The sequence below is a fragment of the Corynebacterium sp. KPL2838 genome (assembly GCF_040225455.1).
GTDB lineage: Bacteria > Actinomycetota > Actinomycetes > Mycobacteriales > Mycobacteriaceae > Corynebacterium > Corynebacterium rhinophilum.
Genome location: NZ_JBEHFT010000003.1, coordinates 1 through 113,967 on the forward strand (window position 1 = coordinate 1; position 113,967 = coordinate 113,967).

Below are 113,967 nucleotides of genomic sequence, written 5' to 3' on the forward strand. Positions count from 1 at the left end.
GGCATGGTGGTAGATTACCTTTCTTCCCAGCCCGACTAGGCTGGATATCAGGTGTCCACCAAAAGGGGGTCAGGTCCACTCTGTAACATACGGGATGCAATTGGGTCTCCAATCGGCACCGCTTATATCCGCCTTGTTTGCATCAAAGCAAATCAAATCGGACCACACAGGATCGTAAAAGAAACGCGAATGTCGCCCGACCTCCGGGGAAGGCGGGCGGCGTTTTTGTCATCCGGGCAAGTAGGGGTTTCTCGGGGTAAATAGTTAATCCCCTTGCCAGAACTTCTGACTATCCAAGGGTATTCCTTCGATTGAGTAAGACAATCATGGATGCTCCTAATCTGGAATTATTCCGATTAGACTTGCTCCCCCGGCTTTCGTTTTGAGAGCTTACCGAGCAATTTTTCTTTTAATTTCCTTTTCAGAATGACAGCTCAGTCTCATTGACTTATTATGTGAATGCAAGAAAAGGTTATTCCTATTGTCTGGAGTTCTACTTTGAAGAAGATAATTGCTTCCCCGTTTACAGTCCTGGTTTGTTCCTCAATTCTCATTAACGCTTCCTCTGCTGAAGCAAAAACTCCACATACTTTCCAAGATTCTTCCAGTTTGTCTAGTACCAATCACTTATCGTCTTCCCTAGCGGATATGAATGCCGATGAGCCTATTCAGGTTTCCGATCAGTCAATCTCTGAAGAAGACCTTTCCTTCATCCAAAAAGTCGCAGACGCCGGAAACAGCTTTGTCGAGCGCGATGGAAAAATCGCAACGTCTGCCACTGACCAACAATTAAAAGACGACTTCGGCTTCACCGACCAACAGGTAGTTCGCCTTCATGAGAAGGTCCTCGGAAAGCCGATAAGTGAAACCTCTGAAGAGCGCAATGCATTAAAGTCGAGAAACTTTACAAACTACGCTTCCGTACAAGGAAAGTCCGTCTGCTTCAGTAATGAAGATCTAGCAGTGGGAGCCGGTGCAGCTATTGTAGGGGCATCTGAAGCTGGACCAGCGGGAATAGCCGCAGCACTTGAAGCAGCCGCAACAGCCTTTGGAGGTCCAGTCGGCTCAGTTATTGGCATAATCCTCACTGCCGCTAGCGCCCCTTCTCTAATTGAGATTGGAGGACGAGCAGCTAAGGCTGCAGTATCAGGGCAAGGCTTGAAAATTGGTGTACATGCGGATTATCCGCCAGTATACGCAGACTACTGTTAACGAAAGAGGGAATCTTGACAAGACAGAACATTACTTGGCCCAGTATCCTTTCACTTGCGCTAATCTTAAGCGGATCCGTTCTGTTGTCGAAGTTTCATGAAGAGAGTTCGGCTCTTTCTTCAGAGAACTTCGTTATATGGGCGGTACCTTCCGTCCTTGGGGGATTAGGGCTGATATATTGCGCCGTAAAACACGAGGTCGTAACTTCCTACGCCTACGGGATTCTGATTAGCCTCTTTTCCTTTGGCGCAGCAGTTTGGCATCCAAGTACCTTTACCCGGTGTGTTACAGCAGCTATTTTTTTGATAGTGGCTATAACCGTCGTTCTAAAGCGCCAAAAAATTAATACTCTTAATAACGTTCACGGCTAGCCGCAGGTGATACAAGTAAGGTGTACTTCTAAAGTGGTGCTGTTGCAAAGTTGGGGTAGTAGGAAGGGCGACGTGAAATAGTCACAGCCATGAGTGTCTTCTCCGGTCGTCATTTCCCCCGTGACATCTTTCTATGGGCGGTAGGTGGTACTGCCGCTACGGGGTGAGCTACCGCGCTCTGGAGGAAATGATGACTTCAGCGGGGCGTGCCGGTCGATGACACCACGATTCTCACCGCTGGGTCCAGAAATACGCCCCTGAGCTGGACAAGCAAACACGGTGGTACCGGCAGGTACCTTACTGGCAGGCCATTTCTTGGCGGGGTGGATGGGACCTATATCCGGGTCGGCGGCAGGTGGTGCTACCTCTATCGGGCGATCACCGCCGGTGGCCAGACCTTGGACTTTTACCTCTCTCCGAATCGGAACGTGGCCGCAGCGAAGCGTTTCCTGGCCAAGACCGTCAGATCCAATGCGTCAGCCGGGTATCCCAGAGTGATCAACGCCGATAAAGCACCCTTCCTAGCCAGGGCAATCGCCGAGTTGAAGTCAGAGGGAATCTGCCCGCCAACAGTGCAACACCGGCAGGTGAAATACCTCAACAACATCCTGGAAGGCGACCATGGTCGGCTGAAGCGAATCCTCGGGCCGAAAGGCGCGTTTAAGAACCGGACATCTGCATATCGGACGTTGAAAGGGATGGAGGCGATGCACTCATTGCGGAAAGGGCAAGGCGCGATGTTTTCCTACGGGAAACCGAACCCGGACGCGGTGATCGTCAACCAGGCCTTCGAGACGGCCTAACAACGCCCACACGCAGCGACCATCAGAAAATGAGAAACTGAGTCTTCACTGCTCTCCACCCAACTTTACACCAGCACGACGATTTGTATACCTATAGCACCTTCAATGCCCGATACACGGTAGGTTTGGAACGGAATCTATGTGAGCACAATCAGGAACTATAAAAGATCATATTACTTGCATCCAAGCCTATACTTTCAGAGAATCTCCTTGGCTTGGCGGCAACAGGTGCTAGGTGTGTGTTAGTAAAATTGGCGCGGGTTAATGTCGCGATCGGGGGACATCGATTTATACATCCTTAATGCGGGTCGATTTACTTCGATTGCGGGACTGGCCTATGGCCAACAATATAAACGTGTCTAAAAATACGTTTACTAGAGACAACAAATCGATGGAATCATGTCCTAGACCTAAAAATCCTGATAGGCCTAGGACAAACGCTAGACAGGTACTTAAAGAGGCTGCAATAAAAACCCATTTAGCGGTGGTTTTTCTGTACCTGTATAGCGCGCACCAAATAATTAGGGTGATTCCAATTAAAACTAGAACTCGGCTATTTTCCATGTCTACTTACGGTGAAATGCGCAACTGTATTTCTTGATTCTAGATTCTAGCATCGAGTTGCATACGGGAATACGATGTTTGGGGAGTACTTTCCTCCGAGGGCTCGGATGGTAAGGCATCGACCTGTATTAGTGGCATGAGCTGCTACTGCGGAAGCGCCTGCGCACGCACCTTTGGCTAGCCAAGAGCCTAGACCAACTCCTGCTAATTTACCGGCGCAGTAAGCAGTTCCTATGGCGATCCCGCTCGTCTCGTCTTTGGAAAAGACTAGCTCTTGTCCGATTTTCTTTCCCCAGCCATGAACGTCTCGGATATAGGGATCTGAAATAACCGGCTTGCCGGCAGGGCTCGACGAGATGTGCTGGATTATCTTCTCTCCATCAACTGAAAAATGAGTATTTACCTGGTTTCCATCTACGTCTTTGGCCCAGGCAGGTTCAATGTATGCGCTAGGTTCCTCACCTTCTGCTGGACGTACTAGAATGTGTCCGCTTGGAAGCTTTTCAAGAAAGGAATCTGAGAACTCAAAAGAAAGTTCCAAAGGGGCGTCTCCATCGCTAATGCTGACTAGCTGGTTGCCATCTTCGCGCTCTATTAACTTTGTCTTTGTTCCTGCGTTCTTCGATGGCGCCGGAGTGGTTATGCTGTCCTGCTGTGGAAGCAAGGATCCTTCGTTTATTTTTAAGCTTCCATCGTTTGGTACCCATTTCTCTCCAGTAGAGGGAGAGGGAGACTTTGTATTTGCGGCAACGATTGAGTCAACTAGTCCGTCATCAATCTCGGTAGCTGTAGCCGAGGGAGCGAATGCTAAGAAGCTGACACTAAGCGTGGAGGCGGCCAAGATGGAGATTCCCTTTTTTGAAAATGGGGTGTAGTGAAGCATGTTCTTACCCTTCCTGAGGGAGTGAGTATGTTCTTGGAACAACTTCACTATCTCACAAATAAACTCACCTTTTAAGATAATGTGATAAATGCAATCACCGCACCCAGGAGCGGTTTTGTCCCTGTAAAATAGGTAAGGTTGCATTCTTAATATTCGGGATTGAAGTTTGAGAGTGGGGACGAATATGCCTTTCTTCCTGATCGAAGAAACCGTTACAGGAAGCGAATAAGGCAGGCCTGGTGATTACGTTCTACGCCTTTGTAACCACAGTGGTTATGCTGTCACTCTTTCTTCTTTAGGCGATAAGCACCATCGTGCTGTTTAACAAAGAGATGAGTGCTCTTTTGCACCTATATGACTTGCCGTTATTGTTATTCTGCCAACCCTTGGCCGCAGCCTGAGATGGATGCCGAACACGTCACAGCGTGGTCGAAGGGTGGTGCCACCGAAAGCAACTGCGAGCTGTTGTGTAAGTCCCACAACCGCGCGAAGGGTAACGCTTAGGGGCGTGTCGGGCGGCATCACTTCCACACCGACTTAAGTGACAAAATGCCATCGCTAAAGTCCCAATTTGAGTCCCAGGACGTGCGCCTTAAGAGAAATAACTAAAGCCCCTACCAGCGTTTCCACTGGTAGGGGCTTGGAAGTTGGTAGCGGGGGCAGGATTCGAACCTACGACCTCTGGGTTATGAGCCCAGCGAGCTACCGAGCTGCTCCACCCCGCGTCGAGATGACTTCCATCATCTGCGCTTGAACAGTGCAGTAATACTTAACGTATTCGCTCTGTCCCGGCGACTTCTGTAACTATACAGACAGGAAGGCACCTACCCAAATCCCCTGGGTAGGTGCCTTATTTCCTGAGTTTCGAGTGTAAGAAGTTGGAGGTTTTAGCCTTCGGACTTCTGGTAGGACTCGACGGCCTTATCCAACTCATCTAGGGCGCGGCCGTACTCTTCGAAGGAACCGTCGCGGGCATCTTCTAGGCCCTTCAGAGCCTTGTTGATGTCATCGATAGCGCCTGCTTCATCGGAGGAGCGAGGGGCTGAAGCCGGAGTGGATTCCTCAGTAGATTCCTTCTTCTCGTCCTTCTTATCCGCAGAAGAGCTGTCCTTATCGGCATCGTCGTCGCCGGAATCGCCCTCAATCTCTTCGATGTCCTGGGCGGACTTGGCGTCGATTCCCACCTGCTCAAGGGCATCACCGATAGTCGGTGCATAGCCCACGCGGCCCTTGTAGGACACGAGCACGCGCAGCAACTTCGGGAAGGCGGAAGCCTGGTCCTTGCGCTGCGAGTAAATCGGCTCGAGGTAGAGGATCTCGCCGCCACCGACCGGCAAAGCCAGCAGGTTACCGTTGTGCAGATCGTTGGTGCCCTCCCACAGGGTGCGGTCGCGGGCAACCTGGTCAGAAGACATCATGGCGTCCTGCGCCTGCTTCGGACCCTGGGTCTGCGTATTGGTTGGTAGTACGCGCACGGTGATATCGCCGTAGGTATCCGGATCAGAAGATACCGCCATGTGTGCGGACAGGAACTCACGGTTCAAGCCACGGTACGAGGTAGTCAGCTGGAAGCTCGGCTCACCGGTCTCCGGATCAGCAGCCATCACGTAGTACGGCGGCTGGTTCAGGTCGCGGGATTCTTCCGCGGTCGGGTCATTCGGCACGGACCAGAAGGCGTCGTTATTGAAGAAGACGTTCGGGTCATCAACGTGGTAGCGGGCCAAGAGGTCGCGCTGCACCTTGAACATATCCTCCGGGTAGCGGAAGTGCTCGCGCAGCTCATCGGAGATCTCCGATTCCGGCTTCACCACATCCGGGAAGACACCTTCCCATGCCTTGAGCACGGGGTCTTCCTTGTCGAACTCGTAGAGGTCCACGCTGCCGTCATAGGCATCCACGGTCGCCTTCACGGAATTGCGGATATAGCCCACCTGGTCATTGACCAAGCGCTGGGTGGTGCCATCGGGGTTGAGGGCGTCCTGGGTGGCATCGGAAAGCGAAGCGCGCTGCGAGTACGGCAGGGAGTCCAGGGTGGTGTAACCATCGACGATCCACTTCAGGTGGCCATCAATAACGGCCGGGTAGGTAGCGGAATCGGTGGTCAACCAGGGGGCAACCTTCTCCACGCGCTCGCGGGGGTCGCGGTCATAGAGCAGCTTGGATTCGCTGCCCACGCGATCCGAAAGCAGGAAGTTCAGCTCGCGGTACTTAGCGGCATACATGGTGCGGTCAAAGAGATTGCCAATCTCAACGCCGCCCTCACCGTCATAGGTGTAGTTGGTGCTATCGGTGTCGTACTCCACTGGATTCTCGCCGGTGGTACCGGTAATGGCGTAGTCCAAGTTATCAGCAGCGCTTGCGATGACCGGGCCGTAGTAAATGCGGGGCTGGTCTACCTTGATGCCCAAGGACTTCTCGGCATCTTGGGTCTCACCCTCGCCCTCAGACTCGCCGGCCTGGGTCTGCAAGTCAGAAACGGTGAAGATGGGGTAACCACCGCGGGCGGACCCGGCATCGCGGGCAACCTCATCGACGGTATTAGCCTGCGCGGCTACGAAGCCATTCCCGTGGGTATATACGGTGTGGCGGTTAATCCAGTCGGACTGGTTTTCGCGCAGCTCGTTCGGGTCCAGCTCGCGGGCTGCAACGACGAAGTCGCGCATCTTGCCATCGATTTCGTAGCGGTCCATGGACAGCGTTTCTGGGAACCCGTAGAAGTTCTTCAGCTGCTGCATCTGCGTAAACGTCGGCGACAAAATCTCTGGGTCCAGAAGGCGCAGGTTATTGATGGTGGCGTTATCGGAGGCAACCTTGTCATCCGATACGTCATCGCCGCCCCAGTTTTCCTTGTAGTCCACGTGGTCATCAGTAAGCCCATAGGCATACCGCGTGGCCTCGATATTGCGGGCGATGGACTCGTTTTCCTTGGCCTGGCGGTTTGGCTGGACCGAGAAACGCTCCATCAGCAGCGGCCATGCCTGGCCGATGATCAGGGAGGACGCGAGCATGAGCACGACGGCGAGGCCAGGAATGCGCAGGTCCTTAATGACGATGGCCATAAAGAGCGCAATGGCGACGAAGACGCCGATGATCATCAAAATGATCTTGGCGGGCAGGTAGGCGTGGATATCCGTGTAGGAACCACCGGTAAACAGGTCGTGCTCGGAATACAGCAGCCCGTAGCGCTCCAGCCAGTAGCCGGCGACCTGGGCCACCATCCACAGCCCGGCTGTAATGGCGAGCTGCAGGCGCGCCGAGCGGGAGATAGAGCCGCGCACTCCCGCAGCCTTATTGCCAATGCGGATTCCGCCCAAAATGTAGTGGCCGAACAAGGCAATAAGGAAGGCAAGCACGAGCAGGATAGACAGGGTGCTGACCACAATCTGCAGCACAGGCAGGCTGAAGGCATAAAAGCCCAAGTCGTGGTGGAATTGGGGGTCCTGCACGCCAAAGTCCTGGCCGTTGAGGAATAGCATCACATCGCGCCAGTGGGATTGGCCAATAAAGCCTGCGATGATACCCACGATGGCCGGGATGACCTTGAAGAGCACGCCCATGGACTTCTCAATGGACTGGCGGTACTGATAGACCGGCGAATTCAGATCCCCCACATCCAGGGAATCGGGGCGTCCGCGCCAGGCAAAGAACCCGGCTGCCCACACCACTGCGGCAGCAACGAGTCCGAAGATGATAAAGAGGACTATGCGCGCAATAATCGCAGTGGTGAAAACGCTGCGGTAATCAATGGAGCCAAACCACCTCCAATCCGTATACATGCCCACGAGCATGGGGCCGAAGAATAAGAGGACGGCAATGATGGCCGCAATAATTGCCGCGACCTTAGGAGGCCGCTTCAATGGGGCGGCTGGTGTGGATGACCCTAGGGACAACGCCAGCTCCAATCAAATAGTGCGAATATTAAACATGTAGACTTTTCCCAGTTTAAGGAATCAATACCCAGATAACGAATAAGGATGCCTATGAGTTCCCCCGAATTATCACAGCCAGCTTTAAACCGCGCTATGACGGAGGCCGTGGATTTCGTCCACGCGGAAGGCTGGGACGCCCGCCCCACCATCTTCGCGCTTGTTCCCACCCATCTGGTGGCGGACCAGCTAGCAGCCATGGATGAGGAAACCGCGTCCCCGCTGACCCTTATCGTGCAAGACAACGTCCCGGAAAACATCGAGCCAGGCTCCGAGGAATTGGCTGATTACGTCTCCCGCTTGGCCTGGCCGCGCGAGGTCGCAGGCGCCATTTTGGCCCAGGAGATCAAATTCCGGGATACCTCCAGCGAGGACCCCTCCCCTCGCCCGGCGCGCCTGTATTCGGGTGCCCTGCGCGAGGAAGGAATTGAGACCACCTTGCTGCAGCTGCGCCCCACCGAAGAAGAGTTAGAGGCAGCAGGTCCCTTTGCTGAGGACGATATTCAGCTCCGCGGCGGCCCGCAGGTGGCCCCTGGTGTTATCGCCGCTTTGCGCTATGGCCTCAACCAGGATCCGGATGAACTAGACTAGGTGGCAATTAAGCCTGCAACCAAGGAGTTCTATACAGTGCGACGCCTTTCCTTCTCCCGCCGTTTTCCTGCCCGTACCGCTACCGCGGCGGCGCTACTAGGGCTCAGCGTGGCTGCGGCAAGTTGTTCCTCCGGTGCTGATGCGCCTGACGATGCCCCCGTAGAGACCACTCCTGCCGCCTCCACCACAGCCTCTGAGAACGACGAGGAGTCCGCGGCATCGAGCACCGAATCCTCCACCGCGTCCTCCACGGAGTCAGAATCTGTAGACAAAGATGAGGACGAGGCTTCCGAAGAAAGCACCACCCGCGAGCCGAGCGCTAGCAGTGAGCTGGATAAGTCGGTGGCCAAGGTCTATGACGTTTATAAGTCGCTGGCGCCCAAGGACCTATTCGCCCAGTTTGAGCGCTGCGATTCCACCGGCGGGGATTCTTCCTACAATTGCTCCGGCCCTAAGGTGGGGCAATTCCAATTCTTTAAGTCCCACTCCAAGGCCTCCCAGACCACCCAAGTCCTTACGGAGTTGCGCAGCTCCCATGCCATCGAGGACGATGGCGATCGCGTCGTCGGCTGGTCTACGTTGGGCACCACCGCGGTTATCACCGTGGTGGATAATAAGGAAGGCTTGGTCATGCAACAGATGATTTCTTCTGACCAAGTGGACCCGGCGGAAAAGATCAAGGAATTGGGCCTAGTAAAGGACTAGGCCTCGGCCTTATTAGCTTTTATTAGCTGCATTCCTTGACGTCTTTGCCCGCTGCAAAGTCCTTCATAGCCGCCACGGCATCGTCGAGGTTTTCTACCTGCGCAATGGTCATATCGCCGTGGTCGCTGTCGGCCGCTGCAGAACAGTTGTCCTTGGGCGCCAAGAAGAGCTCGGCGCCAGCATCGTGCGCGGCGGCGATTTTATGCTCGATGCCACCAATCGGCCCGACCTTGCTATCGGCCTGAATGGTACCGGTGCCGGCTACGAAGGTGCCACCGGTTAAGTCTTCATCGCTGAGCTTATCGATGACCGCCAGGGTAAACATCATTCCCGCTGATGGCCCGCCGATATCCTGCAGGTTGTAGTTCACCGAAATATCGTCCTTGGGCTGCGATAGCATGGCGATTCCCAGCAACGCCTTGCCCTTATCGTGCGGGTTTTCGCCCAATTCAATCTCTTCGCTGAGCTCTTTGTCCCCGCGGGAGACGCTGATTTTTACCTTATCGCCGGGGCTTTTGTCCTTGATCATGTCTTGGACCTCGCTTGGCTCGGTGACCTCGGTGCCATCGACGGCGGTGATGGCATCGTCCTTTTTAAGGTGCTCCGAAGCGGCGCCGTCCTCGATGACCTCGGCCACGGTGATTTTGACCGGCAGGTGCAAATAGTCCATCGCCGCAATGGTTGCTGCGGATTCAGATTGGGTAAAGGCCTGCTTATTGGATTCTTGGACCTCTTCATCGGTCATATTCTGCGGAATGACGGTATCGATGGGCACCAAAGTGTCATCGGTAAGCGCCCAGCGCCCCAGCGCCTGCGTCAAGGTCATATTGGTGCGCACGGACACAGTGGTCATATTGAGGTGACCACTGGGCTCATAGATCTTCGGCGCCTGCACATCAACAACTTGGGTGTCATCAACCTCGCCCAGCGTATCCACGGTAGGGCCAGGGCCTTCGGCGGCATAAGGAACGGTCAGCGAGACATCGGTGCCCGGGATATGGTCAAGCGATACCAACGCACCGGTAAGCACAACGGGGATGGCACCCCAGGCGATGGTGCGGACGCGACGGCTAGCAGGAGAATTCACGAAGCAATAGCCTACAACCTTTGGCGTACTGTTCGCTGTCAGCGTTGCTGTGATCATGGAAACTTTCCGCACGGTGCCGGTAGATTGGAGCGCATGAGCAACGGATTCGGTTTTTCTTTCCCAAATAACGATGACGACGATAATGACGGCCGTCGTGACCAGAACCCGTTCGGCGCATTCGGCGGCGGTAATGGTGGCGGCCTCGGAGACATGCTGAACCAGTTCGGTCAGATGCTATCCGGCATGGGTTCGTCCATGAACTCGCCCCAGAACTCCGGGCCGGTCAATTACGACATGGCCAAGCGCATCGCCCTGCAGCAGATCCCCAAGTCAAAGAGCATCAGCGCGGAAGATTCCAAGGCAGTAGAGGAATCGGTGCGCTTGGCGGAGCTGTGGCTTGACGATGCCTCCATTCTCCCCACCGCTTCCGGCGCCACGCAGGCATGGGATTCCAAGCAGTGGTTGGAAGAAACCATGCCCGCTTGGGAGCGCATGGTCACCCCGGTGGCCCAGCACATGAACGATGCCCAGCTGGAGTCCATGCCGGAAGAGGCCCGCGAAATGATGGGTCCAATGACCAAAATGATGGGCCAAATGTCTAGCATGAATTTCGGTATGCAGCTAGGCCACGCCTTGGGCGATCTGGCCAGCCAGGCACTAACTGGCTCCGACTTTGGCCTGCCCATCGCCCCGGCCAATACGGTGGCGCTTTTGCCGCATACCATTCAGAAGGTCGCGCGCGAGCTCAACGTTCCTGGCCAGGAGGTATTGGTCTACATCGCCGCGCGGGAGGCCGCCCGCCAGCGCCTATTCAAGCACGTGCCGTGGCTGGTAGAGCGCATCGTCTCCTCCGTGGAGGAATACGCCATCGGTTTGGTCATTGATACCTCCCACATTGAAGAGCTTGCCCGCGAGCTCAACCTAGAATCCGGTGATCCGCAGGCCATTCAAGAGGCAATGAGCAAGTTGCAGGGAATGGACCTCTCCCCGCGCATTACCTCCAAGAACACCGCTGCCGCCTCAAGGCTAGAAACCCTGCTGGCCTTGGTTGAGGGCTGGGCCGAGCACGTCGTAAGCGAGGCCTTGGGCAAGCGCATCCCCTCTACCTCCAAGCTCACTGAGGCCTGGGCGCACCGCCGCAGCACCGGTGGATCTGCCGAGCAGGCCTTCAGCAAGGTCGTCGGCATCGAGCTCAACGCCCCCAAGGTGACCGAGGCCGCCGAGCTATGGCGCCGCGCCACCGTAGCCGTGGGTGTAGAGAAGCGCGATAAGGCTTGGGACCACCCAGACTTCCTGCCCACCGCAGAGCACCTCGATAACCCGGCCGCCTTCATCGATTCCCTCTTGGATGACGAGCCGGATGAGGGCTTCGAGGAAGAATTTGCAAAGCTCGAGGAGATGCTCAAAAACGGCGAGGACTCCGAAAAGAATTCCGAAGAGCACAAAGATTCTGCAGAGGACCAGGATTCCAAGGGCAGCGACGACGGTGCCGACAGCGACGAGAACACCGATAGGGACAACGGCGGCGAGGATAAATAGCTCGTGCTAACCGCCCCAGCGCTGGTAGGCCTCAAGGTAGCCCTTGGCCCGCTCGGCGTAGGGCGCCCTATCGGCCCACTGCCAGAATTCGCGCCCATGGCGCGGGATGAAGGTATGGGTCAGCTCATGGATGATGACCGAATCCAAAACATAATCCGGCACCTGCTGTAGCCGGTTGCTCAGCCGGATATCCGCGGTGGAGGTAGTACAACTACCCCACCGCGTATTTTGATTGCTCACCCAACGGATAGAGCCAATCCAAGCACGCCCTTCCAGGTACTGCGCGTTGAGCTGTTCGGCGCGCTGGAGGAGCGCCGCATCGGTCTTCGCCGCACCACCGGTTTTCTTTTCTAAGCGCGCGAGCATGTCCTGTACCGCCTCTTTTTCCTCGCGGGCGGACATCCAGGCAGGAATGCGCACTTCCAATACCCCGGCCACCATGCGCGCCTGCACCGACTTTCGCCGCCGCGCAGAACGGATAACCTTGACCTCAGGGTGGTTACTTCCTGGTGGTTGCGTGCTCGACATGACAGGCCATTGTACCTGTGGTGCAATGGACTCACATGCGGCGTTTTGCCGTATTCGGGGTGATCGAGGGGATTCGGGGGAAGCAATGACTGCCTCACAAGGCACCACTCAACTTGTGACGTTGGCGCCAGGGTGTGGCGTATTTTGCCGCGAGGATTCCGTGGTGCAATTCGGAATGGATGCCACCCGGGTGGCGGTGGCGGATACGGGCAATGCGCCGGGCGTGGCCCGTGCCTTTGCCACGGCCCATCAGCCGGTCGACTCTGGCGATTTAGCGGCGCGGTTGGAAGCGGCCGGCTTGGATAGCGCTGCCGCCAGTAGCCTTATCGATGATGCCCTAGCCTATGGCATCCTCTGGCCCCAGCCACCGCATCCCAAGAAGCCTGAAACCATCATCATGCTGGGTGAGTCCCCGCTGGCTGTGGAGCTGCGCGCCCGCTTGACGGCAGATGGATATACGGTGCGCATCCCCCTGGATGAGGACAATATCTTTTCCTATATCCACGACCTCGATGGGCTTTTTACGGTGCTTGGCATCGACCAGCTCCACTGCCCCATCGATTGCGCCAATGCGCTTGCCGGCACCCAGACGACCTGGTTGCCCATTTCCTTACTAGATAACCGCGGCGTCATCGGGCCCCTGCGCGTAGAAGGGCAAGGCCCCTGCCCGCTGTGCATTCACTTATTCCGTGTGGATGCGGATCCGCAGTGGAGCACGATTGCTTCCCAGCTCACCAGCGTGCGCAGGCAGCCAGAAAAACTAGTCATCGATGCCGTAGCGGCCCAAGCACAGGTGGTGATCCGCCGCTTAAGCAAGCGCCCCTTACCACCAGGCGCGCCCACGGCCTTCCCACGGCCTGGGCAGCAATGGGAGGTAGACGTCTACGGCCGCCACCAGCAACGCACGGCCATCGCCCATCCGCGATGCCCGGTGTGTTTTGGCGGCAAGGTCAACCTGGCTACAGCCGCACAGAGCGAATGACCTCCAGGATTTGCTCGCCGTAGCGCTCCAACTTATTGGGCCCTATTCCGGAAATGGACAGCAGCTCCGCCTCATCTGCCGGCAGCTCTTCCGAGATGGCTTGCAGCGTGGCATCCGTAAAGATGACATAGGCCGGAACCTTTTCCTCACGGGCCACCTGCGCGCGCCACGAGCGCAGGGCGGAAAAGACCTCGTCATCGCCATTGCCCTCACAGTCTTCATGCCGGCCAATGACCTTTTCCGCCGGGGTCTCTAAAACCCCGCTGCATACGCGGCAGCGCTTCGGGCGGCGGGAGCGGCCACTCCCTGCAGAAGATTGCACGCCGGGCGCGATGCCGTCGAGAAAGCGGGTGCGTTCCCGGGAGGCTCGCGAACCGGCGGTCTTCGCCAATGCCCACGACAGGGCCAGGTGCTCGCGGGCGCGGGTAATGCCTACATAAAACAGGCGGCGTTCTTCCTCAATCTGCTCATCGCCCGCCTTAATGGCGTGGTTGATGGGCATAAGTTTTTCGCTCAGCCCGACGAGGAAGACGGCGTCCCATTCCAAGCCCTTCGCCGCGTGCACCGTAGCGAGGGTCACGCCCTCCATGGCGGGGGCTTGCTTATCGGTGGAGCGGCGCCGCAGCTCACCCAGCACCCCATTGAGATCGATGCCCGGGGTGGATTCCACGATCTTCTCGATCAACCCCACCAGCGCGTTGAGCGATTGCCAGCGCTCGCGGGCCTGCGCGCCCTGCGGTTCGGTGGCACTGAGCCCAAGCTCCACGAAGGCGGCCCGCGCAATCGCCACGGGGTCTTCCGGCAAATCATCGCGGCGCGTGGCGGCGATGAGCACGCGAATGGCCTCCAGAATCTCTGGGCGGCGGAAGAAACCTTCACCGCCGCGGACTTGGTAGACCACTCCGGCATCGGCAAGCGCCTGCTCGAACTGTTCCGACTGGGCGTTAATGCGGTACAAGATGGCAATTTCTGAAGCCGGCACACCCTGATTGAGCAGTGTCAGCACCTGCCCAGCCACCTCCTGCGCCTCATTTTCCTCGGACTCGTAGGCCTTGAACGTCGGCTCCGGCCCGGGCTCGCGCATGCCCTGCAGCTCCAAGCGGGTGCCCGCCGCGCGCCCCGTAGCCTTGCCGATGACCCGGTTCGCCAAATCCGTTACCTGCGGCGTGGAACGATAGTCGCGCTGCAGCTTGACGATGGTCCCGTCCGGATAGCTGCGCGAAAAATTCAGCAGGTACTCCGGAGATGCGCCATTGAAGGAATAGATGGTCTGGTTGGCATCGCCCACCACGGTGAGATCATCGCGATCACCCAGCCAGGCGTTCAGCACGCGCTGCTGCAGGGGCGTGACGTCCTGGTACTCGTCAACGACGAAGGTGCGGTATTGCTCGCGGAAGGTCTCCGCAATGGCTGGGACGTTTTCGATGGCGCCCGCGATGTGCATGAGCAGGTCATCGAAGTCCAGATGCATCATATCCGGCGTGGCTTTGGCCTTCTCGTAGCGCCGGAAGGCCTCAGCCACCTTGGCGGCATCGGCCGGGGCGGTGCGATCCGTTTCCGCGATGACGCTCTCATAGTCCTCCGCACTGACCAGCGCGGATTTCGCCCATTCGATTTCCGCCAGCACGTCACGGATCATGTCTTTGGAATTATCCAGCCCCACCGAGCGCACCGCGCGGGCTACCAGCGGGAATTTATTATCCAAAAGCGTCCACGGCAGATCGCCTGCGACCTGCGGCCAGAAATACTTCAGCTGCCGCCGCGCGGCCGCGTGAAAGGTTTGGGCCTGCACGCCAGCAACACCCATCATGCGCAGGCGATCCCGCATTTCTCCCGCCGCACGCGCGGTAAAGGTCACGGCCAAAACGCGCTGGGGGTTTACGAACCCTTGATCCACCATGTTGGCGATGCGATAGGTAATGGTGCGGGTCTTACCGGTGCCCGCGCCCGCCAAAATGCACACCGGTCCGCGCGGGGCGGTGGCCGCGCGGCGCTGATCCTCATCCAGCAGGGACAAATCCGGCTTACTCACCGTGATACCACTCCATAATCATCGTGTGTGCGATAGAACCCGCGGTGGCCAGCGGAAGCTTAGGCAGCTCGGCGCGGGTCACCCAACGAATTTCTTCCAGTTCCCCATCAGTATGGCAGGTGGCCTGGACATCCGATGTCTCTGCGTGAAAACCCAGCATAAGCGAGCCACTCGGCGGCCACGGCTGGGATCCCCAGTAACGAAGATTCTCAATGCGCCGCCCAGTTTCCTCCATGGTTTCGCGGGCAAAGGCGTCCTCAATGGTCTCGCCCGGCTCCACGTATCCAGCAATCAAAGAAAAGAAGTTATTGCGCCCGCGATTGCGCGCCAGCAAAATCTTCTCCTCGCCCTTGAGCTCAATAAGGCCAATGACCGCGGGGTCCAAGCGCGGGAATACCATGCGGCGCGAATCCTGCGGATCGCGGCCAACGATACCCGGCGTTGGATAGTCCAACGGTTGGCCTGTGCGTGGATCGAAGCGTTGCTCCAACCTGTTGCGGATCAAGGCAATCGCCTGCATGATAAGGGAATTATCGGCGAAAAAGGTCGCAGGTTGCAGCTGCCCTATCCCCCCGTGCAATTGCTTCCGGGCAGGCAAAAACGTGCAGCGTGCCGATGTCCACCATCTCCGGAGTTCCCACACCTTCCGGCAATTCCTCCACCAACGCCGCGTCCCCACTCGCGGTGGCGGGCACTAGTCCCGTGTGCGTTACGGGCAAATACAATTAATCCTCCTCGTCATCATCTTGCACTTCCACGGGTTGTTCCAGATCGTGCTTGATATACAGCAGGCGGTCGCCCGGTTTCAGTGCGGAGGCATCAGCAGTATCGACGCGGTGGAGTTCGTTATTGCGCAGCACCGCGAGCACGATATCCGCCAGGTGGCGCGGGTTGGACCCGACCTCGAACTCGCGCACGGCGCGCTCAGATACCGAAAAGCCCTCATTAGGAGAAAGCAGGTCTTCCATCATTTCCACCACGGTGGGGGTCACGGTGGCAAGCCCCAGCAGGCGGCCGGCGGTCTCTGCGGACGTCACCACGGAATCGGCACCAGATTGGCGCAGAAGGTGGCGGTTTTCGGACTCGCGCACCGAGGCCACAATCTTGGCCTTGGGGGCAAGCTCGCGCACCGATAGGCAGCACAGCACCGCGGTATCGTCCGAGGACGGGGTGACCACTATGGAGCTCGCGTGCTCCACCCCGGCCACCTTAAGCACGTCCTGCTTGGTTCCCGAACCAAAGATGGTGACCAGGCCGTGGTGCTCCGCATGCGCCAGCGACGCGCGGTTATTATCGATGACCACGATCTGGGAGGTGGGTACGTCATCTGCCAAGAGCGCGGCGACTGCCCCGGCGCCCTTCGTTCCATAGCCAATAACGACGGTGTGGTTACGCAATTGTTTTCTCCAGTTCTGGATTTCAAAGGTGCGGCGGGCCTTGTCCGTCAGCACGGAGAGCGTCGCACCAACCAACAGCACAAGGAAGACGAGGCGGGCCGGGGTGATAAGTACGAGGTTAATAAACCGCGATTGCTCCGTAACGGGAACGATATCGCCATACCCCACTGTGGTCAGCGTGACGGCGGCATAGTAGGAGGAATCCAAAAGCGACATGTCCTCGCTATAGCCCTCGCCGTCCAAGTACACCACGACGGTGACGAAGATGAGTATGCCAAATGCCCACAGCGCGCGTTTGGCCAACTGGCGCCACGGGCTGGCATTTTGATCCTTGGGCACAGTGATGACATCAAGGAGCGCGTGATCAGGTTGCGAGGACAACTCGACTTGGGGCAAAAAGCGCTGTTTAATACGCCCTTTGAACACCTTCGCACGTTTTCTGGCCACTGGCCCAGCCTTCTTTTCTGGATCGATTTTTCATTCCGCCGGTTATACGGGGACGCAACTTATCCACTCATCGTCCGCATTCCGTCCCCATACCTTAGCCCTAGTGGCCTGCTACTGACGATTCAAGCAGGCTACGCAGCTGCTCACCTTGGGCTAAAGTATCTGGCTCAAAAGTATAACCATCGTGAACGTAATGGAAAGCCGCGCGGATTTTATCGCCGCCGTGGATGCGCCGCCAGGCTTCGACGTAGACCGCCAACTGGATCTTCGCCGCTTCCATAGCCGCCCCCTTCGGTGGCCGGCCAGTCTTCCAATCCACCACCATCCACGTGCCATCTGCCAAGCGGAAGACGGCATCCATTCGCCCGCGCACCACCGCGCTGCCGATGGTGATTTCGAACGGCGCCTCCACAAAGTCCGGCTGGCGCTCCGCCCACTCGGAATTCAGGAAGGATTCCTTCAGCTCTTCTAGGTCGAAGTCCTCCGGCTCATCGATGCCCGGCAATTCCTCTTCTCCTAGCAGCGCGGGGCTGCCAAAGCGCTCTTCCAGCCATGCGTGGAAGGCGGTGCCCCGCTTGGCATAAGAATTGGGCTTAAACGGCACCGGGCGGCGTTGCCGGCGCGCAAACTGTAGCGGATCACTGCCCAAGGCCACCATGTCAGAGGCGGTCAGCTCGCTGGGAAGTTCTACATCCACTACCGGTTGTTGCAGAGACTTGTATTCCTCAATGAGCGCGCCCGCATCCTGTTCCCACAACTCGAAGGTCTCGCCGTGGCTTAACTCAGGAAGGTCCTCCATGGCCGCTAGCACCGCATCCGCTCCAGCCAGGGAATCCGGATCGGCTTCAAGGGCCGGGAAGAGCCCGCTTTCTGCCGCATTAGCCGACGTTTCCACCGGCTCTTCGGGCACCGTCCACTCCCCCACGTACTGAGGGAAGGATTCTTTTAGCCTTTCGAGGTATTCATACGGGCCCTTCTTGGCTTTGCCCGACCGGTTATTAGTACCGGAGCCGGTAACGGTCAACGTGGACTCGGTTCTGGTCAAGGCCACATAAAACAGGCGAGCCGCTTCCTCCGCGTTATGCGCGCGGTCATCATCCAAGAATGCCTTGCAGGCCTTCTCGAATTCGGAGCGAGTGACCGCATCTGGTGAGACCTCGATGTAGTCATTGTCACCGGGTACCTTTTCGATCTTGGACAAAAAGGTCTCTGCCTGTGCCTTATAGCTCGAAGAATCAGCGTGCACGACATAGACGTGCTCCCACTCCAAGCCCTTGGCTTTATGCACGGTCATGATTTGTACGCGATCCGTGGAAGCAGGCACTTCCCCAAGCCCAAGGCCATCTTCATGTTCGCGGGCGAGCTCCAAATAATCTAGGAGCGCATACAAGGAATCCCCGTGGAATCCGGCGACGATATCGGCGAATTTATCCAGGTGGGTGGCTCCCCCGGCGCTGCCGCGGGCAAGAACCTCGGTACGGATATTGAAGATGGCCTCGATGTCAGCGAAGAGATCGCTTAAAGGCTTGGATAGCGAGTAGTTACGCAGGTAGCGCAGCTTGGCAGATACCTCTTCCATACGCGCCAAGCCCTGCGGGGTATAGCGATCGCGCTCGCCGAGGTCTGCCAGGGCATCGGCAAGCCCCACCGTCTGATCTGGGCCCTCGGCCGTAAGCTGCGCCAATTGGGCGCGCAGATACTCCTCTGGATCCATGCCCTCTTCCCATTGCAGGCGCTCTTGCTTCGCCCCCGCCAAGTTGTTTTGCCGCGCGGCAAGGGCTTGGATATCGCCCATGCCCAGCCCGCAAATGGGCCCGGCGAAAATGCGGAGGGCCGCTTGAGCATCTTCCGGCCGCACCAACATGGTTGCCAGCGCTACGAGGTCCTGGATTTCCGGTTGCCACAGCAATCCACCTAGACCATTGATTTCATTGGGCACATCGACGGCATCCAGGGCAGCTGCAATGGCTGCGGTTTGCCGGTTGGTACGCACCAATACCGCTGCGCGAAAACCATCGCCCTCGCGTGCATCCCACTGCTGCCTTAATTCCTGAGCAATATAATCGTGTTCCTCGTCCTCGCTGGCGAAATAGCCCAGCTCAATCTCGCCTTCGCCCTTGTGCGGGGCCGCATGCAGCTCATCGACGGGCCGCGGGCCGCCCGCAAAGACCCCGGCCGCCACCGAGTTAGCCAGCTCCAAGGCACCCGAAGGGTTGCGCCACGAGGTAGTGAGCTGATCCTTGGGAGCAGGGGCGCCATCTTTCTGCGGGAAATCTTCCACAAACGCGGTGAGGTTTTCTGAGGTAGCCCCACGCCAGCCATAAATGGCCTGCATGGGATCGCCCACCGCGGTCACGGAAACGTCTTTCTGCTCCCCGCCAAAAAGGCTGCGCAGGAGTACGCGCTGGGCATAAGACGTATCTTGATATTCATCCAGCATGACCACTCGGTAGCGCTGCGCCTGTTGCTTGCCCACCGCCGGGTGCTCTTGCGCAAGGCGCGCTGCCACAGACATCTGCTCGCCAAAGGTGATGACCTGCTGCTCTGCCTGCGCGCGCTTGAGTTCCTCGATTAACGGCACGTACTGCACGCGCAGATCCTGGACATTGATGTACTTCTGCAGGTCCTTGGAATACTCGCCCTTCGTCCTCGGCGCCTTTTCCAGGTTGTCAATATCGGCGCGGAAATCCCGTGCGAACTCGGCAATATCATCCGGATCCTTCAAGGAATTGTCCATATCGGAAGTGATCTTGAGCAGGGTTTCCGTGATGGAACCCAAGGTCTTTTCATCCGATAATTTACCGCCGTAGTTTTTCACCACGTCATAGGCAATGGCAAAGCGCTCCGCCTCCGTGATAATTCGCGCCGAGGGCTCGACCGGGACCAAAAGGCCGTATTCGCGCACGAGCTCGCCGGCATACGAGTCATAGGTGGCCACGGTGGGTGCGATATTGGTAAGTGCCTCTGCGGCAGGGCTACCGGGGACGATGAGGCCGGAATCGCGCAGCTGAATCAGTTGGCGGCGAATGCGCTGTTCTAGTTGCTGGGCCGCCTTGCGCGTAAAGGTTAGCCCCAGTACTTCTTCTGGGCGCACGTAGCCATTGGCCACCAAATAGACCACGCGGGAGGCCATGGTTTCCGTCTTACCTGCACCCGCGCCGGCCACCACGAGCTTGGGGCCAAAAGGACCCTCGATGACGTGGGCTTGTTCCTCAGTAGGTGGGTAATCCTTGCCCAGTGCTTGGGCTATTTCTTCCGGGGAAAAATTCTGCTTAGGCATGGATGGTCATCTTTCCTTCCTCCTGCACCGGGCAGATGGTACGAATGGGGCACTTATCGCAATCTTTATTGGTGCGCGCGGTAAGTTGCGGACCACGCAGTTCCGCTGCCAGTGGTGGCAAAAGTGCGGAAAATTCTTCCAGCGCCTCTGCGGTGAGCTGGCTTTGTGTGCGCGTGGTGATTTTGCTGGAATCTTTTCCGGGATAGACAAGAACTCCGCCTGCGCGCGGCATCCCTTCGCCATCGCGCACGCGCTGCCCGTCAAAGCTTCCCCGGGACAAGGCCAATTGGTAGGTCATTAGCTGGCGGTTTTCTTCCGCCTCTGCCTGCGTCGCTGCAGATTTACCGGTCTTGAGATCCACGACCAGGTAATTTCCGTCTCCATCCTGCATCAAGCGGTCCATGAAGCCGCCAACCCGGATATCCGGGGCGACCTCGACGTAGACGGGTACTTCTACCCCGGCGAGTTCATTTTTGACCTCGGATTGCTGTGCCCATTGCTGCGTGCGCTCCAGCAGGCGGGAGAATTCTTCCAGCTTGCTCTGTAGTTGCCACTGCGGAACGTCCAGGATGAGCTCATAGGCCTCCATGACGATCAGGCGGGCCTTTTCCGCATCCATGCCGCGGCCGATGGCCTCCAAGAAGGCGTGTGCCATGGTGCCGCGCAAGAGGTGCTCGGCGCCGCTGGGATCTTCGGCCAAGTTTCCCACAATCGCCTTGAGCGGGCAGTTGAGCAGGGCTTCGACCCGGGATGGCGATAGGCTCTTGCTACCGCGCAGCTGCGTATGCGATGCCACAGAGCGCGCGGAGAACCACTGGTCTGGGTGGGCGCCAGGGATGCCCGCCTGCGCTAAACGCGCCAGCTGCCGGGCTGCTTGGCGCCGCTCCGCCTCGCCGGAATCTGGGTTCGTGACCACGCGGCGCAATTGCGCCACGAAGGAAGGTACAGACAGCACCGATATATCGAGGGGATCGACCTCGAGTCCATCGCGCAGGGACACCGGTGCCGGCTCGGGAACATCCAAGCCCAGCTCGCGGGGGAATTGGGTGGCGCGCAAGGCGCGGCTGGCTTCCCGGCGCGCCATTGTCCCGGGCACATCTACCCCGCGCCCGGTAAATTCCGCGATGAAGCGGGAAGGTTCTGCAAAGGCATCCTCGTTGGGATTTTCCACCGCAGCGATGAGTAACCGGTTCCGGTGGCGCGTGGTGGCGACGTGGAAGAGCCGGCGCTCTTCGGCCAGACGGGAGGCAATGTGGCTAACAGGGGTATCAGGCTCAATATCGCGGTCCAGGAGATCGATGAGATCTTCTTGGCCAAAAATGGACCCGGTCTCCCCCAGCGAGGGCCACGCGCCTTCTTGTGCTCCTACGACGATGACGGTATCCCATTCGCGGCCGACGGCGCCGTGGGCGGTGATGATCTCCACGGCCTGCGGGATGGCGGTACGGCGGTCGCGCACGCCGGTGGGCAGTTCTTGTTCGGTGATGTGAGTTAAAAAGGACTGCAGCGAGGAGCCGGGTCGGCGCTCGGAGTAATCACCGGCAGCATCAAAAAGCGCCATCATGGCATCGAGGTCACGATCCGCCTGCGAGCCGGTGGCGCCGCCGCGCAAGGCGGATGCCTGCAGGCGCATATCCAGCTCGGTAGCGCTCCATACCTCCCACAGGATTTCTTCCACAGAAGCCTGGGCTTGCACGGCCTGCCTGCCCGCGGAAAGTACTGCGCGCACGCGCTCTAGGATGGAAAATTCGCGTTCGGTGAGTTGCCCGTTGAAGTCCGGCAGCTCGCCCTGCAAGAGCTCGCGCAGGCTATCCATGCCGCGCGCATCGGGCGCCCACCGGCGCAGACCGCGAATCAGGCGGCGCAGGGTGACGGGATCCGCCCCGCCCACGGGCCCGGTAAGCAATTCCTCAAGCTCTGCATTGCTGAGGTCTTCCTCCAACGCGCGCAGGGCAAGGAGCATGGCGGATACCAGGCGCTGTTCTGCCAAAATCACGTCGGTCGGGCTGATATGCACGGGTACCCCGGCGGCCAGCAAGGTGCGGCGCATCTGGCCAATATCCGCCGTCGAGCGCACGATGACGGCGATATCGCGCCACTGCACGCCATCGTCCAAATGGCGGCGGCGCACGGTATCGGCCACCACATCGCGCAGGCGGCCCTCAGAATCCACGATGGAAACGCAGGCCGGGGATCCGCTGCGGTGCGGCTGCGAAAGCTCCACGGAGTGTTCCGCGGGAAATTCCTCAAGGAATTGCGAATTCGCACCGCGGAAGGCAAAGACAGATTGGTCCGCATCGCCGCCAATGACCAGCAATTGTGCATCGGGGGCCAAGCGGAATATGAGCTTGCCCGCGGTGGGATCCAATAGCTGGGCGTCATCGACCACGATGGTGTGCCACGGGTGCGAACTCGTAAGTTCTGGGCGCAGCAAGACTTGGTTGACTAGCTCGGCTGCGGAATATGAATGCGCCCCGGATAGGGCTTGGACGCGTTCGTATTCGCGCAAGAACGTACCGGCGGCAACCCACATTCCGCGGCCGTACTTCGCACCGAGGCTCTCCAAATCCGCGGGGCTTAAGCCACGTTCGATGGAGCGCAAAAGAAAATCGCGCAATTGGCGGGCAAAGCCTACATACTCTAGGGCGGGGCGAACTTCCTCCGGCCAGTCGCCGTGGCCGGATTCAGCGTGGCCTTCGAGCAATTCCCGGATAACGGCATCTTGTTCCGCGCCAGTAATAAGGCGCAATTCCTCGTCGCTTGCACTGCGCAGAAGGGCAAAGGCCAAGGAGTGGATGGAGCGGACCATAGAGGATTGTGCCGCATAATCTTCGAGGCGCTCTGAAAGCTCGCGGCGTAGGCGGGCGCCGGATTCCTTGGAGGCGGCAACCACGAGGATGCCGGAGGGATCTGCCCCCGTCTCCTGGGCGCGGTCGAGGGCATGAATGACGGTATCGATAAGAAAACTGGATACGCCGGTTCCAGCGGTGCCGGTTACCTTCCAGGTACCGGTTTCCGGCAGCTCAACGGGCCAGGAACGAGCGTGTGCGGACGGGGTGCGGGCGATGAGTCGTACCTCTGGCGACGGCGGTAGGACCACTCCCGCGCGGGCGGTGGAATGGGGATTGTAAGTCACCGCCCCAGTATCGCAGATGCCCTATACACAAGAAACTGTTCCACCCGCTCAATATTAGAACGAACATTCGATCGTGACCGCGGATTCAGATCATTGATATGCCGGCGATAGGACACCGCCCGCAGCAAAAGCTCCTGCATGCCTGGCACGTGGCCAAACCGCTGGCAAATATCATCATCTACCACTTGCGCGATCAAACCGTCCACGATCACGAGCGCGGCGCTCCACCCGGCTGGGCGCGCGGATTGACTCGGCACGAGATCCACGATTCCCGGTGGGTGCGCGCCATAAAAGACCGTGGTGGTCAGCAGGGCGGTATGGGCGGTGACCAAGGGGACATCGGCAAGCGCGGCCTTATCGTAGGCCTCCCCCGTCTCCGCCCAGGCGGTGCGCTCCGCGCGGGCGAAGGCATCATCGCGGTGCGTACCCGGAGGTGCTGGTGCATTAGCCATGGCATCGTCCAAGCGCAAGGCCGTCTGCGCCGCTTCATCGATACGCCCGGTGACCTCGCCGGGAAGGAACTGCGTCGCCTTCCACCCGGCCGCGGTATGGCGCCCGTCGCTCGCGAGAACCGGCCGCGATACCCGCGCGCCCGGTACGCTGAGCTTTTCGCGCACCTTGGCAGACCACGCCGCGAAGGGGCCGGCCTGGGAGTAGACCACATCGCCCACCTTGATGCCGTTATCCCATACTGGGCCCAGCTGATCGCCTTGGGCCCGGCGCGACCCTGTCGCACCGGTTTCTGCGTGGAAGGCGCTTAATACATGCTCTGGGGGAAGCGGCATCCAGTACTCCTTATTGGGGTTGGTGGGGATCCTTTTGCTCCGGATTGGGATATGGCCACGGGTTAGGCTCGCAGGTCACATCCTCATCAGGATAGACCTCTTTGGGATTGCGGTCATGCAATTTTTTATTGTTCAAACTCAGCGTCTGCTGCATCATTACCGGGGCCAATTTGCCCTCGCCGCCGCACTGCTGGTGGGAGACATAGCCAATGGCGTGGCCCAATTCGTGGTTGATGACGTACTGGCGGTAATTGCCCAAATCGCCCTCAAAGGGCGTGGCTCCGCGCACCCACCGCGCCTCATTAATGATGGTGGTGGATTCGCCGGTAAACATGGTGTGGCAGGAGGTTTCCGTCTCGATCTTCTCTCCACACCGCTCCGCGGCCGTGCCCAGAGAGGTCAGCTGGATGCGGGTATCGGGATCGTCTGCGGAGGCAACGTGCTCGAATTCGAAATCACCTTGGGCAGTCCACCCGCGTGGATCCGCAAGGGTTGCCTCCACCATTGCGGCAAAGGCATCATCACCGCCGTAGGGGGCGGTATTAAGTCCATCTTCTACCTCGATGGAATAGCGCACCTTCTTCTCGCCGCCCTCACCGGCTACAGCGCCGGGGCGGCCGATTCCGTGGAAAGTGCCCTTGCCCTTTTTAGTGAAGTCACTTCCAGGGGGCATCTCACTAATCTCGCGCTCTACCGCCTCCGCGTTTGCGGGGTCCGGGCCCGTGAGATCCTCGTGAGTAGGGGTGGCGGCAGCGGTGGTCTCCGCGCTGGATGCATCGCCGTTGTCATCGGCCGAAGAGCCGGACGCGATATCCACAACCACCCAGACGGTAAGCAGCACCATCACTGGGATAGCCACCACACGCCACCAGCCGTAGCGGCGGGCGAACCGAACCACCGGGTTCGGGTGATCCGGAATTCGCCCATGGCTCTGCTGAGCCTTGCGATTCTGCCTACTTTCCATAGGCATTGAGGGTACCCGGTTGCCTATTCAAAACTGAATTAGCAAACCTTTAAAAGGCCCCAGGCTTAAGCGCCGGCGAATCCGACGGACTGCTTCTTAGCGGCGCCAACCTCGACGTACACCACGCGGTCCGTGCGCACGAGGTACTTGCGACCCTTGTCATCTTCTAGCTCCAACGTGGAGTTTTCCGCCAGGGCGCTATTAATCTTTTGCGTCAGCTCCGCCTGCTCGCCACTGGTGCTAATAATCAGCTCGCGCGGGGTATCTGCAAAACCAAACTTGATATCCATAAAAAGTATCCTCCTTTAACGAGAGTTTTACATGACAATGGCCCCACTATAACCATCCCGGCTACTATCAAGGTGTGTCTGTCATAAAACCCCAGCCACCGACCTTCGCGGAACTCGGCGTCGCCGCCGAAATCTGCGATGGGCTCGCTGACCGTGGCATCGCGCGAACCTTTGCAATCCAGGAATTAACCCTGCCCATTGCGCTCAATGGCCAAGACCTCATTGGCCAGGCGCGCACCGGCATGGGCAAGACCTTTGGCTTTGGTGTGCCGCTGCTCGATCGCGTTTTTGATGACGCGGATATTGCCCCACTGGATGGGACGCCGCGGGCACTTATCGTCGTGCCCACCCGCGAGCTCGCCCAGCAGGTCACCGCGGATCTGCAGGACGCGGCCGCGCACCTGCCTGTCCGCCTCGCCTCCATCTACGGCGGGCGCCCCTACGAGGAGCAGATTAAGCTCCTCCAGCGCGGCGTTGATGTGGTCATCGGCACGCCAGGCCGCCTGCTCGATCTGCACGAGCGCGGCGATCTGGTTCTGCGCCACGTCGCTATCGTGGTGCTCGATGAGGCCGATGAGATGCTGGACCTGGGCTTTTTGCCCTCCATAGAGGCCATTTTGGAAGCGCTCGATGGCAATGCGCACCAAACAATGCTGTTTTCTGCCACCATGCCGGGCGCCATTTTGAACTTATCGCGGCAGTTCATGAATAAGCCCGTACACATCCGGGCCGAATCGGAGGCGGATGAAGTCACGCACGAAACCACCCGCAAGGTCACCTTCCAAGCCCACCGCATGGATAAGGTGCCGGTCATCGCACATATCCTGCAGGCCCAGGGCCGGGGTCGCAGCATAATCTTTACCCGCACCAAACGCTCGGCGGCGCAATTGGCCGATGACCTTGCTGAGCGCGGCTTCCGCGTCGGCGCCGTGCATGGTGACTTGGGGCAAAAGTCCCGGGAAAAGTCCCTGCAGGCCTTCCGCTCGGGCGAGGTGGACATCCTCGTCGCCACCGATATCGCCGCGCGTGGCATCGACGTCGACGATGTCACCCACGTCATCAACTACCAAGTTCCCGATGATCCCATGACGTTTATCCACCGCATCGGGCGCACTGGCCGCGCTGGGCATACCGGCACCGCCGTTACCCTCGTGGGCTACGATGAGCTGGCCAAATGGCAGGTCATCAACGATGAGCTAGGCCTAGATTCGGCCACGCCGCCGCAGTGGTTTTCCACCTCCCCGGAGCTTGCCCAGGCGCTGTCCATCCCCGCTGGCGTGCAGGAAAAGGTGGGGCCTGCCACCAGCGTGATTGGCCAACTTCCGGCGCATAAGCGGTCCGCGGGACAAGCCCAATCGCGGTCCCGGGGCGGGTCTCGGCGCGGTAATGGCACGCCCCGAGGAGGGCGCCGATGACTAAGGCCCCCATCTTGCGGGCAACCGCGGCGGATTGGAAGGCCACCGGCATCATCGGCGCTATCTGCGCCATCGCGGTGGGCGGCGCGGTCGCCACCGCCAATATCCACCAGGCGGACCTGCACCAAGAGGCGGTTCCTGGGGAAGGCGATGCCGCTGTGCTTGCCGATGTCCCCTCCACCCTCACCACTGCCTACAGCCTTCCCAACCAGCCCGTACCCGGCCAATACCGCGCCATTTCCGCCCACGGGTTGAGCATTAGCCACGATGGCGATGTGCTCACTGCCACCAATGCCGATGGCTCCACGGCCTGGACCTATACCCGCAGCGATGCCGAACTCTGCTCGCTATCGACTGCCTGGGGCAAGGTGGTTGCCACCTATCGCACGGGCGTGGGCTGCGGGGATACGGTGGCCATCAACGCCGCGACGGGCGAATATGACTCCACCCGCAGCGCTATCAATTCCCCTGACGTTATACCTGTGCAATCCAATGACCGGGCAGGGACCGTTTCTGCCGGGCGAATCGATCTATGGCGCTCAGATCTCGTGCGTACCGTGGAATACGGCGACGTAGAGGCCAAGCAGGAGGCGCAGAAGCAACCGCACGAGGAGTGCACCATTTCTTCGGCGCTCACGCGTACCGAGAACCTCGCACTGACGGAATCGTGCCCTGAGGAACCTCACACCACCTGGTTAAGGTTTCAAACCACCACCCCGGAGGACTCCCGGGAACCAGAAATGGATGCCGATGTCTCCGTCGATCGCGATGGAGCGCGGCTTATCGCGGTGGGCCAAGACGCCGCCGCGGTCTATATCCCCGGCCCAGAACCCCGCATTGAGTCCTATAACAACGAGGGCGAAAAGCTTTCTTCTACCCCCGTAAAGCCTTCCGACGCCATCGATTCCGACACAAGCCCTTTCGCCCCGGCCGTTGCGGATCTCCCGCACCATATGACGTGGTTTGATGGGCAGCGCCTCTACCTTTTAACCCCCAGTGATTTGCGGATCGATCACGTCATTGACGGCGCCATCGGCACCCCGATTTCAGTGGCTGGGCGCATGCTGATGCCCACCGAAAAGGGCATAGCTGTCGTGGACTGGTCTACCGGTAAGGTACTGCGCGAAATTGCCGTCGACCGCGGTGGCTACCGCGGTCCTGTCCACCTCACGTTAGCGGGCGAGACCATTGTAGAAACCCGCGGCGATACCATCGTTGGCCTCAGCAGCGACTAAGCGAGTGCCACTCGTGGCCCCTGCGCGAGTGGCCCTTAAAAATTCGAGGCGGCCCACTCCGAGGACTCGCGTCTAAACATCAAGAGATAAAGCACCGCGACCGCGCTTAACAGGGTGATAGTCCCCAGTACCGGTGATCCACCGCTATACATTTGAAACGCGCTCGCACCCAAGATGAGCTCTACGAGGACCACGGCGCCTCTTCCCCATCGCTTTCCTTTCACCATGGCCCAGGAGCCTGCGATGACAAACCCAAAGACAATGAAGATAAAGATGGCGGTGCCAAGCCCCACAAAGCTTCCCGAACCGGAATCAGAAACCATCGAGTCATTTTCCGCGCCCACCGCTTCGCGCACGATGAGGAATATGCCAAAACAAATAACCGCGATGGATTGCACCGTGGCAATGCCTGCGCCTATAAGCACCGACTGCGGGGCACTATCCGGTGCTGCCGCTGGCGCTGCCGACTTATCTCGCTGCTGCTTATTTACGTGGCGTTTGTTCTGCTTAGACACAAATCCCCAGTCTACTAATGCGGCGCGGATTTTTTCTGTGCCACCCACGGCGGGGCCTCGATGTTGCCTGCAGTAGCGCGGGGGCAGAGGGCTGAACTGGGAGATTTGACGGTCTCTTCCTCACCACACTCACCACATAGCACCTATAGCTGCAGCTCACAGCGATTCTCACAGGATTCTTTAAAATTTGATTTTGGCATTTATGGCCCCCGCACCGCGCCTATTCACGTGATGTTAACCACAATTTAGCCTGTACCCCTAGCGGCGATCGGGTAAACATGTCATGATTCTCTAGTAGCAAAAAGAAAGAGGGCGTAAACCTCTTCTTAACCTGGAGGAAACTTCAGGTAACAACACCGTGAACCATAGGCGGCGGCGACGCTGGCCCGACCTCGAGACCGGGCCCCACTGCTAGCAGACCAGTTCACACACCACCTAAAAATCAAGGTGCTTTCCTGCCCCGCACGGATTGCGCTCGTATTTACTGCTGTCAAAAATTTGTTAGGAGATATCAATCATGGATTGGCGCCACGAAGCCGTTTGCCGCGACGAAGACCCAGAGCTGTTCTTCCCAGTAGGCAACTCCGGCCCTGCCCTTACCCAGATCGCTAAGGCCAAGCTGGTCTGCAACCGCTGCCCCGTCGCTTCTTCCTGCCTCAACTGGGCACTCGAGTCTGGCCTCGACGCCGGCGTCTGGGGCGGCCTGTCTGAAGAGGAGCGCCGCGCCCTCAAGCGTCGCCGCAACCGCGGCCGCGGCCGTTCCCGCGTTTCCGCCTAAAAGCGCGGACCCGGGGAACCTAACCCCCGCCCCAATTTTCGTTTCGGCGCCCTTAGCCGCTACAGTTGAATAAAGTTCAGAAACCCTCAACGAAGGAGTGCGCAATGAGCAAGCGTGGTCGCAAGCGCAAGGATCGCCGCAAGAAGGCCGCTAATCACGGCAAGCGTCCTGGCGCATAACGTACAGCACATATTAAAAGCCCGGTTTCGTACCAGTTCACCTTAAGAACTCGTACGGCCGGGTTTTTAATCTTTCTATTAGAAATCCGACTCTCGGAGCAGTAGCGACCAGGGCGCTCATTTTGAGTTGGTACTACTGGTCCATATCGGGACATCGGTCATAGCTTCCCCGAAGTGCACTAATTGAACTCATTTCGTGGTTTCCTTTTGCCGGCTTCCGTTAGCAGGTATAGCGATCGGCGATGGTGACCCCTGTTACATATGGGTGCCCATCGTCCGTAAGCTGTTCGCCTCAACTACCTCCTCAAGGCGAAAGACACTTGACGACGACGAGTATGCAGGACTAGCCCGAGACTCCCCGTGCAAACTGGTAGTAGCCGGAACCCGCACAAACATCGCTCCTCACTACGCCCAAATTGATGGAGTAGAGACATACTAAATCTTGCTGACACCAGAAACCGATTTAGGCGCATAATTATCCTCGGGGCAGCGATTCTCGCCTTCTTCACTTCGACAACGTCTCTGCTGCACCCCACAGAGCCGAATCTTGAATCCTCAGGACACAACAGCCAAATCTTCCTTGTAGAAAAGTGAATGCTGGAATACACTCAATCGTCTAAGAAGACAGCAAAACTGGGGACTGGGCTATATCCGCAACCTGCTTTTCGACAAGACTTTAAATCAATATTCAGGGGCTTGGGTTATACGCCCTGCATAGCCCGACAGGAACCTAATGTGGCTTGACGGATATCATCAACAATTCGGAAATAGGCTGGAAGACTTCCTTTCAACAACAGTCCCCACGACACTTGCAGAGTTGACGCCTCTTCAGCGCAAGCAGGTCACCGATGGCACAAAAGAGTTTCCCTTCGAGATCGTACTCGAAATCTTAAACTCTAAACACAGCTATGAAGAGAAAGTATCCCGCATCCTCGCTATCAACGACACATGGATGAATGCGATGTCAGGGAGTCAGTGGGCACTTGGCCCTTTAAATAGCACGGCCTACTCCGAAAGAGTCGGCATAGGCATCAGATGGGGCGAGATCGCTTTTTCACCGTTGCTAAACATCGCAGAAAACCTTATCGATACGTATCCCATCTGGCCGGGCGTACTCATGGAATTTGCTCACATGCAAGAAGACAATCGTGATTACTACCGCCAGCGAATTCAGAAAAACTAGCGCTGGTACCACCAGAGAGGTACCAGCCCCAAAAACAGAACCCGTTCTTCAACTATTCGCAGGATGCGTATTTACCAGTCGGGGCCGGACATGACCCCAGAAAATGGACACGTCAGGGCTAGGCCCCTACTATTTGCCTATCCACTCGCATTACGCCCCAGGGCGTGTGGGTAGGGTTTGACTCGCGGGTTGACCGCTGCGAGTGCGATCCTATGGAAAATTTTTTCTACAGCACCGCTTCGGCAGAGGGCGCCTGACGGTAAGTATGCTTGCTTCTGAACTGGATGAGAAAACACGGCAGTACGAACTGCCCCGACTTTTGTTGCGAGACGTTCGCAGCTCTGAAGGGCGCTTCTTACCAGCGGGATTCGATCTCCGTAATTTCTATCGAGATGCGGCGGCGCAACGATTGCGGTGCCTTAGCTTGGCCGGCACAGCAATTGCGCACGAGGGAGCGGACGAGTTCTTCGCGCTCTAGGCGTTGCTGGCAAAAATCACATTGGGCAATGTGCTCGCGGATGGCTAAAGCGCGGGCGTAGGTCGTGGATTCATCGAGAAGCTCGCAAAATAGGTTGTGTACCTCAGTGGAGCTACACGCGCCACAGTTCTTTCCGGTTGCGCCTTCCATTACTTCTCCTCCATGTCCGGGTGTTCTAATCCAATTCCTTGTTCACGTGCTACGTCCTTCAACGCCTTCCGGAGCATTTTTCTTCCACGGTGCAGGCGAGACATCACCGTTCCCAATGGAGTATCCATGATTTCGGCGATTTCCTTGTACGCTAAGCCCTCCACATCGGAGTAGTAAACCACCATCCGGTAATCCTCCGGCAGGTCATTAATGGCCTGCGAAATGGACCTATCTGGCATCTCTTTAAGCGCTGCCACCTCGGCGGATTCCAAGCCGGTGGAATCGTGCCCTGCGGTGGTATAGAGCTGAAAATCACTCAGATCATCGGCAGAAGACTCGGTAGGACGCCGCTTCGCCTTGCGATAGGAGTTGATGTAGTTATTGGTCATGATGCGATAAAGCCATGCCTTCAGATTCGTTCCCTGCTTAAAGGAATGGAAGGACTTATAGGCCTTCAGATAGGTCTCTTGCACCAAGTCTTCCGCATCTTGCGGGTTTCGCGTCATGCGCAGCGCGCCGCCATAGAGCTGATCGAGCAGCGGGAGCGCTTCCTTTTCAAAGCGGCGCTGCAGCTCCTTCTCGCTCACTGTTTCTTTAACCACACAATCTATCCTAACGTCTCACGCTAAAATTCCTATATGGCCAAAAAGTCCCCGCATGCCGCTACCCCGGCCCTGAAAGTCATCGAAGATGCCGGAGTCAAACACTCCATATCCACCTTTGAAGCGGGCAAGGACCACTTCGGTGACCACGCCGCGGCGGCCTTAGACGTAGAACCCGAGCGCGTGCTGAAAACGCTCATTATTGATCTCACCGCGGGCAAAGGCCCGCGCCGCGAGCTGGCGGTGTGCGTGATTCCCACCACGCACCATTTAAGCCTCAAGAAGGCGGCGGCCGCCCTTGGCGTATCTAAGGCCGCCATGGCGCAGGTGCACGATGCCGAGAAATCCTCAGGCTACGTGCACGGCGGCATTTCCCCGCTCGGACAAAAGAATCCGCTGCCCACGGTGATCGAGGAATCCGCGGTGCTCTTCGATACTGTCTTTATCTCCGGCGGCCGCCGCGGCTTAGATATTGAGCTCAACGCAGAAGACCTCGCGCGCTTGTGCGGGGCTAACTTTGCCGATCTACTGGCTGAGTAGCTCCGGGTAGTCATTTGAGACAGTCCCCACAGCCTTATCCACAGCGTGGTACTCAAATCCCCGCAGGCTAGTGGGCACTAGCAGCTCCTTGGCCTCGTCGGCGCTACCCTCGAGCCAGGTGCGCATCTCCTCCGACGCCAAAAATCGCGGCAACCTGTGGTGCAGCCACTCCATCTCTTCGGTAGCCGCGGTAGTCACGATGGTGGCAGAGAGCCGGTCCAACCCGGTATCCCAGAGCCCCGCGGCCCACAGCAGGCCCTGGTCTGGATGGACGTAGTACGGCGTCTTGGTAGAGCCATCCTTGTGCCACTCGTAATAGCCATTCATGGGGATAAGGCAGCGCTGGGATCTAAAGGCGGTGCGAAAAGACGGCTTGCTCGCCACCGTTTCCGCCCGGGCATTAAAAAGCGGCGGGCCATCCAAGTCTTTCTTCCACTGCGGCAAGAGCGCCCACCGCGCGGGATCGACTTCCGCTAGCTCCTCGCGCACGCGCACGATGGGAATGGGCTGGGTGGGGGCAATATTATATCGGGGCCCGGGCGTGCCCTGTGGGGCGTGGACTTCCTGGATTCCCGGGAGGTTGCCCACCTCATCGAGGAGGGACTCGGTAAAAAGAACGAATCTTCCGCACATGCCCTCTATTATGGACACTATGTCTCAACATTGGACCGCCCCGCTGGCTACCAGCCCCGTTACGGGGGAGCACCAGGTGCCAGGATCGAAGTCTATTACCAATCGGGCCTTCATCCTGGCCGCGCTGGCTGATTCCCCGTCTATCCTGCACGCCCCGCTGGTATCGCGCGATACGCAGCTGATGGAGGATGCACTCAGTGCCATGGGGGTTCGCTTTACCCATGACGGCTCCGATATCCACGTCCAGCCTGGGAAGCTGCACGGTGCCACGGTGGATTGCGGGCTGGCCGGCACGGTAATGCGTTTTGTGCCGCCGGTCGCGGCGCTAGCGGATGGCCCAGTGCGCGTCGATGGCGATAAGCAGGCCTATAACCGCCCCATGTCCACGACGCTGGATGCGCTGCGCAGCCTCGGCGTTGATGTGGAAGGAGGTAGCCTGCCCTTTACGGTGTCCTCCAACGGCGTACCAGAAGGCGGCAAGGTCACCATCGATGCTTCTGGTTCTTCCCAGTTCGTCTCCGGCCTGCTGCTCAGCGGGGCGCGCTTTTCCCAGGGCATTCAACTCACCCACGAGGGCGGCCAGCTGCCGTCCATGCCGCACGTGGAAATGACGGTGGGCATGCTGCGCCAGGCGGGCGTGCGCGTGGATTCTGACGGCACGACGTGGACGGTGCACCCCGGCCCCATTGCCGGGCGCGAATGGTTCATCGAGCCGGATCTCTCCAATGCCACGCCATTCCTCGCCGCAGCGGCGGTAACCGGCGGGCGCTTGACCATCAAGAATTGGCCGGCAAATACCACCCAGCCAGGCGATGCCATCCGGCAGATCCTGCTGGATATGGGTGTGATGGTAACCCAGGAGCACAATAGCGTGACTGCAGTGGGCAACCCGGCAGGCAAGCTGAAGGGCATCGAGCGCAATATGGGCGATATCGGTGAGCTTACCCCCACCGTTGCGGCCCTGTGCGCGCTCGCGGAAACGCCGTCCCGGCTCACGGGCATTGCCCACCTGCGCGGCCACGAGACCGACCGTTTGCAGGCGCTCGCGGCGAATATCAATGCACTGGGTGGTAGGGTCACCGAGCTTGACGATGGCCTGGTGATCGAACCCGCCGAACTCCACGGCGGCGATTGGCCGTGCTATGCCGATCACCGCATGGCCACTGCCGGCGCCATTCTGGGTTTGAAGGTCCCTGATATCCAGATTGAGGATATTTCCACCACCTCCAAGACTTTGCCCGGTTTCGCCCGCATGTGGGAGACGATGTTGCACCCCGACCAACAGGATTTACATGGCTAGACGTTTCGGTTCCTTTGATGAATCTGATGTGCGCGTGCGCCCCGGCAAGGGCTCGCGCCCGCGCACCAAGGATCGGCCCAAGCACAAAAATGCCAAATACGGCATGGTAATCACCAAGGACCGCGGGCGGTGGGGCGTTGCGCTTGATGATGGCCCCCAGGTCACCGCCATGCGCGCCCGCGAGCTGGGCCGCACCGCCATCGAGGTCGGTGACCGCGTCGGCGTGGTTGGTGATACCTCTGGTGCCAAGGACACGCTGGCGCGCATCGTCAAGCTGGCGGATCGCACCTCCGTGTTGCGCCGCACCGCCGATGACACGGATCCGTATGAGCGCATCGTGGTGGCCAATGCCGATCAATTGCTGATCGTTTCCGCCGTGGCCGATCCGCCCCCGCGATCCGGCTTTGTCGAGCGCGCCTTGATTGCCGCGTTCGTGGGCAACCTCCACCCCATCTTGTGCCTGACCAAGACGGATCTCGCAGATCCAACGCCGTTTGCAGAAGAATTCGCCGACCTAGATGTCACGGTGGTCGAAGCCGGAGTCGAGGATGGCCTAGATGCCGTGCGCGCGCAAGTAGATGGCCATATTACCGCGCTCATCGGGCATTCCGGGGTAGGCAAGTCCACGCTGGTCAACCGGCTAGTTCCAGATGCAGAAAGGGAAACGGGGGAAGTATCGGGCATCGGCAAGGGCCGGCATACCTCGACGCAATCGGTGGCCCTCCCCTTGCCCACCGACGCCCCAGGAACCGAATCTCAGGGCGGCTGGATCATCGATACGCCGGGCATTCGCTCCTTCGGGCTGGCGCATGTGGACGCGGATACCGTCCTTGGCGTTTTCGAGGACCTCGCCGCGGCTATTGAGGAGTGCCCGCGCGGCTGTACGCACGCTGGGCCACCGGCGGATCCTGAATGCGGGCTCGATGATCCAGAGGTCATTCCCGAGGGCACCGCTACCGCCCGCCGCCGCGATGCGGTACGCGGGCTACTACAAGCCCTGCGCACCAACGTGGAGTGGGAAAATTAGCGCGGCTTAGAGCAATTCCACGAGGAACGGCAGCTCCGTTGGGTGGTAGAAGGCCATGAAATTATCCAAGGCATCGCCCACCGCGAGCTCCGCATCCTCATCGCCCAGGTCCGCGGAATCGATGGCTTCGATGGCCTTGGCGGTTGCCTCTTCGGATTCTTCAATATCAACGTGAATGGCGGCGAGGTTATCGGTGCCAAATTGCGCCGGCTGAAGCTCTACCACCGGCTCGCCCATATCTGGACGCGGGGTGACTGCAGTGTCATCAACGTCGATGGAAATGACCACACGACGGTGAGGGAACTTCTCCTCGTCCCCAATGGTCAACAGGCGCAGCGAGGCCATAGAGGCCTCAAGGAAGGCGGAGTAGGCGATCTCTTCTTCATCGCCTGCGGTATAAAAATCTCGCAGGGCTGGGGTGACCATGAAACCCCATCCGGAACGCGCCGCGAGCTTTCCGGTTTCTGCGAGCTCCGCCAGCATGGCATAGGTCGCCGGAATATAGACGCGGGCTTCAGCCACTAAAATTCCCCTTCAATATCGAATACGGCTTGAATTTCTACGGACACGCGGTCGAAGCTGGTGTACAAGAAACCGATCATTCCGGCATCGACGGCGGCGCGCACGTTAAGAATCGAATCATCGACCATGACGCAATCGCTCAAGGGCAGCTCGAGGGCATCGGCAGCCGCTTGGAAGGCCGCAACCTCCGGCTTTTCCGCCCCGATTTCTCCAGACAACACCACGGCATCGACGTTGCCGCGGTATTCCCACTCGCGAATGTGCTCAGCTCCGGAACCGCCCGGGTCATTAGACAAGATAGCGGTTGCGGCACCATTTGCCTTCGCCGCAGACAGCAGAGCCTTCCAGCGGCGATTGTCCTCTTCAGCGCCATCGAGGACGCCGACATAGTCAATGATGAGACCACGCATAATTTTTAATCCTTCAGTACACGAATACTTTGTAACTCCCGAAAGTATAGCGAACTGCGCTTATATTCTCGCCCGCCTCATACAGGAAACTGCCAGAAATAGCGCGCGCAGCGCCCCCATGAGATAATTATCACGCGTTCGCCTCCCTGCCTTCTTCGCAGGAGCACTCATTTCACCATGTATGAGCCCATTCCCGGCTACTCTCATCTCAAGCTATACATCGCCCCGCACCGCATCCATTACGGCCGCCTGCCCACTACGGCAGAGGTAGCCGCCCAGCACCATATCCAAGCCTGGGTCGTCTTTATCCTTGAGGTCGCCGCCGGCTACCGCCCGCTGGCACACCTTAATTCCCCGCGCTTTTCGGATTCCATCCGCCTGCATATCGGCTCTTGGGTACACCGGCGAAAAAGCCCCTACGACACCGATGCCCTGCGCCTTACCAGCCTGCACGCACGGCCTAATGGCGAATACTTCGGTTCCGCGGTCATCGGCACGCACCGTCACGCCTTTACCGGCTCCGCCACGGACCAAGGGCTACGCTCGTTCCGGCTGCTCTAACACTAACAGCGCCCCTACCGCTTCCCCACCGCGCGAGGGAGGGGAGGAAGAGGAAGGGGCGTGATAGGACGTTGAAGCGTTATGCCTCTACGGTTTCTTGGCCTGCAGGACCAGAGCCCGAGTCACCGCCGGATTCTTGGTTTTCTTCCTGCTGCTTGAACTGCTTGCGCAGCATAAACAACTGGCGCACGGTTTCTTCCTTCACGCCTTCATTCATGGCATTGAACATATCGCCACCCTCCTTCTGGTATTCCACCAGCGGGTCGCGCTGCGCCATCGCGCGCAGGCCGATGCCCTCCTTGAGGTAGTCCATCTCATAGAGGTGCTCGCGCCACTTCTGGTCAATAATCGGCAGGATCACCATGCGCTCGGTATTGCGCATCTGCTTGTCGCCGCCGATGGCAGAAACGGCTTCCTCCAACTTGTCGTACTCCCGGTTCGCGTCGGTAACGAGGGCATCGCGCAGCTGCTCCGCAGTGAGCTCGCCTGGGGAACCGTACTCGGAGCCTTCCACGAGTTCCTCCGGGGACATCGTGGGGCCGTAGAGCGCCTCAAGGGCGTTCCAGAGTTCCTCGAGGTTCCAGTCTTCGACATAACCGGTGGCGGTAGCACCCGCGACGTAGGCAGAGACCGTGTCATCGATCATGGTGCGGATATCGTCCTTGATGTCATCGGCATCGAGGATGGAATAGCGCGTGGAGTAGACCACCTTGCGCTGCTCATTGAGCACCTCATCGTACTTCAACACGTTCTTGCGCATCTCGAAGTTTTGATTCTCCACCTGCGCCTGGGCGCCCTTAATGGAGTTCGAGACCATCTTGGCCTCGATGGGGACATCATCAGGCACGTTGAGGCGGTTCATCATGTGCTCCATAGACTGGCCGACGAACCGCACCATCAACTCATCGCGCATGGACAGGTAGAAGCGGGTCTCGCCCGGGTCACCCTGACGGCCGGTACGGCCGCGCAGCTGGTTATCAATGCGGCGAGACTCGTGGCGCTCGGTGCCCAAGACATAGAGCCCGCCCGATTCGCGCACCTCATCACCCAAGCGCTTCGAGCGCTCTTTCTCACCGTCGATCTCGGCTTCCCAGGCCTCCTGGTACTTTTCCTCATCCTCAAAGGGGTCGAGGCCGCGTTCGCGCAGCTTCTCATCGAGAATGACTTCCGGGTTACCGCCGAGCACGATATCGGTACCACGACCGGCCATGTTGGTTGCCACGGTCACGGTGCCGGGGCGGCCCGCACGGGCAATGATCTGGCCCTCTTCTTCGTGGTGCTTGGCGTTGAGCACGTTGTGCTGCACGCCGCGCTTGCTAAGCAACTGCGACAAGTATTCGGAGCGCTCCACAGAGGTGGTACCAACCAAGACCGGCTGGCCGTTTTCAACGTGCTCTGCAATATCATCAACCACCGCGGCAAATTTTGCCTCTTGCGTCTTGTAAATGCGGTCCGAGTGGTCGGTGCGCTGGTTCGGCTTATTGGTAGGAATAGGAACCACATCCAGCCCATAGATGGAATGCAGCTCCGCGGCTTCCGTTTCCGCGGTACCGGTCATGCCGGAAATTTTTTCATAGAGACGGAAGAAGTTCTGAAGGGTAACCGTCGCCAGCGTCTGGTTTTCGTTTTTGATCTCCACCTGCTCCTTGGCCTCAATGGCCTGGTGCATGCCTTCGTTATAGCGACGTCCTGCCAAAACGCGGCCGGTAAAGCCATCCACGATCATCACTTCGCCGTTGCGAACGATGTAGTCCTTATCGCGGGTAAAGAGCTCCTTGGCCTTCAACGCGTTATTGAGGTAGGAAACCAACTGGGAGTGCTCCGGCGCGTAGAGGTTATCAATGCCGAGCTGATCTTCGACGTATTCCACGCCCTCTTCCAAGACGCCGATGGTGCGCTTTTTGTGGTCCACTTCGTAGTGGATGCCCTCGCGCATGCGCGGCGCCAGCTGGGCAAAGACGCCGTAGAACTGGGAGGAGCCATCAACCGGGCCGGAGATGATGAGTGGGGTACGGGCTTCATCGATAAGAATCGAGTCCACCTCATCCACGATGCAGAAATTGTGTCCGCGCTGAACTACATCATTAAGGGTGCGCACCATGTTATCGCGTAGGTAATCAAAGCCCAGCTCATTATTGGTGCCGTAGGTGATGTCGCAGTCATAGGCTTCCTTGCGCTCTTGCGGGCGCATTTCTGCCAAGATTACGCCCACGGAAAGGCCCAACCAGCGGTGCACACGACCCATCATCTCGGCGTCGCGCTTGGCCAAGTAGTCATTGACCGTGACAATGTGTACGCCCTCGCCCTCCAAAGCGTTGAGGTAAGCGGGCAACAAGGAGGTCAGGGTCTTACCCTCACCGGTACGCATCTCTGCAACATTGCCAAAGTGCAGGGCGGCGCCGCCCATGATCTGCACGGGGTAGTGCTTTTGCCCTAGGACGCGCCAAGCGGCTTCGCGGACGGTAGCAAAAGCATCGAGCAAGATGTCGTTCTTTTCTTCGCCATCCTTGAGGCGAGTTTTGAACTCGTCAGTCTTGGCCTTTAGCTCATCGTCCGAAAGCTCCGCGTACTGATCCTCGAGTGCAATTACATCGTCTGCAATCTTGCCCAGGCGCTTGACCGTACGGCCCTCGCCCGCGCGCAGCAGCTTGGAAAGTCCAAACACTATTCGTTAGTCCTTCTTATCGCGACACATTCGTTAACTTCCCGCAATTGTACTCACGCTGCTGGCCTTGTCGCGTTCTACCCGCCCTTAAACGATAGTGATTTCACACTAAGAGCACTAAGAAAACAGATAATTCACAGCATGACAAATCCCCCTTCCCCACCTCATCGAGCAATAGCCCGATTGGTAGGAAGGGGGAATAAAGAGGTTTAGCGCTCTAGGCAGGCGCCGGAGGCTCTAGCCCTCTGCATCCTCAGACAAGGAGATGATGCCGTAGTCGAAAGCGTGGCGGCGGTAGACCACGGATGGCTTGTTGTTTTCCTCATTGACAAAGAGGAAGAAATCGTGACCAACCAGCTCCATCTCACTCAAGGCATCGTCCACGCTCATCGGGGTGGCCGGGTGTTCCTTGGTGCGCACGATCTGGCCGGGGCGAACATCCTCGACGGTCTCGGCATAAGGATCAACCAAGCGCTCTTCCTTGGCGCGCTGTGCTTCTGCCTCCGCAACCATCTCGGCGGCGATTTCGCCGGTGCCCTTCTGTGCGCGGTGGCCGCCCTTGACGTATTCACGGCGCACCTTCACCTTGCGCAGGGAGCGTTCCATCTTCCCCATCGCGGTTTCCAGCGCTGCGTAGAAGGAGTCTTCCTTAGCCTCTGCGCGGGCGATGTGGCCTTTACCGGTCGCAGTGATCTGGATGCGGTCGGACTCTGCTTCGCGGCGTGGGTTTGGCTCGTGCTGCAACTCCACGTGGAAGAAGGTCAATGTGGGATCAAGGCGTTCAATCTTGGCCAGCTTTTCATTGACGCGCTCTTGGAAGTGTTCCGGAACTTCAACGTTACGGCCCGTAATCGTTACCTGAGCATTATTTGGCTGGGACATTGAGATGCCTCCCTTTGGTAGTGGGGACTAGAAACAATCACAGTAACTGTTCCTCTGTGACACCTTTAATAATACCAGTGGTTATGACCTGATGGCATTAGGGGGTAACACCGTGCACCCTACTGTGTGATGTACCTTAAGCATCTGCGAAGGCCAATGCCCCATAGACTGTGGCGCCGGCGGCGCGTAGGGCCGCCATACTGGCCGCAAGGGTGGCGCCGGTGGTTATAACGTCATCGACAAGCAGCGCCGGCTTACCGTTCACTGGGGCGCAAACCCCCACTCGCCCCTGTAGATTCGCCCATCTATCCTGCGCATTGAGCTCAGATTGATCCTCGGTATTCGCACCCATGATAAGCGCCTCCCGCACCTGCAGGGACCGTTGCCGGCGCGCCGCACCCTGGCACACGGCCGTCACGGGATCGCCGCCGCGCCTGCGCGCAGAGCGGCGACGAGTAGGTGCCGGCACTAGGCACAGCTCGCGGGGAATCTCGCCGCGGGCAGCCAAGTGCGCCACGCCCGCGGCCACCACCGCACCGATATAATCGCGCACCTCCCTATTGCCCTGTTCCTTCATGCTGATGATGATATTTCGGCGAATGTCCGAATAGGACCCCAGGGCAAATACCGGTGCCCCGAGCAGCCGCGGGCGGCTTACCAGGTAAGGAGGCTGGCGCAGGTGCTCCCGGCACTGCGCACACAAGACATGTCCGGGCGTGCGGCACCCCGCACACGCACGCGGAAAAATCAGTTCTCGCACGCTCACTGCGCACCACCGCCCCATCCCCGAAAGGCCTTTGCGGCGGCGCCACCTAGAGCGCAACCGCCTTCTAATCGGACACGATAGGCGAAGAACGCCGGCCCTGCAGGCCAGGCACCTCGCGCCAGTTCACCTCATCTACCACCGTGGCGGGAAGTTCCAACATGGCATGGGAATCCGTTATATAAAGCTTTGACGGCGAGGTCGCCACCGCGACTACTGGGGCGGTGATATTACCCGTCGGCATGGTAGATGCCGAAGAACCATCCTGCTCGATGCGCCATACCGGCGACTGACCAGAGGAGGTACCGACGATGAGCGAGCCATCGTTATTCCAATCCAGCGATAATGCCGAACCAGAGACCTCTGGACCCACCTCGCGGGCGTTGACGATGCGCTTATCGCCGCTGCTGGATTGGGCTACCGCAGCGATATAGACGTGGCCGTCAATGATCATCGCCGCGCGTGCGCCGCTATGGGAGAGCCGGATAACGGAGATTTCGCCCTCGATCTCATCAATGCTGCGGGCATCAACCTCGGATTCCGAAATCCGCCCGGTGGTCTTGGAACGCACGACGCGCACGATGCGGTCACCATCGACCACCGTCCAGGCGGCCTGCCCGTTGAATTCGAAGGTGGGCCGCGCCAGCGTCTTGCCGTCGACCGAGTCCTGCATGACGGAGCCGATTTCGCCCATTTGCAACTTGAAGTTACCACTAGACTTCCGGCTGACCGCCGCAATCATGCCGGAGTCGGTGACATCGACTGACTGCACATTGCCGCTCGAGCCCAAGGCACCAGTGATCGGCTCGGCCACCCCACTATCGACTTCCAGCACGTTGCCCTCGTTCAATGCGTACAGCGTGGACAGGGAATTGCTATTGATCTTGGGGTTATAGTCAGCAAAATCATCCACGCTGACTGTATCCATGCCTTCTACCAGGTTGCTGCCATCGGCCTTGACCTTGAAGGGGCCGATATGTCCGGCATCAGAAAGCGTCCAGACCAATTGCGCGGCAAAGCGGGTGCGGTCATTTTCATCCAGATCTGACAAGCCCTCGAACTGGTAGCCGTTTTCATTATCGTAGCCAGCAAAGGTGACCTTTTCATCCGCTGCCCGGCGGGTAGCCGGGGCAATGCTGCTGGACGGGCCTTCCATCAAGAGGGTAATCAGAGTGGACTCGGATTCTTCGCTGCCTTTATAGAGCCACCGGCGATCCGGGACGAGGACGTCATCGGTTTGTTTATAAAAATAGAGCGATTGCGGGGTGTAATGATTGCGCAGCTCATTGCGCTCAATAACCAATCCTGCCGGCAGCCCATTAATAAGCCACTGGTCATCCACCATTTTCATATCGATGGTAGCTTCGTAGCCTTCATTTTCCGGCACATACGCCCCACCGGATTTAAGCCGTCCAATGATGGTGCCCCGCACATTAAATGAGCGCACATCCTCCGCTGTGTTTTGTTTCTTATCGGGTGCGGTCACGATATCCAGGCTATCGACCACCATGACATCGCCCGAGGCATCCCACGCCCCGCGGGCGGTCTCCGTGAGGAATCCACGGGCCGCATCGTGATCATTGGTGGGAACGGCCGCAGCTCGGTAAAAATCGCGCAGGGTAAGGTCCGGGTCTGCCCCCACCTCTGGGGCAATGACTTCTTCCGGGCCATCGGGCTGATTGTGGTAGGTACCTACGACTTGGGGGCTCGTATCGTGCGGCAAGGTTGAGCAACCGGAAACAAAGCCCAGCACCGCCACCGCGCCCACTGCGGTGCTCCGCCGCCACAATCCGTTGCGTACGACCGAATTCATTTATATATCCCCCTTAAAATCTGGCGCCTTATAGGAGCGCCTCTCTGGCGACGCGGCCCCGCGATTGTGCTCGCGTTCGGAGGGCCACAGGATTCCGTCACCATCTGACTCAGCTGCGTCAGCGGAGTCATCGTCGATGCCAATTCCACGACCTACCACTGAGCTATTGCTTGGCGATGCCCCACCAGCGGACGCTCCGCCCTTATCTTCCGCTGCACCATCCTCCGTTGCATCAGCTTCCGCTTCCCCAGCTTCCTCGGTACTAATATCCGCGTTACTAGCATTCGCGGCGCCAGTTGCGCCGCTGGGGTCGGTGGTAGCAGGGGCATCGGCAAGCGCAGCGTGCCCAGAGTCTGAAGCTGTGCCTGGGGCACCTGGAATCTCGCGGGAAATGGGCTCATCACCAATCTCGGTATTCGGCTCGCGCGGGATGATGAGGCGGAAACGGGAACCATAGCCGAATACGCCAAAGGCATCGAGCGTGCCGCCATGCAGGGCTGCATCCTCGCGGGCGATGGCAAGGCCTAGCCCGGTGCCGCCGGAGTGGCGCTTGCGGGAAGAATCCGCGCGCCAGAAGCGGTTGAATACTAGTTCTTCTTGTCCTGGTTTCAGGCCCACGCCGTGGTCCGTAACGGCCACGCCGACGGCCTTATCTGTGGTGGCAATATCGATCACCACAGGTTTGCCCTCGGAATGGTCGATGGCATTGGCCAAGAGGTTGCGCAAAATACGCTCGATGCGGCGCGAATCGGCCTGGATGGTAATCCGCTCGTCCGGCATATTGCGAACGACCTCCACGTCGAGCTCCTGCGCCAAGTGCTCGACCTGGCGGTAGGCAGCGTCCACGCAAGAGCGCAGGTCAATGGCCGTGGTGGATAAGTCCGCCACGCCGGCATCGTGGCGGGAAATCTCCAACAGATCCGCCAGCAGCTCCTCGAAGCGGTCCAGCTCCCTGGACATGAGCTTGGAGGCACGCTGCGCGCCCGCGGGCAGGCTATCGGCCTCGGATTCAATGAGGTCTGCGGCCATACGCACGGTGGTAATGGGTGTGCGCAGCTCATGCGAGACATCGGAAGTAAATTGCCGCTGCAAATCGCCGTATTCCTCTAGCTGCGCAATCTGGGAGGATAATTTATCCGCCATATTATTAAAGGAGGCGGCAAGCCGGCCCATCTCATCGTCCCGGTCCACGGCCATGCGCTCCTTAAGGTGGCCGGCGGCCAGGCGCTGGGCAATGCGGGACGCGGACTTAATCGGGGTAATGACCTGCTGGGTAGCCAACCAGGCAATGCCCACCAGCAAGACCACGACCACCACGCCGGCTGCAGAGAGCAACCCGCGCATAAGCGCCATCGTGGATTCTTCCGATTCCATGGAAAGCGCCAGGTAGACCTGCAAATTCGGAATCTCTGCATCAGTGGGCGTGCCCACCATGAGCGCGTTATAGTAATCGCCATTGCCGCGCGGGACAGGGTAATACTGCTGCGCAATCTGGTCCTGGCCCACCATCTGCCGCATTTGTTCCGGCACCGGGAAATCCTCCGGTGAGGTGGTGATGGATCCATCCTGGTTTTCCACCACGATGACGGGTTCATAGACCGCCTGCGCATCGCCTTGTTGCGCAGAGAGCTGATCCAAAGAAGCGCGGGCGGAATTGATGCGCACCTGCACCGAGTTAGCGGAGCTGGTGGCATCGATTTGCTGCTCTACCGCCGTGCGGGCGCGCTCGAGTTCCTGCAGCGCCACGTCTTCTTTTTGGGATACCAGCCGCTGGGTCAGCACAGAGACCAAGGCGTAGGCCAAGATAATCATGACCACCGAGGAGGCGACCACAATCATGCCGATAACGCGCGCCTGCAATGAGGTGCGCAGCGTATCTACTATGGCGTCACGAATGCGCCGCACGCGGTCCAGAATTCTGATGCTTCCTTACTCCCCGGCGCCAGCCTTGCCGGTCTTATACCCCACGCCGCGCACCGTCAGCACGATCTGCGGATCTTCCGGATCGTGCTCGATCTTCGCGCGCAGGCGCTGCACATGCACATTAACCAAACGAGTATCGGAGGCATTGCGGTAGCCCCAGACGGATTCCAGCAGTGACTCGCGGGTATGCACCTGCCCTGGGTGCCGCGCCATTTCCAGCAGGAGATCGAACTCCAACGGGGTCAGGTTCAATTCGGTGCCATCGGTACGACGCACCGTATGTTCCGGCACGTCGATGACCAGATCGGCAACCTCAAGGGTTTCCGGTTCCGCGGAGTCAGTGCGGCGCAGGCGCGCCCGAATGCGGGCGATGAGCTCCTTCGGCTTAAAGGGCTTGGTGATGTAGTCATCCGCGCCAGATTCAAGGCCTAAGACCACATCCACGGTATCGGTTTTAGCGGTAAGCATGACAATAGGCACCGCGGACTCGCGCCGGATGGTGCGGCAGATATCCACACCATTCATGCCCGGCAGCATGAGGTCCAAAAGGATGAGATCCGGTTCGTGCTGGCGGAAGGCAGGAACGGCATCGTTGCCATCCATGACGGGGACGGGATTGAGTCCCTCAGATTCAAGGACAATGGTCAGCATTTCCGAAATCGCTGGATCATCATCCACAACCAAAATCGTTGGCGCCACGTTTTAATCTCCTACAAGGTCATTTATTGCTGCCGTAATAGTATCCGCATCGGCGGTGGCGATCCAGCGCCCGCCCCACCCGGACTCGACTAGGCGCCGGTAGGCGGCGGCGGTGCGCTCCTGCAATCCCCCATCGCGTTCATAGTGGTCGCGCTCGCGGGTAGAATCGCTAGCGGCTCGGGAGTGCGCTCTTGCCGATGCCACCTCCACCGCCGTATCCACATACACCTGCAGGTCTGCTTGTGGCAGGCCCAAGGTGCCAAATTCTAGGTCATAGACCCATTGGAAGAGGCTATCGTCGCGCAACCGGGCCGCGGAATAGGCAGCGTTGGAGGCTACATAGCGGTCTAGGATCACTACCTCGCGCGTTTGCTTCGCCGCCAGCAATTCCTCTTTTACCCCAAAGCGGTCGAGGGCGAAAAGCGTGGCCATACCGTAGGCCGAATCCGTAAGGTCGCCCATCTTTCCGTAGAGCGCCTCGCGCGCAAGCTGCGCGTGGATGGAGGTCTCATAACGCGGAAAGGAAACGGTTTTTACTGGGACTTGGAGGGCGTCCCGCACTGCGGTCGCAAGTGTATTTTTTCCGGCGCCATCAATGCCTTCAATGCTTATAAGCATGGTGAGATATGCAGAATCCTTTCTGCTCCTAGGCGGCGCCAGCGGCACCGAGGGAGGTGGGTTTTAAGAAAGCGCCTCGATAAACGGTTCCACGTCGTAGTCTTCTTCGACGGTATCCAGGATCTCAAGGGCATTTTCGGTCAGGGTATCGTCAACGGTTCCCACCAAGTCCCTAATATAGGGGTAGTCTTCAACGGTTTCGCTGGCGCTGAACGGCGCGCCCGCCCAAATGGCGGCGATCGTGGCCGCAGCGTGGGCGTTGAGCTGTTCTTCCTCGGTTAAATCGTTCTTGCTGCGAGCCACCTCGCAGGCATCCTGTACTGCGCGGATTACCCCTTCTTCATCGAGGTTTGCCAATTCATCTAGAAAATCCACGTTGAGATCGGTGCTAAAAATCTCTTCGTCCCAGCTGCTCATTTCTCACTCCTTCGACGGGTTTAGCGCCATTTATACACGCTTTTGCGGCGCAGAAAAATCGGGCATGAAAAGGATTGCATTGAAAATCCACTGTCCCATTTGAGCTTTGTTCACATATCACGGATTCTAAAGGCTGTCGCGAAAATTCCAATGCATGATACTCTCGTTATCAACTTGTTACCCACCCTATGTAACTAAGAAAGGAGAGCACGATGAAGCCAGATTCACGTCGCGTGTACGTGTTCATCGTGCTCGGCCTTATCGCCGCCGTCGTCGTGGGAGTGGGCGTGTGGCGCATGAGCACGCCGAGCGCCCGTTACTCCAACGCCGCGAATGAGTCCCCTACCTCTAGCGTGGCACCAAAAAATACTTCCGCTGAAGAATCGACGACATCGTCGACACATAAGAAGCCTTCGCCGGAAAACTCCACCTCCGCAGAGTCTAATTCAGGCGCTGGTGAATCGGACCATCAGCGCCCGCAATCGACGGACCCATACTTGGCGCCCAATGCCGTCACGCATCCCCACGCGGCTACCCGCCCTACCAAGGTGTACCGCCCCGGAAATGTCTACTCTCCAGACGCTTCCGCTAATAACGCCCCGTCCGCCCAGGGCGGCCAGGCTCCGCAGAATGGTAACGGTGCCGGCACCATGCAGGCAGCGCCGGATAATCCCAGCAAGCCGGATAACTTAGCACCGTCTTCCCCGGCACCAAGCTCACCAGCTCCATCTTCTGCTCCAAGCGAGGGGAAGCCAGGTCAAAGTGAACAGGGTGGAGAGTCCGGAAAACCGGTAGAGCCCGCCGGATCCGATAACCCGGAGTCGCCATCAACGCAGGCCCCACAAAAGTCATATACCAACGGGAGCGCGCAGCGCACCCCGTCTGCTCGTAATGCCACCACAGAGGATCACGGTGCGGGAACGAGCGCGCCTTCTAGCGCACCGCAGGCGAAAAATAAATCCCACGCCAAGCCGGAAGCAACCGGGAAGCCTGCCACTACGCAACAGACGGGAAACCAAGAGCCCACGGATCTCCCGGCAACGGGAAGCTCTGCCGCGGGATCTTCCGCTGCGCGTTAAGTCCTCTATGCGGCTAGCGCAACTGGTACCAAGGAGTTAGTCTCGGCCCAAATGCCGCCAACACCTAAAAGTGCCCCCTTGCTGGGATTTTCTAGCAAGGGGGCACAGTTATAAGACCTATTAGACTCGGGCGACGAATAATTGCGCCGTGCGGTCCTCAGGACTTGACTCATGTACAGCGTGAGCTTGGGCGGTAACCACACCATCGGAGGCCGGCAGCCATGCGGCTTGGCCCGGAGAAAGGATCAATTCCTCGCCCGCGGCATTGCGAAGGTTAAGGGAACCAGCGGTGCACAAGGCGATGGTGGGGCCGTCATAATCGAGGTCGACGGAAGAATCGGGCCCGAGCTCGGCGCGATCAAGCAGAAATTCATCGATGGGCACCGGATAGGACCAAGCCTCGGCACCATGGACGTTATCCTGGTTCCGCTTATCTTTTTGCTGCACCCGCGGCTCATTGGCGGCCGCATAGGTCAGGACCTTCACCAACTCCGGCACATCCACGAATTTCGGGGTCAATCCGCCGCGCAAGACGTTATCGGAATTGGCCATTATTTCTACGCCAAGTCCGGAGACATACGCATGGAGCTGCCCGGCGTCGAGGTAGACGGCCTCACCTGGGGCAAGCTCGATGTGGTTGAGCAAGAGCGCGCCAAGCACGCCAATATCGCCAGGATAGCGGTCATTCAGGTCCACCACCGTAGCCATGACCCGCGCCTTCCAATCCTTCGGGTCGGCGGAAATCAGGCGCTCGCCGGCGGCAATGATGGCCTTAATAAGCTCCTTGCGCTTGGCCGAAGGGATGGTAATCCACGTGGTGAAAAGCACCCGGAGGTTGGCGGATTCGGAGGATTCCGCGGGGTCATCGTCAAGCATGGCAAGATAACGCTCAAGCTCTGGGCACTCCAAGGCGGCAAAGAGCTCGCGGGTTTGTGCTAGGGGACGGAACCCGGCCATGGCGTAGAAATCCGAGAGCGCCACGATAAGTTCCGGCTTGTGGTTATCGTCCTTGTAATTGCGATTTGCGGCCTGCAGGGCAATACCCGCCTCGTTTTCGCGGGAGAAGCCCTCTTCGGCCTGCTCCTTGGAGGGGTGGGCCTGCAAAGATAGCGGGTCTTCGGCGGCGAGAATCTTCAACAAAAACGGCAGTTTTTCGCCGTATTCTTTGTAGACTCGCGTACCCAACTGACCTTCTGGATCCTCCGCAATCACCTCGTTGAGAAGCTGGCCTTCCACCGTGGAAGGATCACCGGGGTGGGCACCAAACCAGAGTTCAGCTACCGGCTTTCCTGCGGCTTCTTCGCCCCGCAGCTCAGGGATGAGGGTGCGTGATCCCCAGGAATAGTTGCGGATTGCGCCTTCCAGTAATTGCATATATTTCTATCCTTTAGAAATCTCGTAGGCGGTCGCGGCAAAACTCCGCGTAATAAGCTGCAGCGAGCGGGCAAGGTGCCCTAGGCCCGGTTCCGGGTCGGTGCTGCGGACTGCAAGCGAGTTGGGCAGGTTCGCCTCTTCCTGCCCCCAGAAAATCACTTTTAAGGGTATCAAAGGTGCCTCCGCGCCAGCACCGTCGATAAAGGGATCGTAGAAAAGGTCATCGGCCGGCGTGGACGCCGTGCTGGATTCGGCGTCTCGGTCGAGTGCGCCACTCAGGTCAGCGGGCTCGACGAAGGTCCCGGGCAGCCCGTGCACGGCCCAGATAGTCGCGGCCATGCGGGCGACCAGGGTATCGATGTGCACGCGCTCACGGCGCTCGGCATATGCATAGGGATCGATAACGCAAGAATGGATAATCCGCGCAACCTCTGCGTATTCGCGCAGCTGCCGTCCCGGATTGATGGCATCATCGCGCTCTGGAGAAAGCTGCTCGATTTCGCGGTCCACGGCGGCGGCGAGGTCCTCTAGCTCCTCGCGCACCGCATGCGGGGAGGTATGCACGATGCTGCACAGCGCGTATAGGGCCGTGATAAATCGCGCCGGCGAGCAGCCCTCTGCGGTGGGAAGCGACGGGGCAATCAGGGTGTCCTCTGGGCAATCCTCTACCAAGGGACCGCTTGCCGGGCCCACCAGAATTGTGGTGGCGCCGCGCTGGCTCGCGGCAATGAGTGCGCGGGAGGCCCAATCGCATTCTGCGGGCTCGCCCACTGCCACGACGATATCGAGCGCGCCCACGTACTGCGGCAGCGATTCCGTCACCACCAGCGGGATGCGCAGCGGTTCGGCCAAGCCGACGCCGAGGTGCGCTGCCTCGCGGGCGATGGCGTCGGTGGGTAATATGACCAAGGAGCGCGGGTTGAGCCCGTTTAAGATTTCACCCCAGCGCTCCACTTGCCCGGCGAGCAGACGAATCTGCGCACCCTCGTGGGCGACATCAAAAAATCGCACCGTTTCGGTGTCATAGGTGGAACCATCAGTGAAACCGTTATCCATATCGCTCTAGCATAGTCGGGCTCCCACTAAGATGGTGCGGCATGACGTCAGCACAGATTCATCCCGTATCCCTTATCGGTGGCGGCCCCGGCGCGTGGGACCTGATTACGGTTCGCGGCATGCGCGCCTTACAGGAGGCCGAGGTCATCTTGACCGATCACCTAGGCCCTGCCCCGCAGTTGGATAAGCTCTGCGATATTTCCGCAAAGGAGCTTATCGATGTCTCCAAGCTGCCCTACAAGAAGTCGATTACGCAGGACAAGATCAATGAGCTGCTCATCGAGCATGCCCAAGCCGGGCGGAAGGTGGCGCGGCTCAAGGGCGGCGATCCTTTCGTGTTCGGCCGCGGCTTTGAAGAGGTACAGGCCCTAGCCCAGGCATCTATCCCCACCACCGTGATCCCGGGAGTGACCTCCGCTATTTCCGTGCCTGCAGGCATTGGCATCCCCGTCACCCAGCGCGGCATGGTCCACGGCTTTACCGTCGTATCGGGCCACCTGCCTCCGGGGCACGAGAAGTCCCTCGTGGATTGGCACGCCCTGGCCCAATCCGGCGCGACCTTATCCATTATCATGGGCGTGAAAAATGCCCCGGCGATTGCCAGGGCATTGCAAGACGGCGGGCTTGCTGGGTCGACGCCGTGCGCGATTATCCAGGAGGGCACCCTGAACACGCAGCGGGAATTTCGCTGTGAACTAGCGCAACTTGCGCAGACGATGGAGGATCATAATGTCTCCTCCCCCGCCGTCTATGTCATTGGCGAGGTTGCCGGCCTCGGCCCAGCCGGGGATTAGGCCTTATCCGCCTGCGGTGCGGAGTCCTCCACGATGCTCACGTCCTTGGAGGCACCGGCCGCGTTGTGCGCAAAGCCTGCGGCATGAAATTCCGCGTGTGCCTTGGTCTCGGCGTTCTCGGCTTCCAGCTCCCTTACGCGAGCAGCCCGGGTAGCCCGCGCGCCGTGGATGGTAGCGGAAATACCCACGCCGAGAATCATGACCATGAGCAGCGGGGAGACGAAGCCCGGCACCGTCAGCCCGAAGTAGGTTTCTAGCCCGCCTAAGACCTTGCCGATATTCAGCGCCACGATAGCCGTACCCACGAGGCCACCGAGGACTACCGGCTCAATCCGGGAAATCACCCATGCCGCAATCGGCGCGGCAATGGAACCACCGATGAGCAGGGCCAACACGGCGGAGAGGTTGGCGACGATATCCTGCCACAATCCAACGACGAAGCCGAGGGTGGCGCCCAGTGTGACCAGGAATTCGGCGGTATTTACCGTGCCGACGATGCGGCGAGGCTGCTCGCGGCCAATTGCCATAAGCGTCGAGGTAGACACCGGACCCCAGCCGCCGCCACCGGTGGAGTCAACGAAGCCGCCAACAGAACCGAGCCCGATCAAAAATGGGGTGGAATGGCTGCGTTTTTGTACGAACTTCGCCCGGCGCGGGCGGGAAAAGCGCCAGATGAGGTTGCTGCCGATGGCCACCAGGATGAGCGCGGTAATGGGAGCGGCCGCATCGGTGGAGATATTGGAGAGCACGGTGGCGCCGATAAACGCCGCGATGGCACCCGGCACGCCCAGCCGGAAGACGGGTTTCCAATCCACATTGCCAAAGCGGGCGTGGCTGAGGCCAGACATTGCAGTCGTCCCCAGTTCCGCGGTGTGGACTACGGCGGAGGCTTGGGCGGGTCCCAGGCCCGCCAGGAGGAGGATGGTGGTTGAGGTAACGCCGAAGCCCATGCCGATGCCGCCATCGACAAGCTGGGCGGCCGCACCGGCCACGGCGATTAAAATAAGGGTTAGCATGGAACACCGACCTCCTGGGCGATGTGATAGTGAGCAGCAACGATGCCAGCGAGATCGGTACCAAGAACGGGATCGACGGTGACATTGCTGGGGGTAGATGACAGTGGTTTAAGAAGCAGTCCTGCGGTAACAAACAGCGGGATAACCCGCATTCGCGCAGTGCTTCTTGCCAATGCATGAATGTCATTGCTGCCACCGCGGGTGGCGAACGCGGCCGTGGCGGGTACACCGGTGAGCTGGGATACCCGAGCGGCGAGCCGGTGGATGGAGTCATTGGCCGCAGCATCAGAGGAACCAACGGAGTAGATGACGTGGTGGGTATCCCCAGACCTGGCGCGTGCGGCGAGCACCGCCGCCAATTCCGCTTCTGCGGCTTCCCGCCTGCCCACATCTCGTACGGCACGCCCTCCGCCTAAGCACTCACCTTGCACCAAGCGCAGGCCTGAAGTCTGTTCGGCCGCAGCGATAACGCGGGGAACGTCAACGCGCTGGTGGTAACCCTGCGTAAAGAGCAATGGAATGACTACGGCCGTATCCTCCCCGCAACGAGCGAGATCGACCGCAGCGGCGGTGAGATCGGGAGTATTGAACTCCAGGTGCGCCGCACGATAAGCCGGTCGGCCTGGTATCGCGGCGGCAGCGGTCTGGGTGAGCCGTTCAATGCCGGCGGCGGCGCCCGAGTGGCGCGAGCCGTGGGACAAGGTAATGAGTGCGGTCATGGTGCATCCTTAATCCACTGGAGCCGTGGAGTGTCCGCGGCGGGCTAGGGAGCGCTGCAGGGCCTCAGTGGAAGAGACTGCTGGGGCCGGTGCTACGGGGGCATCATCTTGTCCGTGGAAGCGGACCGAAAATACGCGCAGGCACTCCTGGCAATTCCAGGCAAAGTCGTCTTCTTCATCGGGGAAAAGATCAGTGCCGGCGCAGTACGGGCAAAAGGTGGGGTGATTGCGATTGGGATTAGGTTTTCGGCGAAAATTCACTGCAGATCTTCCTCCTCGGCGCGCAGTACCCAGTGGCGGAACTGCTCGCCTTCTTCGCGTTGTTCCTTGTATTTATTGACCAGCCGGATGACGTAGTCCGGTACTTCATCGGCCACGACCTTGTGACCGCGGAGCTTGCGGCCCCAGTCGGGGGAAAGGCCGAGGGCGCCGCCCAAGTGGACCTGGAATCCCTCGACGCGGTTGCCATCGGCATCGGTGACAATCTGACCTTTAAGCCCGATATCGGATACCTGGGAGCGCGCGCACGCATTGGGGCAGCCATTGAGTGCGATGGAAATGGGCACATCCAAATCCCCCAGGGTGTCCTCGAGGATGTCCACCAATTCGATGGCACGGGCCTTCGTGGTCACGTGCGCCAACTTGCAAAATTCCAGACCAGTGCAGGAAATGACGCCGCGGCGGAACTCCGTGGGCTGGGAATACAGGCCCGTTTCATCCAGCGCACGCGAGAGCGCCGGAATATCGTCTTCCTCCACATCGAGGAAGAGCAATTCCTTCATCGGGGTGGTACGGATGCGCGAGATGCCGAACTTTTCTGCCACATCAGCAATGGCAATCAGCTGTTCGCCCGTTGCATGGCCCACGGTAGGTTTCACGCCGACGTAGAATTTGCCGTCCTTTTGCTTGTGCACACCTAGGTGATCGCGGCTGCCGGGATTGACCTCGAGCGGGATGCCATCGGCCAACGGCTTCTCCAGGTACTCCTCCTCGAGGACCTGCCGGAACTTTTCGATGCCCCATTTAGCCACCAAGAACTTCAGGCGCGCGCGATTGCGATTGCGGCGGAAACCGTAGTCGCGGAAGATGCTGACCACGCCGGCCCATACTTCCGGCACGCGCTCGAGTGGCACCCACGCGCCTAATGACTGCGAGAGCATGGGGTTGGTGGACAGTCCCCCGCCCACGAAGCAATCGAAACCGGGGCCGTATTCGGGGTGGTTGACGCCTACGAAGGCAACGTCTTGAATTTCGTGCGTAACGTCCTGGCGCGCATTGCCGGAAATAGCGGTTTTGAACTTGCGGGGAAGGTTATGGAACTCCTCGCGCGGTAAGTAATTATTCTTGATTTCCTCGATAGCTGGGGTGGCATCGATAATCTCATCTTCGGCCACTCCTGCGACCGGCGAGCCCAAGATGACGCGCGGCACATCGCCGCACCCCATCAAAGTGCCAAGGCCCACAGATTCGAGTTTGTCCCAGATGGTGGGCACATCTTCGATCTGAATCCAGTGCAGCTGGATATTCTGCCGGTCTGTAAAGTCCGCGGTAGAGCGAGCATAATCGCGCGAGATTTCTCCCACCGCGCGCAGCTTGGCCGGATCAGCGCGGCCGCCATCGAAGCGCACGCGCATCATGAAGTATTCATCTTGCAATTCTGCATTAGACAGCTTGGCGGTCATCTCCCCGCCCAAGTTCTGATTGCGCTGCGTATACAGCCCCAACCACTTAAAGCGCGGCGCTAAATCCTCCGGTGGGATGGAGGAAAATCCCTGCTTAGAGTAGATGTCTATTACGCGCTGCTTGGCAGAAAGGCCACCATCGTCCTGCTTGATGGCCTCATCGTTATTCAACGGTTCCTTACCGTCAATTTTCCATTGGCCCTCGGGCTTATTGGCGCGTGGCTTGCGTTTGGTCGTCGTTGCGGTAGCCATAATGTGGTGTAGACCTCCCTTTCAAAGCGTTGAAGGAAAACCTACCCGTCTACAGTTTACAGACAAAGCGGTCTGTTTTATTTTCACTCTCGTCAGCTCTGTGACCAGCGCATTAAAGGCATTTAATAAAGAATCTAATTATCCCACTTGTGTACAAACAGACCATACGGTTCACTCTGTTAAGAGAAATCCCGCACTCAACCACCACAAATAGACCATCTAGTCTATTTATATCTATCCGTTGAGGAACCCTGTTTCCCTTCACATTGCCGCGGGAGAATACGCACACTAGAAAGGCAGATTTACCGTGTCAGACAAACCCTTAAACGTAGCCGTCATTGGTGCCGGTCCTGCCGGCATTTACGCCTCCGACATTCTGGTGAAAAAGACCGGCGGAAACGTGCGCATCGATCTCATTGAGCAAATGCCCGCGCCCTTCGGTCTCATCCGCTACGGCGTGGCCCCTGACCACCCACGCATTAAAGGGATCATTAATTCCTTGCACCGCGTCTTAGATACGGAGCAGATTCGCCTGCTGACCAACGTGCACATCGGCCGCGATATCACGGTTGATGAGCTCCAGCAGCACTACGATGCCGTCATCTTCGCCACTGGCGCCGTAGGCGATCGCCACCACGATATCCCTGGGGCACAACTGCAGGGAGTGCACGGCGCCGGTGAGTTCGTGGGCTTTTATGACGGAAATCCGCGTTTTGAGCGCGAGTGGGATCTCTCCGCCAGCGAGGTCGCCGTCATCGGCGTGGGCAATGTGGGACTGGATGTCTCACGCATTTTGGCCAAGACGGGCGATGAGCTCAAGGTGACCGAAATCGCCGATAATGTCTACGATTCGCTGGCACAAAATAAGGCAGAGACCGTACGCGTCTTCGGGCGCCGCGGGCCCGCCCAAGCCAAGTTCACCCCGCAAGAGCTCAAAGAGCTCGACCATTCGGAGAACATCAATGTGGTCGTCTCCCCCGAAGATATTGATTACGACGAGGCCTCGCTAGAGGCTCGCGCTTCCAGCAAGTCTACGGATTTGGTCTGCCAGGTTCTTGAGCAATATGCCATTCGCGATCCCAAACAGGCCCCGCATACGCTGCAGATCCACCTCTTCGAGCAGCCGGTGGAGATCCTCGGTGAGAACGGCCGAGTCAGCGGGATTAAAACGGAGCGCACCGAGCTGACCGGCGATGGCAGCGTGCGCGGGACGGGTAAATTCACCACGTGGCCAGTGCAAGCGGTCTACTTTGCCACGGGCTACCGCTCGGACGCCGTGGATGGCGTGCCATTTAATAGCGAGAAAAACGTCATCAACAATGACGGCGGCCACGTCATCGACGAAGAGGGCGCCATCGTGCCCGGCCTCTACACCACCGGCTGGGTAAAACGCGGGCCCGTGGGCCTGATTGGCAATACCAAGTCCGATGCCAGTGAAACCATTGGCATGCTGCTTGATGATGCCGCCGCGGGCACCCTACCGTCCCCCACCGTCGGCGATATCACCGAGGCCTTCGCAGATAAGGGCATCGACTACCTCACGTGGCAAGATTGGCAGCGCCTCGATGCCGCTGAGCGCGCTTTGGGCGAGAGCGAAGGCCGCGAGCGAAAGAAGTACGTGGAGTGGGAAGACATGGTCGCCCACTCCCGTGCGCAGTAATTCAGTAATTAACACCTGATGATGGCGAGGACCTCGTCTACGATCTGCTGGACCTCTTCAGAGGTCTTCGCCTCAACATTGAGTCGCAGCAGCGGCTCGGTATTGGAAGCGCGCACATTGAACCAGGCATCCGTGCCCTTGAGCTCGACCGTAACGCCATCGAGCTCATCGACGGATTCAATCTTATCCGCCAGCTCATCGAGTACCGCCTGGGTGGCGGCCTTTTGATCCGCCACGGTGGAGTTGATCTCCCCGGAGGCCTCATAGCGGGAGTATTCCGCCATGAGCTTGCTCAAAGGCTTATCCGTCTGCCCCAGCGCGGCTAGCACGTGCATGGCCGCCAGCATGCCGGAATCGGCATTCCAGAATTCTTGGAAGTAGTAGTGCGCGGAGTGCTCGCCGCCAAAGGCCGCCTTGTGCTCGGCCATTTGAGCCTTGATGAAGGAGTGGCCCACGCGCGTGCGCACTGCGGTACCGCCCTTTTCCGCGATGAGCTCCGGCACCGTCTTGGAGGTAATTAGGTTGTGGATGATGGTCGCGCCTGGAAATTTATCCAAGTAGCGGCTAGCCACCAGGGCGCAGATGGCAGACGGCGATACCGGCTGGCCCTTTTCATCCACCACGAAGCAACGGTCCGCGTCGCCGTCAAAGGCAAGGCCGATATCGGCCTTTTGCTCTACGGTGAATTTCTGCAGATCCTCTAGGTTCTTGGGATCCAGCGGGTTCGCCTCATGGTTGGGGAAGGTACCGTCGAGCTCGAAGTAGAGATCGCGGACATCAAAGGGAAGGCCATCGAAGACGGCCGGGACGGTGTGTCCGCCCATGCCATTGGCGGCATCGACGGCCACGACCAGCGGCTTGGACTCTTCCAGCGGCACGAGGTGGCGCAGGAAGTCCGCGTAACCAGTCAGGATTTCTTGCTCGGCGATGGCACCATTGGGGCCGTCGTAGTTTGGGGTGCCATCGATAAGCATCTGCTTAATCTCTTCCAGCCCAGTCTGTTGTCCAACGGGGACGGCACCGGCGCGGCAGAGCTTGATGCCGTTGTACTTCGCCGGGTTGTGGGAGGCGGTAAACATCGCGCCCGCGCACTCCATAGAACCCGCGGCATAGTAGAGCTCATCGGTGGAGGTAAGACCCAGCAGAGTCACGTGGAGGCCTTGGCTCACCACGCCTTCAGCAAAGGCTTGCGCCAGCGCGGGAGAAGACGGACGCATATCGTGGCCTACGGCCACGGTGTTTTCGCCTTCTTCGCGCAGGATTGCGGCGAAAGCGGCGCCAGTATCGCGCACGAAGTCTTCATCGATATCTTCGCCCACCACGCCACGGACGTCATAGGCCTTAATCACTGCATCAAGATGCTCACGAGTTCGCATACCTCGCAATAATACTCCCCGCCTGCGGGCAACTAGGGCAGTACTCCATCCGTGTCTGCAGCTAGCTAGCGCAAACTTTCACGGGCGCTGTGCCCAGCGCCCGTGGTTTAGTCAGACTCAGAGTCCGTGTCCTGCCTCTCGGCAGAATTATCTTCGCTGTGCGCATCGGGAACTACGGACAGGTGAGCGCGGCGGGCCTTTTTGGCATAGGCCACGCGGCGAGTGCGAAATACTGGGTGATTGGAATTGGCAGGATCAGCGCCATCGAAGGTGGCGGTGTAATCGATGGGATCTGCCCCGGAGCCGGCGCTGCGGTCATCGACAAGCCCCGTGGTTACCCTGCCGTCTTCCTTGACCGCCTGAGCCAGGGCCATAAGGTCATCATCCTCGTCGAGCTCAATGCGGTCTACGCGCACCAGCTCCCACCCCACCGGCGCAGAGATGCGGTCGCGGTGGGTGCTGCACAGATCCCAGCTATGCGGGTTATCCTCTTCTGCCAGCGGACCAACCACTGCGGTTTGATCCGCATATGCATAGGTCAACGTCGCCACGGCGGGTCGGCCGCAGCCTGGGCGGGAGCAATGGCGAGATTCAGTCACGGACAATAGTCTAAACCCTTGGTTGAGATTTAGATAGTACTTCCCCGGCGTGGCTGCACTTATTGCGCCGCCACCGAGCTTTAGAATCAACGCCATGACCGCCGCTCGCCCCCGCCCGCATATTCGTCCCGCCCGCGACCGCCACGGGCGCGGCCTGCACGGGCCCTTGCTACCGCAGCAAACCCCGCGCTACCGCAGCGCCCGCGAGCTCTTCGATGCCGCCGTCCTCGAGGCCTACGCACCCATTCAGCACGCCTTCGCCCCGCAATTGCGCGGGCTCGACCTTGCGGTAGATACCATCCCGCGCATGCGACTTTCGGCAGATATGACGGTGCTGCCAGATGAGATCATTGCTGATGGCCCAGTGCCGCTCGGCCGCATCGTGCCCGCCGGTGTCGACTCTGCTGGCACCCCCACTCGCGCCCGGCTCGTTATCTTCCGCATGCCCATTGAGCAGCGTGCCGTCACCTCCGCCGAGCGCGCGGAACTCCTCGGCACGGTCATTACCGCCCTGGTGGCCAATTACTTAAACCTCGCCCCAGAGGAGGTAGACCCGCGCTATAGCTGGTAGGGAGGTTTTCGCACCACAAAGAAAACTCTAGCCCTTGACCGCACCACTCAGGGGGCGCAGCCAAGGGCTAGAGCACACAACTTAATTAACCAATCTCGCGCTTAAGGCGGCGGCGTTCGCGGTCCGAAAGCCCGCCCCAAATTCCGAAGCGTTCATCGTGCTCCAGCGCGTATTCCAAGCATTCATCGCGCACCGCGCAGGCTTGGCAGATACGCTTTGCCTCACGGGTGGAACCTCCCTTTTCAGGGAAGAATGCCTCTGGATCCGTCTGCGCACACAACGCTTGATCCTGCCACTCCTGCTCGACGGCACCGAAGAGTTCATCGAGCGATACCTCTGCAGCAGCACCGCCACGGAGAATGGCGTTGTTATTAGCCATTTTGTCCACGCCTTTTCCTTTCTCCGAGGTTGGGTAATCCTAATCAGTGCAACCGACTGTACACGAGGCTGAAGTGCGGCTGAATCGCCGTCAATCCGCGAACCAATCCGTGAAAACAAGTGCGTCGGTCGCTGTTTCTTGCACTGATGTAATTTCACACCGGATCACTAAATATCGTCAACCTGAATTAGTGCCTTTTTCGCGCTTTATCGCAAAAACGCTGCACACGATCCCCATCCGTCACATTAGTAACACCCGGTGCCATCCGGGGGTGTAGGTAGGGGGTACTAGATATAGTGGTACCCGGTTTTTCTGTCAACAATTTTCAGAAACTTTCGGCGTGTCTCCCAAATCTCGACCGGGCAGGGATCACAAAGCCCTCCGCACCGCGCGGCGTTACCGAGCTGCAGGCGGTGCGGAGGGAAGGCGGCGGGCTCTTTAGGCGTCGGAGCTAAAGCGAATGCCGGCATCCGGGATGGTCACGCCGGGAAAGACTCGCATGCCGTCCACAAGCTCACAGCGGGCACCCACGTGGGCGCCTTCGCCGATGACGCAGTTTTCGATAACCGCATTGGCACCGATGTGGGCGCCAGAGGCAATGATGGAGTTGTGGATGATGGCGCCCGGTTCGATGCGCACGCCATCAAAGACCACCGTTCCCTCCAGGCGGGAGCCCGCGCCCACCTCGGATCCGCGGCCCACCGCGGTGCCAGATAGCAGCAGCACGCCGCCGGCAATTCCCGCAGAGGATTCCACGAGGGACTCGCCGGTGCGACCTTCCAACAGCGGCGATGGGGCGATGCCGCGCACCAAGTCGGAGGAGCCGCGGGTGAAGTCATCCGGGCGGCCCATATCGCGCCAGTAGGAGTTATCGACATGGCCGACGACCAAGCGGCCATCGGCAAGCAAGCCCGGGAAGGTCTCGCGCTCAACCGAGACCACGCGGTCTGCAGGGATGGACTCGATGACGGAGCGGTCAAAGACGTAGCAACCGGCATTGATCTGGTTGGTTGGTGGATCCTCGGTCTTTTCCAAAAAGGCCGTGACCCGGCCCTCAGAATCCGTGGGCACGCAGCCAAAGGCGCGCGGATCCGCCACGTTGAGCAGGTGCATGGTGACATCGGCACCCTTGTTGTGGTGCGTGGTCAAGATGCCCTCTAGATCCATGCCGGAAAGAACATCGCCGTTGAAGACCATGACGGTGTCATTGCGCAGCTTGTCATAGACGTTGCGGATGCCGCCGCCGGTGCCCAGCGCGGTTTCTTCCACCACGTATTCAATGTCCAGGCCAAGCTCCGAGCCATCACCAAAGTATTCCTCGAAAACCTCTGCCTTGTACGAGGTGGACATCACCACGTGCTCAATGCCCGCGGCCTTGATGCGGGCGAGCAGGTGCTGCAGGAACGGGTAGTTTGCCGTCGGCAGCATGGGCTTGGGCGTACCAATGGTCAGTGGGCGCAGGCGGGTACCGCGCCCGCCCACCAAAATCACCGCATCGGTGGTGGCACCATGAGTGGTGGCTGCTTCAGTCATAGTCATCCTTTGTATGCAGACAATCTTATTCTGAGGTTTTTCGAAGGTCAGTGTATGCGGCCGCGGCCAGAAACCAGGTCAACGGCACGCGCTTCAGGCCTCCGAATCTTTGGCCGTGCTAGCGCGAGCGGCCGTTACCGCGCCCCGCGCCTGCAATCCCAGCCACAGCGCGGCGCGCAGCGGGGCCTGCCACCACGCCGGGTGACGGTCCGCCTGGAAGCGATACGCGGAACTGTGGTGCGCGCGCAGCATCGCCCCGGCGTGCGCCTGGGTGGAATGCCCCTTGGCGTGGCTAATGACGGCTTCCGGACAGAAAATATTTTGATACCCGGCGCGCGCGAAGCGATCGCCCAAGTCCACGTCTTCCAAGTACATGAAGTAGCGCTCATCAAAGCCGCCAATGGCATCGAAGGCGTCCCAGCGCACCAAGAGGCAGGACCCAGACAGCCAGCCTGCGGGGCGCTGGACGGACATATCGGCATCATTGCGGTACGTGCGCGTCCACGGATTAGAGGGCCATAGGTTAGAAAACAGCGCGTGGCCGATGCCGGTGGATATATTGGGCACCGACCGGGCAGACGGATAGTTGCTGCCATCTGGTTCCACGATGCGCGGGCCTACCGCCGCGGCATCCGGCCAGCGGCGTGCGCACGCGATCATCTGGTCAATGGCGCCTTCACTAAAGGTGACATCCGGGTTAGAGATAAGGAAAAACTCATCATCTACGCGCTGGTTCTCGCGCACCCACCGCGCACCGGCGTTCATGCCGGCACCGTAGCCGATATTGCCGCCGGTATCGAGGAAGTGCACGTCCTCTTCTTCCGCAGCGGCGGCTTCCGGGATACCGTCGGTCGAACCATTATCCGCCAGCACCACCTGGGTGCCGTTAGCACCGGCGTCCGGCAGGGAGTCTATAAAGCGCGCCAAGTACTCACCGGGGTTGTAGGTCACGGTGATAACGGCGAGCGGAGCTGTAGTTTCAGTAGTCACAATGGGCCCCAAGCTTAGTCATGCCAGAGGCCACGTCAGGAGACAGACACTGTTTCAAACACGCGAAACTGGTCACGGATCCCTAATTTCGGCGAGATCTCCCCTAAACTATCTCCAGATCCCCGGAAAGTAGAAAGCCTTCACTTGTGACTTCTGAGAACACTCGCCGGGCGCGCAATATCCAACCCGCGCCCTCTGCCGCTAGCGCGGTTAAGCAAAAGGGTTCCACGGCCACCAAAACCATCGTGGCCGTCATTTCTGCCCTCATCCTAGCTGTCTCCGGCGTGGGCTATGCCACGGTGGGGCGCCTGGATACGGGCATGTCCTCCGCCTCGGACCTATCTTTGGGCGAGGATGGTTTATCCGATCCTTCCTTGGACGGCGCCGCCGATATCTTGCTCGTGGGCAAGGACTCGCGTACCGATGCCCAGGGCAATCCGCTCTCCGAAAAGGAGCTGGCGGATCTCCACGCCGGCGTTGCCGAGGGCGAGGAAAATACCGACACCATCATGCTCGTGCGCATTCCAGAAGACGGCTCGCGCGCTACCGCGGTCTCCATTCCGCGCGATACCTATGTCAACGATCCGGACTACGGCAATATGAAGATCAATGCCGTCTACGCCTCGCACAAAAACGACAAGGTGCAACAGCTCCAGCAGGAAAACGCCCAGGCGGAGGCGCAGGGCGAAAAGAAACCGTATTCGGATAAGGACATCGAAAAGCACGGCGTGGAAGCCGGCCGCGAAGGCCTGCTCAAGATGGTGCACTCCCTGACCGGCGTGTCCATTGACCACTACGCCGAGGTGGGCTTGCTGGGCTTTACGCTGCTTACTGATGCCGTCGGCGGCGTCGAGGTGTGCCTCAACGAGGATGTTGAGGACGAGATGTCCGGCGCCAATTTCCATAAGGGCACCCAGACCCTCGATGGCGCGCAGGCGCTGACCTTTGTGCGCCAGCGCTATAACCTGCCGCGTGGTGACCTCGACCGCATCGTGCGCCAGCAGGCTTATATGGCCTCGCTGGTCAATAAGGTGCTCGATAATGACACTCTGACCAGCCCATCCAAGCTCTCCAAGATTGCAAAGGCCGTGGAGCGTTCCGTGGTTATCGATGACGGCTGGGACATCATGGGCTTTGTCACCCAGCTGGCAGGCCTGGCCGGTGGCAATGTCACCTTCACCACCATTCCGGTGACCTCCATCGATGGCCGCGGCGATTACGGTGAATCCATCGTCACCATCGATACCAATGAGGTCCACCGCTTCATGGAGGATCTGGCCATGTCGCACGAGGAAGCCGAAGAAGACGCGGCCCACAAGGAGGAAAACGCCGAAAACGCAGCGGAGCACGATGCCGATATCAACTCCGATAACGAGGTCCACGTCCTCAATGCCGGCAATATCGATGGTTTGGCCGCCGGCATCGGCACTTGGCTGGAAAACACCGGCTATACGGTTGAGCGCTCCGCCAATGCCCAGCCCGGCATCTACTCTGAGTCCCAGGTCGTTGCCGCGGATCCCGAGAGCGAAGATGCCAAGAAGCTGGCGGAAAAGCTCGGTGGCCTACCGGTGGTAGAAAACCCGCAGCTCGATGCCAATACCTTGCTCGTCGTGGCCACCGATGATTACCAGGGCCCCTCCGATGAGGAAGCCAGCGCGGAGGAATCCGCAGCCGAAGAAGATACCGACCTGGTAGGAACACCGGGCAATGACTTCGGCGCCAACCAGGTCTCGCCTGAAATCGACGCCGGCGGCCACGGTCCGCGCTGCGTGAACTAAGCAGGCTGGCCTACGATGGGCGGGTATGGAACTACTCGCCCATCTTTTAAACGCCGATGCCGCCAGCCCGCGGCTGACTGTTTATAACGAATCCACCGGCGCGCGCATGGATTTTTCCGCCCAGACTCTTGATAACTGGGTGGCCAAGATCGCCAATATGTTGGAAGAAGAGCTCGACTTGGAGCCGGATTCCACCATCGCCATCGATGTGCCCGCCTCGTGGCAGGCCGCCGTCATTGCTTTTGGCGCCCTCGCTGCTGGGCCCACCTTTGATTTCGGTGAATCGGCCGCGCTTGCCGATGTCGTCTTTACCTCCCCCTCCCGCTACCTCGCTGCCCAAGAGCGGCAGCCACAGGCCGATATCGTGCTCATCAGCGATGATCCCTTTGGCCGCGGCATCGTTGAATCCGGCGGAGAACTGCCCACCGGTGCGATTGACTTCGGCCCCACCGTCCGTTTTTATGGCGATCAATACTTCGGTGAAACCCAACCCCTGCCGGAGTTGGTAGCCCCACCCGCGAGCGCCGAGCGATTGCTGTCTACCGGATGGAGCGACAAGGCTTCTTTCACCCGCGCCGTGCTCGAGCCCTTAGCCGCCGGCGGTTCCGCCGTCATCGTTGCTGGACTCTGCCCCGCGTCCCGCTTGGATGAAATTGCAGCGAATGAGAAAGTAACCTCCCGGCTGTAGGTCAAGTGGCCTATACTTGCCTTCCATCATGTTCTTGGGAATCTCTTCAGACGCGTGGGTCTACATCTTTATTGGTGTGCTCATTTTGGTCGGCACTATCACTCAGGGCTCGATCGGCTTTGGACTCGGCACCATCGCCACCCCCATTGTCGCGCTCCTGCGCCCGGATTTAGTCCCCACGCTCATTTTGCTCCTCGCGCTGTGCATTTCCATCTATACACTGGCGCGCACGTACCGCGAAACCTCATGGCGCCTAGTTGGCATATCCGTCATAGCCCGCATTCCTGGCTCGTTTGCCGGCGCGTGGGCGATCGCTTCTCTCTCGCACGATGGCCTTTCCATCTTCATCGGCTGCGCGGTGCTCTTGGCGATGTCCCTCTCCAGCCTCGGCTGGAGCCCCGAGCCCACCAAGCGCAATACCGTCCTGGCCGGCCTGACCTCCGGGTTCCTGGGAACCTCTACTTCCATCGGTGGCCCGCCGATGGCGCTGATTATGAAGCGCTTTGACCCACAGCGCACCCGCGGCAGCCTCGCCGGAACCTTTGTGATCGGTACCGTCATGTCCCTTTTCATCCTGGGCTTTAGCGGCCAGGTCACCCAGCCGCAGGTCTATGCCGCAGCGGCCTATAGCCCCTTGGTGGTCATCGGCCTGTTCATTGCCAACTACCTGAACCACTTCATCGATACCAAGCGCCTTAACCGCATCGTCACGGTGGTAGCTATTACCGCTGCCCTTGCCCTTATTGGCCAAGTGCTGTTTTTCTAGGCCTCCAATAAGACCGGTATGACGTGGTAATCACTGCCCCCGGTTTTGTCTCGAACCTGTCCAGCTATTGTTTCGCGCTGAAAAAAGCTTGTACGCTAGAAGCACATCATCAGCGCAGAGGAAGGACCAGAGAGTCTGTGCTCTCCTTTAATTTTCCCTGCGCTCTATTCTCTTTCTTTTAGGTGATGAAATGAACGAATTTATCGCTGCGCGCTGGCAGGATATCCTCTTCCGCAGTTACCAGCACGCAAGCCTTGTCATCCAATCAGTTGCCGTGGCCTTGGTCATCGCGTTGATTATTGCCATTTTTGTAGCCCAACGCCCGCGCGGTGCGGCTATTGCTAATGCCTTAACCTCCATCGGCCTGACCTTGCCTTCGCTGGCGCTGCTTGGCCTTGCCATCCCGCTCTTTGGCATCGGCACCATACCGTCCGTTGCCCTCGTGGTCTTTTATGCCGTCCTTCCCATCCTGCGCAATGCCATCGTCGGTTTGCACAATGTCAGCGACGATGTCATCGAATCCGCCCGCGGGCAGGGCATGAGCTCGACGGCCATCCTTTTCCGCATCCGGCTGCCGCTGGCCTGGCCGGTGATTATGACCGGCATCCGCGTTTCCACCCAGATGTCTATGGGTGTTGCCGCCATCGCCGCCTACGCGCTCGGCCCCGGACTGGGTGGATATATCTACTCAGGGCTGAGCCAAATCGGCGGCACCAATGCACTTAATTTCACACTGGTGGGCACCATCGGCGTCGTCATCATTGCGCTCATTGTGGATGCGATTCTCGCAGGAATCCAAAAATTGACCACCCCGAAAGGTATTTAAGAATGTCCGATTCAACGCACGCTTCATCCACACGCTCTGCGGACGCGAGCAATAGCGGTGCCAGCATCGTTTTTAATCACGTCACCAAGGCCTATTCGGGACAAGACTCCCCCGCCGTCGAGGATCTTTCCTTCGAGATTCCGGCGGGCGAGCTGGTCGCATTCGTCGGGCCTTCGGGTTGCGGTAAGACCACCTCGTTGAAGATGATTAACCGCTTGGTGGAGCCAACCAGCGGCACAATTTATATCGATGGCGAGGACGCCACCAAGAAAAACCCCACGCAGCTGCGTCGCGATATTGGCTATGTCATCCAAGGCGGCGGGCTCATCCCCCACATGTCTGTTGCGGATAATATCGCCCTGGTGCCCAAGCTGAAGAAGTGGAAGGCCGATAAGATTTCTCAGCGCACCGACGAGCTTTTGGAAATGGTGGGACTCGATCCTGCCACCTACCGCGATCGCTTCCCCAGCGAGCTATCCGGCGGCCAGCAACAGCGCGTCGGTGTTGCCCGCGGCCTAGCTGCGGATCCGCCGGTGGTCTTGATGGACGAGCCCTTCGGCGCAGTAGACCCCATTACCCGCACCCGCCTGCAGGATGAATTAGTCAATATCCAATCCGAGCTGAAAAAGACCATCATCTGCGTCACGCACGATATCGATGAGGCCATCAAGCTGGGCCACCGCATCCTCATCTTTGAGCCAGGCGGAAAGATCAGCCAGTACGATACGCCCGAAAATATCCTTGCCGCGCCAGCGAATGACTTTGTGGCTGACTTCATCGGTTCCGGCTCCGCCTTAAAGCAGCTCAACTTACGCCGCGCGGACGAGCTAGAACTTGCGGATCAGGCCACCGCGCGCATCGGCGAATCCACCGATAAGGCGCTAGCACGTCTGCGTGAGGCCGGCGAAGAAATGGTGGTCATCGTCGATGACAAGGGCCATCCCCACGACTGGATTTTTGCCCGCCAGCTCGAACGCTACGAGACCATCCCGGAGCCGCAGTTCGAGCTCAACTCCGTTGTGGATGCGCGCTCTACGCTAAGCGATGCCATGTCTGCCATGCTTGCTTCCTCCCACAGCGGCGCGCTTGTTACCCGCCGTGGTGAATTCGTCGGCGTTTTGTACTACGAAACGGTCACGGATTATATCCAGCAGATGAACGCCGCGGCTCAAGAAGCTTTAGATGACAAGGAGGTGGATTCCGGTGGAGAAATTTAAGCGCCTCACCGGTGAAGACCGCCTCCTTATCATCGGCATCCCCATCCTGGTCGTACTCACGGTGGGCGGTTGGCTCATCTGGCACGCCACGGCCGAGCTGGATGATATCGAAGAGCGCACCTTGCAGATTAGCTCCGTACTCACCATGACCCGCGAGCACTTGGTTCTCGTGGTCATCTCCGCGTTGTTGGTCATCGCCACGGCCGTTCCCCTGGGCATCGTGTTAACGCGTAAGTCCACCAAGTTCATGGCGCCGATTATCACCAGCATCGCGAATATTGGCCAGGCCGCGCCCGTCGTCGGCGTCATCGTCTTATTGGCCATCTGGCTGGGCTTTGGCGAACCGGTGGCCATCCTCGGCCTCTGGTTCTATGCCTTCTTGCCGGTACTCGCCAACGTGATTGCGGGCTTGCGGGGTGTGGATAAGCAGCTTGTTGAGGCCGCCTACGGCCTCAGCATGTCGCCATTCCAGGTGCTCACCAAGGTCGAGCTGCCTATGGCCCTGCCGGTCATCATGACCGGTATCCGCACCTCCCTGGTGCTTTTGGTCGGCGCTGGTGCCTTCGCCACCTTTATTGATGCCGGCGGCCTCGGCGGGCTGATTACCACCGGAATCACCCTCTACCGCAACCCTATTCTCATCTCCGGCGCGGTCCTCATCGCATCCTTAGCCTTAGCGGTCGAATGGGTGGGCCGCGTTCTTGAGGTTGTCTTCGCCCCGAAGGGAATGATCAAATGAAACGCGTCCTCGCAACGCTTGCCGCCGCAAGCACGTTCTTCCTCGCCGGGTGCGGCCTCGGCACCGCCGGTGGCCTCATCCCGAGTGGGGAATTAAAGGGTGACCTGGCCGAAATTGACCTCGACGGCGCCAATATTTCCATCGGTTCCAAGAACTTCACCGAGCAGGTCATCTTGGGCAAGATTGGCGCGATCCTCTTGGAATCTGCAGGTGCCAACGTAAAGGACTTGACCAATATCCCCGGCTCTACCTCGACGCGCCAAGCGCTAGAGGTCGGCGATATGGACTCCATGTTTGAATACACCGGCACCGCCTGGATTACTTACCTGGGCAATGCCGATCCGGTCCCCGGCTCGCAAGAACAATACGAGGCGGTAAAAGAAGCCGATAAGGACCACGGACTTACCTGGCTGCCCCCAGCGCCGATGAATAATACGTACGCGCTAGCCATTAGCGCGCAGTCCCACGCAAAATACGGCCTCGAATCGCTAGCAGATATTAAGGGTATTCCCGCCAACGAACAGACCTATTGCACCGATAGCGAGTTCTTGGCCCGCAATGACGGCCTGCTTACCATGTTGGATAGCTATGGCGTTGAACAACCACCGCGCGACCGCATCCGGATCATGGATTCCGGCGCCGTCTATGCCGCCTTGAATAAGGGCGAGTGCACCTTCGGTTCGATCTTTGCCACCGATGGCCGCATTAAATCCCTGAACCTCACCGTGCTGGAGGATCCTGAGCTCTTCTTCCCCAAGTACAACCTCGCCCCGGTTGTGCGCACCGAGGTCTTGGAGGAATACCCAGAGATCAAAGATCTCTTCGCTCCCCTCTCGGAACTCCTGACGGATGAAAAGATGCAAGAGCTCAATGCCCGCGTGGACGTCGACGGTGAGGACTATACCGCCGTGGCACAGGATTTCCTCATCGATGAAGGGCTGCTAGAAGGATAATCCTCTGGCCGCTCTACCAGAGCAAATGGATATACAGAAAACTTTCAGTAATTTTCAGCGACCTATCAGATAGATTCCATGGCTGTTCCAGCCATATGCCCCATACTTAAATCATGCGTTTGAGAGAGCGCATACGAGAGAGATAGAGAGAACCCCTCAGTTTCCAGAGGGCGGTGCAAACCGATACATGGAAACACCCTTGTAGAGAGAGACGTCAGCGGCACTCGGAACCGAAAGGAACCGGGTGCCGCTGGCGTTTTACTAGTTCCACAGGCATAACCCGCACGGGTTATGCGGGCTATGCCACCAAGTCGTTCTTGCGCGGCGCGAAGAGCACGGTGGTACCCGTCACGATTGCAGCGGTCACAAGGTAAAAGGCTGGGGCGAGTTTATTTCCGGTGGTATCAATCAGCCACGTCGCGATCATCGGGGCGGTGCCACCGAAGATGGCATTGGCCGTATTAAACGTCAACGCGAAACCAGACAGGCGCACGTGCGTGGGGAATTGCTCGGAAAGGAAGGAGGGCAAGACGCCATCGTTAAGCGCCAGCACCCCACCCAGGCACACCTGAATGATGATGACGAGCAGGATGCCTGCGCCATCGAGAAGCATGAATGCCGGAATGATGGCAAGGCCCATAAAGAGCGCGGCGCACAGCATGGTGGTGCGCCGGCCAAGGCGATCGGACAGCAGGCCTGTCAATAGCGCGAAGCCCACGTAGAACGCGGAGGCCACCGAGGAAGCAATAAACGCCGGGGTTTCTGCCATGCCCAGCTCCTCCGAAAGATAGGTAGGCAGGTAGGTCAAGATGACGTAGAAGCCAATCGCGTTGAGCACCGCGCCGGCAAAGGCAATGGCCAGGGCCTTGGGGTATTTCAGCACCTGACGCAGGGGCGAAAGCTCGGTTTCCGCGTGCTTTTCAAAGCGGGTGGATTCCTCCGTGTGGCGGCGAATCCATAGCCCGTACAAGCCCAGCGGCAGCGCCACCAGGAAGGGCACGCGCCAGCCCCAGGAATGCAGGGCATCATCATCAAGCACGCCGGTAAGAAATGCCGCGATGAGCGAGCCCAAGAGCAGCCCGGATGCGGTGGCCGAGGGCACCACCGCAGCATAAATCCCGCGTTTCCCAGGTGGGGCGATCTCAGCCAGGTGCGTGGCGGCGCCGGCATATTCACCGGCGGCGGAAAAGCCTTGCACCATGCGGCACAGCAGGAGCAATAGCGTGGCGGCAAAGCCGATGGTGGCATACCCAGGCAATAGACCGATGCAGGCGGTCGCCAGCGACATCAGCACGATGGAATAGGTCAACGTGTGGATGCGGCCGTGCCTATCACCAATATGACCCCAGACGATTCCGCCGATGGGGCGCACCAGGAATGACAGCGCAAAGAGCGCGAAGGTCAAAATCAGCGCGCGGCGGCCTTCCATTTCCGGGAAGAAGACGCGCGAGATAATCGCGGACATATAGATATAGGCCGCATAATCGAACCACTCAATAAACGTGCCGATGAATGCAGCCTTGATCGCGGAAACGCGCTGTTCGTGTGAAGTACCAGGAACGTCCACGTCCGCTGGGGCAGATTCATCGCTCGCTGGCGGTGGGGCTATCAGAGGAGCCATGCTCCTCACCTCGTTTCTGTTGAGCATCATTCGCAAAAATGGCGCAGCATCATCTGCACCCATAACGACGAGCCTACAGAAATAACTATGGTTTAGATCACCTTTATCTGCTTTTATAGCCTCGCCTATAAGCTTCGCTTGCCGATGCCTCCCTTCCCCACCTAACTCACAGCACTTAGCAGCAACCTTTCAGGCAGATTCCATGGCTGTTCCAGTCACATGCCCCATACTTAAATCATGCGTTTGAGAGAGCGCATACGAGAGAGATAGAGAGAACCCCTCAGTTTCCAGAGGGCGGTGCAAACCGATACATGGAAACACCCTTGTAGAGAGACGTCAGCGGCACTCGGAACTGAAAGGAACCGGGTGCCGCTGGCGTTTTACTAGTTGTATTTTTGGCAGCCGCATTGCCTAGTGCCTCTGGCCGCCGTCTCTGGCTGCCGTTGCTGGTGGCTGCCGCGAGGCCGAGCCACCGGCGCTAGGCGGGCTTCTTTCGCGGGATTTCCTTATCGAAGTCAATAAGCCGCCCCAATGCCCAATCGCGGTCCGTGAGCAACCGGGCAAAAACCATCCCTGCGCCGATGGCGCCTACCACCATCAAGCCGGTAGCCACATTCGCCACTGCCTGATCCATCTGGCCATCGTTGAGGTAATAGACCGCGCGAAACATCGTCACCCCGGGGATCATGATGACGGCGGCAGGCACGGTGGTGGTAATGCGCGGCAACCGCGCCTTTTGGGAGGCCACCGCACCCAAGAGTCCGATGATCAGCCCGCCAATAAACGCCGCAAAGTAGACGGTCGTGCCCAGCTCCAGGAGGCCTAAGCGCACCGCGTTGGCCACTGTCCCCACGCTTGCGGCCACTAGGACCATGCGGCGCGAGGAATTAAAGAGGAAGGCAAAACCCGCGATGCCAAAGAAACTGGCGACAGAAGCCAGTAGGTACCACCGCGTATCCGGTGCAGGAACCGGCGGATCCGGGCTGAGATCCGTCAACCAACTGACCATGGAGACGGTAAACGTAGCGGTAAAGATGACCGTAAACGCATACCCCAACCTGGCGATGCCCGCATCGAAGTCAAAGCGCGCAATATCAATCAGGGCCGAGAACAGCGGGAACCCCGGAATCAAAAAGAGCACCGCCGCTACATAGCCCGAGGAAAGCGAGCTCGGCTCTACCACCCCGGCAAATCCTAGAAGCTCGATGAGGATAAAGAACGTGATGCTAGCTGCCGCACCACCGGCGATGATCCCGCCAATTTGGTGCACATGCTGGTGCAATACCTCATAGCGCACGAATTGTCCCACGAATGCGGCCAGCGCGACGAGGCCTACCGCCTGCACCGGAAAGAAATTTAGGAATGCAAACGCCGCGCACGCGACCGCTGCCGCTGTGGATAGGACCCACACGCTCCAGCGCTTTTTCACGTCACTTTCAATGGAATCGAGCATCCCTGAAAGCTCTTCCGCGGTAATTCCGGAATACAGGTGGTTATGGGTGAGATCCTCCAACGCCTCAATGCGGGAGGCATCGACGGCCGGCGAATGCGTGCGCGCAATCACGGTGCGAAAGGAATCGCCCCGGTGAAAGGTACAAGTAATTTGGGTCAGCCCCACGTTGGCATCCAAATGATCAAATCCCAGCGCCCGGGCGCTGCGCTTCATGCCGCGCAGCACGCGATAGCCTGATGTGCCCGCCCCCATTAGCATCATTCCGACGCGCAAGACGACGTCAGCTTCCACGCCCATCTGCCGGTGAAAATTCGGATCATACTGCGACGACAAATCTTCCACCTCTACCTCGCGGGAAAGCTGCGATCCAAGCCACTTCCCAGCGACCATTGCCCCAGCTTCCACCCACATTTTGGCTAATTCTTCTACCTCCCAGACTAGCGCACCGCGTTCCTACCCCGTGGCCTTCTTAGCCTCCACTAACTTTCAGGAAAATTTCAGCTTTCTTCAATGCCTATAACAGGGTTTAGCGCCATACTTTCTTTAGCGTTTGAGAGAACGCAAGAGAGATAGAGAGAACCAGCTCCAGCGCCCTGCGGCCCTTCACTGAGGCCCGGGCGCTGGAGTTGTTTTTCCATCGGTTACGCAGTAGTCCCCTAGTCTTTACGGGCTCGACGTTTGCAATTCATCAAGAGTTTCCACTATGTGAAACACCCCGTAATCTACGCGGTTTACGTTGACTGGGTGACTCTCAGGGATGAACCTGCCGGCACTAAGAACGGCATCGCGACTGCCACGGCCACCGGCCCGAGCAACGATAATCCATCGGAGCTCGTGCGAAAGGCTACAAAGAGCCGACATAAGGAATGGTTGCTGGCTGCCGTACTTTTGGCGCCCAATCTCATCTTGCTGGCCATTTTTACCTACCGGCCGCTGCTAGATAATATTCGGCTTTCCTTTTTTAACTGGAATATTTCTAGTTCAAGCTCCACTTTTGTTGGTTTTGATAATTACGTGGAGTGGTTCACGCGTGACGATACAAAGACGATCGTCTTAAATACCGTCATTTTCACCTTTTTCGCGGTCATCGGCTCCATGGTAATTGGGCTTGCGCTTGCGCTACTTCTCAATCAAAAAATCAGAGGCCGCAACTTTGCACGCTCGGTGGTCTTTGCGCCTTATGCCATCTCCGGTGCTGCGATTGGTATCGCCTTCCAATTCGTATTCGACCCCAACTTCGGATTGATTCAAGAAATCCTTGGGTGGTTTGGCATTAGTTCTCCAAACTTTTACGCCGTGCCTAGCTGGGCGTTGTTCATGGTGACATTCACATTCGTGTGGAAGAACTTGGGATACACGTTTGTCATCTACTTGGCTGCCCTACAAGGCTTAGATAAAGAATTAGACGAAGCTGCCGCCATTGATGGAACTGGGCGTTGGCGCAAATTTTGGCGCGTGACAATGCCACAACTGCGCAATACCACCTTCTTCCTTTCCATTACGGTACTGCTCAACTCTGTGCAGGTCTTCGACATCATCAACGTCATGACCCGAGGCGGCCCTCAAGGAAACGGCACCCAGACGCTGGTTTTTCAGATTTATAACGAAACCTTTGTCAACTTCCGTGCTGGTTACGGCGCCACTGCTGCGACAATCCTATTCCTCATCCTGCTCGTCGTTACGTTGATTCAGGTCCGCATCATGGATAAGCGAGGTTAACCCACCCTATGGCTGATTCAAATCTTCACATGATCACAGACTCTTCCCCTGTATCAAGGCGTGCCAAGCTCATCGGTGGCTACGTAGGAATTATCCTCGTCCTCCTGCTCGTGGGACTGCCGTTGTTCTGGATCTTAATGACCTCATTCAAGGCCAGAGGTGATATTTACACCGACCCAGTTAACTGGCTACCGCCGACGTGGGAAACCAAAAATTACGCAGACGCCACAACGCGCGTTCCCTTCTGGACCTACCTGCGCAACTCCGTCTTCATTACCGCGGTCCTATCCGCTATAAAGATTGTGCTTGGTGTCATCTCCGCCTACGCCTTATCTATCCTTCGCTTCCCAGGACGCAATCTAGTCTTCATCGTGGTGATTTCTTCCCTGATGGTCCCTGCAGAAATCACGGTGATTTCCAACTACGCCTTGGTCAATTCCTTGGGATGGCGTAATACCTTTGTCGGCATCATCGTCCCGCTGGCTGGTGTTGCATTCGGCACCTTCCTCATGCGCAATCACTTCCTTTCCTTGCCTTATGAGCTTGTGGAAGCTGCTCGCATGGACGGTGCCGGCCCCATTCGCTTGCTCACCAAGGTGCTGCTTCCCGTTTCTTGGCCAACACTGACAGCATTTTCAGTGATCACACTAGTAAACGAATGGAATACCTACTTGTGGCCATTCCTGATGGCGGATACAGAACGGGTTGCTCCCTTGCAGGTGGGGCTGACCATGCTGCAAAACAACGATGGCGTTACTAACTGGGGACCAGTAATGGCAGCAACCGTTCTCACCATTCTTCCGATGGTCGTCATCTTCCTTGGCCTGCAGAAATACATGATTCAAGGTCTCACCACTGGCGCCGTCAAAGGTTAGAAGGCTTCTATCCCTATCACGCTCGCCGTTATCACCCTATCCTTCTCAATCTGACTTCTATATAAGGAGATACCCATGCTTCGCCGTAAGTTTCTCGCGCTAGCTTCCACTGCTTCTACCGCTACATTTCTTGCCGCTTGTGCTGGCACCTCATCTACTAGTTCCCAAGGCAGTAGCGACGGTGGCGATGGTGGCGAGGTCACGGAATTGACGTGGTGGTCCAACCACCCAGCTTCCTCAAAGGACATCGAAAAAGAAATCATCTCTCGCTTCGAGAAGGAAAACCCTGATATCAAGGTCAACCTTGTTGACGCAGGAAAGAACTACGAGGAAGCAGCACAAAAGTTTAATGCTGCACTCACAGGATCTGATCTTCCAGACATCGTGGTTCTGTCTGATGTGTGGTGGTATAACTTCGCCATCAATGGGCAGATTGCCAATGTTGATGATCTAGCCAAAGAAGCCGATATTGACCTTTCAAGCTATGTCCAACCGCTCTATGAGGACTACAACTACGACGGCGGCCACTTCGCGCTTCCCTTTGCCCGGTCGACTCCCCTGTTCTACTACAACAAGGACGCGTGGAAGAAGGCTGGCTTGCCGGACCGCGGACCGGAGTCTTGGGACGAAATGGATGAGTGGTCTGAAAAGCTCGCCAGCGCTGATTCTAAAATGAAGCCCTTTGGCTGGGGCGATGCAGTCGGCTACTTGGGATGGATTTTCCAAGGCCCCTTGTGGTCTAAGGGCGGCGCCTACTCCGATGAATGGGATTTGAAGTTCACTGATGACAAAACCATCGAGGCTGTGGAATGGCTCAAGGATGTTACCGATAACAAGAATGGCTATTCCTACATGGGCAATGACATGGCCATGGAATTCGGTACCGGACGCGCTGCAGCCACTGTCCTATCCACAGGCGATCTTGCAGGTATCACTGATACCGCTGACTTCGAGTTAGGAACCGCATTCCTTCCCAATCCAAAGGGAGACGGCGCTTGCCCCACCGGAGGTGCCGGCCTCGCCATTCCTTCCGGTATTAGCAAGAACCGCCAGTTGGCAGCCATTAAGCTGATTGATTTCATCACGAACGAGGAAAACACCTCATACTGGTCCCAAAATGTGGGTTATATGCCAGTCCGCTCTTCTGCTGCCGACAACGAAGATCAGAAGAAATTCATGGAAGAGAACCCGAATTTCGAAACTGCTATCAAGCAGCTTCCAGAAACACGCCCACAGGACAACGCCCGTGTATTCCTCCCTGGTGCAGATCAGGAGATTGGTGGTGCCTTCGAGAAGATCGTCACCAACCGCGACGATGTCACCAAGGTGCTCACGGATCTGGAAAAGACTCTGCAGTCCATTTATGACAACCAGGTAAAGCCCGTCATTAACGGCTAATCTTGCCAATTCTCCTTAGTATCTGAAAGGTAACACCATGGCTACTGTCACATTTGATGGAGCAAGCCGCATCTACTCCAAAGACGCGGAGCGCCCCGCAGTTGACCGTCTTAATCTAGATATTTCCGATGGCGAGTTTTTGGTCCTCGTCGGGCCTTCTGGCTGCGGAAAATCCACCAGCTTGCGAATGCTCGCGGGCCTTGAGCCGACCGACCGAGGTTCCATTCGGATCGGAGGAAAAGACGTCACTGGAGTCAGCCCATCAGATCGAGACGTAGCCATGGTCTTTCAGAACTACGCCCTGTACCCGAATATGTCGGTCGCGCAGAATATGTCCTTCGCTTTGGAGAACCGGAAAGTACCCAAGGACCAGATTAAGACGCGGGTGCAAGAAGCCGCCAAAATCTTGCAGATGGAGGATCTGCTTGACCGAAAGCCCGCAAATCTTTCAGGTGGCCAGCGCCAGCGCGTAGCGATGGGCCGCGCCATCGTGCGCGAACCAGCTGTATTCTGCATGGACGAGCCATTATCCAACCTGGATGCAAAACTGCGCGTATCCACCCGCGCGCAGATTTCAAATTTGCAACGTCGCCTTGGCACGACCACGGTATACGTAACCCACGACCAGACCGAAGCAATGACCATGGGTGACCGCGTCGCGGTGCTTAATGCAGGTGTCCTACAACAAGTAGATACCACTCGTGAAATCTACGACCGCCCCCAGAACGTCTTCGTTGCCGGCTTCATCGGCTCCCCTGCCATGAATATCTACAACCTCGCGCACACCTCTAGTCAGCTTTCACTGGGATCTACTCGCATCAACTTGGCGAATTACGACTTCGATGGTGCGCATTCCGTTACCGTTGGCGTTCGCCCTGAAGATTGGGTGCACACAGAGGAAGGCGCGGAATTTACCGTTAAGCACGTTGAAGAGCTCGGCAATCAAACCTACCTCTATGGCGACTTGGCAGACTCGGGCGAAAATCTCCAGTCGACGACCCGCATGGGCGGACAAACTGGGATATTGGTAAGTGCTCGCCGTGATTACACGATTGGTGACACTTTCCGCGTTTCCCCAGATCCTGACCGTATCCACCTATTTAGCTCTACTACTGGTGAGCGTCTAAATTAGAGTCGACAAAGCGAAGTTAACAATGTAAATTTCTATTTTGCCCGGTGTAGCAAAAATTGTTTGTTTCTCGCTTGCCTGAGACATCCACGCAATTCTGTTTCCCGCGGATATTGCTAAGGCCAACTGCACTCCACGAACGATAAAGCCAATCGAAAGGTCACTAACTGCCGATGCGCTCTCTGAAGAAGCTATCTGTCACCGCCCTTGCCACCACCGCCATTCTCGGCACTATCGCCGCGCCGGCCGCGAACGCAAAGAGCGACCCAGTACGTTCCATCATCGATCCTGGAACCTGCAAGGCCATCACCAAACTGGCTAACGAGGGCAAGCCGGTTCCAGATCCTTCCATCCTCCACGATGAGGACTCTGTGAAACCTTATTTCAGCGATGGCGTACTTAAGTACAAAGTGGCGGATAACTTCCCATACCGCAAGCAGCTGGACGCCGCCGTTGCCGAGTGGAACGAGGCTCTCGAGGGGAAAGCTTCCCTTAAGGAAGTAAATCCTTCCGAAGCTGATGATGACACCATTTCCATCATCTACAATCCGGATCCCCGCGGCTACGTCCAAGGCTCGGCTTACCCAGATCACAAGTTGGTGTCCATCAAGATGCCCAACGCCACCTACCCTGAGGCGCTCCAAGGCACCATTGCTCACGAGCTAGGCCACATGATGGGCGCGGGACATTCCTGCGCCGGCGCACTTATGGCAGGTTCCAACCAGAACCCGATCTCCTATCACGTAACCCCGCTCGATGCGGCCGCCATCATCCAAGGTCAGTTCGACTAAGCACGCCTCGACTTCTCCCCTGGTCCTTCACTGGAACCAGGGGATTTTTATATGCCCAGTTTCGGGGCGGTGGATAAGCCACGTTGGGGAAATGTGGGCATCGGCTAGCAGAGCTACTGCTAACGTTGCCCATATTCAAAGGTTTGCACATGAAAAGGAGCCTTCTCTATGGAGACGTGGGAACCCACATTGTCCACTGGTCCGCTGCTAGGGATTGCGGTCGCTGCAATCGCTGTGATTTTGGTGCTGGTTATATATTTAAAGCTCCACGCTTTTCTCACTCTGCTGGTGGTCTCCGCGCTGACAGCACTTGCAGCTGGCATACCGCTCGAAGGCATTGTCCCTACGATGACGGAAAGTTTCAGCTCGACCCTTGGCTCGGTGGCGCTTCTGGTGGGACTCGGCGCCATGATCGGCCGGCTCGTGGAAGCTTCCGGCGGTGCTCAGTCGCTTGCCGATGCCATGGTTCGCCGCTTTGGCGAAAATAAAGCACCCCTTGCACTCGGCATTGCCTCACTGATTATGGGCTTTCCTATCTTCTTCGACGCTGGTCTTATCGTGATGCTGCCGGTTATCTTTGCCGTCGCCCGCCGCTTGAATGGCCCAGTCATTGCTTTTGGCCTGCCAGCCGCCGGCGCATTTTCTGTCATGCATGTCTACCTGCCACCGCACCCCGGTCCTGTCGCCGCCAGTGAATTCTACGGCGCCGATCTCGGCCTGGTGCTGCTCGTCGGCCTACTGTTGGCCCTGCCTACCTGGTATATCTCCGGCTACCGCTTTGGACTTTTTGCCGGAAAGAAGTTCCCATTCAAGGTCACTGACGCCATCGCCGGGCCTGCCCTTGAAAAGGAAGAACAACCCTTAAAACCTGCCTCCGCCACCACAGTGATTTCTATTTTGCTCATCCCGATGGTGCTCATCTTCTTTAATACTGGGCTCAACGCCCTAGCTTCCTACGGCACAATCGATGCCGATGCCACGTGGGTCAGGTTCTTCGTCATGCTCGGCCAAACTCCAATCGCACTGCTGATTACAGTGCTTATCGCGCTGGTAGTCCTCGGCTTGCGCCGCAGCGTGGAAAAGACGGCGCTGGAAAAACTCGTTGACTCCTCGCTTGGCCCTATCTGTTCTGTCGTGCTCATTACCGGTGCAGGCGGCATGTTCGGCGGGGTGCTTCGCACCTCAGGCATTGGCGATGCGCTTGCCGATTCCCTCTCCGGCCTCGGCATCCCCGTCATCCTGGCCTGCTATCTCATCGCCGTAGCCCTCCGCCTGGCACAAGGTTCAGCCACCGTCGCACTCACCACTGCTGCTGCCCTCATGGTTCCCGCCGTGGAAGCTGGCGGTTTCACCGAGCTCCAACTCGCACTCATCGTTGTGGCCACCGCCGCCGGTTCGGTCTTCGGCTCGCACGTTAACGATTCCGGCTTCTGGCTCGTCGGCCGCCTGATGGGCATGGACACGATGACAACGCTGAAGACATGGACCGTTAATCAGATGCTCATCTCCGTCATTGGCTTCGCACTCGTCCTAGTCCTCTACGGCGCGGCTGCAGTCTTTTAGGCGCCGGTCTTTATCCAAGCAGCAGCGTCTTCTGCAATATCTTCCGCTGGTCGCGTCACATCGAAAACGCGGCCAGTTTCGTCCTCTTCCAGCGGCTCCAAGGTGTCGAACTGCGACTGCAACAGCGACGCTGGCATGAAGTGTCCCGGCCGGTGTTGCATCCGCTCATACAACACATCAAAGTCACCATGTACGTGCACAAACGCCACGCCTGGGCAGTACTTTCTAATCAGATCTCGATACTTTCGCTTCAACGCGCTGCACCCCACCATCGCACCTTCTGGCCTATCCGCCAGCCACTGACCAATCTGTTTTAGCCACGGCTCCCGGTCCTCATCATTCAGCGGCGTTCCCGCGGCCATCTTGTCGATATTTGTCTGCGGGTGCATATCATCGCCGTCGCGGTACTCTAGCCCCACCAACGGCGACAGGGCCTGCCCCACCGTCGTCTTGCCCGAGCCAGAGACTCCCATGACGACGACATGACGGAATGTATTCTGGTTCATGGTGACTCCTCAGGCTGGGTTCTTTCTATCGAGTTTATCCACTCCTCTACTACCGCTCAGAATAGCGAGAAGGCAAGCTAAGAACAGAACATTCCGGCGGTATTAGCTAAAATTTCCTAGAACACTTATTCCTATATGATATCTTAATCATATGGGTCGGCACACAATTAATGAACACTGGTTTGAATTCTCAAAACAAAGACTCGACAGTTTCGGGGCAAAGGTTGAGGATCCGACCAAGGAGCATCGTTATCCAAGTCAGCCTGATTGGTATGAAATAGCAAATAATCTAAGACCATTCCTCTTTCACGACCTCAACATTTCCAATGTATCCCCTACAACAGCCAGGATTTTAAAAAGCTGGCTCATAGATCCTCCCAAAGCAAGTACTTGCTTTGGGGGAGATCCTGAAAATAATTCTCCATGGCAAGTCACCAACGGGCGACACCGCTTAACTGGGGTGATGTCGGCACGGCCCGATCTAAATATTCCCGTTTACTGGGATATTTTTGGGTACGAAAATGGACCATACTCCGAAAAGGTTCTTGCCTCAAAGATAGCGCAAGCCGAATTAATCGAGCAAGAAAGACACTCTTACCTCCCAAGGACAGTCCAAAACGACAGATTTTTGATCGCTCTTGAAAATCTAGCCAATAAAAAGTTCAAAAAGCCTGAACCAAAGTGGCCTATTTCGACAGTAAAAGTTCAGGGAAGAGAACCCGACCACTCCTTCCTCAGCGATGACGAATGCAATTCAGCATTTGTATGGAAACACAATGAAAACGCCTTAATCGTGGTCGATTCAGTAAAAACTCTTTACGACGATCGTTTTTCGAGTGACTGGGCCGAATTAAGGGGAAAAATTCCTGAACTTGAGCACGTTATAGCAGACAGCAGAAACCTCACTGTGGTTTCAGAAGTCATGACCGGATTTAAATCCGATGTCCATTACACATACTTCCCAGAATCCAAAGACTTTTTTTCAATTCACTGTTGGGGACCTCCAATTCAGGTGTGTATCTGTCGAGCTGGCGTCCGGTTGACACGATTTCCCTAATATCTATCTTTAAAGGCGAGATTTTTGAGGGCGTCAGTTACCAATTTCCAGAATCCCGGATGATCCAGCTTGGTAGCGACCTGGGTATGGCAGCTGTCATCAGCGGGTTCCCGCAGGTCAGTCACGGTCATGCCGGTGGTAAGTACGCCGGCGAGCTCGACATGCACGGGTGCTTTGCGGGTTTGCACGATGCTCGGATCGATGAGGTAAGCCACCGTGCATGGATCGTGAACCGGAGGATCCGTAAATCCTTGGTTTTGCTGATACGCCTCACGGAAGAAGCCGAAGAGGCCGACAACAAAGTCTGAGACGGGCGTATTCAACGCCTTAATTTCGGCTTCGACCTCGGCTGTTGCTAGTGCTTGGTGGGTAAGGTCGAGCCCGACCATGGTGACCGACCACGGCTCTTCGAAGACGATATGTGCTGCCTCAGGATCGATCTTGATATTGAATTCGGCGACTGGGGACCAATTGCCTTCGTGGTAGCCGCCGCCCATAAGCACAACCTCTTTGACACGCTCTACGATGCGCGGTTCTTTGCGCGCGGCCATAGCGATATTGGTCAACGGACCCGTTGGAACCAAGGTAATGGTGCCGGGTTCATGGGCCATGATGATGTCGATGATGAAGTCGATGGCGTGGGCATCGGCAAGCGCGGTGCTTGGGTCCGGAAGCTCGACGCCATTAACATCCATGCCGGTGGAGCCGTGGATGGACTCAGCAACTTCTACGGGGCGCACGAGCGGGCGATCGCAGCCGGCGTAGACCGGAATCTCTGGGTGGCCGGCGATCTCCTTGACCACCAGCGCATTGCGGGCGACCTTGTCCAAGGTCTGGTTGCCTCCGACGGTGGTAATGCCCAGCAAATCAATGTTGGGATTGCCCATGGCCAAGAGCAAAGCTACTGCGTCATCATGGCCGGGGTCGCAGTCCAGAATAATTTTTCGCGTCATATCTTGAGCCTACTTTTGGTCGGTGAAGACTGCCACGGTCTCATCCTGTGGCGCAGCTTCAATTCCTCTGTGCTCACCAGCTGTACCCTGGAAAGCAGCAACTCACCCCGTAAACGGTATAAACCGTCGTGGAAAGGAATTCGCCCCGCCATGCCTTCAATTTCTGACCGCCTGACCCAGGCACAGCAAGATTTTAACGCGGTGATTTCCACCATTCCTTTTGATGAGGATGCCGTAGATACTGCACTTACGCTGCGCGGATTGCCTGTTGCTTTTAAAGACATCGTGGATATCGCCGGGGTGCCAATGACCTGTGGCACCAACGTGGATATGGGACCGGCTCCGACCATGAATGCCACGGTGGCACAGCGGCTAATGGATGCCGGCGCGATTCCCGTTGCCAAGGCCAACCTCCAGGAGTTTTCCTATGGCATCTTGGGTGACGCCTCCGCGTATGGGCGCGTGATCAATCCTCGCGATCCACAGGTCTGCGGCGGCGGATCCAGCTCTGGGTCGGCGGCGCTGGTTGCGTGCGAGGCGCTAGATCTCACGGTGGGTTCCGATAGCGCCGGTTCCGTGCGCGTCCCGGCCGCCAGCCAGGGCGTCCTCGGTTTTAAGCCCACCACCGGTACGATCCCGCTCGATGGCGTCTTCCCCTTCGCGCCGAGCTTCGATTGCATCGGTTTCTTCGCCAGCTCCATCGAGCTCATCGAGCAGGCCCTGCTAGCCACGGTGGATGAGGCACCCACTCCGGCCAAGACTGTATCCACCATCGATGTCTCTGCGTTGCAAACCAAAGGTGAGCGCTTTGCTGGTCTGCTGTCTGCGCTGCAGGATTCCGCGTTCGCAGCCGTAGAGCGCCTCGATTACTCCCAGCTCGAATCCACCATCGCTACCACCGCGAAGCTCTACGCTCCGATGCGCGTCAAGGAGGCTTATGACGTCCACCAGCCCTACCTTGACCAGCGGGATAAGTACCAGGATGTCATCTTGGAGCGCGTCCTCGGCGGGCAGGATATTTCTCAGGCAGACTACGACGCTGCAGCGCAGCAGGTAGAAGAACTGCGTACGAAAGCACTGGCGCTTTTCGATGCCTCCCCCATCATCCTCACCCCCACCCTCGACGCCGGCCCCATCAAGTGGGACGACATCACTGCAGAAAATACTGCCGACTCCGCCGCCAGCCTGCGCCGCTGGACCGAGCCTTTCAATGTGTTGGGTTGGCCGGCGATCACTATCCCACTGCGCACGAGGGACACCACGGGAGTGGGTGATGCGGTGCAGGTCATCGGCAAGCCGGGCCAGGATCTCACCGTCTTGCGCGTCGCCCGCGAAATTCAGGCACTGCTTTAAGCACACCGCAATTCTGCGCGTCTCTGCCTGCTGACGTCGTTGGTAAGGTGATCGTTATGAGCACTCCAGCACAGCTTGCCGCGCGGTTGCGCGCTGAGGCCGATGACGGCTCCTTGGAGTCATTCTGCTTGGATACCGGCATTGACCTGCTGGTTCTTTTTGGCAGCGCGCACGTAGATGCCACCAATGCTAATGATGTTGACCTTGCCTATTCGGTCGATTTCTCGCGCGCAAAAGCTGAGCGTCCCAACGTGCTCGACGTTGCCACGGCGTTTTACTCCCGCTACGGCGACGGCATCGATCTCATCTGCCTGGATACTGCGGACACGCTTGCACAGCATGAAGCGCCGCAAAAGTGCGAGCTCTTGGTGGATCCGTCCAATTCCAAGTATGGAACGCTGCAAATGATGGCGGCACGGGAGTATATCAACACGGCGTATCGCCGCGAGTTCGAGCTCAGGAGCTTAATGTCATGAGCTGGCTAGCCTCCCGCTAGCACCGTCTTTTCTTGCGTGCGCGGGCGCCAATACGCCGCTTCTACTGCGTTAAGTTCCTTAAAGTGCGAGGACGTCAGCTCATCCATCGCGGTTAAATAGCCGCCCACGTCTTCGCGCGGTAAGCGCAGGCCCATGGTCAGGTGCGGCGTCCAGCGCGGACCGCGGCCCTCAGGATTGGCGGCGCTAATCTTCCGCGCTGCCATTTCGAGTTCATCGCTGGTCTCTAATAACCAGGCCACGGTTCGTTTCCGCTTCGTGCCGAAGATGACGTTTCCCACGCGCCGAAACGTCGCCGGAATGACTGGCGGTAAAAGCTCCGCGGCAAGCTCTACAACTTGGGGCTCCATCTCCGGCGCGAAGGTCACCGTAATATGCGGGCGCTGGTTTTGCACGGGGAATCCGTGCTCGGCAAGACCTGCAAAGATCTCCCGAATCTGCTCTTCCTGCTTTTCTGGCAGGTAGAGCAGGATATTATCCGGCGATGCTGTACTCACGATGCGGCTTTCTTCGGTTCAAGTGAACACGATTCATTCGTGTTCCCAAGATGCGGGCGGTTACGGTTTACTTCTAGTTCTGTTTCTAGGGTACCGCCGGTCAACACTGGTGCGATCTCCGCGATGCTATAGGTCCCATGCTCAATTTGAGCAAAGTCGCCCCTCAAAAATCGCATCGCGCCTTCAATTGACGCAGAGGAGGATGCGCATAGGAGGTTGCGCATAGGACCCTGCATATAGAGCCCTGCACGCCGGACTCTGTACAAAGAACCTCCCCTTTTCCTTGTGCTCGTTTACACGGGTGCCTTTAATTAGAGTATGAGCACATCAGATTCTTCGCCTTTCATTCTCGCCATCACGGCGTGCCCAACGGGTATCGCCCATACTTATATGGCCGCCGAGAACTTAGAGGCCGCCGCCGAAAAGCTGGGCTACCGCATCAAGATTGAAACGCACGGTTCGATCGGCGTGGAGGGCAGCTTCAGCAGGCAAGACATTGAGCAAGCCGATGCCATTGTTATCGGTGCCGATACCGTCATCGCAAAGGACCGATTCCACGGCAAGCGCTTGGTGGCCACCGGCGTGGACGAGGCCATCAAACACCCCGAGCAGCTGTTGACCAAGTCCTTGGAGGCGGCACCATGGAAGGGGGAGGATAAGGGGGCATCGGCAAGCGAGGCGGAGGACGCCGCGGAAGATGCGGGGCTGCGCGGTATTGGGCAGACCATGTACAAGGCGCTGATGAACGGCGTTTCCCACATGATTCCTTTCGTGGTCACCGGCGGATTGCTCATCGCCGTGGCGTTGTCCTTGGGTGGCACGCCCACGCCGGAGGGGCTGTCCATTCCTGAAGATAGCTTCTGGAATACGCTCAATGAGCTCGGCGGCCTGGCATTTTCGCTGATGGTGCCGGTCTTGTCTGGCTACATTGCCGTTGGCATCGCGGATAGGCCAGGTTTAGCGCCAGGCCTTATCACCGGGCTCATCGCCACAACCGGCTCGCTGTACGGGTCCGAGGCCGGTGCCGGATTCTTGGGCGGTATCGTCACCGGTATTCTCTCCGGCTACGTGGCACTTGCGATCAAGAAGATTCCGGTGCACAAATTCATCGCGCCGATTTGGCCGATTATCGTCATCCCGATTTTCACCACGCTGATAGTGGGCTTGGCCTTCATCTATTTCATCGGCGCCCCGATTGCCACCGCCTTTGAGGCCATGACCGAATACCTCGGCGGGCTGGAAGGCTCATCGGCGATTGTGCTGGGTCTTATCATCGGCGCGATGATCGCTTTCGATATGGGCGGGCCGTTCAATAAGACTGCCTTCCTGTTTGGCGGCGGCATGATCGCTGCGGGAAATGCGGCCCCGATGGGTATGGCCGCCGCCGCGATTGCGGTCCCGCCACTCGCCGTGGGCGTGGCCACCCTCTTGCGCCGGGGTTGGTTCAATAAGGCGGAAAAGGACTCCGGTATCGCCGCGCTATTTATGGGATTTTTTGGCATTACCGAAGGTGCCATTCCCCTGGCTGCGGCGCGTCCCCTGCAGGTCATCCCGGCCAACGTGGTGGGCGGTGCCGTCGCCGGTGCCATGGCCGGCGCATTCGGCGTCCAAGATCATGTCATGCACGGCGGCCCCATCGTCGCCGTCCTCGGCGCGGTGGATCAGGTGGCGTGGTTCTTCCTGTCCATGCTCTGCGGCGTTGCCGTGTGTGCCGCGCTCATGCTCCTGCTCATTCGCCTGACCCAACGCTCCCCGGAAACAGAGGAGAACACGGAGGAGCCCACAGTACTCCCGCTTCTCGATGCCTCCACCATCAGCCTCGATGAACCGCTCGGTAATGACTCCGAGGCCGTCATCAAGTCGCTCGTTTCCCTCGCCGCAACCGATGGCCGCATTAGCGACGCCGCTGCGGTTGCCGGTGCCGCCCTTGCCCGCGAGGCCCAACACTCCACCGGCGTAGGCCACGGCGTGGCGATCCCGCACGCTCGTTCCGCTGGGGTTACCACACCGACGCTGGCTTTCGCCCGGCTTCCCGAAGGCGGCATCACCTGGGGAACCGGGGAAGAACCCACGACCTTAGCGTTCCTCATCGCCGTGCCCGATGACGCTGGAAAGCAGCACTTGAAGCTGCTGTCCACCCTCGCCCGCGCCATCATGAAGGAAGATTTCCGCGCCCAACTGCACGCGGCCAGCTCCCGTGAAGAAGCAGAAGAGGTTATCGCCTCTGTCCTCCAAGTCGAGCCACAAGCCGCCGTGGAGTCTTAGTCTTCTGCCTTGGCCTCAGCCTGCCCAGCAAGGAGCTGTTCCACCGATACCACGCCCCCGAAAAAGTAACCGCCTTCACAAATCGCAGTGGCACGGGTTACACTAAGATTCACACTTATTGTTCAACAATTAAGGACGGTGTTGAATGGCTTCGCTCCACATTGATCTCAACGCGGACTTGGGTGAAACCACCGCTGGCAACCCGGTAGCTGATGATGCTGCGATGCTGGAGATGGTCTCCTCCGCCAATGTCGCCACCGGCTTCCACGCCGGTGACCCGCACTCCATTGCCCAGACCCTTGAGGCCGCGGCGCGTGCGGGAGTGACGGTCGGTGCACACGTGGGCTATAACGATCCGGCCGGCTTCGGCCGCCGCTTCATCGACTACAACGCGGCGGAGCTCGCGGACGAGGTCACCTACCAAATTGGTGCGCTTGATGCACTGGCGCGCGCCAATGGCACACGGGTGTCCTACGTGAAGCCGCATGGGGCGATGTACAACACCATCGTCAAGGACGAGGCACAGGCCAAGGGTGTCATCGCGGGCATTAAGGCCTTCGGGGATCTACCTGTGATGCTGCTGCCGGGCGGCCGCGCGGTCGATATTGCAGAATCGCAAGGCCTCACCGTCATCCGCGAGGCGTTTGCGGATCGCAACTACAATCCCGATGGCACGCTGGTCTCCCGCAAGCAGGACAATGCGGTATTGGGGGATGAAGGGGATGTCGTCAAGCGCGTGCTAGAAGTCGCCCAAACCGGATCCATTACCGCCATCGACGGCACGACGCTCGATGTCGATGCCCAATCCGTGTGCACCCACGGTGATTCACCGGGATCCGTGAAATTGCTGCGCGGTGTGGTCGAGCGCCTCAGCGCGGAAGGAATCGACATTCGGAGCTTTATCTAATGCCGCATATTCACTTCGTTGGCACCCGCGCCCTGCTCATTGATTTGGACGGGCTCGAGCAGGTCATGGCGTGGCATGCGGCGCTGTCCGCTAAACCGCTCAAGAACCAGGTGGATTGCATTGCCGCTGCCACCACATTGCTCATTACCTTTGAGGCACCGAATTCCGCGCGCGCGGCCGCAGAGTTCCTGACGGACTTCTCCCCTGCCGCCGCTACCGCAAAAGAGGCGCGCACGGTAGACATCGACGTGCTTTACGATGGCGAAGATGTCGACGCCGCCGCCGATCTCCTCGGCATGTCGCGCGAGGCCTTGATTGACTGGCATACCTCTACCGAGTGGACTGCCGCCTTTGGCGGCTTTGCCCCGGGCTTTACCTACTGCGCGCCCTCCGATCCTGCCCAGGCCAAGGCCGTGTCCCGCCGCTCCGATCCGCGCACGGCCGTTCCGGCTGGCGCCGTGGGCATCGCGGGCGAGTTCTCTGCGGTCTACCCGCGCGTTTCACCAGGTGGCTGGCAGTTGCTCGGCACCACCAATACCCCGATGTGGGATTCGCACGCTAACCCACCCGCGCTGGTGCAGCCCGGTGACCGGGTGCGCTACCGCGCCGTGGACGAGCTGCCGGACTTGGTGGATCGCAGCGCGGAATCCAAGCGCTCGCCGGCCCGCCTGCCCCGCATGGAGGTCCTCGATGCGGGCCTGCTCACGCTTTTTCAAGACCTTGGCCGCCCCGGCGTAGGCGACCTTGGCGTAACACCCTCAGGTGCCGCCGACCACGCCGCCGCGGCAACCGCGAATGTCGCCGTGGGCAATCCGCGGGGCGCGACGGTGCTAGAAAATATCGGGGGCATTAAGCTGCGCGCGCTGACCGATACCGTCATCTGCGTTACCGGCGCCACCGCCCGCGTTCGCCTGGGTGAGATGCCCGTGCACCTCGCCCGCCCGGTGCTCGTTACCGCTGGCCAGACCGTGACGGTCGGTGCCGCAACGGTAGGCATGCGCAACTACGTTGCCATTCGCGGCGGCATCATTGCCGAATCCGAACTGGGGTCCTCTGCCACCGACGTCCTTTCTGGCCTCGGCCCCGATCCCGTCACCACTGGCGATGTCATCGGCGTGCTGCCGCGCTCGACCGGCATGACGGATGCGCAATTGGTCAATCCTCTGCGCGTATCCGCCGATTCCGCTGGCAAAACGCGCGCGACGCTGCGCTGCGTGCTGGGTCCGCGCGATGACTGGTTTGGCGATAATATCTCTACCTTCCTGGATACCGAATGGGTCGTTTCCTCTGATTCCAACCGCGTTGGCCTCAGACTTTCCGGGGCGAAAGACGGCGCGGAGGCTTCTGAAGCCTCCGCAGATGGGAACATCACCGTGCAACGCGTGAAAGACGGCGAGTTGCCCTCCGAGGGAATGGTGGCCGGCTCCATCCAGATCCCACCGAATGGCAAGCCGGTGGTCTTCCTGCGCGACCATGCCGTCACCGGCGGCTATCCCGTCATCGCCACCGTGCTGGAAGAAGATATCGACATCGCCGCGCAGCTCCCGCCCGGCGCGCGCGTGACCTTCCGCCTCGTGACACCTCAAGCTTTAAATACTGGAGAAGAAAATGCAGATTAAAACCGTCCTCATTGCTAACCGCGGCGAAATCGCCGTGCGCATTGCCCGCGTGGCCCGCGACTTGGGCATTAAGTCCGTCGCCATTTATTCCGAGGCCGATGCCGGTGCCCTGCACACCCAGGTTGCCGATGAAGCCTATGCGCTGCCCGGCAATACCGCCGCCGATACTTACATGAATATCCCGGCGCTGCTGGATATCGCCGTGCGCGCTGGCGCCGATGCCATCCACCCGGGCTACGGTTTCCTCTCCGAAAACGCCGACTTCGCCCGCACCGTCACCGATGCCGGCATGGTGTGGATCGGCCCCTCCCCGGAGTCCATCGAGCTGTTGGGCGATAAGATTGCCGCGCGCCGCGTGGCTGAAGAGGTCGGCGCGCCCCTGGCTCCGGGCACCTCAGATCCCATCGATGATTGGCAGGAGGCCCGCGCCTTTGCCGAGGAGCATGGCCTACCCATTGCCATCAAGGCCGCTTATGGCGGCGGCGGGCGCGGCCTTAAGGTCGTGGACTCCATGGATGAGATCGAGGGCGCGTTTAACTCCGCCGGGCGCGAGGCCATGGAGGCCTTCGGCCGCGCCGAGTGCTACGTGGAGAAGTTCCTGACCCACCCGCGCCACGTGGAGGCGCAGGTCCTGGCGGATACCCACGGCAACGTACGCGTGCTGGGCACCCGCGATTGCTCCACCCAGCGCCGCTTCCAAAAGCTCATCGAGGAGGCCCCGGCGCCCGCGCTTTCCGATGCCCAGCGCACCGGCATCATCGAAGGCGCGCGCTCCATCTGTTCCCACGTGGGCTATACCGGCGCCGGCACCGTGGAATACATCGTTTCCGAGGACGGCACCATCTCCTTTTTGGAGGTCAATACCCGCGTCCAAGTCGAACACCCTGTGACCGAGGTCGTGACCGGCACCGATATCATCGCCGAGCAATTCCGCATCGCCGCAGGCGAGCCCCTGTCTATCTCTGAGGATCCGGATTCCACCGGCCACGCCTTTGAGTTCCGCATCAATGCCGAAGACATCCTCAACGGTTTTGCCCCCTGCCCCGGCACCATCGTCTCCTTCGAGCCGCCCACTGGCCCCGGCATCCGCGTCGATTCGGCTGTCCGCTCGGGATCCATTATCCCGCCGTACTATGACTCGCTCATTGCCAAGCTCATCGTGTGGGGCCCCACGCGCGAGGTAGCCCTCGCCCGCTCGCGCCAGGCGCTGCGCGAGTTTGACGTCTCCGGCGTGCGCACCGTGCTGCCCTTCCACCGCGACATGATGGACGAGCCAGCACTTATTGGCACTGCGTCTTCCGCTGAGGCCGATGCCGGCGCCAGCGACATCGGCGTCTTTACTGACTGGCTCGACCACAACTACCGGCCTTCTGCCGCCAACCAGGTAGACAAGGTCGAGGCCATCTACACCAAGCGCCGGACGGTCGCGGTGGAAATCGATGGCAAGCTCGTCAATATCGGCGTGCCCATGGACTTCCTCGCAGGCGCCGGTGCCGGTGCCGGTGCCGGCGCTGGTGCGGGCGGCGCGGACGGTTCTGGTGCCACCGCTCCCTCGACGGCCGGGGCGCAGTCCACCGACGATAACGCGGTCACCTCCCCCTTCGAGGCCAACCTCGTGGCCTGGAATGTATCCGATGGCGATAGCGTCTCCGAGGGCGATTCCATCGCCACGGTCGAGGCCATGAAGATGGAATCTGCCATCAAGGCCCCGCGCGGCGGCACCATCAAGATCCTCGCCAAGGAGGGCGACCGCCTGGATTCCGCGACGGTGATTGCGACCATCGACTAGCGCGTGCTGCCTACCTGAGTGCTTGGCCGCGCAGATACTCACCCAGGTAGGGCAAGAGAAAGCGCACGGTTCCATAGCGGTGGCTGGCGATGAGATCGCGTTCTAAAAGCAGCTTGCGGGCCATGGAAATGGCATTGGGAGTCTTGCCCAGGTACGCCGCGATGGCGCCGGTGGGAATATCAGGTCCGTGTTCGGCTTCCAGCTCCGCCATGGCGTTGAGAAAAGCGCGCTGGGCGTCAGGAACATTCTTCAACGCAATCTTGTGCACCTGGTTACCCATATGCGCTGGAATCTCGCGCGCCATCGAGTACCGCATGGGTCCACGCAAAAGCGCCGACCAACTGCAATAGGTACGGATAGCCCTGCACCAATGCGGTCGCCTCTTCCAAAGCGCGCTCGCTGAAACCGCGCCCAGCCACGGTGGCGGTGCTATGCAGGGTCTCAGCTACGGTGGCATCATCAAGCAGCCCCAATTCCAACCTTTGAGCGCGGCGCAAAAAGGTGGTGCCCTCGTGCTCCAATAGTTCTTCTACCCCGAAGGTCAATCCCGCGGCGGCGAAGGCGATATCGTACTCGCCCCGAATGAGATCCTGGATGGCGGTGGCAAGCTGCGCAAGCTCGCCCACGGAAGCCGCTTGCACCTCATCGACAGTCAACAAGACTCCAGCATCATGCGCACGCGCGGCCTTCAAGAGGCTACGCAGCCGCGAGACAAAGCTGGGCTGGGCCTGGTTGTGGGGCAATTGTGTCGTCACAGATCCCACGCCCGCCACAGACAATCCCGTGATCTTGCGGCCCGTCTTCTCCGTATAGTCCAGCTCCTCGATGGCTTCCGGAATCGTGGAATTGCGCAGCTGCGCTACCATCTGGGCATCCGCATAGGCGCGGATAACAACCCACCCTAGGCGGCGCGCGGATTCTTCGAACTCATTGAGCAGCACGGTTTTGCCCACCCCGCGAGTACCGCTGACCAGCAAGGCGCGCTGCATGCTGCCCACACCACCCACGAGCCCATAGTTAAACGAGCTGATTTCAAATTTGCGCCCAGCCAGCTGCACCGGCGACGCGCCAAAACTGGGGCGAAAAGGATTCTTATCTGGAATCACTATGCCAGACCTTCCATTTAGATCTTTTAGAACTTCGCCGCCTCTTTAGAACTTTTAGATCTTTAAGTCATACGGAATGGCCGTTGACGCCTCACCCATTCAGTAAGGTGAGGGGCATGCTTTCCCAGTCCGTCGCCACCGCTTTGCGCCAAGAGATATCGGCCGGCAATTTTCAACCCGGCGAGCAGCTCAGCGAGGTAAAGGTGGCCGAGCAATTCGGTTGCTCCCGCAATACCCTCCGCGAGGCCTTCACCACGCTCGCAGCCGAGCGCCTGGTTGAACGCATCCCCCACCGCGGCGTCTTCATCGCCACCCCGGATGCCGCCTATATCCGCGATTTATTCGCCGCCCGCGCCGCCATCGAGCCGACTGCCGCGCGGTGGGGCGCGTTTGCCGATGCCCCCTCGCTCATCTCCCTCGCATCCTCCGCCTTCGAATGCGCAAGGCGCGATAAACACCAGGAAGTCTCCTCCATTAACCAGCGCTTCCACCAAGCACTGGTAGCAGGACTTGATTCTCCCACCTTGGATGAGCAGATGAGCAACCTGCTCGCACGCATGCGGCTTACCTTCTTATTGGTCATTCCCCGCTACCCGCAGCTGCACGCCGAGCACATTCAAGGCAACGTTGATGTGGCCACGCTCATCGCGGAGGGAAAACGCGAAGAGGCCACCACGCGCTTGCGCGATAGCCTCTTAGAAACCTGCGATACCATCTTGTCCTTCACGGACTAAGAAAGTAGCGGGGACAATGCCTAAGGGATGAGGTACTCCGCATCGCGGGCATTGGTCACCAGCATCTTGCCCGGCGCATGGGAAATGGCCAGCTCCGGCTTTGATTCCATCACGATGGCTTGCGGGGTGACCCCACACGCCCAAAAGACGGGCAAGCAGCCTTCTGGAATATCCACCGCATCACCAAAGTCTGGGTGCGCTAAATCCGCAATGCCGATAGCCGCTGGGTCCCCCACGTGCACCGGCGCGCCATGCACGGATGGATAGCGGGAGGTAATGCGCACCGCATCGGAGACCTGCGATGCCGGAATCGGGCGCATCGATACCACCATCGGTCCGGAAAATACGCCCGCAGGAGTAGTAGGAATATTCGTCCGGTACATCGGCACATTGCGCTGCTGTTTGATATGCGCGATCTCTATGCCCGCATCCACCAGCGCCGTTTCAAAGGTAAACGAGCAGCCGATAAGGAAGCTGACCATGTCAGGGGTGTAATGGGAGGTGGCATCGACAAGCGTGGCCGTGTGCTCACCATGCTCAAAGATGCGATAGGCCGGGATATCGGTGCGGATATCGCCGCCAGGCAGCAAATCCGAGGTGTACTGACCTGCCTCAAGCACGCCGACGATGGGGCACGGCTTGGGGTTGCGCTGGGCAAAAGCAGGAAGTCGAAGGCGTATGCGCTGGGCAGCGAGAGCAGGTTGGCCTGCATGTAGCCTCGCGCGTGCCCGGCGGTGGTAGTCATCTCGTGGGTTCGCGCAAACTCGCGTACCTCTTCTGGCGTCTGCATTATGCCCATATTGCTGTGATTCCTGAAACTGCTCGAAGCCCGATGAAGATGGTGAGCAACCAGACCAGGCTGCCAAGGATAAGCAGCCACTTTGGGTACTTATAGCCCTGCAGCAGGTCCTTGCGGCGCCAGGCCACCCACATCACCAGCGCGAAGCCGATGGGAAGGATGAGCCCGTTAATCGCACCGGCGAAGATCAAGAGCTTTTGCGGCGCGGAGTTGATTATTACAAAAATGATCGTGCAGACCGTAATGAAGATGACGGTGAAGATATTGCGGGTCCGGGACGAAGTTTCCTGGGTGGTCACGAAGGATACCGAGGTATAAGCGGCACCGATGACGGAAGAAAGGCCTGCGGCAAAGAGCACCATGCCGAATGCGCGGAGGCCGAATTCACCAGCTGCGTGGTAGAAGGCATCGGCGGCAGTATTATTTTCTTTTAGCGTGACGCCGGTAGCTACCACGCCCAATACCGCCAAGAAGAGCAGCATGCGCATAATCCCGGTGACGATGATGCCGCTGACGGAGGTGCGCGTAATGTTCTTGACGTTTTCAACGCCAGATAAGCCCGCATCGATCAACCGGTGCGCGCCGGCAAAAGTGATATAGCCGCCGACGGTGCCGCCGATGATGGTGGTGATGACGAAGAAATCGATTTCACCCGGCGCGACGGTATTCTTAAGCGCCTCCCCTACCGGCGGCTGGCTGACGATGGCCACATACAACATAAGCAGGATCATTACCGCGCCCAAGGCGGCCACAAGGCGGTCCAGCGCCATTCCAGCGCGGCGGGAGAGGAAGATGAACACCGCAATCGCCGCCGCAATGACGCCACCGATACGGGCATCGATGCCCAGCATCGCGTTCAGGCCCAAGCCTGCGCCGGCGATATTCCCGATATTAAAAATCGCCCCGCCGAAAAAGACGAAGCCTGCGAGCACCCAGCCCAATCCGGGCAGGACGGTATTGCCCAAGGTATTGGCGCGCATTCCCGTCACGCAGAGCACGCGCCACACATTTAGCTGGATGGCAATGTCCACCAGGATGGACAGCGCGATTGCGAAGGCAAAAGAAGCGCCCATCTGGACGGTAAAGACCGAAGTCTGGGTCAAAAAGCCCGGGCCAATGGCCGAGGTAGCCATGAGGAACATGGCGCCCGCCATGGCGCCAATGCCCTTGGGCGGGGTTTTCGCATCCGCCTGCGCATCCGCCTGTGCCGAGGCGGAAGCTTGTTTTTCAGCACTCACTAGTTTCACCTTTCGTGACGCCGGTCTCTCTTAAATGTGATTCGCATCATCATAATTGTTATTACGGAGGTTGTTCAACAACATCTATAGCTAGGGGTGCTTCGGGGGTGATCTACGCTACTTTTCCCGCCTTTCGCCCCAGGTATTCAACTATTGTCTCCACTACCCTATTCGGCTCATTGACCAGCTCTTTTGGCCCGAATCTCAATACGGTAAATTGCTGATTTTCGATTTCTCGTTGCCTGCGCATCTGTTCCTTGACCACTGTTTTCGGTGCTTTCCCATAAGTACCGTCGTACTTGGTATCCCCATCGACCTCGATAATGAGCCACCCATCGATACATAAGTCAGCCCGGTACTTTCCCAATACGCGAAACTGTGGGTACACAGTGGCCGTGGGAATCCTTTCAATAATCAACGCCCGCAACAGCGACTCGTACGGTGATTCAGAACCGGCATACGCATGCTCCACCACCATTCTCATGGGGATAGGCCCCTTCATCCGAGCCATTGCTGCCCGAGTTTCCTTCAGATCTTCTAGCGAAACCAGGCCCGCACGCAATGCGGAATCGACCGCTACAAGCCCCTGCGCAAACCCATGTAGCCTAGCGATATCCAAGCACGTCCGCGCCGGATTAGTCACCCGAACCCCGGACTTTTCCACCGACGTCTCCCCTATACGTGACATTCGGTAATACTTTCGCGGCCACTGCGTGTGCGGTGGAATGCTTCCTGAAGGTGAAGCGAGCTCAACGAGCTCTTTTCTCCTGGGAATCACCCAAATTCCCCAAATGCGCGCAGCTGACTTAGCCACCAACGACGCTCGGTGCGCACTTAAGCCGGCCGCTAAAGTAAGGGCAAACTGTTGCTTATGCCATGGCCAGCTTTCCCACGTCGTTGTTTTCACTGCAATCCATGGAGCAACTCGCTTTAGTTCTCCTGAGTACAGCGCTGGATAGTAAGGACTAGTTGAACCTACATAGCGAAGATTAATTAACTCATGATTTAACATGCTCTTTATCTTCGTTGCTTCCTGGAGAAACTGCTGAGCGTGATGCTCCAAATGGTCATATTCTGAGCTCCCTGCTGGGCATCCGCATTGAACGGGTCCAATCCCACGGGACGGGCGACTAGTACCTTTTGCGAAGGATAGGTAGTCGGTCGCTTTGGTCAGGGTTGGAAGGTCAGCCTCCTATGGTCAACCTCCACTGCAATAACTGAGCAAACTCGCTCCTCAAATATCGCAAATTCTCTTCAAATATTGCATGGGACCCTGCACTTTCGGAGCATCCTGAAACGGCTTTCTCAGTGCCCGTTGCCACGCTTCCGGAAGAGGCCTTTGAGCAGCCGGTTGCAGAGCTTCTTGAAGCAGCTTATGCAAGGCATCCTGAAGAGCCCTTTGAGCAGCCCAGTGGACAGCTCTTTGTGGCACTGTTGTGGTACGGACCGCAACGAGTCCTAAAACTATCGCGAACAGTCACGAATCGAGTCCACATCAGGCGCGTGCAGCTCACCGCTGGAATGGGGCGTGATTTACTAGAACCAATGGAACCCCTCGAGCTCTCAGCACTCACCGGCACGCAATCGCGTACCTACGGCACCCGCAAAATCACCAAGGACATGGTGTCTGCGCCGGTCCATGTGGCTATCGCCCTGTGGGACGAACGCTGGGACTCAGCGGAGGACGGAACCATCGAGGGCTGGGTCATCGCGGTCAACACTCCGCAGGCACGCTTTGTACGCAAAGGCCAGATCAAAAAGGGCGATATCGTCAAAGTTGCAGTTAGCGAGCTACAGCGCGCCCTGCGCGGAATCGATGGACGTACCTGGATTGTCACTGGTCGCAGGCAAAATGCGCTGCGATCGGCACTCGAGAAGCGCGGCTATACGGTGACGGGGAGCTTTGCGGGGGAGAATCGGGCATCGGCAAGCGCGAGCTCCGCACGCCGCAAACAAGCTGGCTTGACCGCGCGGAAGGCCCGCAAGCTGGGCGAGGCCCCGAAGAAGAAGGAAGCAAACAAGGTCGAAACGCCAGAGGCGAAATGGTGGCCCAACTTCTCGCACACCACGTCGTGGCCGGCGGGCGCGGTGGTGCGCATCGCTACCGACGCCTCCTCCGATACCGTATTCAAGGGGTCGATGTGTTTCGTGGCGGGAAACGGTGACTACCGCCTGCGCACCCACGAGACGAAAGCTAGCACGGATGAACTGGAGTTAGAAGCGCTCACGCTCGCCTTAAAGTACCTGCTCCAGGTAGGCGCGACGAAGGCCGTGATCGAATCCGATTCTGTTGCGGCATTGGATGCTGTCAACCACATTGTGCACAAGAAAGGCTCAAAGGCGGCACGGCCGGGACGCAGGTGGCGCGGTGTCTCGTCTGGTGCGCGCTCCCGATTCCAACAGGCCTGGGGCGATCTAGAAGGCACCTGCGAAGTGGATATTCGCCGTGTGCTCGGTCATGCCGGGGATCCGCTCAATCGCGCCGCCGATCAGATTGCGTATATGGGGCTGCGCGCCATTGCGCACCCCATGAAGCAATCGCGGCCTACCTTGCAAAGCGGGATCAGCAAGGCGCTCAAGGCAGTGTAGCCTCGGTTACCTCCGCAGTCGCCGCCACAGGATTCGCGCTGCGGAATGCGGGGTCGCCGCAACCTCGCGTAGGTAATTGCGCGGCATCGACAGCCACGGCGTGCGCGCGGGGTGAACATTAATCGCAATGCCCAAATGCCAGGCCCACAATGTGGTGCGCAGGGCATGGAAATCGTTGGTGACCACCTGCAATACGGCATCTGGTGCAAGGCTATGTGCGTTTTCTAAATTTTCATTTGTACTGGTAGCGGCCGGTTCCACAAGCACATTCCCAGGATCAACGCCTCGCTTGATGAGGTATTCGGCCATCGCGCCCGCTTCCCCGCGGCCAGAGACGATGACCGTCTGCCCAGAATAGAGTTCAAGCGTCTTATCCAAACGAGACCGCAGCATGGCGCCCGGATGACCGTGGGTGACACGGGAGCCCAAAACAAGGAGCGGATCGCGCGGGGAATTTTCCATGCTCATTAGCTTAGACCGGCGCGAACCCTTGACAGACACAGGTACTGAACCGTAACTTGAGACACAAGTGTGCAATCGATTGCACTACCCGTCGAAGCTGCTCTACCCCTAGGAGCTGAAATGGCCGCAACTACCCTCAAGCACGTAGCCGCCGCCGCTGGGGTGTCCATTTCCACCGCCTCGCGCGCGCTGGCAGGAAATCCAGCTATTTCCGCAGCCACCCGCACGCGCGTAAAACAAGCAGCCGAACAGCTCAATTACCGCCCAAATGCCCAGGCACGCGCACTGCGCAACGCACGGTCCAACGCCATCGGCCTCGTCATACCAAGCCTGGATAACTCGTATTTCGCCGCCATGGCCGCCGCAATTGAACAAGAAGCTAATGCTCACGGTGTCGCCACCATGATTACCAGCTGCGGCGAGGATCCTGCGCGTTTGGAACGCGCCCTCGATGCCCTCACGCAGCGGCAGGTCGATGGAATAATTACTGTTCCCCTCGATGGCGCAGAAGACGCCATCCGCCAGGCCCACTCCCATCGGCCGTTGCTATTGATTGACCGAACACTGGGGGAATTTCCCGCCGTGATTTCTGATCCTGGTCCGGGAATGCATAAGGCAATTGCGCAGCTCAAGGACAAAGGCCATACCTCGATTGGCTATCTTTCCGGGCCCCAAGAAACCTCGACCGGCAGACAGCGCCTCGCTGTATTCACAGAAGCAGCCCGCGACCTTGATATCCACATTCACCACGGCGGCTTCCGGCACCGAGAGGGATACAAGGGTGCAATTGAATTACTGAATGCAGGGGTTACGGCCATCATTGCCGCTGATTCGATGATGACTGCGGGCGCCTTAGAAGCCTGTCATAATTCCGGCAAGGCCATTGGAGAGGAAGTCGCACTCGTCGGTTTCGATGACTTCATTTACCTGCGCTTCCAGCCAGCGCCCATATCCGTAGTGGACCAAAACGTCGACCACATGGGCAAGATAGCCACCGCAGAACTCATCGCGGCCATCAAAAATAAGCGCCCACCTCAAGGCTCGATAATCGATACGCGATATATCCCCCGCATGTCCACTGCATTCACCGTAGAATCCGATTCATAGGAGGATTTCCAATGAGCAAACTCACCGTCGTCGGCTCGATTAATGCTGACCTTATTGTCCATGCTGAACGCCACCCCCACCCCGGCGAAACGCTGCTGGGCTCCAGCGGCGAGATCCTCGCGGGCGGCAAGGGCGCGAACCAGGCGGTCGCCGCTGCGCAACTGGGCGCCAATGTAGCTTTCGTCGGCGCGGTTGGCTCCGATCCCTACGCCGAGCCCGCAATGCACTACATGCACAGCTCCGGCATCGATCTCAGCGCGGTGGAACAGTCCGATACCACTACCGGTTTGGCGGTCATCACCGTCTCCGCCGATGGGGAAAACACCATCGTCATCTCCCCCGGCGCGAACGCTCTTGTCGATGCCCCCTTCGTCACCGCCCGCCAATCCACCATCGCCGATGCGGACGTGGTCCTGCTCCAGGGCGAAATCCCCGCCTCCGGTTTCAAAGCCGCAGTCGATGCCGCCCAAGGACGCGTGGTCGTCAACCTCGCCCCAGTCATCGAGGTGGACCGCGACGCCCTCCTGCAGGCCGATCCCCTCATGGCCAACGAGCACGAGGCTGGCCTCATCCTTGAGCAACTGGGCCTTTCTTCCACCGGCACCCCGCGCGAGCTCGCTCACCGCCTCGTCTCCGCCGGCTTTAGATCGGTGGTGCTGACCCTCGGGGCCGAAGGCGCCTACGTAGCAACGCCCGATTCCAACACGGACATCCCCACCCCACAGATCACCGCAGTCGATACCACCGGCGCCGGCGATGCCTTTGCCGGTGCTTTTTGCACCAAGCTCCTTGAAGGCGCCACGCTTGTCGATGCCGCCACCTTCGCCGCCCGCGTCGGTGCCTTCGCCGCCACCAGCGCCGGCGCCCAGCCGTCCTATCCCACGACCTCTTCACAATTGCCAGAGGTCACGCAGAAATAGAAGCGTCCAGTTTTAAAGTCACTGCAATGGAAGGTCACATCAGCCATCATGCATAAGAGCCTTGGAAAGGATAGTAAGAATAAAGAGAGAAGCGGTAAGAGCGAGCCTAAAAAATGGAAAGCCTTTTTAATCTCGCTATTGATATTTCTGCTTGTTCCCTTACCTTTTGCTCTTTACCTTGGCGGCACTGAGTGGCTTTTCAACGACAAGGAATCGGTGCCGAAAGAATTCTGGGTTTCTTATGTACTAGGTTTCGTCGTTTTTATTGGTGGATTGCTCTGGATGCAGATCAAAGAGTGGTTCCATGACGACTCCAAGAATTCTAAACGGTAGCTGACTGGAGTCTCCCTCTCTTTCAGCCGAAAAAGAAAGGGGCTCGTCCCTACTCCCCTAGCAGCTTCGAGCGCAGGTTCTTATCCTTCTGCTCGACTTCTTCTGCCATCTTTTCTTGGTAGGCGACCATCTTGTCTTGCAGGGCGGGGTCTCCGGCGCCCAGGATGCGGGCGGCCAGCAGGCCGGCGTTCTTTGCGCCGCCAATGGAGACGGTGGCCACGGGAACGCCGCTAGGCATCTGCACGATAGAAAGCAGAGAGTCTAGGCCATCGAGGTCCTTGAGTGCGCGCGGAATGCCGATAACGGGCAGCGGCGTGGCCGCTGCAACCATGCCCGGCAGGTGGGCGGCGCCACCGGCACAGGCGATGATGGCCTTAAGGCCGCGGGAGTGCGCTCCCTTGGCGTAGGCCAGCATCTTTTCCGGGGTGCGGTGGGCGCTAACCACGCCGACCTCAAAGGGGATGCCGAAGTCCGCGAGGACTTCCGCTGCGGGTTCGACGGTGGGCCAATCCGAATCCGAGCCCATGATGATTCCTACCTGCGGTTCCATAATGTCCTTTCTAGGTTTTAAGAGTTATGCCCACGTTGCGTGCATGAGAAAGTGCGCGGCCTGGCGGGCGGCATCGCGGGTCTCATCGAGTGATGTACCAGCGACATTGACGTGGCCGATCTTGCGGCCAGCGCGGTGGTCCTTGCCGTACAGGTGAATCTTGGCGTGCGGGTAGCGTTCCATGACCTCGCGCACACGCTGCGGCATAGGCATCCTGGGATCTTCGTCCGCGCCGAGAACATTTGCCATAACGGTCACCGGGGCTAGGGCGTCCACCGCACCCAAGGGCAGGTCGAGTACGGCGCGCAGGTGCTGTTCGAACTGCGAGGTCACGCAGCCATCCTGGGTCCAGTGGCCGGTATTGTGCGGGCGCATGGCCAATTCATTAACGGAGATATCCTCGCCACGCTCACCATTGAAGGCGAAAAGCTCCACGGCTAGCACGCCGGTCACGCCGAGGGATTCGGCAATGCTTAGCCCCAGCGCAGAGGCACGTTCTGCCAGATCGGGCGAGAGATCGGGCGCGGGCGCGATGGCCTCGGCACAGATGCCGTTTGCCTGGCGGGACTGGGTAATGGGCCAGACCTTGGCTTCACCGGATGGGCGGCGCGCTACCAAGATGGACAGCTCGCGGGTCAGATCCACCTTCTCTTCGGCCATGAGCGGCGTGCCGGCATCTAATAGCTCAGCGACGAGCTCATCAAGATCGGCATCCGAAGGAAACCACACGCCCTTGCCGTCATAGCCACCGCGGCGGGCCTTGAGGCAAACGCGCCCGTCTACGGCATCGAAAAAAGCGCGGGCATCAGCAACGGATTCGATTGCGCTAAACCGCGGAACGGGCGCCCCCAGAGCGGAAAGCTTTTCGCGCATGTCCAGCTTGTCCTGGGCATAGCGCAGTGCGCTGGGCTGGGGCTGGACGTTAAAGGAGGCATCGATAAGCGCGGCGGAATGCTCATTGGGCACATGCTCATGCTCGAAGGTAACCGCATCCGCGCCGCGGGCTGCCGCGAGCAGATCCTCGTACTTGTGGTAATCGCCCACCACGATGTCCGGGGTGACCTGCGCGGTCGAAGAATCCGGGCTACCAGCAAGAATCCGCAGATGAATATCGAGTTCAGCGGCGGCAGGCTGCATCATGCGCGCCAGCTGACCATCGCCACAGACAGTTACAATAGGTTTTGAGACACTCACGCCCACAATATTAGCTTGGATACCATGTTTACCCGTCATTCGATCTTCCAGAACTCCCTCATGAGCGCCCTCCTTGATGGCATTTATGACGGCGAGATGACCATCTCTGAGCTGCTAGGAAAGGGCAATTTCGGCATCGGTACCTTTAATGGCCTCGATGGTGAAATGATCATCCTGGACGGGACCTGCTACCAACTGCGCGGCGATGGCTCCGCACGGGTTGCGGACTTGGACCAGCAAACCCCTTATGCCGTGGCCACCAACTTTGTGCCGCGCATTCTTGTCGATGCCCCACGGGGCCTGCGCCGCGACGAGCTTTCCGCCTTCATCGATGAGGTGGAACCTTCCGCCAACTACATGTACGCGGTCCGTATCACGGGCAGGTTCTCTGAGGTCACCACGCGCACCGTGGTCAAACAAACCAAGCCCTATCCCCCAATGACTAAGGCGGTCGGCGGCGATAAAGAGCTGCACTTTAGCGATGTCGAAGGCGTCATCGGTGGCTTCCGCACTCCCGTGTACGAGCGCGGGATTTCGGTGCCAGGATGCCACGTGCACTTTATCGACGCCGCGCGGCAATCCGGCGGACATGTGCTGGATTACACCGTGGATGAGGCGAAAATCGAGCTCTGCCCCGGTTCCGATCTAGAACTGCGCCTGCCGCTGACCCAAGAATTCAGCAGCGCTAACCTCGCACCGGAGGATTTAGATAAGCAATTGCACTCGACCGAGGTTAAAACCAAGGGCGATCATTAATAATCTCCGCCACCTGCTTTGACTTGGCCACGGTGGGAAAATACATGGCCCTGTCCCAGCCGTTGAGCGCAATGGAAATACCGCCGCGGCGCTTGCGGGCGCCGCGAATATCTTCCAACGGAATCGAATCGATGTGGCGGCCTTCCCGCACAATGACGCGGCGATTGGTCACGATGAACCGCTTGCGGCGAGCCTTATAAAACGGAATGAGAAAGCGCCACGTGCTCAGCCCGGTCCACAAGACGACGAGCCCGTTGCGCAGCATGGGTTCTACTCCCTGGACATCGCACCAGCCGATGGCAATCCACAGCACGCCAGTAATGAGGATGAGCTCCAGAAATGGGAAAACGAGCGCGCGAAATGGCGCGGATACATCCGCGCGCTTGACCTCGCCTTGGCCCATCTTCATCAATCCCATAGCCATGGATAGTACCAGTGCGAGACAGCGCTACTCGGACTGCGCGAACTACCACCCGACGCCTGCTGCGCGTCGCCTGCCGCGCGATACCTATCGCGCGGCGCCGATCGTGCGACATCTAACGTGCGTCGCCTATCGCGCCGGACGCAGATGCGTCACGTCACCGGCGGAGTAGTACTCGCCTGCGACGTTAATGCGGCCGTCCTCACCAATGCCCTCAACGCGGCCGATAACATCGCCAGTCGGGGTCTCCAGCCGCACCTCCTGGTCAATGGATGAGCACACCGCGCGGTAATCCTGCATAAGCTGCGGATCCTGGTTCTCCCACTGCGTAATGCGCCGGCGCAGGTTTTTCAGCACGGTAATGGCCAGCTCGGTGCGGTCGGTATCGCGGCCTTCTAAAGCCAACGAGGTGGCCTTTTCAATGGGCAATTCCTCGCGGGTGAGCGTGACATTAATACCCATGCCTACGACCACGCGCGCAGAGGGCGCCTGCCCGCCGACGGCCTTATTTACCTCGGCTTTATTGACTTCAGCTTTGTTGACCTCAGCCTTGTTCAACTCAGTCTTATTCAGTTCTGCCTTATTGACCTCAGTCTTCGGTGCGGACTTGAAGGCTTGGCCCACGGGACCGGCCTCGGCAAGGATGCCGCAGAGTTTATTGCCATCGATATGCACGTCATTCGGCCATTTCAGCACGGAGCCCTCGATGGAATCGGTCACGGCCAGGCCCGCAGCCAGCGGAAGCGTGCCCAAGTGGTCGAGAGAATCGGGCAAAAGCAGCACGGAAAAGATCACCTGGGATTCGGCTGGCGCCGTCCACGCCCGGCCGAGGCGGCCTTTGCCGGACAACTGCTCATCGGCAAGCAGCACGGTGCCATCGGTGACATTGGTGGCCTGCATCAGATCGGTATTGGTGGAACCGATCTGATCCACAAAATCGATGGTGGTGAAGTCCTCTGCCAGGGCGGTGCGGATGCGGTGCTTATCAAGTGCAGTCATAGATTCCAAGATACCGTCCGCTGGTGGTGCTAGTGTGTTGCGCATGGCAAAGGTCACTTTTGAAAAGGTAAATATCACTTACCCCGGCGCGGCGGCGCCCACAGTGAAGGAATTGGACCTAGAAATCGCGGACGGCGAGTTCCTCGTTTTGGTGGGCCCTTCTGGCTGCGGCAAGTCCACGACGCTGCGCGCGCTGGCCGGCCTTGAACCAACGTCTAGTGGCCGGATTCTCATCGATGATACGGATGTCACGGGCCTTGAACCGGGTAATCGCGATATTGCGATGGTTTTTCAAAATTATGCGCTCTACCCGCACCTTTCGGTGGAAGAAAACATGGGCTTTTCGCTCAAGCTGGCGAAGCTCCCCAAGGCTGAAATCAAGCAAAAGGTCCAGGAAGCCGCAGAGATGCTGGGGTTGAGCGAGTTCCTTAAGCGCAAGCCCAAGGACCTCTCGGGCGGTCAGCGCCAGCGCGTTGCCATGGGCCGTGCCATTGTGCGCAACCCTAAGGCCTTCCTCATGGATGAGCCGCTCTCTAACCTGGATGCGAAGCTGCGCGTGCAAACCCGTACGGAGCTTGCGAGCCTGCAGCAGCGACTTGGTACCACCACGGTCTATGTCACCCACGACCAGGTCGAGGCCATGACGCTGGGGCACCGAGTCGCGGTGCTGAAAGATGGCGAATTGCAACAGGTTGCCCCGCCGCGCGAGCTTTATGCGGAACCGGCCAACGAGTTCGTCGCCGGCTTTATTGGTTCGCCTGCAATGAATATCTTTGACCACAACGGCGAGCGCCTGGGTGTGCGCCCGGAAAACATGTACCTCAATGAAAGGGCTGAGGGACTGCGCGGCGTGGTCGACCTGGTTGAAGAGTTGGGTTCCGAATCCTTTGTCTACGCCACGGTGGGTAGCGCACGGTTCGTGGCCCGGTGTGAAGGCACCCCGCCGCAGCGCGGTGAGGAGGTTGTATTGACCTTTGATGCAAGCGCTGCACACCGCTTTGACCCAGAAACCGGGCGACGTATCTCCACCTCCTAAATTACCCCCCATTTAGAGGTGAATAATCAAAATCTATTCTGCGCGCGGTGTTTGTAAATTATTTTTAAGGAACACCCAAGCTTTCTGAAAGGTGAATTCCCATGAAGAAGTACTTCATTCGCACCACAGTCGCCACCACGGCAGTATTGGCGCTGGCAGGCTGCTCCACGTCTGACGACGGTGCAGATAACGCGGATGGCTCCGCATCCGGTTCCGGCGCTGACTCCCACGGCCCCATCACCTTTGCCATGGGCAAGAACGACACGGATAAGATCACTCCCATCATCGATAAGTGGAATGAAGAAAATCCGGATGAAAAGGTCACCCTCAAGGAGCTCGCGGGCGAGGCCGATGCCCAGCGCGAAACCCTGGTGCAGTCCCTCCAGGCTGGCAATGATGACTACGATGTCATGGCCCTCGACGTGGTCTGGACCGCGGAATTCGCCGCCAACCAGTGGCTCCAGCCGCTTAACGGTGACTTCGAGACCGATACCTCGGAGCTCTTGCCCGCCACCGTGGAATCGGCCACCTACAACGACGTGCTGTATGCGCTCCCGCAAAACACCAACGGCCAGCTCCTCTTCCGCAATACTGAGCTCGCGGACGCTACCCCGGAGAAATTCGCTGACCTCGAATCCGCCTGCAAGGCACTGGAAGACGGCAAGAATTGCCTAACCACGCAGCTCAAGCAGTACGAGGGCTTGGCTTTGAACACCGCCGGCTTCATGGAGGGCTGGGGCGGCTCGGTGCTTGACGATGACGGCAATGCCACCGTCGACTCCAAGGAAGCCCAGGAAGGCCTGCAGGCCATGGTGGATGCTTATGAAGACGAAATCATCTCCAAGGACTCCACCGCCGCCACCGAGGAAGAGACCAACATGGCCTTCACCGAAGGCAAGACCGCCTTCGCAGTGAACTGGCCCTACATGTACACCAATGCCGTAGATGCCGGCATCGACGTTGAGGTCCAAGCACCGCTGGGCAAGGACGGCGTTGGCGTGTCCACCTTGGGCGGCTACAACAACGGCATCAACATCAATTCCAAGAACAAGGGCACCGCCCTGGACTTCATGAACTTCATCATCAATGAGGAGAACCAGAAGTCCTTTGCTGAGCAGTCCTTCCCGCCGGTTCTTTCCTCCATCTACGATGATCCACAGTTGCAGGAGGAATTCCCCTACCTGCCAGCGCTGAAGGAATCCCTGGAAAACGCCGCACCACGCCCGGTATCGCCGTTCTACTCCGCCATCTCTAAGGCCATTCAGGACAACGCTTATGCAGCGCTGACCGATGGCAAGTCCGTCGAGGATGCCACCTCCGATATGAAGGCGGCCATCGATTCTGCTTCGCAGGGTTAAAGAAGCCCTCCCTGGACCTCGTATCCTACGGGCAGGGAGCATGCTGAAAAGCGAGAAATATATAGCGAACCGCTAGTACACAATTGGGTGAGGAAGGCGCATATGCCACTGCCTCACCCTTTGTGGTTTTCCCGTCCCAGTTGGGGATAGAATCTAGCGCACTAGAAATCATCTGAATCAGAAAGGCGAACTCCCGTGGTCACCACTTCGCCGACGCAACAGAAGCACCCTCGATCGAAAAAGCCCAAGCGCACCCCTAGCTCCAGCAGGTTTGCCAATTTCGGGCACCCGGCCGCGCTGATCGCCCCGGCGCTTATCGTGCTGGGCATTATCATCGGCTATCCCATCGTGCGCGCGGTCATCCTGTCTTTCCAGGGAAACCGGCAGCTCAACCCCAAAACGGGTCTCTTTGAAGAAGGCGGTTTCGCCGGCTTAGACAATTACCTGTACTGGATCAATAACCGCTGTGTGTCCGGTGCGGGTGAAATCACGACGTGCCCGCCCGGAGTTATCGCCACCGACTTTTGGCCTGCCGTAAAAATCACGCTGTTTTTCACCGTGGTCACGGTCGCCCTAGAAACCATCCTCGGCATGTTCATGGCCATCATCATGAACGGCGAGTACCGCGGCCGCGGCTTAGTGCGCGCTGCCGTGCTTATCCCCTGGGCCATTCCTACCGCCGTGACGGCCAAGCTGTGGCAGTTCATGTTCGCCCCGGACGGCATAGTCAATTCCTTGCTGGGCGCGAATATCGCCTGGACCACGGACCCGTTTTATGCGCGCTTTGCCGTCATCATCGCAGACGTGTGGAAGACCGCACCGTTTATGGCCCTGCTCATCCTGGCTGGCCTACAGATGATCCCCAAGGATGTCTACGATGCCGCCCGCGTCGATGGTGCCAACCGCATCCAAACCTTCTTCCGCATCACCCTGCCGCTAGTGCGCCCAGCCCTGATGGTGGCCGTGCTCTTCCGCACCCTGGATGCGCTGCGCATGTATGACCTTCCCGTCATCATGATTTCGAGCTCCTCTAACTCCCCTACCGCCACCATTTCCCAGCTGGTGGTGGAAGATATGCGCCAAGGTAACTTCAATTCCGCCTCGGCGCTATCCACCCTGATCTTCTTGCTCATCTTCTTCGTTGCTTTCATCCTCATTCGCTTCCTCGGCGCGGATGTCTCCGGCAGAAAGGGTGCAAAATAATGCGTAAATTCGGACACTACGCGGGCATTATCTTCATCATGTTCTGGGGCCTTGCCCCTTTTTATTGGATGGTGGTCACCGCCCTGCGCAGCCAGGAATTCACCTTTGATACCACGCCCTGGCCAACGCATATCACGCTCGATAATTTCCGCGATGCCCTCGCAACGGATAAGGGCAATGACTTCCTCGGCGCGCTGGGCAATTCGCTGTTCATCTCGCTCGCGACCACCGCGGTAGCCGTCTTAGTCGGCGTATTTACCGCCTATGCGCTCTCCCGTTATGACTTTCCCGGCAAGGGCATCGTCACCGGCATCATTTTAGCGGCCTCCATGTTCCCTGCCATCGCGCTGGTTACTCCGCTCTTCCAGCTCTTTGGCCGCTTGGAGTGGATCGGCACCTACCGCGCGATGATCATCCCAAATATCTCCTTCGCCCTGCCGCTGACGGTCTATACCCTGCTCAGCTTTTTCCGGCAGCTGCCGTGGGAGCTTGAGGAGGCTGCCCGTGTGGATGGCGCTTCACGTGCCCAGGCCTTCCGCCTCATCCTCCTGCCTCTGGCCGCACCGGCACTGTTTACCACCGCGATCATCGCCTTTATCACCACGTGGAATGAATTCATGTTGGCCAAGCAGCTGTCCACGACTGCGACCGAGCCGGTCACGGTGGCCATCGCCCGTTTCTCTGGCCCCTCGGCCTTCGAGTACCCTTATGCCGCAACCATGGCGGCTGGTGCATTGGTGACCATTCCGCTTATCATCATGGTGCTCATTTTCCAGCACCGCATCGTCGCTGGGCTTACCGCAGGAGGTGTCAAGGCCTAATGCGCCGGTCCCTGCTGTGGGATTCGATCCTCGGATTCCTCGGCTTCTTCGCGTGTCTTGCGGTCATCCAAGCCGTGGTGAACCTATTTGAAGACTCTCCCGCCGTATGGCCCGGCCTAGTGGCCGGCGCGCTGTGCGCACTGACCTACCTTGCGTGGCGGGCAAAAAGAAAGGATCTGCAATGAGCTGGTACCACAACGCCGTCTTCTATCAAGCCCTAGTGGGCTCCTTTAAGGACTCTGGCAATAACGAGGCCGAAAATAAGGGCATCGGTACGCTGCGCGGGGTCATCGACAAGCTGGATTACCTCCAGTGGTTGGGCGTGGACTGCCTCTGGCTCTCGCCGTTTTATGCCTCTCCGCTGCGCGATGACGGCTACGATATCGCCGATTATTACTCCATCCACCCCGATTACGGCACGATGGCGGATTTCGAGGAACTGGTTGAGGAATTGCACCGCCGCGATATGCGCATCATGACGGACCTGGCGCTCAACCACACCAGCTCCGACCACCCGTGGTTCCAGGCCTCGCGCTCCGATCCGGATGGCCCGTTTGGGGATTTCTACGTCTGGGGCGATGATCCCGAGCGCTACCCCGAAATCCGCGTCATCTTCACGGACGTTGAGACCTCCAACTGGACCTGGGATGAGGAGCGCCAGCAGTATTATTTCCACCGCTTCTACTCCCACCAGCCGGATCTCAATTACGATAACCCGGACGTGCAGGACGAGGTCTTTAATATCTTGTCCTTCTGGATGGACAAAGGCCTTGATGGCCTGCGCCTCGATGCCATTGCGTACCTCTTCGAGCGCGATGAGCTCGGCGGCGAATCCCTGCCGGAGACGGTGGAGTTCGTGGAAAAGATTCGCTCCTTTATGGATACCCACTATCCCGAGGCCGTCCTCATTGCGGAGGCCAACCAGCCGCCCAAGGAGACCATGGAGTTCTACGGCTCCGGAAACCGCTTCCACATGGTCTTCAACTTCCCGGTCATGCCGCGGCTGTACCAGGCGCTCGCGCTTGGCGATGCCACCCCCGTCTACGACATCCTCGACCAACTACCACCGCTGCCCGAGGGCTGCCAGTGGGGTACCTTCCTGCGCAACCACGACGAATTGACCTTGGAAATGGTTGACGATGATGTCCGTGAGCTGATGTATCAGACCTACCTGCCAGAGGAAGGCATGCGGGCGCACGTGGGCATCGCCAGGCGGCTCATGCCGTTGATGGGTGGGGACCGCCGCAAGGTGGAGCTGATGTTTTCTCTGCTGATGACCCTGCCGGGAGCGCCATTTATTTATTATGGCGATGAAATCGGCATGCTCGATGACACCTCATTGCCGGATCGTTATGCCGTTCGCACCCCCATGCAGTGGGACGATAGCGAAACCGCGGGCTTTAGCGCCCGCACCCCAGCGCGGCTACCCATCGTCGGCGGCACGTCCGTGGAATCCCAGCTCAACGATGCCACTTCCCTGCTGCACAGCGTGCGCACCATGATTGCAGAGCGCCACGCGCACCCCGACCTGGGAACGGCACCCTGCGAGCCAGTGGAAACCGGTAAGGAAAGCGTGCTCGGTTACCAGCGCGGCAACCTGTTGTGCCTGCACAATTTCAGCGACCGCTCCGTTGACCTAGGCCCCGTCGAGCTCGGGCCTTACGGATACGCCTGGTTGCCGGCCTAGAGCGGCTGTCTTTGGCCCGGCATGACCGCTGCACGGCCAGCCATGCCGGTGGATGGGCCCGCCTTGCCGGTGGATGGGCCTGCTTTTGCAATTTGTGCATCCTCCACTGCGATAACTGAGCAAACCCGGCCCTCAGATATCGCAAATCTTCCTCAAATGTTGCAGAGGACCCTGCACTTCAGAGGATGCACTTTGGAATATGCGCTTCTAATAAGGCACCGTAGCTGCCACAAAAATGAGCCCAGCTCCACACCCCATTCACAGGGTGCGGCTGGGCTCATTTTCTGATGAACTAACTCCAGTCCGGAGCGTCTTCTAAGCGCAGCTCGGAATAGCGAGCTTCAGGGACAGTGGCCGAATATGGTTTTCCTACCGTTTCCCATACTTGATCTCGGTTGCAGCGCACATCCTGGCCATCGGTATCCAGCATGGTAAAGCCCCACACCAACTTGCCTTGGGAATTTGCAGGCAAGGTGTATGGCCCAACTACCTGGTTAATCTTCCAGTGTTGTTCGCTTACATAGTTGAATCCGTAGGTCTTAGTCAGGATCTTGGCCAAATCTCCCTCTCCCTGCACGGAGCCGGAAACCTCAACGGTTTCCGTCCGCGCTTTGGATACGGTGTGTTTGACCGGCACCGGCTCAGCATTGTGGTTTGCCACGCTTGCGGCATCGGTTTGCTTGAACCAGCGGCGCTTCGCGGTGACATAGGTTGAGTTCTCCCCCGGCGTTGCGCAATGCGTGCCGGGCTTAAAGTCATCGTTCCAGCGCTGGGGCAGTTCAAAGTCTCCGCCGAAGTCAGAGGCATGGGCTACGGGAACGGCCACCAAGCTCAGCGCTGCGATTGCACTAGCGATGGTCTTCACCTTCACGGTTTAACCCCAATCGTTGTTATCACGGGTGGAGACTGCGACGTGGCGTTCCTTGGGCAGAGTTGCGGTAAATTTACCGCCATTGGCCTGCCAGGTGTGGTCGGAACCGCACACGGTCTTTTGACCCTCGAAGTCAGAGACTACCCAACCAGCCTTCAGCACGGCAGTCTTTCCCGGGGCGATATCGTATGGGCCAACCTGCTCGCCTACCTCGTAGGTCTGGCTAGAGGTGTAGCTGGAGGAGAAGGTGAAGTGAATCAGATCCAACAGCTTGAAGTCCACACCAGCAGAAACGTTCCAGGTCTTGGACTTGGTTTCCTTGATGGAGCGGGTTACGGGAAGCGGCTCGTCGTTGTAGTTGGAAACGGTCCAGGTACCGGCGGAACCGTCGAAATAGGTGCGCTTAATATCAATGGTCTGGCCGGTATCGCCAGGATTGGCGCAACGTTCACCAATCGTGGTGGGGTTTGCTGGGCCCAGGTCGCGCTGCGGCAATGCATTGGCGGCTGGGGCAGCGAATACGCCGGCGGCAACGGCTAAAGCCGCGGTGGTGGACGCAATCTTGGAAATGCGCATGAGATGTACTCCTAGCAGGTAGTTAGTAGATGGTTTGGGTGGGTACGGGCAGATCGCGGTATTCGTCAGGGGTGACGTCTACGGTGCGTGTACTGCCGTCTTTGGAAGTGATTGTGGCTTCGGCCCAGAACCCGCTCGGGGCGGTGGTCTGTTTATAGTTCGAGGTGAGGTCGTACTTGCCGGATTTTCCGCAGTGCACTTCGCGATAGTTGATACGGGTCATGATGGTGCCGTACTCCACGCGAACGCGCTCTCCGGGGGCAAGGTTTACATGTTTGAGTTCAGTACCGACCGGCATGTAGGCACGCTTGATGGCACCGACGGACTCGAGCCAGCCCTGAGGGATATCGCCCCTATTGCCTCGCCAATTGGTATATGGATCGTGCTGGGCACCAACCACGAAGTCCGTTACCGGAGCAAATTCATAGTCGCCCTGAGACCAGTTGAGGAAGTCGGTGGAATAACCGGGCTTGCGGAAGGTTGGCTTCACCGCGGTGATATCCAGCGGATACCAGGAGTTATCGTTGGCTTCGCACTTTTCGCCTTCCTTGGGCCAAGCAGGATCGCGTTGGGGTTCAGCGGCTGGTTGCATGATCTCGTCTTTGTTCGGATCAGCAATCTTTTCCAAGCTGGGTCCGGAAACCGCAGTGTAGCTACCTTCGATGGGCTTAGAATTAGTGCTGCCGGATCGAGACGGAATTTCCATTGCCAGGTCCGATACGGATCCATCGGCCTTGATGATATAGGCAAAGGCATAGCGCTCTGCTGGGCCTTTACCGCGGATGACGTTGGCGCCGGGAATGTTTTCGAGGCGGTCATCATTGCAGCCGACGAACATGGAAATAAAGTCCTTTTCCACCACGCCGTATTCCACGCGGAAGGATTCACCCGGCTTGAGTTTGACGGGCCCGAAGGTTTCTTTATCTCGCCAGCCATTGGCCATTTTTAGGCCAATATCGGATTTGGCGGTGGTGTCCCAACCAGAAGGCAACTTGGCCTTGGAGTTGGCATCAATTTCGTGATTGGTGCCGGTTTCTACCTCTGCGGTGTACGGCACCTCCTGGTCAGTGGTGTTTTTGAATTGCAAGGTTCCGTCGCTCATGTAGCGACGTCCTGTTTCAGCAAACCGCCATTCGCGTTCGGTGTTATCTCCGGCGGCGCTGCAGCTTTTATAGAGGTTGGTAATGGGATATGCCTGTGGCATCGGGGGAATATCGCGCGCATGTGCCGCGGGCGCGAGAAGTATCGCGATGGCAAGCGGCGCGACAAGTCGCAGTCCCTTTGAAATCACCAGAAGACCGTCCTTGTGGTTGTTTAAGGATACGAGAAAAATTCATGAAGACACAGCTGATATTAAGCTCTTCGTTATAGCTCCTCAACAGTTACAGCTATCTCTCTTTATGGCATTTATCGTCGTTACGGTGGGAAAACGCCCCTTACCGGTAACGAACGCTGCACCACACATTTCAACCTTACCCCCATAAAGGGGAGCTAATATTTTCTAATGCCCGGCAGATACTCCGGTCGCGCTAATGCCGCACCGATAGCGTGCCGCCACCGACACTGTGACGATGCCCAAACCGCACGATTTCCGCATCTTTGGCCTTCCACTAGTAAACTCAGCGCCTATGACTGACCTGAAGACCACCGCTGGCAAGATTGAGGACCTGGACAACAAGCTCGCCGAGTCCCGCGCGCCGTTGGGGGAAGGCGAGCCAGCCGCCCGCACTCGCGTGAATCAGCTGCTCGATGAGGGTTCCTTTGTAGAAACCGATGCACTAGCCCGCCACCGCTCCACCGACTTTGGCCGCGAGCACGATCGCCCGTACACCGATGGCATCGTGACCGGTTACGGCACGATTGATGGGCGTCGCGTGTGCATCTTCAGCCAGGATGCCACCGTCTTTGACGGCACGATGGGTGAGGTTTATGCGGAAAAGCTCACCAAGGTCTATGACCTTGCGCTGAAAACCGGCGTGCCCATCGTCGGCATCTATGATTCCACCGGCCCGCGCGTACAAGAGGGCATCGTTACGCTGGCCGGCTATGCCCGCATCCTCGCCCGCGCGACCGAGGCCTCCGGTCTGATCCCGCAGATCTCCGTGGTGGCCGGGGATACCAGCGGCATTGCGGCATTTGCACCCACGCTTGCCGATGTCCTCATTGTCACCCACGGCACCAGCCTGCACCAGGCAGCCGGCGACGTGGCCCAAGCAGAACCGGAAACCTTTGGTGGTGCCGCAGTCCACGCCCAGTCCGGTACCGCGCAGCTCAGCGCCCCGAGCGAGCAGGCAGCCCTCGCGCTAGTTCGCGACGTACTGGCTTACCTGCCGGCTAATAA

Annotated in this window: 107 protein-coding genes, 1 tRNA gene and 2 pseudogenes (1 of these 110 only partly in view); 53 read left to right on the plus strand and 57 right to left on the minus strand. The window is 58.6% G+C overall.

Annotation, left to right across the window (positions count from 1 at the left end):
- The first annotated feature begins 459 nt into the window (after nt 1-459).
- Nucleotides 460-1,212, plus strand: coding sequence for a hypothetical protein (locus tag ABRP98_RS01535; protein ID WP_349857135.1), 753 nt, complete (start codon nt 460-462; stop codon nt 1,210-1,212).
- A gap of 460 nt (nt 1,213-1,672) precedes the next feature.
- A pseudogene (locus ABRP98_RS01540) lies at nt 1,673-2,386 on the plus strand (IS6 family transposase).
- 610 nt (nt 2,387-2,996) lie between these two features.
- Here the strand turns inward: ABRP98_RS01540 and ABRP98_RS01545 are convergent.
- Nucleotides 2,997-3,977: a hypothetical protein gene (locus ABRP98_RS01545; RefSeq protein ID WP_349857136.1), complete on the minus strand. Its 981-nt coding sequence runs from the start codon at nt 3,975-3,977 to the stop codon at nt 2,997-2,999.
- 210 nt (nt 3,978-4,187) lie between these two features.
- Between ABRP98_RS01545 and ABRP98_RS01550 the strand changes: the two genes are divergently transcribed.
- Nucleotides 4,188-4,337 carry an HNH endonuclease gene (locus ABRP98_RS01550; RefSeq protein ID WP_349857137.1) on the plus strand — a complete coding sequence of 50 codons (150 nt, stop codon included), beginning with the start codon at nt 4,188-4,190 and terminating at the stop codon, nt 4,335-4,337.
- 144 nt (nt 4,338-4,481) lie between these two features.
- Here the strand turns inward: ABRP98_RS01550 and ABRP98_RS01555 are convergent.
- Nucleotides 4,482-4,558, minus strand: a tRNA-Met gene (locus ABRP98_RS01555).
- Nucleotides 4,559-4,720: 162 nt separating this feature from the next.
- Nucleotides 4,721-7,690, minus strand: coding sequence for a UPF0182 family protein (locus tag ABRP98_RS01560; protein ID WP_349857138.1), 2,970 nt, complete (start codon nt 7,688-7,690; stop codon nt 4,721-4,723).
- A gap of 123 nt (nt 7,691-7,813) precedes the next feature.
- On the opposite strand from ABRP98_RS01560, the gene ABRP98_RS01565 reads away from it, so the two are divergent.
- Nucleotides 7,814-8,350: a PPA1309 family protein gene (locus ABRP98_RS01565; protein WP_284770000.1), complete on the plus strand. Its 537-nt coding sequence runs from the start codon at nt 7,814-7,816 to the stop codon at nt 8,348-8,350.
- 36 nt (nt 8,351-8,386) lie between these two features.
- The gene (locus tag ABRP98_RS01570) at nt 8,387-9,055 is read left to right on the plus strand and encodes a beta-N-acetylglucosaminidase (RefSeq protein WP_349857139.1); all 669 of its coding nucleotides are present in this window, start codon (nt 8,387-8,389) and stop codon (nt 9,053-9,055) included.
- 22 nt (nt 9,056-9,077) lie between these two features.
- Here ABRP98_RS01570 and ABRP98_RS01575 read toward each other — a convergent pair whose 3' ends face one another.
- Nucleotides 9,078-10,142, minus strand: a complete 1,065-nt coding sequence (locus tag ABRP98_RS01575) for a YlbL family protein (RefSeq protein ID WP_349857140.1) — start codon at nt 10,140-10,142, stop codon at nt 9,078-9,080.
- A 93-nt stretch (nt 10,143-10,235) separates the two neighbouring features.
- Here ABRP98_RS01575 and ABRP98_RS01580 point away from each other — a divergent pair, with 93 nt between their 5' ends.
- On the plus strand, nt 10,236-11,681 hold the full coding sequence (locus tag ABRP98_RS01580; RefSeq protein ID WP_349857141.1) for a zinc-dependent metalloprotease: 1,446 nt from the start codon (nt 10,236-10,238) through the stop codon (nt 11,679-11,681).
- A 6-nt stretch (nt 11,682-11,687) separates the two neighbouring features.
- On the opposite strand, the gene ABRP98_RS01585 is transcribed toward ABRP98_RS01580, so the two are convergent.
- Entirely contained in the window at nt 11,688-12,209 is a 522-nt protein-coding gene (locus ABRP98_RS01585) for a M48 family metallopeptidase (RefSeq protein ID WP_349857142.1), read from the minus strand.
- Nucleotides 12,210-12,294: 85 nt separating this feature from the next.
- Here ABRP98_RS01585 and ABRP98_RS01590 point away from each other — a divergent pair, with 85 nt between their 5' ends.
- A complete protein-coding gene (locus tag ABRP98_RS01590) occupies nt 12,295-13,191 on the plus strand; it encodes a hypothetical protein (RefSeq protein ID WP_349857143.1) in 897 nt (298 codons plus the stop codon).
- Here ABRP98_RS01590 and ABRP98_RS01595 read toward each other — a convergent pair.
- The 9 genes from ABRP98_RS01595 to ABRP98_RS01635 all read right to left on the minus strand — a co-directional run bounded on the left by ABRP98_RS01595 (nt 13,169) and on the right by ABRP98_RS01635 (nt 25,522).
- Complete coding sequence (locus tag ABRP98_RS01595) at nt 13,169-15,223, minus strand: ATP-dependent DNA helicase UvrD2 (protein WP_349857144.1); 2,055 nt, start codon at nt 15,221-15,223, stop codon at nt 13,169-13,171. The two genes, ABRP98_RS01590 and ABRP98_RS01595, sit on opposite strands and share 23 nt — an antisense overlap.
- Complete coding sequence (locus tag ABRP98_RS01600) at nt 15,216-15,743, minus strand: NAD(+) diphosphatase (protein WP_349857145.1); 528 nt, start codon at nt 15,741-15,743, stop codon at nt 15,216-15,218. Before ABRP98_RS01600 ends, ABRP98_RS01595 begins: the two co-directional genes overlap by 8 nt.
- A 10-nt stretch (nt 15,744-15,753) precedes the next feature.
- Nucleotides 15,754-15,948 (minus strand): hypothetical protein, encoded by a 195-nt coding sequence (locus ABRP98_RS01605; RefSeq protein ID WP_349857146.1) that lies wholly within the window; start codon nt 15,946-15,948, stop codon nt 15,754-15,756.
- Nucleotides 15,949-17,067 carry a potassium channel family protein gene (locus tag ABRP98_RS01610; protein ID WP_284770008.1) on the minus strand — a complete coding sequence of 373 codons (1,119 nt, stop codon included), beginning with the start codon at nt 17,065-17,067 and terminating at the stop codon, nt 15,949-15,951. It abuts the gene before it with no gap.
- Nucleotides 17,068-17,167: 100 nt separating this feature from the next.
- Nucleotides 17,168-20,347 carry an ATP-dependent helicase gene (locus tag ABRP98_RS01615; RefSeq protein ID WP_349857147.1) on the minus strand — a complete coding sequence of 1,060 codons (3,180 nt, stop codon included), beginning with the start codon at nt 20,345-20,347 and terminating at the stop codon, nt 17,168-17,170.
- The gene (locus ABRP98_RS01620; protein ID WP_349857194.1) at nt 20,340-23,447 is read right to left on the minus strand and encodes an ATP-dependent helicase; all 3,108 of its coding nucleotides are present in this window, start codon (nt 23,445-23,447) and stop codon (nt 20,340-20,342) included. Before ABRP98_RS01620 ends, ABRP98_RS01615 begins: the two co-directional genes overlap by 8 nt.
- Nucleotides 23,448-23,479: 32 nt before the next feature.
- The gene (locus tag ABRP98_RS01625) at nt 23,480-24,268 is read right to left on the minus strand and encodes a hypothetical protein (protein ID WP_349857148.1); all 789 of its coding nucleotides are present in this window, start codon (nt 24,266-24,268) and stop codon (nt 23,480-23,482) included.
- Between the two features lie 10 nt (nt 24,269-24,278).
- Entirely contained in the window at nt 24,279-25,232 is a 954-nt protein-coding gene (locus ABRP98_RS01630) for a DUF3152 domain-containing protein (protein ID WP_349857149.1), read from the minus strand.
- Between the two features lie 65 nt (nt 25,233-25,297).
- Complete coding sequence (locus ABRP98_RS01635; RefSeq protein ID WP_239269424.1) at nt 25,298-25,522, minus strand: DUF3107 domain-containing protein; 225 nt, start codon at nt 25,520-25,522, stop codon at nt 25,298-25,300.
- 74 nt (nt 25,523-25,596) lie between these two features.
- Between ABRP98_RS01635 and ABRP98_RS01640 the strand changes: the two genes are divergently transcribed.
- The gene (locus tag ABRP98_RS01640) at nt 25,597-26,937 is read left to right on the plus strand and encodes a DEAD/DEAH box helicase (protein WP_284849899.1); all 1,341 of its coding nucleotides are present in this window, start codon (nt 25,597-25,599) and stop codon (nt 26,935-26,937) included.
- Nucleotides 26,934-28,172: an Rv3212 family protein gene (locus ABRP98_RS01645; protein ID WP_349857150.1), complete on the plus strand. Its 1,239-nt coding sequence runs from the start codon at nt 26,934-26,936 to the stop codon at nt 28,170-28,172. Before ABRP98_RS01640 ends, ABRP98_RS01645 begins: the two co-directional genes overlap by 4 nt.
- 35 nt (nt 28,173-28,207) lie before the next feature.
- On the opposite strand, the gene ABRP98_RS01650 is transcribed toward ABRP98_RS01645, so the two are convergent.
- On the minus strand, nt 28,208-28,687 hold the full coding sequence (locus tag ABRP98_RS01650) for a membrane protein (RefSeq protein WP_034658073.1): 480 nt from the start codon (nt 28,685-28,687) through the stop codon (nt 28,208-28,210).
- A 517-nt stretch (nt 28,688-29,204) separates the two neighbouring features.
- Here ABRP98_RS01650 and ABRP98_RS01655 point away from each other — a divergent pair.
- The 3 genes from ABRP98_RS01655 to ABRP98_RS01660 all read left to right on the plus strand — a co-directional run bounded on the left by ABRP98_RS01655 (nt 29,205) and on the right by ABRP98_RS01660 (nt 30,827).
- Complete coding sequence (locus tag ABRP98_RS01655) at nt 29,205-29,465, plus strand: WhiB family transcriptional regulator (RefSeq protein ID WP_005277545.1); 261 nt, start codon at nt 29,205-29,207, stop codon at nt 29,463-29,465.
- A 104-nt stretch (nt 29,466-29,569) separates the two neighbouring features.
- Nucleotides 29,570-29,644 carry a 50S ribosomal protein bL37 gene (locus tag ABRP98_RS11780; RefSeq protein WP_369707509.1) on the plus strand — a complete coding sequence of 25 codons (75 nt, stop codon included), beginning with the start codon at nt 29,570-29,572 and terminating at the stop codon, nt 29,642-29,644.
- A gap of 733 nt (nt 29,645-30,377) precedes the next feature.
- Nucleotides 30,378-30,827 (plus strand): hypothetical protein, encoded by a 450-nt coding sequence (locus ABRP98_RS01660; RefSeq protein ID WP_349857151.1) that lies wholly within the window; start codon nt 30,378-30,380, stop codon nt 30,825-30,827.
- A 355-nt stretch (nt 30,828-31,182) separates the two neighbouring features.
- Here the strand turns inward: ABRP98_RS01660 and ABRP98_RS01665 are convergent, their stop codons facing one another.
- Nucleotides 31,183-31,455 carry an anti-sigma factor gene (locus ABRP98_RS01665; protein WP_239269419.1) on the minus strand — a complete coding sequence of 91 codons (273 nt, stop codon included), beginning with the start codon at nt 31,453-31,455 and terminating at the stop codon, nt 31,183-31,185.
- Entirely contained in the window at nt 31,455-32,057 is a 603-nt protein-coding gene (locus ABRP98_RS01670; RefSeq protein ID WP_239269418.1) for a sigma-70 family RNA polymerase sigma factor, read from the minus strand. Before ABRP98_RS01670 ends, ABRP98_RS01665 begins: the two co-directional genes overlap by 1 nt.
- A gap of 36 nt (nt 32,058-32,093) precedes the next feature.
- On the opposite strand from ABRP98_RS01670, the gene ybaK reads away from it, so the two are divergent.
- Entirely contained in the window at nt 32,094-32,597 is a 504-nt protein-coding gene (ybaK, locus tag ABRP98_RS01675; protein WP_349836724.1) for a Cys-tRNA(Pro) deacylase, read from the plus strand.
- Here the strand turns inward: ybaK and ABRP98_RS01680 are convergent.
- Nucleotides 32,583-33,230 carry an SOS response-associated peptidase gene (locus ABRP98_RS01680; protein WP_349857152.1) on the minus strand — a complete coding sequence of 216 codons (648 nt, stop codon included), beginning with the start codon at nt 33,228-33,230 and terminating at the stop codon, nt 32,583-32,585. The two genes, ybaK and ABRP98_RS01680, sit on opposite strands and share 15 nt — an antisense overlap.
- On the opposite strand from ABRP98_RS01680, the gene aroA reads away from it, so the two are divergent.
- Entirely contained in the window at nt 33,229-34,530 is a 1,302-nt protein-coding gene (gene aroA / locus ABRP98_RS01685) for a 3-phosphoshikimate 1-carboxyvinyltransferase (RefSeq protein WP_349857153.1), read from the plus strand. The genes ABRP98_RS01680 and aroA overlap by 2 nt on opposite strands.
- Complete coding sequence (gene rsgA, locus ABRP98_RS01690) at nt 34,523-35,557, plus strand: ribosome small subunit-dependent GTPase A (protein ID WP_284770018.1); 1,035 nt, start codon at nt 34,523-34,525, stop codon at nt 35,555-35,557. Before aroA ends, rsgA begins: the two co-directional genes overlap by 8 nt.
- Before the next feature lie 6 nt (nt 35,558-35,563).
- Here rsgA and ABRP98_RS01695 read toward each other — a convergent pair whose 3' ends face one another.
- On the minus strand, nt 35,564-36,079 hold the full coding sequence (locus ABRP98_RS01695) for a DUF6912 family protein (RefSeq protein WP_502878776.1): 516 nt from the start codon (nt 36,077-36,079) through the stop codon (nt 35,564-35,566).
- Nucleotides 36,079-36,489: an HAD-IA family hydrolase gene (locus ABRP98_RS01700; protein ID WP_284781755.1), complete on the minus strand. Its 411-nt coding sequence runs from the start codon at nt 36,487-36,489 to the stop codon at nt 36,079-36,081. Before ABRP98_RS01700 ends, ABRP98_RS01695 begins: the two co-directional genes overlap by 1 nt.
- Before the next feature lie 177 nt (nt 36,490-36,666).
- Here ABRP98_RS01700 and ABRP98_RS01705 point away from each other — a divergent pair, with 177 nt between their 5' ends.
- Nucleotides 36,667-37,050, plus strand: coding sequence for a hypothetical protein (locus tag ABRP98_RS01705; RefSeq protein ID WP_349857154.1), 384 nt, complete (start codon nt 36,667-36,669; stop codon nt 37,048-37,050).
- 79 nt (nt 37,051-37,129) lie between these two features.
- On the opposite strand, the gene secA is transcribed toward ABRP98_RS01705, so the two are convergent.
- The 8 genes from secA to ABRP98_RS01745 all read right to left on the minus strand — a co-directional run bounded on the left by secA (nt 37,130) and on the right by ABRP98_RS01745 (nt 46,830).
- Nucleotides 37,130-39,715 (minus strand): preprotein translocase subunit SecA, encoded by a 2,586-nt coding sequence (gene secA / locus ABRP98_RS01710; RefSeq protein WP_349857155.1) that lies wholly within the window; start codon nt 39,713-39,715, stop codon nt 37,130-37,132.
- A 237-nt stretch (nt 39,716-39,952) separates the two neighbouring features.
- Nucleotides 39,953-40,597, minus strand: coding sequence for a ribosome hibernation-promoting factor, HPF/YfiA family (gene hpf, locus ABRP98_RS01715; protein ID WP_023025625.1), 645 nt, complete (start codon nt 40,595-40,597; stop codon nt 39,953-39,955).
- 136 nt (nt 40,598-40,733) lie between these two features.
- Nucleotides 40,734-41,174 (minus strand): ComF family protein, encoded by a 441-nt coding sequence (locus ABRP98_RS01720; RefSeq protein ID WP_284853447.1) that lies wholly within the window; start codon nt 41,172-41,174, stop codon nt 40,734-40,736.
- A gap of 253 nt (nt 41,175-41,427) precedes the next feature.
- Nucleotides 41,428-43,173 (minus strand): MtrAB system accessory lipoprotein LpqB, encoded by a 1,746-nt coding sequence (gene lpqB / locus ABRP98_RS01725; RefSeq protein WP_349857156.1) that lies wholly within the window; start codon nt 43,171-43,173, stop codon nt 41,428-41,430.
- Nucleotides 43,174-45,033, minus strand: a complete 1,860-nt coding sequence (mtrB, locus tag ABRP98_RS01730; protein ID WP_349857196.1) for an MtrAB system histidine kinase MtrB — start codon at nt 45,031-45,033, stop codon at nt 43,174-43,176.
- 69 nt (nt 45,034-45,102) lie between these two features.
- Nucleotides 45,103-45,795 carry an MtrAB system response regulator MtrA gene (gene mtrA, locus ABRP98_RS01735; RefSeq protein WP_284770025.1) on the minus strand — a complete coding sequence of 231 codons (693 nt, stop codon included), beginning with the start codon at nt 45,793-45,795 and terminating at the stop codon, nt 45,103-45,105.
- A 3-nt stretch (nt 45,796-45,798) separates the two neighbouring features.
- A complete protein-coding gene (locus ABRP98_RS01740; RefSeq protein WP_284781761.1) occupies nt 45,799-46,413 on the minus strand; it encodes a dTMP kinase in 615 nt (204 codons plus the stop codon).
- 63 nt (nt 46,414-46,476) lie between these two features.
- Complete coding sequence (locus ABRP98_RS01745; RefSeq protein WP_023025612.1) at nt 46,477-46,830, minus strand: DUF4259 domain-containing protein; 354 nt, start codon at nt 46,828-46,830, stop codon at nt 46,477-46,479.
- Between the two features lie 212 nt (nt 46,831-47,042).
- Between ABRP98_RS01745 and ABRP98_RS01750 the strand changes: the two genes are divergently transcribed.
- On the plus strand, nt 47,043-47,909 hold the full coding sequence (locus ABRP98_RS01750; RefSeq protein WP_349857157.1) for a hypothetical protein: 867 nt from the start codon (nt 47,043-47,045) through the stop codon (nt 47,907-47,909).
- A 120-nt stretch (nt 47,910-48,029) separates the two neighbouring features.
- Here ABRP98_RS01750 and manA read toward each other — a convergent pair whose 3' ends face one another.
- Together manA and ABRP98_RS01760 are read right to left on the minus strand one after the other, a co-directional pair.
- Nucleotides 48,030-49,283, minus strand: a complete 1,254-nt coding sequence (manA, locus tag ABRP98_RS01755; RefSeq protein ID WP_284852119.1) for a mannose-6-phosphate isomerase, class I — start codon at nt 49,281-49,283, stop codon at nt 48,030-48,032.
- A 6-nt stretch (nt 49,284-49,289) separates the two neighbouring features.
- Nucleotides 49,290-50,339, minus strand: a complete 1,050-nt coding sequence (locus ABRP98_RS01760; RefSeq protein WP_349857158.1) for an exopolyphosphatase — start codon at nt 50,337-50,339, stop codon at nt 49,290-49,292.
- A 41-nt stretch (nt 50,340-50,380) separates the two neighbouring features.
- Between ABRP98_RS01760 and cobA the strand changes: the two genes are divergently transcribed.
- On the plus strand, nt 50,381-51,133 hold the full coding sequence (gene cobA / locus ABRP98_RS01765) for a uroporphyrinogen-III C-methyltransferase (RefSeq protein ID WP_284781762.1): 753 nt from the start codon (nt 50,381-50,383) through the stop codon (nt 51,131-51,133).
- Here cobA and ABRP98_RS01770 read toward each other — a convergent pair.
- From ABRP98_RS01770 to ABRP98_RS01785, 4 genes are read right to left on the minus strand one after another with little or no spacing between them, the layout of a single operon-like run.
- Nucleotides 51,130-52,149, minus strand: coding sequence for a sulfite exporter TauE/SafE family protein (locus tag ABRP98_RS01770; protein WP_349857159.1), 1,020 nt, complete (start codon nt 52,147-52,149; stop codon nt 51,130-51,132). The genes cobA and ABRP98_RS01770 overlap by 4 nt on opposite strands.
- Nucleotides 52,143-52,868, minus strand: coding sequence for a sirohydrochlorin chelatase (locus ABRP98_RS01775; protein WP_349857160.1), 726 nt, complete (start codon nt 52,866-52,868; stop codon nt 52,143-52,145). Before ABRP98_RS01775 ends, ABRP98_RS01770 begins: the two co-directional genes overlap by 7 nt.
- 9 nt (nt 52,869-52,877) lie before the next feature.
- Complete coding sequence (locus ABRP98_RS01780; RefSeq protein ID WP_005277497.1) at nt 52,878-53,129, minus strand: hypothetical protein; 252 nt, start codon at nt 53,127-53,129, stop codon at nt 52,878-52,880.
- Complete coding sequence (locus ABRP98_RS01785; RefSeq protein ID WP_284852117.1) at nt 53,126-54,802, minus strand: nitrite/sulfite reductase; 1,677 nt, start codon at nt 54,800-54,802, stop codon at nt 53,126-53,128. The genes ABRP98_RS01780 and ABRP98_RS01785 overlap by 4 nt, the downstream gene beginning before the upstream one ends.
- A 307-nt stretch (nt 54,803-55,109) precedes the next feature.
- Here ABRP98_RS01785 and ABRP98_RS01790 point away from each other — a divergent pair, with 307 nt between their 5' ends.
- Nucleotides 55,110-56,462: an FAD-dependent oxidoreductase gene (locus ABRP98_RS01790; protein ID WP_349857161.1), complete on the plus strand. Its 1,353-nt coding sequence runs from the start codon at nt 55,110-55,112 to the stop codon at nt 56,460-56,462.
- An 8-nt stretch (nt 56,463-56,470) separates the two neighbouring features.
- Here the strand turns inward: ABRP98_RS01790 and ABRP98_RS01795 are convergent, their stop codons facing one another.
- Nucleotides 56,471-57,838: a phosphomannomutase/phosphoglucomutase gene (locus ABRP98_RS01795; RefSeq protein ID WP_349857162.1), complete on the minus strand. Its 1,368-nt coding sequence runs from the start codon at nt 57,836-57,838 to the stop codon at nt 56,471-56,473.
- Between the two features lie 107 nt (nt 57,839-57,945).
- A complete protein-coding gene (locus tag ABRP98_RS01800) occupies nt 57,946-58,437 on the minus strand; it encodes a DUF3499 domain-containing protein (protein ID WP_410762405.1) in 492 nt (163 codons plus the stop codon).
- Nucleotides 58,438-58,531: 94 nt separating this feature from the next.
- Between ABRP98_RS01800 and ABRP98_RS01805 the strand changes: the two genes are divergently transcribed.
- Nucleotides 58,532-59,008 (plus strand): metallopeptidase family protein, encoded by a 477-nt coding sequence (locus ABRP98_RS01805; protein WP_284781768.1) that lies wholly within the window; start codon nt 58,532-58,534, stop codon nt 59,006-59,008.
- Between the two features lie 85 nt (nt 59,009-59,093).
- On the opposite strand, the gene ABRP98_RS01810 is transcribed toward ABRP98_RS01805, so the two are convergent.
- The 3 genes from ABRP98_RS01810 to ABRP98_RS01820 all read right to left on the minus strand — a co-directional run bounded on the left by ABRP98_RS01810 (nt 59,094) and on the right by ABRP98_RS01820 (nt 61,922).
- Entirely contained in the window at nt 59,094-59,387 is a 294-nt protein-coding gene (locus ABRP98_RS01810) for a WhiB family transcriptional regulator (protein WP_005277485.1), read from the minus strand.
- Nucleotides 59,388-59,825: 438 nt separating this feature from the next.
- On the minus strand, nt 59,826-60,920 hold the full coding sequence (manB, locus tag ABRP98_RS01815) for a mannose-1-phosphate guanylyltransferase (protein ID WP_284609975.1): 1,095 nt from the start codon (nt 60,918-60,920) through the stop codon (nt 59,826-59,828).
- A 93-nt stretch (nt 60,921-61,013) separates the two neighbouring features.
- A complete protein-coding gene (locus tag ABRP98_RS01820; protein WP_349857163.1) occupies nt 61,014-61,922 on the minus strand; it encodes a glycosyltransferase family 2 protein in 909 nt (302 codons plus the stop codon).
- 134 nt (nt 61,923-62,056) lie between these two features.
- On the opposite strand from ABRP98_RS01820, the gene ABRP98_RS01825 reads away from it, so the two are divergent.
- The 7 genes from ABRP98_RS01825 (at nt 62,057) to ABRP98_RS01855 (ending at nt 68,877) form a co-directional block, all read left to right on the plus strand.
- Nucleotides 62,057-63,688, plus strand: a complete 1,632-nt coding sequence (locus ABRP98_RS01825) for an LCP family protein (protein ID WP_349857164.1) — start codon at nt 62,057-62,059, stop codon at nt 63,686-63,688.
- Nucleotides 63,689-63,713: 25 nt separating this feature from the next.
- The gene (locus tag ABRP98_RS01830; RefSeq protein WP_296087702.1) at nt 63,714-64,376 is read left to right on the plus strand and encodes a TIGR03089 family protein; all 663 of its coding nucleotides are present in this window, start codon (nt 63,714-63,716) and stop codon (nt 64,374-64,376) included.
- Nucleotides 64,377-64,404: 28 nt separating this feature from the next.
- Nucleotides 64,405-65,142 carry a sulfite exporter TauE/SafE family protein gene (locus ABRP98_RS01835; RefSeq protein WP_296087700.1) on the plus strand — a complete coding sequence of 246 codons (738 nt, stop codon included), beginning with the start codon at nt 64,405-64,407 and terminating at the stop codon, nt 65,140-65,142.
- 190 nt (nt 65,143-65,332) lie between these two features.
- Nucleotides 65,333-65,968 carry an ABC transporter permease gene (locus ABRP98_RS01840; RefSeq protein WP_023016902.1) on the plus strand — a complete coding sequence of 212 codons (636 nt, stop codon included), beginning with the start codon at nt 65,333-65,335 and terminating at the stop codon, nt 65,966-65,968.
- A gap of 2 nt (nt 65,969-65,970) precedes the next feature.
- Nucleotides 65,971-67,185, plus strand: a complete 1,215-nt coding sequence (locus ABRP98_RS01845; protein ID WP_284849886.1) for an ABC transporter ATP-binding protein — start codon at nt 65,971-65,973, stop codon at nt 67,183-67,185.
- Nucleotides 67,172-67,924: an ABC transporter permease gene (locus ABRP98_RS01850; protein WP_284849885.1), complete on the plus strand. Its 753-nt coding sequence runs from the start codon at nt 67,172-67,174 to the stop codon at nt 67,922-67,924. Before ABRP98_RS01845 ends, ABRP98_RS01850 begins: the two co-directional genes overlap by 14 nt.
- Complete coding sequence (locus tag ABRP98_RS01855) at nt 67,921-68,877, plus strand: glycine betaine ABC transporter substrate-binding protein (protein WP_284849884.1); 957 nt, start codon at nt 67,921-67,923, stop codon at nt 68,875-68,877. Before ABRP98_RS01850 ends, ABRP98_RS01855 begins: the two co-directional genes overlap by 4 nt.
- Before the next feature lie 298 nt (nt 68,878-69,175).
- On the opposite strand, the gene ABRP98_RS01860 is transcribed toward ABRP98_RS01855, so the two are convergent.
- A complete protein-coding gene (locus ABRP98_RS01860) occupies nt 69,176-70,498 on the minus strand; it encodes an MFS transporter (RefSeq protein WP_349857165.1) in 1,323 nt (440 codons plus the stop codon).
- Nucleotides 70,499-70,976: 478 nt separating this feature from the next.
- Nucleotides 70,977-72,248 carry a threonine/serine exporter family protein gene (locus ABRP98_RS01865; protein WP_284781957.1) on the minus strand — a complete coding sequence of 424 codons (1,272 nt, stop codon included), beginning with the start codon at nt 72,246-72,248 and terminating at the stop codon, nt 70,977-70,979.
- Nucleotides 72,249-72,785: 537 nt separating this feature from the next.
- Here ABRP98_RS01865 and ABRP98_RS01870 point away from each other — a divergent pair.
- The 6 genes from ABRP98_RS01870 to ABRP98_RS01895 all read left to right on the plus strand — a co-directional run bounded on the left by ABRP98_RS01870 (nt 72,786) and on the right by ABRP98_RS01895 (nt 79,426).
- Nucleotides 72,786-73,670, plus strand: a complete 885-nt coding sequence (locus ABRP98_RS01870; RefSeq protein WP_284849911.1) for a carbohydrate ABC transporter permease — start codon at nt 72,786-72,788, stop codon at nt 73,668-73,670.
- A 29-nt stretch (nt 73,671-73,699) separates the two neighbouring features.
- On the plus strand, nt 73,700-74,545 hold the full coding sequence (locus ABRP98_RS01875) for a carbohydrate ABC transporter permease (RefSeq protein ID WP_284785088.1): 846 nt from the start codon (nt 73,700-73,702) through the stop codon (nt 74,543-74,545).
- Between the two features lie 75 nt (nt 74,546-74,620).
- Complete coding sequence (locus ABRP98_RS01880; protein ID WP_284853432.1) at nt 74,621-75,943, plus strand: ABC transporter substrate-binding protein; 1,323 nt, start codon at nt 74,621-74,623, stop codon at nt 75,941-75,943.
- A gap of 37 nt (nt 75,944-75,980) precedes the next feature.
- Complete coding sequence (locus tag ABRP98_RS01885) at nt 75,981-77,075, plus strand: ABC transporter ATP-binding protein (RefSeq protein WP_284853431.1); 1,095 nt, start codon at nt 75,981-75,983, stop codon at nt 77,073-77,075.
- A 170-nt stretch (nt 77,076-77,245) separates the two neighbouring features.
- Nucleotides 77,246-77,863 carry a zinc metalloprotease gene (locus tag ABRP98_RS01890; RefSeq protein WP_296087684.1) on the plus strand — a complete coding sequence of 206 codons (618 nt, stop codon included), beginning with the start codon at nt 77,246-77,248 and terminating at the stop codon, nt 77,861-77,863.
- A gap of 168 nt (nt 77,864-78,031) precedes the next feature.
- Complete coding sequence (locus ABRP98_RS01895) at nt 78,032-79,426, plus strand: GntP family permease (protein WP_284853429.1); 1,395 nt, start codon at nt 78,032-78,034, stop codon at nt 79,424-79,426.
- On the opposite strand, the gene ABRP98_RS01900 is transcribed toward ABRP98_RS01895, so the two are convergent.
- Complete coding sequence (locus ABRP98_RS01900) at nt 79,423-79,932, minus strand: gluconokinase (RefSeq protein WP_284853428.1); 510 nt, start codon at nt 79,930-79,932, stop codon at nt 79,423-79,425. The genes ABRP98_RS01895 and ABRP98_RS01900 overlap by 4 nt on opposite strands.
- 151 nt (nt 79,933-80,083) lie before the next feature.
- Between ABRP98_RS01900 and ABRP98_RS01905 the strand changes: the two genes are divergently transcribed.
- A complete protein-coding gene (locus ABRP98_RS01905) occupies nt 80,084-80,989 on the plus strand; it encodes a hypothetical protein (protein WP_284853427.1) in 906 nt (301 codons plus the stop codon).
- On the opposite strand, the gene uriH is transcribed toward ABRP98_RS01905, so the two are convergent.
- Nucleotides 80,986-81,942 (minus strand): uridine-preferring nucleoside hydrolase UriH, encoded by a 957-nt coding sequence (gene uriH, locus ABRP98_RS01910; protein WP_284853426.1) that lies wholly within the window; start codon nt 81,940-81,942, stop codon nt 80,986-80,988. The genes ABRP98_RS01905 and uriH overlap by 4 nt on opposite strands.
- 150 nt (nt 81,943-82,092) lie before the next feature.
- On the opposite strand from uriH, the gene ABRP98_RS01915 reads away from it, so the two are divergent.
- Nucleotides 82,093-83,295: an amidase gene (locus tag ABRP98_RS01915; protein ID WP_349857166.1), complete on the plus strand. Its 1,203-nt coding sequence runs from the start codon at nt 82,093-82,095 to the stop codon at nt 83,293-83,295.
- 56 nt (nt 83,296-83,351) lie between these two features.
- Nucleotides 83,352-83,771 (plus strand): hypothetical protein, encoded by a 420-nt coding sequence (locus ABRP98_RS01920; protein ID WP_349857167.1) that lies wholly within the window; start codon nt 83,352-83,354, stop codon nt 83,769-83,771.
- A 5-nt stretch (nt 83,772-83,776) separates the two neighbouring features.
- On the opposite strand, the gene ABRP98_RS01925 is transcribed toward ABRP98_RS01920, so the two are convergent.
- On the minus strand, nt 83,777-84,286 hold the full coding sequence (locus ABRP98_RS01925) for a 2'-5' RNA ligase family protein (protein WP_349857168.1): 510 nt from the start codon (nt 84,284-84,286) through the stop codon (nt 83,777-83,779).
- Nucleotides 84,287-84,604: 318 nt separating this feature from the next.
- On the opposite strand from ABRP98_RS01925, the gene ABRP98_RS01930 reads away from it, so the two are divergent.
- The 4 genes from ABRP98_RS01930 to ABRP98_RS01945 all read left to right on the plus strand — a co-directional run bounded on the left by ABRP98_RS01930 (nt 84,605) and on the right by ABRP98_RS01945 (nt 90,866).
- On the plus strand, nt 84,605-86,551 hold the full coding sequence (locus ABRP98_RS01930; RefSeq protein ID WP_349857169.1) for a fructose-specific PTS transporter subunit EIIC: 1,947 nt from the start codon (nt 84,605-84,607) through the stop codon (nt 86,549-86,551).
- 145 nt (nt 86,552-86,696) lie between these two features.
- Nucleotides 86,697-87,458, plus strand: coding sequence for a LamB/YcsF family protein (locus tag ABRP98_RS01935; RefSeq protein WP_284781803.1), 762 nt, complete (start codon nt 86,697-86,699; stop codon nt 87,456-87,458).
- The gene (locus tag ABRP98_RS01940; protein WP_349857170.1) at nt 87,458-89,077 is read left to right on the plus strand and encodes a 5-oxoprolinase subunit B/C family protein; all 1,620 of its coding nucleotides are present in this window, start codon (nt 87,458-87,460) and stop codon (nt 89,075-89,077) included. Before ABRP98_RS01935 ends, ABRP98_RS01940 begins: the two co-directional genes overlap by 1 nt.
- Entirely contained in the window at nt 89,067-90,866 is a 1,800-nt protein-coding gene (locus ABRP98_RS01945; protein WP_349857171.1) for an acetyl/propionyl/methylcrotonyl-CoA carboxylase subunit alpha, read from the plus strand. Before ABRP98_RS01940 ends, ABRP98_RS01945 begins: the two co-directional genes overlap by 11 nt.
- A 10-nt stretch (nt 90,867-90,876) precedes the next feature.
- Here the strand turns inward: ABRP98_RS01945 and ABRP98_RS01950 are convergent, their stop codons facing one another.
- Complete coding sequence (locus tag ABRP98_RS01950; RefSeq protein ID WP_349857172.1) at nt 90,877-91,170, minus strand: DUF8462 domain-containing protein; 294 nt, start codon at nt 91,168-91,170, stop codon at nt 90,877-90,879.
- On the minus strand, nt 91,139-91,972 hold the full coding sequence (locus tag ABRP98_RS01955) for an ATP-binding protein (protein ID WP_349857173.1): 834 nt from the start codon (nt 91,970-91,972) through the stop codon (nt 91,139-91,141). Before ABRP98_RS01955 ends, ABRP98_RS01950 begins: the two co-directional genes overlap by 32 nt.
- Nucleotides 91,973-92,088: 116 nt before the next feature.
- On the opposite strand from ABRP98_RS01955, the gene ABRP98_RS01960 reads away from it, so the two are divergent.
- The gene (locus ABRP98_RS01960; protein WP_349857174.1) at nt 92,089-92,706 is read left to right on the plus strand and encodes a GntR family transcriptional regulator; all 618 of its coding nucleotides are present in this window, start codon (nt 92,089-92,091) and stop codon (nt 92,704-92,706) included.
- Nucleotides 92,707-92,726: 20 nt separating this feature from the next.
- On the opposite strand, the pseudogene ABRP98_RS01965 reads toward ABRP98_RS01960, so the two are convergent.
- From ABRP98_RS01965 to ABRP98_RS01975, 3 genes and pseudogenes are all read right to left on the minus strand, one after another.
- Nucleotides 92,727-93,496: pseudogene (locus ABRP98_RS01965) on the minus strand (putative hydro-lyase).
- Nucleotides 93,496-94,659: an NRAMP family divalent metal transporter gene (locus tag ABRP98_RS01970; RefSeq protein ID WP_284770101.1), complete on the minus strand. Its 1,164-nt coding sequence runs from the start codon at nt 94,657-94,659 to the stop codon at nt 93,496-93,498. Before ABRP98_RS01970 ends, ABRP98_RS01965 begins: the two are co-directional and overlap by 1 nt.
- Nucleotides 94,660-94,855: 196 nt before the next feature.
- Nucleotides 94,856-95,755, minus strand: coding sequence for a DUF559 domain-containing protein (locus tag ABRP98_RS01975; RefSeq protein WP_349857175.1), 900 nt, complete (start codon nt 95,753-95,755; stop codon nt 94,856-94,858).
- A gap of 533 nt (nt 95,756-96,288) precedes the next feature.
- Here ABRP98_RS01975 and ABRP98_RS01980 point away from each other — a divergent pair.
- Nucleotides 96,289-97,332, plus strand: coding sequence for a ribonuclease HI (locus ABRP98_RS01980; RefSeq protein WP_349857176.1), 1,044 nt, complete (start codon nt 96,289-96,291; stop codon nt 97,330-97,332).
- A 6-nt stretch (nt 97,333-97,338) separates the two neighbouring features.
- Here ABRP98_RS01980 and ABRP98_RS01985 read toward each other — a convergent pair whose 3' ends face one another.
- Nucleotides 97,339-97,794, minus strand: coding sequence for a YdcF family protein (locus ABRP98_RS01985; RefSeq protein WP_284770067.1), 456 nt, complete (start codon nt 97,792-97,794; stop codon nt 97,339-97,341).
- Between the two features lie 120 nt (nt 97,795-97,914).
- Between ABRP98_RS01985 and ABRP98_RS01990 the strand changes: the two genes are divergently transcribed.
- From ABRP98_RS01990 to ABRP98_RS02000, 3 genes are read left to right on the plus strand one after another with little or no spacing between them, the layout of a single operon-like run.
- The gene (locus tag ABRP98_RS01990) at nt 97,915-98,901 is read left to right on the plus strand and encodes a LacI family DNA-binding transcriptional regulator (protein ID WP_349857177.1); all 987 of its coding nucleotides are present in this window, start codon (nt 97,915-97,917) and stop codon (nt 98,899-98,901) included.
- An 11-nt stretch (nt 98,902-98,912) separates the two neighbouring features.
- Nucleotides 98,913-99,821, plus strand: a complete 909-nt coding sequence (locus ABRP98_RS01995) for a ribokinase (protein WP_349857178.1) — start codon at nt 98,913-98,915, stop codon at nt 99,819-99,821.
- A 48-nt stretch (nt 99,822-99,869) separates the two neighbouring features.
- A complete protein-coding gene (locus ABRP98_RS02000; RefSeq protein ID WP_284852102.1) occupies nt 99,870-100,154 on the plus strand; it encodes a hypothetical protein in 285 nt (94 codons plus the stop codon).
- 49 nt (nt 100,155-100,203) lie between these two features.
- Here the strand turns inward: ABRP98_RS02000 and purE are convergent, their stop codons facing one another.
- Both purE and ABRP98_RS02010 read right to left on the minus strand, forming a co-directional pair.
- Nucleotides 100,204-100,704 carry a 5-(carboxyamino)imidazole ribonucleotide mutase gene (purE, locus tag ABRP98_RS02005; protein ID WP_302521138.1) on the minus strand — a complete coding sequence of 167 codons (501 nt, stop codon included), beginning with the start codon at nt 100,702-100,704 and terminating at the stop codon, nt 100,204-100,206.
- Nucleotides 100,705-100,728: 24 nt separating this feature from the next.
- Complete coding sequence (locus ABRP98_RS02010) at nt 100,729-101,937, minus strand: 5-(carboxyamino)imidazole ribonucleotide synthase (RefSeq protein WP_349857179.1); 1,209 nt, start codon at nt 101,935-101,937, stop codon at nt 100,729-100,731.
- Here ABRP98_RS02010 and budA point away from each other — a divergent pair.
- Complete coding sequence (gene budA, locus ABRP98_RS02015) at nt 101,923-102,654, plus strand: acetolactate decarboxylase (protein ID WP_023025459.1); 732 nt, start codon at nt 101,923-101,925, stop codon at nt 102,652-102,654. The genes ABRP98_RS02010 and budA overlap by 15 nt on opposite strands.
- Here budA and ABRP98_RS02020 read toward each other — a convergent pair.
- Both ABRP98_RS02020 and ABRP98_RS02025 read right to left on the minus strand, forming a co-directional pair.
- A complete protein-coding gene (locus ABRP98_RS02020) occupies nt 102,632-103,072 on the minus strand; it encodes a YdbT family protein (protein ID WP_349857180.1) in 441 nt (146 codons plus the stop codon). The two genes, budA and ABRP98_RS02020, sit on opposite strands and share 23 nt — an antisense overlap.
- 132 nt (nt 103,073-103,204) lie before the next feature.
- Entirely contained in the window at nt 103,205-104,074 is an 870-nt protein-coding gene (locus ABRP98_RS02025; protein WP_349857181.1) for a biotin--[acetyl-CoA-carboxylase] ligase, read from the minus strand.
- Nucleotides 104,075-104,117: 43 nt separating this feature from the next.
- On the opposite strand from ABRP98_RS02025, the gene ABRP98_RS02030 reads away from it, so the two are divergent.
- The 6 genes from ABRP98_RS02030 (at nt 104,118) to ABRP98_RS02055 (ending at nt 110,179) form a co-directional block, all read left to right on the plus strand.
- Nucleotides 104,118-105,110: an ABC transporter ATP-binding protein gene (locus ABRP98_RS02030; RefSeq protein WP_349857182.1), complete on the plus strand. Its 993-nt coding sequence runs from the start codon at nt 104,118-104,120 to the stop codon at nt 105,108-105,110.
- Between the two features lie 101 nt (nt 105,111-105,211).
- Complete coding sequence (locus ABRP98_RS02035) at nt 105,212-106,468, plus strand: ABC transporter substrate-binding protein (RefSeq protein WP_349857183.1); 1,257 nt, start codon at nt 105,212-105,214, stop codon at nt 106,466-106,468.
- A gap of 195 nt (nt 106,469-106,663) precedes the next feature.
- Complete coding sequence (locus ABRP98_RS02040) at nt 106,664-107,671, plus strand: carbohydrate ABC transporter permease (RefSeq protein ID WP_502878777.1); 1,008 nt, start codon at nt 106,664-106,666, stop codon at nt 107,669-107,671.
- Nucleotides 107,671-108,492, plus strand: a complete 822-nt coding sequence (locus ABRP98_RS02045; protein WP_349857184.1) for a carbohydrate ABC transporter permease — start codon at nt 107,671-107,673, stop codon at nt 108,490-108,492. The genes ABRP98_RS02040 and ABRP98_RS02045 overlap by 1 nt, the downstream gene beginning before the upstream one ends.
- Nucleotides 108,492-108,677 carry a hypothetical protein gene (locus ABRP98_RS02050; protein ID WP_005281620.1) on the plus strand — a complete coding sequence of 62 codons (186 nt, stop codon included), beginning with the start codon at nt 108,492-108,494 and terminating at the stop codon, nt 108,675-108,677. Before ABRP98_RS02045 ends, ABRP98_RS02050 begins: the two co-directional genes overlap by 1 nt.
- The gene (locus tag ABRP98_RS02055) at nt 108,674-110,179 is read left to right on the plus strand and encodes an alpha-amylase family protein (protein ID WP_349857186.1); all 1,506 of its coding nucleotides are present in this window, start codon (nt 108,674-108,676) and stop codon (nt 110,177-110,179) included. Before ABRP98_RS02050 ends, ABRP98_RS02055 begins: the two co-directional genes overlap by 4 nt.
- Nucleotides 110,180-110,471: 292 nt before the next feature.
- Here the strand turns inward: ABRP98_RS02055 and ABRP98_RS02060 are convergent, their stop codons facing one another.
- The 3 genes from ABRP98_RS02060 to ABRP98_RS02070 are packed head-to-tail and all read right to left on the minus strand — an operon-like array spanning nt 110,472 to nt 112,917.
- On the minus strand, nt 110,472-111,050 hold the full coding sequence (locus ABRP98_RS02060) for a hypothetical protein (protein WP_284781831.1): 579 nt from the start codon (nt 111,048-111,050) through the stop codon (nt 110,472-110,474).
- A gap of 3 nt (nt 111,051-111,053) precedes the next feature.
- Nucleotides 111,054-111,626: a hypothetical protein gene (locus ABRP98_RS02065; RefSeq protein ID WP_284770082.1), complete on the minus strand. Its 573-nt coding sequence runs from the start codon at nt 111,624-111,626 to the stop codon at nt 111,054-111,056.
- Nucleotides 111,627-111,648: 22 nt separating this feature from the next.
- Nucleotides 111,649-112,917: a hypothetical protein gene (locus tag ABRP98_RS02070; RefSeq protein WP_349857187.1), complete on the minus strand. Its 1,269-nt coding sequence runs from the start codon at nt 112,915-112,917 to the stop codon at nt 111,649-111,651.
- 337 nt (nt 112,918-113,254) lie between these two features.
- Here ABRP98_RS02070 and ABRP98_RS02075 point away from each other — a divergent pair, with 337 nt between their 5' ends.
- Nucleotides 113,255-113,967: the 5' portion of an acyl-CoA carboxylase subunit beta gene (locus tag ABRP98_RS02075; RefSeq protein ID WP_349857188.1), read on the plus strand. It continues 748 nt past the right edge of the window; 713 of the gene's 1,461 nt are visible here — the first part of the coding sequence; the start codon lies at nt 113,255-113,257; its stop codon lies off the right edge, out of view.

Excerpts from the sequence above, each read along its gene's own strand:
- ABRP98_RS01660 (WP_349857151.1), top strand. The coding sequence starts at position 30,378 with ATGTGGCTTGACGGATATCATCAACAATTCGGAAATAGGCTGGAAGAC.
- ABRP98_RS01975 (WP_349857175.1), bottom strand. The coding sequence starts at position 95,755 with ATGTTAAATCATGAGTTAATTAATCTTCGCTATGTAGGTTCAACTAGT.
- ABRP98_RS02030 (WP_349857182.1), top strand. The coding sequence starts at position 104,118 with ATGGCAAAGGTCACTTTTGAAAAGGTAAATATCACTTACCCCGGCGCG.
- ABRP98_RS01970 (WP_284770101.1), bottom strand. The coding sequence starts at position 94,659 with ATGGCGGGCGCCATGTTCCTCATGGCTACCTCGGCCATTGGCCCGGGC.
- ABRP98_RS01590 (WP_349857143.1), top strand. The coding sequence starts at position 12,295 with ATGACTGCCTCACAAGGCACCACTCAACTTGTGACGTTGGCGCCAGGG.
- ABRP98_RS01865 (WP_284781957.1), bottom strand. The coding sequence starts at position 72,248 with ATGGGCGTGGAAGCTGACGTCGTCTTGCGCGTCGGAATGATGCTAATG.
- ABRP98_RS01785 (WP_284852117.1), bottom strand. The coding sequence starts at position 54,802 with ATGGCTACCGCAACGACGACCAAACGCAAGCCACGCGCCAATAAGCCC.
- ABRP98_RS02055 (WP_349857186.1), top strand. The coding sequence starts at position 108,674 with ATGAGCTGGTACCACAACGCCGTCTTCTATCAAGCCCTAGTGGGCTCC.
- ABRP98_RS01875 (WP_284785088.1), top strand. The coding sequence starts at position 73,700 with ATGATCACAGACTCTTCCCCTGTATCAAGGCGTGCCAAGCTCATCGGT.
- ABRP98_RS01680 (WP_349857152.1), bottom strand. The coding sequence starts at position 33,230 with ATGTGCGGAAGATTCGTTCTTTTTACCGAGTCCCTCCTCGATGAGGTG.
- lpqB (WP_349857156.1), bottom strand. The coding sequence starts at position 43,173 with ATGAATTCGGTCGTACGCAACGGATTGTGGCGGCGGAGCACCGCAGTG.
- ABRP98_RS01880 (WP_284853432.1), top strand. The coding sequence starts at position 74,621 with ATGCTTCGCCGTAAGTTTCTCGCGCTAGCTTCCACTGCTTCTACCGCT.
- ABRP98_RS01960 (WP_349857174.1), top strand. The coding sequence starts at position 92,089 with ATGCTTTCCCAGTCCGTCGCCACCGCTTTGCGCCAAGAGATATCGGCC.
- ABRP98_RS01885 (WP_284853431.1), top strand. The coding sequence starts at position 75,981 with ATGGCTACTGTCACATTTGATGGAGCAAGCCGCATCTACTCCAAAGAC.
- ABRP98_RS01745 (WP_023025612.1), bottom strand. The coding sequence starts at position 46,830 with ATGAGCAGCTGGGACGAAGAGATTTTTAGCACCGATCTCAACGTGGAT.
- ABRP98_RS01920 (WP_349857167.1), top strand. The coding sequence starts at position 83,352 with ATGAGCACTCCAGCACAGCTTGCCGCGCGGTTGCGCGCTGAGGCCGAT.
- ABRP98_RS01655 (WP_005277545.1), top strand. The coding sequence starts at position 29,205 with ATGGATTGGCGCCACGAAGCCGTTTGCCGCGACGAAGACCCAGAGCTG.
- ABRP98_RS01770 (WP_349857159.1), bottom strand. The coding sequence starts at position 52,149 with ATGCTAACCCTTATTTTAATCGCCGTGGCCGGTGCGGCCGCCCAGCTT.
- ABRP98_RS01835 (WP_296087700.1), top strand. The coding sequence starts at position 64,405 with ATGTTCTTGGGAATCTCTTCAGACGCGTGGGTCTACATCTTTATTGGT.
- ABRP98_RS01795 (WP_349857162.1), bottom strand. The coding sequence starts at position 57,838 with ATGCGAACTCGTGAGCATCTTGATGCAGTGATTAAGGCCTATGACGTC.
- ABRP98_RS01665 (WP_239269419.1), bottom strand. The coding sequence starts at position 31,455 with ATGGAAGGCGCAACCGGAAAGAACTGTGGCGCGTGTAGCTCCACTGAG.
- ABRP98_RS01860 (WP_349857165.1), bottom strand. The coding sequence starts at position 70,498 with ATGGCTCCTCTGATAGCCCCACCGCCAGCGAGCGATGAATCTGCCCCA.
- ABRP98_RS01740 (WP_284781761.1), bottom strand. The coding sequence starts at position 46,413 with ATGCTTATAAGCATTGAAGGCATTGATGGCGCCGGAAAAAATACACTT.
- ABRP98_RS01535 (WP_349857135.1), top strand. The coding sequence starts at position 460 with ATGCAAGAAAAGGTTATTCCTATTGTCTGGAGTTCTACTTTGAAGAAG.
- ABRP98_RS01935 (WP_284781803.1), top strand. The coding sequence starts at position 86,697 with ATGGCTTCGCTCCACATTGATCTCAACGCGGACTTGGGTGAAACCACC.
- ABRP98_RS02020 (WP_349857180.1), bottom strand. The coding sequence starts at position 103,072 with ATGGGATTGATGAAGATGGGCCAAGGCGAGGTCAAGCGCGCGGATGTA.
- ABRP98_RS02045 (WP_349857184.1), top strand. The coding sequence starts at position 107,671 with ATGCGTAAATTCGGACACTACGCGGGCATTATCTTCATCATGTTCTGG.
- ABRP98_RS01615 (WP_349857147.1), bottom strand. The coding sequence starts at position 20,347 with ATGCCTAAGCAGAATTTTTCCCCGGAAGAAATAGCCCAAGCACTGGGC.
- ABRP98_RS02000 (WP_284852102.1), top strand. The coding sequence starts at position 99,870 with ATGCATAAGAGCCTTGGAAAGGATAGTAAGAATAAAGAGAGAAGCGGT.
- ABRP98_RS01830 (WP_296087702.1), top strand. The coding sequence starts at position 63,714 with ATGGAACTACTCGCCCATCTTTTAAACGCCGATGCCGCCAGCCCGCGG.
- ABRP98_RS02050 (WP_005281620.1), top strand. The coding sequence starts at position 108,492 with ATGCGCCGGTCCCTGCTGTGGGATTCGATCCTCGGATTCCTCGGCTTC.
- ABRP98_RS02035 (WP_349857183.1), top strand. The coding sequence starts at position 105,212 with ATGAAGAAGTACTTCATTCGCACCACAGTCGCCACCACGGCAGTATTG.
- hpf (WP_023025625.1), bottom strand. The coding sequence starts at position 40,597 with ATGTCCCAGCCAAATAATGCTCAGGTAACGATTACGGGCCGTAACGTT.
- ABRP98_RS01995 (WP_349857178.1), top strand. The coding sequence starts at position 98,913 with ATGAGCAAACTCACCGTCGTCGGCTCGATTAATGCTGACCTTATTGTC.
- ABRP98_RS01545 (WP_349857136.1), bottom strand. The coding sequence starts at position 3,977 with ATGCAACCTTACCTATTTTACAGGGACAAAACCGCTCCTGGGTGCGGT.
- ABRP98_RS01805 (WP_284781768.1), top strand. The coding sequence starts at position 58,532 with ATGACCGCCGCTCGCCCCCGCCCGCATATTCGTCCCGCCCGCGACCGC.
- ABRP98_RS01600 (WP_349857145.1), bottom strand. The coding sequence starts at position 15,743 with ATGCAGGCGATTGCCTTGATCCGCAACAGGTTGGAGCAACGCTTCGAT.
- ABRP98_RS01895 (WP_284853429.1), top strand. The coding sequence starts at position 78,032 with ATGGAGACGTGGGAACCCACATTGTCCACTGGTCCGCTGCTAGGGATT.
- ABRP98_RS01845 (WP_284849886.1), top strand. The coding sequence starts at position 65,971 with ATGTCCGATTCAACGCACGCTTCATCCACACGCTCTGCGGACGCGAGC.
- ABRP98_RS01950 (WP_349857172.1), bottom strand. The coding sequence starts at position 91,170 with ATGGCGCGCGAGATTCCAGCGCATATGGGTAACCAGGTGCACAAGATT.
- ABRP98_RS01705 (WP_349857154.1), top strand. The coding sequence starts at position 36,667 with ATGTATGAGCCCATTCCCGGCTACTCTCATCTCAAGCTATACATCGCC.
- ABRP98_RS01775 (WP_349857160.1), bottom strand. The coding sequence starts at position 52,868 with ATGACCGCACTCATTACCTTGTCCCACGGCTCGCGCCACTCGGGCGCC.
- ABRP98_RS01700 (WP_284781755.1), bottom strand. The coding sequence starts at position 36,489 with ATGCGTGGTCTCATCATTGACTATGTCGGCGTCCTCGATGGCGCTGAA.
- ABRP98_RS01550 (WP_349857137.1), top strand. The coding sequence starts at position 4,188 with ATGACTTGCCGTTATTGTTATTCTGCCAACCCTTGGCCGCAGCCTGAG.
- manA (WP_284852119.1), bottom strand. The coding sequence starts at position 49,283 with ATGCAATTACTGGAAGGCGCAATCCGCAACTATTCCTGGGGATCACGC.
- ABRP98_RS02065 (WP_284770082.1), bottom strand. The coding sequence starts at position 111,626 with ATGCGCATTTCCAAGATTGCGTCCACCACCGCGGCTTTAGCCGTTGCC.
- uriH (WP_284853426.1), bottom strand. The coding sequence starts at position 81,942 with ATGACGCGAAAAATTATTCTGGACTGCGACCCCGGCCATGATGACGCA.
- ABRP98_RS01635 (WP_239269424.1), bottom strand. The coding sequence starts at position 25,522 with ATGGATATCAAGTTTGGTTTTGCAGATACCCCGCGCGAGCTGATTATT.
- ABRP98_RS01720 (WP_284853447.1), bottom strand. The coding sequence starts at position 41,174 with ATGAAGGAACAGGGCAATAGGGAGGTGCGCGATTATATCGGTGCGGTG.
- purE (WP_302521138.1), bottom strand. The coding sequence starts at position 100,704 with ATGGAACCGCAGGTAGGAATCATCATGGGCTCGGATTCGGATTGGCCC.
- ABRP98_RS01855 (WP_284849884.1), top strand. The coding sequence starts at position 67,921 with ATGAAACGCGTCCTCGCAACGCTTGCCGCCGCAAGCACGTTCTTCCTC.
- ABRP98_RS01930 (WP_349857169.1), top strand. The coding sequence starts at position 84,605 with ATGAGCACATCAGATTCTTCGCCTTTCATTCTCGCCATCACGGCGTGC.
- ABRP98_RS01810 (WP_005277485.1), bottom strand. The coding sequence starts at position 59,387 with ATGGCTAATAACAACGCCATTCTCCGTGGCGGTGCTGCTGCAGAGGTA.
- ABRP98_RS02010 (WP_349857179.1), bottom strand. The coding sequence starts at position 101,937 with ATGACGGGTAAACATGGTATCCAAGCTAATATTGTGGGCGTGAGTGTC.
- ABRP98_RS01905 (WP_284853427.1), top strand. The coding sequence starts at position 80,084 with ATGGGTCGGCACACAATTAATGAACACTGGTTTGAATTCTCAAAACAA.
- ABRP98_RS02025 (WP_349857181.1), bottom strand. The coding sequence starts at position 104,074 with ATGACTGCACTTGATAAGCACCGCATCCGCACCGCCCTGGCAGAGGAC.
- ABRP98_RS01760 (WP_349857158.1), bottom strand. The coding sequence starts at position 50,339 with ATGGATAACGGTTTCACTGATGGTTCCACCTATGACACCGAAACGGTG.
- ABRP98_RS01990 (WP_349857177.1), top strand. The coding sequence starts at position 97,915 with ATGGCCGCAACTACCCTCAAGCACGTAGCCGCCGCCGCTGGGGTGTCC.
- ABRP98_RS01980 (WP_349857176.1), top strand. The coding sequence starts at position 96,289 with ATGGAACCCCTCGAGCTCTCAGCACTCACCGGCACGCAATCGCGTACC.
- ABRP98_RS01915 (WP_349857166.1), top strand. The coding sequence starts at position 82,093 with ATGCCTTCAATTTCTGACCGCCTGACCCAGGCACAGCAAGATTTTAAC.
- ABRP98_RS01985 (WP_284770067.1), bottom strand. The coding sequence starts at position 97,794 with ATGGAAAATTCCCCGCGCGATCCGCTCCTTGTTTTGGGCTCCCGTGTC.
- ABRP98_RS01900 (WP_284853428.1), bottom strand. The coding sequence starts at position 79,932 with ATGAACCAGAATACATTCCGTCATGTCGTCGTCATGGGAGTCTCTGGC.
- ABRP98_RS01890 (WP_296087684.1), top strand. The coding sequence starts at position 77,246 with ATGCGCTCTCTGAAGAAGCTATCTGTCACCGCCCTTGCCACCACCGCC.
- ABRP98_RS01625 (WP_349857148.1), bottom strand. The coding sequence starts at position 24,268 with ATGCCGCTTCCCCCAGAGCATGTATTAAGCGCCTTCCACGCAGAAACC.
- ABRP98_RS01580 (WP_349857141.1), top strand. The coding sequence starts at position 10,236 with ATGAGCAACGGATTCGGTTTTTCTTTCCCAAATAACGATGACGACGAT.
- ABRP98_RS01630 (WP_349857149.1), bottom strand. The coding sequence starts at position 25,232 with ATGGAAAGTAGGCAGAATCGCAAGGCTCAGCAGAGCCATGGGCGAATT.
- cobA (WP_284781762.1), top strand. The coding sequence starts at position 50,381 with ATGACGTCAGCACAGATTCATCCCGTATCCCTTATCGGTGGCGGCCCC.
- ABRP98_RS01585 (WP_349857142.1), bottom strand. The coding sequence starts at position 12,209 with ATGTCGAGCACGCAACCACCAGGAAGTAACCACCCTGAGGTCAAGGTT.
- ybaK (WP_349836724.1), top strand. The coding sequence starts at position 32,094 with ATGGCCAAAAAGTCCCCGCATGCCGCTACCCCGGCCCTGAAAGTCATC.
- ABRP98_RS01645 (WP_349857150.1), top strand. The coding sequence starts at position 26,934 with ATGACTAAGGCCCCCATCTTGCGGGCAACCGCGGCGGATTGGAAGGCC.
- ABRP98_RS01945 (WP_349857171.1), top strand. The coding sequence starts at position 89,067 with ATGCAGATTAAAACCGTCCTCATTGCTAACCGCGGCGAAATCGCCGTG.
- ABRP98_RS01940 (WP_349857170.1), top strand. The coding sequence starts at position 87,458 with ATGCCGCATATTCACTTCGTTGGCACCCGCGCCCTGCTCATTGATTTG.
- rsgA (WP_284770018.1), top strand. The coding sequence starts at position 34,523 with ATGGCTAGACGTTTCGGTTCCTTTGATGAATCTGATGTGCGCGTGCGC.
- ABRP98_RS01750 (WP_349857157.1), top strand. The coding sequence starts at position 47,043 with ATGAAGCCAGATTCACGTCGCGTGTACGTGTTCATCGTGCTCGGCCTT.
- budA (WP_023025459.1), top strand. The coding sequence starts at position 101,923 with ATGTTTACCCGTCATTCGATCTTCCAGAACTCCCTCATGAGCGCCCTC.
- manB (WP_284609975.1), bottom strand. The coding sequence starts at position 60,920 with ATGACTGAAGCAGCCACCACTCATGGTGCCACCACCGATGCGGTGATT.
- ABRP98_RS01565 (WP_284770000.1), top strand. The coding sequence starts at position 7,814 with ATGAGTTCCCCCGAATTATCACAGCCAGCTTTAAACCGCGCTATGACG.
- aroA (WP_349857153.1), top strand. The coding sequence starts at position 33,229 with ATGCCCTCTATTATGGACACTATGTCTCAACATTGGACCGCCCCGCTG.
- ABRP98_RS01840 (WP_023016902.1), top strand. The coding sequence starts at position 65,333 with ATGAACGAATTTATCGCTGCGCGCTGGCAGGATATCCTCTTCCGCAGT.